We start from the raw sequence: 93,361 nt of genomic DNA, 5'->3' as shown, positions 1-93,361 counted from the left end.
TCAGTACTCATAAACAATAGATAGATTTTATAGCTTTCTACAGAGAAAAGACCAACCCATCTGTCCTAATCAGTATAATCTAACTGGATTTTTTTTAAGTTACCCCAAGTGTTAGGTCATATATCAAATAGTGAAGGTTAAAGACTTTTAAATACACAAAATGTAGTTGAATTCGGATTTTAGGATACTAACAAAGAAGAACGATACTTCCCTCCTAGCCCAGATAGAAGTGAAAATCCTTTTTTGAGGCTTTTTCTACCGATAAAAAGATTGAAACGCATAGCGGGACCACACTTACTGATGAAAATAGTATTACTGCTCCTAAAAATATAGTTATTACTTTTGAGAATATTATTATGTTACTTCTATTTTTGTGATTTGGACATCCAAGCTTGGCTTAAATCCTCCATATTAATAGGATTAGCAGGTGGCTGGTTGATTAATCGGCCTGAGTTGAAGGATCTAAATAAAATACTTTCTATCAAGAAATCTTCATTTACGTCGTAGGGTTGGTATTTTGATTTTAAATTGATATCAAAAACACTCGCTGCGGTATTGGACCAAAATGCTTTCCACCCACTTTTGAGGTCTTTAATTAAGTCGAAAGTGGTAATTCCTGTCTGACGATGGATTAGTTTTACTAGGATTCGGCCTTGACTACGGGAAAGTTTCTTTAGTTTGGCTTCAAATTCATTGGTTAGGTAATTTTCAACTATTTTGAAATATTTTTTCTTTTCTTTAGCTGTCTTTAACTTATCCATTCCTATTTTGAGTCCTACTAAACGTTCTGCTGTTAATTTTGCATAAGGATAGGTTACCCAAACACGGTTTTGTAATATTAAGAATTGCTTTTTGGCATCGAGATTTAGCTTTTCTTTGGATATTAGGATTTCCTCTAATTGTATTGTGTCTTTTTCTACATCTATAGATTCGTCAATTTCGCGAACCATATCCATTGGGTGTACGGGAATTTCTTGAGCCGAAATACTCATAGAAAACATAAAACAAGTAATGATTATATAAAAAAACTTCATTGGATACTATTTATTTGGTAAAATTATACATTATATATACAAGTCTGATACCAAATTTATAAATTAGCAAAAAAATAATTTTATGAGCACAGAATCTATATTAAAACCAACTTCATTAGCCTTTTTAGAACAATATTTAAACAATGCTTCTCCTACTGGATTTGAAGCTGAAGGGCAAAAAATCTGGATGGACTATTTGAAACCTTATGTTGATACGTTTATTACTGACACTTACGGAACAGCAGTTGGTGTTATTAATCCAGACGCTCCTTATAAGGTAGTTATTGAAGGGCATGCCGATGAAATTGCTTGGTATGTGAACTATATTACAGAGGATGGATTAATTTATGTAATTCGTAATGGAGGATCTGACCATCAAATTGCTCCTTCGAAAAGAGTCAACATTCATACTAAAAAAGGAATTGTAAAAGGTGTTTTTGGATGGCCAGCAATTCACACCCGCAATCGTAGCAAAGAGGAAACTGCTAAAACTGACAATATATTTATTGATCTAGGTTGTGAAACAAAAGAAGAAGTTGAGAAACTTGGCGTTCATGTAGGTTGCGTAATCACGTATCCTGATGAATTTATGATCTTGAACGAAAACAAGTTTGTTTGTCGTGCTATTGATAACCGTATGGGTGGTTTTATGATTGCAGAGGTAGCACGTTTGCTACATGAGAACAACATAAAGCTTCCGTTTGGCCTATACATTACCAACTCTGTTCAAGAAGAGGTAGGTTTGCGTGGTGCAGAAATGATTACACAAACTATCAAGCCTAATGTGGCAATTGTTACTGATGTTTGCCATGACTCTACAACGCCAATGATTGAAAAGAAAATTGAAGGCGAAACTAAAATTGGTAGAGGTCCTGTTGTAACTTATGCTCCTGCAGTTCAAAACAATTTGAGAGAACTAATTTTGGATACAGCTGTAGAAAAAAACATTCCATTCCAAAGATTGGCCTCATCGAGAGTTACGGGTACAGATACAGATGCATTTGCCTATAGCAATGGAGGTGTTGCTTCGGCTTTAATTTCTCTACCTTTGCGCTATATGCATACTACGGTAGAAATGGTACACCGTGAGGATGTTGAAAACGTGATCAAACTGATTTATGAAACACTTTTGAAGATTGAGAATAATGAAACTTTCTCCTATTTTAAATCATAGTTAGGCAATTTAAAATCAAATTCAATCTAAATAACCTGACTTATAAAAGTCGGGTTATTTTTATCTAAATCTTATGAAAATTTTATTACTTGAAGATGATTTTACTTTATCGAAAGAGATCAGTAGTTTTTTTGTTTCTAAACTTTTTGAATGTATTCCATTTTATGATGGTTCACTTTTGGTCAAAAGATATAAGGCATTTCAATATGATCTGATAATTCTTGATATCAATGTACCCGGTAAAAATGGATTTGAAGTTTGTAAAGCTATTAGAGAAATTGATAAAAAAACACCGATCATAATGCTAAGTGCTTTTAGTGAAATTGACGATAAGCTCACCTCATTTAATAATGGAGCAGATGATTATTTGGTTAAGCCTTTTCATTTTGATGAACTGTTTGCGAGAGTCAACTCTCTACTACGTCGAAAAGAGGTACCTCAACAAAATAAAGAATCTATCCTTATACATGATTTAGAATTATTTGAATCTGATATGAAGGTATTTCGTTCTGGCATCGAAATAAAATTAACACCAAAGGAATTCAAACTCATTTTGATGCTTGCCAATGCAAATGGAAAAGTACTATCCAAAGCTACCATTGCAGATCAATTGTGGGATTATCATATTGAAACTAACCAAAATACAATTGAAGTTTACATTAATTTTCTTCGAAAAAAAATAGACAAAGACCATCAAGTCAAATTAATACATACAAAAATTGGTTATGGATATTACTTATGTGAAGTTGAATGACATTAAAAACTAGAATCTCGTTATTGGTAAGTGCACTGTTTGCTGTTCTATACGGAATAGCATGTGTATTTATATTTACATTGGCTTCCAACTTTAGAGAAGAAGAATTTATTGATCGGCTTGAGGTAAAAGCACTTAAAACCTTAAGGTTTTTATCGGATAATAAGAATCCAGACTATGAGCTATTGCGTGAAATAGATAATAACTCTGTCTACAAATTAAACAATGAAGAGACCTTAATTTTTGATTCTAATTTTAAATTAATGTACAGTAGCGTGGAAGGCCAAAAAATAAATTGGAACGTTACCGATCTAAAGTATTTGAAGAAGCACAAATCATTTTTTAAAAAAGTGGGTCAAAATGAATTTTACGGAATTTTTATAGATACGAATGCCAAAGACTATTTTGTGCTAGTATCTGCCAATGACCGCTATGGTAACCGAAAAACAATTTACCTACAATACATTTTAATTATTTCATACCTAGCATTTACTTTTATATGCTGGATATTGACCTCTTGGATGGTACGCAAAGCAATACTTCCGTTAGGTTTATTTCACCAAAAAATAAAAAAAATTAACGAAAACAATCTTGATACCCGAATCGCATCTGCAAGTACTAAAAATGAAATTGACCTAATTGCCAATGAATTTAACTTTATGATGGATAGGATCGAGTTATCTTATCAAAGGCAAAAAGATTTTACTGCTCATGCTTCACATGAATTACGCACTCCCTTATCCAGAATTACATCACAGATTGAAAATAAAATAAGTACTGCCTCGATATCTGAAGAGTCCAAAAACTTCCTGCTGGTAATTCTTTCCGATATTAATCAATTAACGGAGTTAATACATTCTTTATTGATTTTGTCAAAAACGGAGACTAGTAAAATAGCTGAAAAGGAATTGATTAGAATGGATGAAGTTTTGTTTAGTTCCATTGAAAACACCAACAAAACTTATCCTAATTTTAAAATTACATTTGAAATTGAGGACAACGAATACCTTGACAAAGCACTAGAAATACGCGGAAATAAAAATCTATTGGAAATTGCAATAAGTAATATATTAAAAAATGCTTGTGTTTACTCTACCGATAAGCAAGCACAAGTTATAATTAGCAGTGATGAAAAAAGCCTTATCATATCAGTAGCCAACTACGGAAAAACGTTAAGTAAAAAAGAGCAACTCCATCTTTTTCAACCCTTCATGCGTGGTAAAAATGCAAACGGCACCACTGGATTTGGTTTGGGATTAATTATTGTACAACGCATTTTAAACATTCATCAGGCCCAAATTACCTACAGTATTCCTAGTGAACAAACCAACCTTTTTCAGTTAAAATTCATATTTTAAGTACTTTTTAAGGTTTAAATTAAGGTCTCTTAAAGTGGTATTAATCCATCTTTGTATCATAAAATATGATACTATGAAAAAACAATTAGGAATCTTATTCCTTCTCTTTGGTTTCCAGATTTTACAAGCACAAAATCCCATTACCGTACAACAATGTGAAGCACTTTTTTTAAAAAACAATTTGGTTTTACTTGCTGAGCACTATAATATTGATGCTGCAAAAGCTTTAACTATTCAGGCAAGAATTTGGGACAATCCTACTTTCTCTGCCGATATTAACTTATACAACCCTGAAAGGCAAAAATATTTTGATGTTGGTAAACAAGGAGCCAAAGATTTTGGAATCAATCAAATCATCTATTTGGGCGGAAAAAAGGCAAAGGAAGTAAACTTAGCAAAGAAAAATGAACAAATTGCAGAGCTAGAATTTAGTGATTTATTGCGAACATTAAAATTTCAATTACGAAAAAGCTTTTTTACCGTTTTCTACAATTCCAAAAACATCGAAACTACCGACTCACAATTGGGACATATTGAAAAATTAATTAAATCCTATTCCCAACAAGTTGAAAAAGGCAATCTCCCCTTGAAAGACTTAGTACGACTTCAATCTCTTTATTTAGATTTTAAAAACGAACGACTTGAGGCTATAAATGCAAATTATGAAGAACAAGCCAATCTGAAACTTTTGCTTAACGATGCTTCAAAAATAATACCTATCGTGAGTGATACAGATTTTGATAAATATAACAAAGAGCAATTGTTTGATGTACAATCCCTGCAAGAAAAAGCATCTTTACTTCGACCAGATTATTTAGTGAAACAAAAAGAGATTGAAGCAAACGAACTCAATATCAAATTTCAACGATCCCTTGCTATACCTGATGCCAATGTGGGACTGTCCTACTCACAAAGAGGATCTGCATTTAATAACCAAAAAAATATAAACTTATCAATTCCACTTCCGTTATGGAATAAAAACAAAGGGAATATTGCTGCAGCTAAGGTGACATGGGAACAGTCAAAAATTGATCAGCAAAGTGCTACCATTGGATTACAGACCGAAATTTTTTCGATTTTAAATAAGTGGACTGAATCTAGAAAAAGCTATAGTCAAATACAATTGACTTCTCCAGAGGCTTTTAATCAAGTATATCAAAGTATGTTGGCTAATTTTCAAAAAAGTAACATTAGTATTCTAGACTTTACCGATTTTATGGAAAGCTATAATCAATCAAGCATACTACTAAATGAGTTGAAGAAAAAAGTAGTGTTATCTGCAGAAGAACTGAATGCTACAACCAATACTGAATTATTTAAATAAAGAAACTATGAATACAAAACTTATATCTGGATTATTAATCCTTTCTATTGCAGTAACAAGTTGTAAAAAAGAGGAACCAAAACCCGAAATTGTTAGCACTTTCATCCTTAGTGAAACAATGCAGAAAACGACAACCACTGCAGATGCTACGATGCAACCTCTAAAAAATGTACTTGACTTTTTTGGGAAAATTACGGCTGACAATAATAAGTCTATTGATGTGTATCCGCTTGTAGGTGGTAGTGTAATCAAAGTAAATGTAGAGCTTGGAGATTATGTAAAAAAAGGGCAAGTACTTGCCGTTATAAGAAGTATAGATATTGCGGATTATGAGAAAGAATTAATCGATGCAAAAAACGATTTATTGCTCGCTAAAAATGGTCTGAAAGTAGCACAAGAATTGTTTGAAGGAAAATTAAACTCTGAAAGAGATGTATTAAGTGCCAAAAGTGAGGTTGATAAAGCGCAGTCTGAATTGGATCGAATCAAGGAAATTTACAAGATTTATAATATCAAAGTAGGTTCTCTATACCAGGTAGTAGCACCAATAAGTGGCTTTATAATTCAAAAAAGCATTAATCAAGATATGCTATTACGTAATGACCGATCAGAAAACATATTTGATATAGCAGAAATAAGTGAAGTATGGGCACTTGCAAATATTAATGAAGTAGATATTGACAAAGTGAAATTAGGTCAAGAGGCAACAGTAACCACCTTAAGTTATCCTGATAAAAACTTTAAAGGGAAAGTAGATAAGATCTTTAATATCATCAATCCTGATACCAAAGCAATGAATGCACGTATTAAGTTAAGTAATACCAATTTTTTACTTAAACCAGATATGAGTGCAACTATAAAGCTATCATTTACCGAGTCACAAAAAATGATTGCAGTACCAAGTAAAGCTATTGTTTTTGATAAAAGTAAAAATTTTGTTATGGTTTATAAAAGCAAATCAAATATTGAGACTAGACCTGTAGAAGTATTTAGACAAGTGGGTGACATCACCTATATATCAAGAGGGCTTACTGAAAATGAAAAAGTAATTACTAATAATCAATTGTTCATTTATGATGAATTAAACGACTAATCATGCTGAAAGAAATATTATTGTTAGTTTTTATTCTTCATATCTCCGCTTTGATATTTGCGCAAGATACCATAAAAGAGGAAAAAGAGAGCTATAGCCTTCATTATCAAACCACATCTATTTATCAATATCATTCAGCATTCAAAGCACAATATTCGGGAGCTAATAGTTTGCAAAACATAGCAGAAAAAGCTTTATCCCTCACTTCTACTCTATTTTTTGACATGCCTTTATGGAAAGGTGCTTTAATGACAATTAACCCCGAGTTAGCTGGTGGTGAAGGAGTTTCACAAGCTAAAGGATTAGGAGGTTTTGCCAATGGGGAAACCTTTAGAATTGGAAATGCTAAACCTGTGGTTTATATGGCTAGAATGTTACTCGAACAAAATTTTGACTTTGATGCTAATCATTCCTTGAAAATGGTTTTTGGAAAATTTGGATTAGCTGATTATTTTGACGGTAATAGTTTCAGTCACGACGCACGATCTCAGTTTTTAAACTGGTCACTCATGGATATGGGTGCTTGGGATTATGCTGCAAATACTAGAGGATATACGGATGCATTATACACGAATTATCAGTTTAACAATTGGCAAATTAGAGCCGCTTGGTCTGCTCAACCTACCAAAGCAAATGGACCAAATGTAGCATTTAATGTAAAAAAGTCGAATGCTATAAACATAGAGGTTGAAAGGCAAATTAATTTTAAGAACAACGACCAAGCAGTTATTAGACTTTTAGGTTTTCGAAATGTAGCGGCAGCTGGAAACTATAATCAAGCCAATGCCAACTTTGTAGGCATACCTGATATTACAAGCACACGAGCCAACGGTCGCACAAAATACGGACTGGGTTTAAACGCGGAGTATGTACACAAAGATTTATGGGGCGCTTTTTCAAGGCTAAGTTATAATGACGGAAAAAACGAAACTTGGGCCTTTACAGAAATCGATCAATCTGCAACAGCGGGTATTAATTTAAAAGGTAAAATGTGGCAGCGCGAAAATGATGGCGCTGGAATTGCATTTGCAAGCAACGGACTATCAGCAGCGCATCAAAGATACCAACAATTGGGAGGAAACGGTTTTATGATTGGTGACGGGAACCTAAACTATGGTACCGAAAAAATAGTAGAAGCATTCTATTCCTTTTCTGTTCCTAAGTCAAATATAACTCTTTCACCTGATTACCAATTTATTGTTAACCCAGGTTATAATAAAGATCGAGGACCTGTTAACTTTTTTTCAATGCGTTTTCATGCCCAATTTTAAAACTAAAAAATCATGAATAAGTTTATCAAAAATATTATTGCTTTTTCGCTAAAGAATAAAGCATTCACCTTTTTCTGGGTTGGACTATTGGCTGTTTTAGGCTTTATTTCTTTTTCGAATATGCCTATCGAAGCTTTCCCTGATGTTACGAATACCCAAATTATTATTATTACCCAATGGAATGGTAGAAGCGCAGAGGAAGTAGAACGTTTTGTAACTACACCAATAGAATTATCTATGGCATCAGTACAAAAGAAAACAAGTGTACGCAGTACTACTATGTTTGGATTATCTGTTATCAAAATTATATTTGATGATGGTGTAGATGACTCCTTTGCTCGTGTACAAGTTAACAATCAGCTTCACACTGTTGACTTGCCTGATGGAATAGATCCAGATGTACAACCACCTTACGGGCCAACGGGAGAAATTTACCGCTATACATTAGAAAGTAAAACTAGAGATTCTAGAGAACTTTTAACGTTACAAAACTGGTTAGTTGATCGCAATCTTCGCTCTGTTCCAGGCGTTGCAGATATCAATGCTTTTGGTGGACAAACTAAAATTTTTGAAATAAGTATTGACCCACGCCGTATCGAAAAATATAACCTTACTCCCTTACAAGTATATGATGCCGTAAGCAAAAGTAACCTTAATGTTGGTGGTGATGTAATTGAGAAAAATGGACAAGCTTATGTGGTACGTGGTATTGGATTACTACAATCTATTCCTGATATTGAGAACATAATTGTTACACAATTTAACGGAAACCCAATACTAGTTAAAAATTTAGCTGAAGTTGAAGAGAGTGCTATGCCAAGAGTGGGCCAAGCAGGATTGGATGATAAGAGCGATGTTGTAGAGGGAATTGTTGTTATGAGAAAGGGTGAAAATACTCCTGAAGTACTTGCAAGTGTAAAAGCTAAAGTAGATGAATTAAATACTAAAATTCTACCTAAGGACGTAAAACTTGTTCCCTTTTATGATCGTGATAGATTGATGACCTTTTGTACGCACACTGTGATGCATAACTTACTTGAAGGTATTGTACTGGTAACCTTAATGGTATTGCTATTCATGGCAGATTGGAGAACTACCGTAACGGTTTCAATAATTATTCCGTTAGCACTTTTATTTTCCTTCTTTTGTTTGAAGTTGATGGGTATGAGTGCCAATTTACTCTCATTGGGTGCGGTAGATTTTGGAATAATTATAGATGGAGCCGTCGTAATGGTTGAAGGATTATTTGTAATGCTTGACCACAAAGCACACAAGCTAGGCATGGAGAAATTCAATAAACTGGCCAAAGGAGGAATGATAAAAAAAACAGGTACAGAACTTGGTAAAGCTATTTTCTTTTCGAAAATGATAATTATTACTGCCTTACTTCCTATTTTCTCTTTTCAAAAAGTTGAAGGAAAAATGTTTTCACCACTTGCTTATACTTTAGGTTTTGCGTTACTAGGTGCATTATTGTTTACCTTGACATTGGTACCCGTATTGTCTCACCTATTATTAAACAAAAACGTACGCGAGAAAAAAAATCCGTTTGTTGAGTTTTGGAATAATATAGTTGAAAAAGGATTTAAATTCACCTTTAAAAATAAAAGATTGTCACTTGCAGTATCGTTGCTTATCCTTGTGACTACCTTGTTTTCAGCTAAATTTTTAGGAACTGAATTTTTACCTCCATTAAATGAAGGAGCACTTTGGGTTACTGCAGAATTACCTATGAGTACTAGCTTATCAGAAACAGTAAAAATGACTGAAACACTAAAAAAAGAGATTAGAAAATTTCCTGAAGTAGTAAGCGTTCTATCTCAAACTGGTCGTAGTAATGATGGTACCGACCCTAGTGGATTCTATTTTGCACAAATGCAGGTAAACTTAAAACCAAAAGAAGAATGGACACGCAAAATTTCAATGGATGATCTTATAGACCAAATAGATCACCGATTGAAGCAATACCAAGGTGTTGTGTACAATTATTCACAACCTATTATTGACAATGTAGCCGAAGCAGTAGCAGGGTTCAAAGCTGCCAATGGTGTTAAAATTTATGGTGAAGATTTAAATAAATTGGATCAGTTGTCACAGTTGGTATTAAAGCAAATAGCTACTGTTCCAGGAATTAAAGAACCTGGAATTATTAGAAATATTGGACAACCAGAAGTAAGCGTTGTACTAGATAAAAGCAAAATGGCTGCCTACGGAGTTACACTTTCAGATGCACAAGCAGTACTTGAAATGGCTATTGGCGGTAAGACAGCTACGCAAAAGTATGAAGGAGAACGTAAATTTGATGTTCGTATTCGTTATGAAAAAGAATTTAGAAAAAGTACCGAAGACATTGGTAATTTGATGGTACCAACGTTAAACAACACAAAAGTACCCTTGAAAGAAATTTCAGAAATTGTAAAAGATAATGGTCCAGCATTTATTTACCGAGATAATATGAAACGCTACATTGGTGTTAAATTTTCAATTCGAGATCGAGATTTAGGAAGTACAATCGCTGATGCACAAGCCAAAGTAGCTAAAAATGTAAAATTACCTGATGGTTATTCTATAGGATGGACAGGTGAATTTGAAAATCAGGTACGTGCTTCTGCTCGTTTAGCACAAGTAGTACCGATAAGTTTGGTGATGATTTTCTTCTTACTTTTTATCATGTTTGGAAATATTAAAGATTCTGTTTTAGTTCTTGCAAATGTTCCTTTTGCCATTATTGGAGGAATAATTGCGCTACACATCACTGGAATGAATTTCGGAATCTCTGCTGGGGTTGGATTTATTGCTTTATTCGGAATTTGTATTCAAAATGGTGTTATTTTGATATCTGAATTTCATAAAAATATCAAAGCTGGAATGGAACTCGATGCCGGAATCCTGGAAGCAGTAAAAGTGCGTACCCGACCAGTTGTTATGACTGCACTTATGGCAACAATTGGTTTGTTACCAGCAGCAATTTCTACCGGAATTGGATCTGAATCTCAAAAACCATTGGCAATCGTAATTATAGGTGGATTAGTTACTGCAACTGTATTAACGCTACTTGTATTTCCAATCATATTTTGGATATTTAACAGAGATAAACATGCACCAATTGAATAAATAAAATTTTGACGTATCAAGACATTATTAATCAAAAGACCGTAGTTAACTCAAAACTACGGTCTTTTGATTTTTACAAACTACCGTATTGATTCTAGAAGGAAAAATCATATTTTAGTCCTGATTTAATCCCCATTTTTCTATGAAGAATATTTATGTAATGATTACCGTATTTTTTGTTTTCTTACTATGGTCTATTAGTAACCCAAAAGAAGGTTTTACTTGTTTTCTCGAAATAATCCCTGCTATTATTGGTGCTCTAGTGTTGGCACTTACTTTCAAAAAATTTAGATTCACTAATTTCACTTACTTCCTGATCCTTATTCATTGCATCATCCTTTTTATTGGTGGTCATTATACTTATGCCGAAGTGCCCTTTTTTGATTTTATAAAAGAAACATTTCAACAAAGTCGAAATAATTATGATAAGGTAGGTCATTTTGCCCAAGGATTGGTACCTGCAATGATAACTCGCGAATTGTTTATTAGAAAAAAAGTCATTAGCAATCCTAGTTTTTTCAACTTTATAATTGTTTCCATTTGTCTGGCCATTAGCGCAGCGTATGAATGGATTGAATGGGGCGTGTCATTGGTGACTGGCGAAGGTGGAGATGCATTTTTGGGTACACAAGGAGATATTTGGGACACACAATCTGATATGCTTTTTGCTACTATTGGCGCAATTACAGGGCTTTTATTATTTTCTAAAATTCAAAACAAACAGCTAGATCTACTTGAAATTAATTATATAAAAAAAGCCGCAATTCTTATTTTGAATTGCGGCCTTCTTATGAATTTATAAAAATTACTTTGCTAAATAAGTATTTACATTTTTCTCAATTCTTTCATTGATACTAGATATATCTGCTTTCACAAATTTCTCTCCTATAATATTTTCATATAACTCAATATATCTTTCCGATACAGATTCGATGTACGCGGGAGTCATATCTGGAATTTGTTGTCCTTCTTTACCTTGAAAACCATTTTCGATCAACCAACGACGCACAAATTCTTTTGATAATTGTTTTTGTTCTTCTCCACTATTTTGTCTTTCTTGATATCCTTCAGCATAAAAATAACGAGAAGAATCTGGAGTATGAATTTCGTCAATCAAAACGATCACACCTTCTTTGGTTTTTCCAAATTCATATTTGGTATCTACCAAAATTAATCCACGACTCGCAGCGATTTCTGTTCCTCTTTGAAACAATGCACGTGTGTATTTTTCTAACACTACATAATCTTCTTCTGTAACGATTCCGTTTGCTAAGATTGCTTCTCTCGAAATATCTGCATCGTGTTCTCCGTTATCAGCCTTGGTAGTAGGTGTAATTATTGGTTCCGGAAACTTATCATTTTCTTTCAATCCTTCGGGCATTGCAACACCACAAATACTTCTTTTTCCTTCAGTATATTCGCGTGAAGCATGTCCAGATAAATACCCACGGATCACCATTTCTACCTTAAAAGGCGTACATAAATGTCCAACAGCAACACTTGGATCTGGAGTAGCAATTAACCAATTTGGTACAATATCAGCCGTTAACTCCATAAATTTGGTTGCAATTTGATTAAGAATTTGTCCTTTGTACGGGATCCCTTCTGGCAAAACTACATCAAATGCAGATAACCTGTCAGTGGCTATCATTACTAATAGATTGTCATTGATATTATATACTTCTCTTACTTTACCTCTATAAACAGATTTTTGATTTGGAAAATTAAAATCAGTTGTAGTTATTGTATTGCTCATTTGAAAAAATGTTGTGTTGTTGTTATCAAGCTACAAATTTAGGATTATTTTTAGAAAATACATCAAAAATTAATCAATGATGTGCGTTTGATTTCGAGATTTATTAAAACTTAATTACCTAATACTTCGGACTGATTCAAAATTTTTTCGGCTAAATAATACGCTACTCCGTTTTGAGAATTAGTAAGAATCACTTCCAAATGCGCTAGTTTATTTTTCAAACTATCTGGTGCATTACCCATCAATAACCCTTTGGCAGTTGCCATAAGCATTCCTTCGTCATTATAACCATCTCCAAAAGAAATCGCTTGATCAAAAGTATAGTTTTCTATTTCTAGAATCATTGCAATCGCAACACTTTTATCTACCGATTTATCCATAAACTCCAAACAATATGGCAAACTGAAAGCATGACTAAAGACTCCATCATGATCGACTAAAATTCGATCTCGTAGATCAATTAATTTTCCGTGACTCTCGTGCGTGAAGAACATCTTTATCGCTTTAAAATCAGTTACATCCTTAAAATCTACTAACTCGGGAGCATAGTTCAATTCTTTTTGAAAACTGTTTAATTTCTGGTTATACTTATTAGTTTGCCATACATTTTCTTTAAAAAGCACTGTAGTAATTTCAGGATCAATCTCTAATTCCAGAACAGATTTTACTGCATCGCTTTCGATATCAAAAGAAAATAAAAGTTCTTTTTCTGGTGAGTGAATACGTGCTCCGTTTGAAGTCACCAAATAGATTGGGAACCCTAAACTTGCTACTAAGGGCATAGCATCTAGATGATGTCTACCTGTTGCAACAATAATCAAATAATTTTGTTTGTATAATTCTCGAAATATGGTCTGAGTATAAGTCGATATTTCATGATTTGTATTTAATAGTGTCCCATCTAGATCGGTAATGATGACTTTTATTTTATCAATTGACATTTCTGCTTTTATTTTCAATTACAATAATTTCAAAATTATCATTTTAAAAATAGACTTGCAATAGTCTTTCTAAACTTTCCAAAAAGTAATGCCAAACTATTATAACAACAAGTATTCCCCTACCCTTTCTTAATCAAAATAGTACTAAAAAATTAATTGTTGTATTTCATATATAACAATCAACTTTTTAGTATATCTTTGTAAAAATAAAATCATAACATCATGAATGTACAACAAAAAGAATTAGTGAAATCGACAGTACCTGTATTAAAATCTAGTGGTAATGCCTTAGTAACTTACTTTTATCAACGAATGTTAACAAGTAATCCTGAACTAAAGAATATATTTAATATGGCGAACCAAGCCAGTGGAAAGCAACAAAATGCATTAACAGGTGCCGTTTTGGCTTATGCCGAAAATATAGACGACCCAAGTGTTTTGATTAATGTTTTAAAATCTATCGGAAATAAACATGTGAGTTTAAACATACTTCCTGAGCAATATGACATTGTTGGGCACCACTTGATTGAATCAATTAAAGAAGTTTTGGGAAATGCCGCTACTATAGAATTGGTTGATGCTTGGACCTGTGCATATACTGAATTGGCTCAAATTATGATATCTATTGAAGCTGAAATGTACCAAAAATCAGCGAAAAGCGAAGGAGGCTGGAAGGGTTGGAGAACTTTTATAATTGATAAAATCGTTACTGAAAGTGATGAAATTAAATCCTTTTATCTAAAACCTCAAGACAGGAAGGCAATAGTTTCTTTTTTTCCTGGACAATATATTTCTGTTAAAATATTTGTTCCTGAATTGGGGTATGAACAACCTAGACAGTATAGTTTATCAACAAGCTTTAACGAGGACTATTACCGAATTTCTGTTAAAAGTGAAAAAGGGTGCCCTACTCCAGACGGTATTGTTTCGAATGTACTACATAACAAAAAAATTGGAGACCCTATTGAAGTTACTGCTCCCGCAGGCGTTTTTTATGCCGATCCAGAATCGGTAAATCCATTGGTATTAATTAGTGGTGGCGTAGGAGTAACTCCCTTAATGAGTATGGTAGAAGCTAATAAGAATGCACTACAAAAAAACAAAACCATCTGGATTCATAGTTGTCGAAATGAAAATGTACATGCTTTTAAAGACCGAATTGAAGAATTGAACGTAAATGAGAATTGGTTGACTTCTTTCGTTTTCTACGAATCAATGCCCGAAACCTTAACGAATGCTATTGAAGGAAGAGCAGACTTGCATAATTATAAAGAAGAAATAATTATTAACGATGCAAAATATTATATTTGCGGACCAGAACTTTTTATTAAAAAGCAGTACCAAACTTTAATAGAACTTGGTGTCACAAAAGAATCTGTTTTTTATGAAGAATTTGGCCCCCAATTATTAGCATTAGATTAAAAATAAACAAACATGAAATTAAACCACTTTACCGATTTTAGTATGCGTGTATTAATGTATTTAAATCAAAAAAAGGAGCCTTCTCAAAGTTCTTTGGATGATTTAGCAAGTACATTCAAAATCTCACGCAACCATCTCATTAAAGTGGTTCAATTTTTGGGAGCCAATGAACTTGTAAACACAAAAAGAGGAGCCAAAGGGGGGATAACCATTTCTGAAAAAGCAAAATTATATCCATTGGGTGATTTAATACATTTATTGGAACAAGACGACTCGCCAATAGTAAACTGTGATACAAAACCATGTATCTTCAAATTACACAATTGTAAATTAAAATCCCTATTCAATAAGGCTTATCTACTTTTTATAGAAAGTTTGAATGAGTATACCCTCACCGACCTCGAATTTAATGATTGGAACTCTATTTTTGAAAATTAACTAAATTTATGACTCTTAATCAATACTTGTAGTTTTATTATAACCTATAATAAACTCAAAATAGCCTATGCTTTATGTTTCTGTAGTCTCCTAATTGGTACATAGTCAACAATTTAAAAAAAATTATAATAATCTTACTTTATTATTAGAGTTATAATTTTATTTCTAACAGACTGATTTTCTAATAATTCTAGAAAACAATCGATACCCTAATCGTTTTCTCAAAATATTTAAAAGATTAGCATCAAATCCAATAGTATATCTTTTGAAGTTTTTTGGTGGTTTACTAGCAATTTGAAAAAGCTGTTCTACAATATCCTTCTTTAAATCTACATTTTTTTTTGTCTTTTTTTCTAACAAACTATTGATTTTTTGCATCAAGCGATCATAGGAAGGAATACTTGATTCAGGACATTTTGATACATTTTTTTGAAAATTTGAAGGTGTATTTCCAAATTGTACCGTTGCAACTCCAATATTAAAGTCTTTCACTTCATAAGCCATACATTCAGAAAAACTTTCAACAGCATGTTTGGTCGAATGGTAAAAACTCCCCAAAGGAAGGTTTACCAATCCAGCAATGGAAGTAATGTTAATAAATAAACCTTGATTTTGTTTTCTAAAAGTAGGAATAAAAGTGCGGCAAACCTTAACGACACCTAACCAATTTACATCTACAATAGCATCAATTTTTTGATCTTCAGATAATTCAACAAAACTTCGATACCCAATTCCTGCATTATTAATAACAACATCAATGGTGGTATATTCTTGTAGAATGGCTTCTTTACATTTTTTGATACTTTCGGTGGAGGTAACATCCAATTCAAAACACGAAATGGATTCTACTTTTTCCAATGTTACTCCTTTTTCGACACAAATCATAGTGGCAATAACATTCCAACCATGATTTGCAAAATACAAGGCCGTAGCTTTTCCAATTCCGCCACAAGCTCCTGTAATCAATACTGTTTTCAATATATTGTTTTATTTTATGTTTTACTTAATGAAAACGACCTCAATTGAGGTCGTTTATTTAGCAAAGCTACTGAAAATTAATCGGTATTTTCAGTGTATTTGTATGCATCAATTACTTTTTTTACTAATTTATGTCTCACGATATCCTTATCGTCAAGATAAATAATTCCGATTCCTTCAATATCTTTTAAGACCAGCAATGCTTCTTTTAACCCCGAAATTGTTCTTCTTGGCAAATCTACTTGTCCTGGATCTCCTGTAATCATGAATTTGGCATTTTTCCCCATTCGAGTCAAAAACATCTTCATTTGTGAATGCGTTGTATTTTGTGCTTCATCCAAAATAACAAACGCATGATCTAGCGTACGACCACGCATAAATGCGAGCGGTGCAATTTGAATAATCCCTTTGGTGATATAATCTTCTAGTTTTTCACTTGGAATCATATCTCTAAGCGCATCGTAAAGAGGCTGCATATATGGATCCAATTTATCTTTCATATCCCCTGGCAAAAAACCTAAATTTTCTCCTGCTTCTACCGCTGGACGTGTTAAAATGATTTTTTTGACTTGTTTTTCCTTTAATGCTCTTACAGCCATTGCCACCCCTGTATAAGTTTTACCTGTACCAGCAGGGCCAACAGCAAATACCATATCATTTTTATTAATAGTATCGACCAATAATTGTTGGTTGGGAGTGAGTGCTTTAATCATCTTACCTCCTACACCATGCACCAAAATTTTATCGTTAATAGTGGCTTTTTTTATTTCATCACTATCCCCCATAATAACACGCTCAATTACATTGTCATCAATATTGTTATACCTTGAAAAATGTAATAATAGTCGCTGAAATCGTTTTTCGAATTCATCTAAGATTTCTTTTTCTCCAAAAGCCTTCAACGTTGTGCCTCTCGCCACAATTTTTAGTTTCGGGTAGTACTTTTTAATCATTTCAAGATGAGAGTCTTGAGCGCCCCAAAACTCTTTTGGTGCGATGTCTATGAGCTCGATAATTCTTTCGTTCAAATTTTGCAGTTTTAAATTAACATTCAGACAACTAATTTCATAATACAATTTAAGAAATAAATCTTACTTTTTTCTTAATTAAGCGGAATTTGTTTTTCGTTTTATTGCGTTTTTGAGATTACTATTATTAGCTTTGCACTTCTCAAATTTAATAAAAATTATTTTTAGATTCCAGTAATAGTTATAAACAAAATTATGTCAATAATTACCCTCACTACCGATTATGGCTTGAAAGATCACTTTGTAGGTGCTTTGAAGGGAAAATTACTATCTGAATATCCCGAAAGTACTATTATTGACATTTCACATAACATTGACCCATTCAATACGGTTGAGGCAAGTTACATGATTGGAGCTGCTTATGCTAGTTTTCCAAAAGGTACGGTGCACATTATTGGAGTTGATTTGGAATTAAACAAAGAGAACCAACATCTAGCGATGCAATGGAATGATCATTACTTTATTGCTGCTGATAATGGAATATTGAGTATGCTTTCGCAAAAAATTGTTCCTCAAAAAATTGTTTCTATTAATATTCACGATCGTTTGGAAAGTAGCGCAACAGACATGGATGTTTTTGTTAAAGTAGCCTGTCATATTGCTAAAGGTGGTTCACTAAGTATTGTAGGTAAAGAAACGAATACTATTAAGCAAGTAACCGATTTGCAAGCTACAATCTCGGCAGATAATACTACACTCAAAGGTAATGTTATCTATATAGACCATTTGGGGAATGTAGTCACCAATATTAGTAAAAAGCAATTTATTGAAGTAGCTAAAGGTCGCCCGTACGAGGTAATATTGAAAACAAAGAATATAAAAACTATCTTGCCTCGCTATTCTGATATTGCTAATTCAGACAAATATCCAATTAAAAATTATGAGGGAGAAAAATTAGCCCTTTTCAATGAAGCAGGGTTTCTTGAAATCGCTATTTTTCGTAGCAATCCATCAACTGTTGGTTCTGCTAATAGCCTTTTGGGACTCAATTATAGAGATGTGGTTAATATTCAATTTAAATAGAAATTCATGAATCCAATAATTAGGAAACTATTTTATGCATTACCAATCCCTTTTCGATACGGAATACGAAAAATAATCTATTTCCCAACTGATATTTTTCGAGACAAAACATCACTTGTACCTCCCAAAGGTATGATATTTACAGGGGCTGGTGACTACCTCAAAGTTGGCCAAATGTTTTTTGAATATTTTAAAAAATATGGAAATCTAACTCCTGAAAGTTCGATTTTGGATGTTGGATCTGGAATCGGTCGAATGTCGATTCCTTTCACAACCTACCTGTCTAGTAAAGGACGTTATGAAGGTTTTGATATTGTAAAAAAAGGAGTTAATTGGTGTAACCAAAATATTGGAAATAAATTTCCGAATTTTAATTTCCAATTGATACCTCTTAGAAACGATTTATACAACCTTTCCACCACTGACAAAGCAGCAAGCTTGAAATTCCCGTATTTAAATGACAGCTTTGATTTTGTTTTTTTGACCTCTGTATTTACACACATGATGCCTGAAGATGTAGAGAATTATATCCAGCAAATACAAAGAGTATTACGAAAAGATAAAATATGTTTCTGTACCTTTTTTATTATAGATGAGCAAAGTAAAAAATCCATGAACAATAATGGATCAAAAAAATTCCCGTATGATTATGGTAATTATTCATTGATGGATAAAAACGTAAAAGAAGCAAACGTCGCCTATCATAAAGAATACCTCATGACTCTTTTTGAGAAGCACCATTTACAAGTTACCCGTTTTATAAGAGGAAATTGGTCAGGTGTAGAACCAGGTGAATTTAACGAACATCAAGATGTATTAATTATAAAGAAAATTTAATGAAATCAATTGCATTAAGAGAACTTAAATCATTTTTTGGTTCTCCAATTGGATATTTGGTAATAGCGCTCTTTCTTATTCTCAACGGATTATTCCTATGGGTATTTGAAGGAGATTATAACATCCTAAATTCAGGATTCGCAGATATGAGTCCATTTTTCACATTATCTCCTTGGATATTACTTTTCCTAATTCCTGCGGTAACAATGCGCAGTTTCTCTGATGAAAAAAAACAAGGCACATTAGAGTTACTTTTGACCAAACCATTATCAATTTGGGAAATCGTCAATGGTAAATTTCTAGGCGCTTTTTTGCTTATTTTAATCGCAATCATACCAACATTAATCTATGTTTTTGCTATTTCGAATTTGGGCGCACCAGAAGGAAACATTGATATGGGTAGTACCATGGGATCCTATTTTGGATTACTTTTTCTTATTGCTGGCTATTCATCCATTGGGGTTTTTACCTCTTCACTATCCGATAATCAGATTGTAGCTTTTCTAATTTCTGTATTTATATCCTTCTTTTTCTTTTTTGGTTTTGACGGTATTGCAAGTGTTGTTCCTTCTTTTTCTAATGTCATTAGCGCAGTGGGTATGCAGGAACATTTTAAAAGTATGAGCAGAGGTGTATTGGATACTAGAGATATTATTTATTTTATAAGTATTACCATTGCCTTTCTTTCTTTTACCGTTTATAAACTTAAATCCGTTCAATTGTAATGGGATATTCACTAAATAAAAATAGTAAAACAGTGCTTTTTACTATTGCAATATTGTTGTTATTAAACGGAATTGGCAGCTTCTTTTTCCACCGTTTTGATTTAACCAAAGACAAACGATATACCTTATCCGATACGTCCTTGAAAATTGTCAAACAAGTCAAAGAACCTTTGTTTATAAAAATTTATATGCAAGGTGATTTACCTGCTGAATTCAAACGTTTACAGCAAGAAACAAGACAATTACTAGAAGAATTTCAAGCCTATAATAAAAATATCAATTTTGAATTTATAGATCCATTAGAAAATGAAGATTCTAGTATGGATAATATCAAGTCACTTTATTCAAAGGGACTTACACCTGTAAACATCACCGTTGACGACAAAGGAAAACAATCGCAAGCTATGGTTTTCCCATGGGCTATAGCCTATTATAAGAATAAAGAAGTGAACATTCCCTTATTGAAGAATATCATGGGAGCTTCAACGACCGATAAAGTTATTGGATCGGTACAACACCTAGAGTATTCAATTGCTGATGCTTTGAATAAAATTACAGTCGATAAACATAAGAAAATAGCAGTAATCAAAGGAAACGGAGAGTTACAAGATATTAGGATGGCAAAATTTCTTTTACAAATAAAAGAAAGTTACCATATAGGTCCATTCACCTTGGACTCTGTTGCTACAGACCCGATCAACAGCTTAGAAGCTTTGAAAAAATACGATTTGGCAATAATTGCCAAACCTACAGAAACCTTCTCTGATGCAGAAAAACAAGTCTTAGATCAATTTATCATCAATGGTGGAAAAAGTTTATGGTTGATTGACCAAGTAACTGCAGAGATGGATAGTCTTTATAATCCTGCTGGCGCTACACTAGCTTTTCCAAAAGATCTAGGACTAAACGATATGTTCTTTAAATACGGTTTTCGAATCAATCCTGACCTTGTAAAAGACGAACAAGGCAGCCCAATAAAACTAGCCACTGGCGAACAAGGAAGTGCGACACAATACCAAGATTTCAATTGGAAATTTGCTCCATTGGTTTATCCTGAGAGTCAGCACCCGATCGTGAAAAATTTGGGTGGTATTAAATTTGACTTTGCCAATCCAATCGACACTTTGAAAAATGGGATCAAAAAGACAGTCTTATTGCAGTCTTCAAAATATTCAAAAAAAATTGGAACACCAGTCGAAATTAACCTGAATATGGTAAGCGAGGAAACAAGTCCGAATCATTATATCAATTCTGGAAATCTACCGCTTAGTGTTTTACTAGAAGGTAATTTTAAATCGGTTTTTCAAAATCGTGTCTTGCCTTTTAAACAAAAAGACTTCCAAGCAGTTGGAAAACCGAGCAAAATGATAGTCATCTCAGATGGTGATTTAATTAAAAATCAGTTGGACAAAGATGGTTCTCCAGTAGAATTAGGCTTTGATCAGCGGTCAGGAAATCTATACGATAACAAGGATTTTATGCTTAATTGCATCAATTATCTGTTGGATGATACAGGACTTATTAACATTCGATCCAAAGATTTGGATTTACCATTATTGGACAAAAACAAAGTATCTGACAAATACACTCAAACGCAACTCCTAACCATAGGACTTCCCCTTGTTATACTTGGTATTTTTGGCTTTCTATTTACCTACATTCGAAAAAAGAAATACAGCAAATAGTGTTAATAAATAATTTTCAATACTAAATTAGATTACGATATATTTGTAAAATGTATTCTATTTTTACAAATTAAAATCACAATACATATTTCAAAAAATAAAACATAACAGATGAAATTTATAGTATCGAGTTCGTACTTATTAAAACAATTACAAGTTTTAGGAAGTGTTATCAATAGTAGTAATACGTTACCTATTTTAGATAACTTTCTTTTTGAATTAAACAATAATGAATTGACTGTCTCTGCTTCCGATTTGGAAACAACCATGTCAGCAACATTGGAGATTGATTCTACAAGCCAAGGAAGTGTTGCAGTACCAGCAAAATTACTTTTAGAAATCTTAAAAACATTTCCGGAACAACCATTGACTTTTACAGTTGAAGAAAACAGTACGATCGAAATTAGCTCTAACTCTGGAAAATATGCTTTGGCATATGCACCAGGAGCAGAATTCCCGAAATCGGTAAATCTCGATGAACCATCAGTAACTTTAGTGCCTGCAGATGTTTTGGCAACTGCCATTAGCAAAACTATTTTTGCTGCTGGAAATGATGATTTACGTCCCGTGATGTCAGGAGTGTTTTTCCAATTTTCTCCAGAAGGTTTAATCTTTGTTGCTACCGATGCTCATAAGTTGGTAAAATACGCTCGTACAGATGTTAAAGCATCTGAAGTAGCCGATTTTATCATGCCAAAGAAACCGTTGACAATTTTGAAAAATATTCTTTCTACTTCAGATGCTGAAGTAAAAATTGAATACAACGATTCAAATGCTACTTTCACTTTTGATAACTACAACTTAATGTGTCGTTTGATTGATGGAAAATATCCAAACTACGAAGCCGTTATCCCAAAAGAAAATCCAAACAAATTGATGATAGACCGTTCTCAATTTTTGAGTTCTGTACGTCGTGTGGCTATTTTTTCTAACAAGACTACTCACCAAATTCGTTTAAAAATTGCTGGAGCTGAATTGAATGTAAGTGCTGAAGATATTGATTACTCTAATAAAGCCGAAGAAAGATTGACTTGTGACTATCAAGGTGACGACATGCAAATTGGATTTAACTCTCGTTTCTTAACAGAGATGTTAACTAACTTACAATCAGACATGATAATGTTAGAGATGTCATTGCCAAACAGAGCAGGTATATTAACACCTGTAGATGGTCTTGAAGAAGGTGAAACAGTTACTATGTTGGTAATGCCAGTAATGTTAAACAGTTAGCTTAGACTTAAATGAATTAACTAATAAATAATAACAAAAATATCTTTACAGAAGTTTATTGAAATCAGTTTCAATAAACTTCTGTTTTTTTTTTAATATATTTTTTTCCAGTACAGCATTCTGATATTATTACACAATTTTAAAGTTGATTATAACTATATAAATAAAAACACTACAAACAGCTTCGGATTGCCGTTTCTAGATTGATATATTTAAAACGAAATCCTTGTTTTTCAATTTTACTGGACGACACTCTTCTTCCTTCCAAAACAATTACAGCCATCTCTCCCAACACCAGTCGCAATATAAAAGCCGGCACTGCGGGAAACCACATTTTGTATCCTACTATCATAGTCAAAGTTTTGGAGAATTCTTTGTTGGTTGTACTATCTTGAATTGTAGCATTATAAGCACCATTCATTTCTTCTTTTTTTAAGGCTAATAAATAGATACCACACAAATCATCAATATGAATCCAAGGCATATATTGTTTACCCGATCCTAAAGGTGATCCTAGTCCCCATTTAAAAATTGGAAGCATTTTTTTTAAAAAACCACCATTTTTACCCAAGACCAAACCCGTACGAACCTTCACTATTCGATTTGTACTAGAAGCTATAGTATCGGCTGCAGCTTCCCAATTTTGGCAAGTTATCCCAAGAAAGTCATCTTCGGCAGCTGTATTTTCTTTACAAATTTTAGCATCAGTTATCGCTCCATAAATACCGACCCCTGAAGCCGAAATAAAAGCATCCAATTTTTTATTATGTTTTTTCAAAACAGAATTAATCAAAGAGATTGGGGTTACTCGACTATCAATAATATTCTTTTTGCGTTCTGCAGTCCAACGACTACCCGCAATATTTTCTCCAGCTAAATGAATGATATAATCGGCTTTGATAACTGCTTCCTCATCTATGAATTGTTCTTTTATATCCCAAACGTAATAGGAAATGGAGGGCTTGTTTTCTTTTTTAGATCGACTCAAAACACTAACATTATAACCGTTATCAATCAACAATTGCGTTAAATGGCGTCCTACAAAACCTGTACCTCCTGTTATTAAAACTTGTTTTTTCATCTTCTCTCTATTTTATAGCTTACTAGTATGGAACGCCACTTTCACAAATTAATTACAATTCAAAAAGACCGGAAATAAATGTACTTATACTCGCTTTCATAATACTAAATTTGCTATATTTTGGTTCTATTTATTTTACAATTCCAGCTTTGTACGTTGCTATGGCACGATCACGTGCAAAAGCATGCTCTACCATTGGAGCTACATACCCCAAATCAAATTCGGGAATCCATTTGCGAACGTAAATTGCTTTTTCGTCAAATTTTTTCATTTGGATTGTTGGATTAAAAACACGAAAATAGGGTGCCGCATCACAACCAGTTCCTGCTGCCCATTGCCAATTCCCAACATTGGCCGATAAGTCATAATCCAATAATTTTTGAGCAAAATAAGCTTCGCCCCATTGCCATGAAATCATTAAATGTTTGCATAGAAAACTGGCTACAACCATTCGCACACGATTGTGCATATAGCCTGTTGCGTTGAGTTCACGCATACCAGCATCTACCATAGGATAACCAGTGTTCCCTGAACACCATTTTTCAAAATCATCTTCATTATTTCTCCATTGAATTCCATCATAGGAGCTTTTGAAATTTTGTGTGACTACTTTTGGGAAGTGAAATAAAATTTGCATAAAAAATTCTCTCCATATCAATTCGCTCAAAAATACAGCATTTGTCTTAGCAGCCCACAATACCAATTTACGAATACTCACTGTACCAAATCGCAAGTGTGGCGACAGATAAGAAGTTGCATCTATGGCAGGAAAGTCTCGAGTTTCTTGATATGTTTTAATTTGAGTTAAATTATGCGGTTTGACTTTTATAGAACTCATGATAAATCCTATTGCCTCAATTATAGGAAATTCAAACTTTAATTTACAAAAATGAGCAAAATAATCCTCCGTGTTATACTCCGTGACAGGAGTATTAGTTTTATAGTTGTCTAACCATTTATTTTTGAAGGGGGTATAAACCGTATAAGGTAATCCATCGGCCTTGGTAATCTCACTCTCTTCAAAAATAACTTGATCTTTGAAACTGTAACTCTTAATATTATTTGATTTTAATTCATCAGCTATAAACGAATCACGTGCAATGGCATAAGGTTCGTAATCTTTGTTCCAAAATACTTCTTGCACTTCATACTCTTGCATCAAAATTTCCCACACCTTTTTGGTTTTCCCCTTTTTGACTAATAAGGAGCTTCCAAGAGTTTCTAGCTTTGTGTTTATTATAAATAATGACTCATAAATAAAAGATACTCTTGCATCATCTTGAGGCAATTGCTCTAGAATCACATCGTCAAAAATAAATATTGGAAGTACAGGATAATCAGACTGTAAGGCATGAAACAAACCTACATTATCTTCTAATCTTATATCTCTACGGAACCAAAAAACGGAGACTTTTGCTTTGTTCATTACTTGTTGTTAAAAATTTTATTCACTGATATTTCACGGTAAGCGAATATTTCGTTTAGCTTACTTTTGACCACTAAAGTATTCATAATACGTCCTAAAAAGCCCAATGGTAATCCATAATGTACAACATCAGTCATTTTCACACCAGTTGCTGTGGCTTCAAAAAAGTGTTTGTGGTGCCATAAAGCATAAGGTCCAAATCGTTGTTCGTCTATAAAATAACTTTTATCCTCAACAACCGTGATTTCAGTTACCCATGGTAATTTCAATCCCAATAGAGGTGATACTTTGTATTGTATAATTTGGCCTGCATACATATTTTTGCCATCATAATCGGTGATTTGAAAACCCATGGTTTCTGGAGTTATCTTTTGCAGGTTTTTAGGGCTCGAAAAAAAAGCCCAACAGTCTTCTAATGTTGCATCAACGTATTGTACAGATTCTTTTTTATATAATTTCATAATATAATATTTTTTTAAATAGAACTATCCTTTACCGATTTGGGTTATTTTTGAGACAAGGATAAAATAAATTATTGGACGGATAAACTAGATTATCTATTTCATTCTTATATTTCAAATAAGAAAAAACAATTTAAATTCTACCGTTGTTTTAAGTTAAGGATGTTAGTCGAGCTCCTTTTTTTACTTTTTTTTATAAAATAAAAAAAAGCAAGGACCGTACAGCTTGAACACCTTTTTCGGCATTCCGATAACTATCGAGAAACCAAAGAATCTTCATTCTTCTTCTCTTTATTCTCCAATTTTTCCATAATAACCAATGTCATTAATAACATCGAAAAGGCATAACCAATATCTTCAACCGGGATAGTTCCTAATCGAAAACCAAGGTTTTCTAGATCATTATAATATACTACTGGTTGCTCAATAAAGCTTCCTGTTAAAATTCCATTAACTAATGCAAAAGGGATTAAGATGATTAAGAACGTGATGAAAAAAGTTTGAAGTATTTTCGGGCTATTGATAACCGTATAAGTTAACAAAATGATTAATAAACTGTAATTTACTGTTGTGTACCACTTACCCCAATTGAGTATTAATATGGGAGAGACTAGTACGATAATTAAAGCATAAATACGAAATACATTTTTGATACTTATTGTTATTTTGGGTAAGAAATAATGAAAGGCAAAATGAATGAACAGACTTGCGTAAGGGATACAAAAAAAGAATAACCACTCCTCTATTGGCAATCCAAAAATCTCAATCCCTGTATGGTATCTTGGATTAAAATGCCATACTCCAATTTTTGTAAAATAAATATCCCAAGAGATAAAAAAAGCTGCAGAAATCAACAAAGAAGGAAAGAATGCTTTCCAACGTTTGCTAAATTGCATTTTTTTTTCGAAACTGTAGAGAAATGGAATAATAAAGGAAGCTATATTTAAAATAAGATATAATGACATTTTTAAAAAATTTATTTAGCGTTAAAATTTTTTATCTTTTAAGCCCGTTACCTGACTATTTAATTTAAAGCGGAGCGGTAAACTTTAAACAAGAAGCTACCTTTTCCAATACATAAAGGGTACGAAAAGCATTCCGAAGCACTCTCCTTCTTCTTTACCCAAATGCTTGTGGTGTATTTTGTGACCCTTTCTTAAACCAATTAAATAAGCATTCTTAGTGTTTTTAAATAATTTAAAACGTTGATGAATTAAAATATCATGAATCATAAAATAACAAAAACCGTAAATCGTAATTCCAAGACCTATAAAAAACAAATAATTAAATCCTGCTTGTTCACCAAAATAAAATAGTACGATAGCTGGAATCGCAAAAATTACAAAGAAAATATCGTTTCGCTCAAATACATTGGCATACTTGGGTTGGTGGTGATCTGCGTGAAAATACCACATAAAACCATGCATTACATATTTATGTGTCAACCAAGTAACACATTCCATGAGTAAAAAAACAACTAGTGTGATAAAAAATGAAATCATTATTTTTAAGTTTTAATTTATCAATAGTTAAACTAATTTTAATTTATAGGATACAAAAGATTTGGCTAGCAATCCCATTTTGGAGTAATTTGACACACGTATTCTAGTGTTTCCTATTTCGTGCGAAGGTGTCTTCTCCAGCTTATGCAGTAATTTTTTGTAATATATATAGGCAGTGTAGACTCCAAATTTAGCTTCGATTGGTAACTTTTTTATTCCTTGATGTGCAATCCTAAAATCTTCCTCAATCTCTGCTATGATGGCTTTTTTACTATTTTCATCGAAAGATTTCAAGTTGACACCTGGAAAATAATTTCGATTTAAAATCAAGTTATCATCCTTCAAATCCCTTAGAAAATTTACCTTTTGAAAAGCAGACCCCAAACGCATGGCTTCCATTTTTAAAGCTTCATATTTATCATTATTTCCTTTTACAAAAACCTTTAAACACATTAAACCAACTACATCTGCAGAACCATAAATGTACTCATTATAGTCTTCTTTATTATCGTAATTTAATTTTATCAAATCCAATTTCATGCTCTTTAAAAAAGACTGAACAAGATCGTCTGAAATATTATTCTCTTTTACAGTATGTTGAAAGGCATTTAAAATAGGGTTGAGACTTATCCCAGCTTTAAAGGCTTTATAATATTCTTTTTCAAAATCATTAATCAGTTCTTCCTTATCGTAGCCATGAAATGAATCTACAATTTCGTCAGCAAAACGGACAAAACCATAAATGCTGTAAATATCATTACGGATGCTCGGTGACAACATATTAACCGCTAATGAAAAGGAGGTACTATAGTTCTTAGTCACTAACTTGCTGCACTTAAACGAAACAGTATCAAATAAATTTTTCATATTTACGACTCTAAAAATTGATTAATAATTAATTCAGAAACTAATTTCCCCGAGATCAATGCTGGAGGAACTCCTGGCCCTGGAACCGTTAACTGTCCTGTGAAATATAAGTTTTGTACTTTTTTGCTCTTTAATTTAGGACGTAAAAAAGCAGTTTGCAATAATGTATTGGCCATCCCGTATGCATTTCCTTTGTACGAATTGTATTCTGACACAAAATCATTTTTACAAAAAGACTTTTTATATACAATATTATCTTTTACTTTTTGTTGTGTAATAGTCTCAAATCGATTGATAATTTTATCAAAATATTGTTCTCTTAACTCCTCAGTATCGATAATCCCAGGTGCTAGTGGAATTAAGAAAAAGGCCGATTCCATCCCTTCTGGAGCTGCAGACTTATCTGTTATAGACGGAAAATTGGCATAAAATAAAGGATCTTGTGGCCATTTGGGCTCATCATAAATATCTTTGGCATGTGCATCAAAATCTACATCAAAAAATAAATCGTGATGCGCCACATTCTTCATTTTTTTATTAAAACCAACATAAAATAAAAGAGAAGAAGGTGCAAAAACCCTTGTTTCCCAATATTTTTCAGAATACACTCTGTGCTTTTTGTCCAATAAAGTTTCGGTATGGTGGTAATCGGCACCACTCAAAACCAAGTCCGAATTAATTCTATGCCCATTCACCACAATAGCTTTAGCAATATTATTTTCTACAATTATTTCTTCAATATTAGATTTTGTTTTAAACACTACTCCTAGTTCTGTTGCTAGACTCTGCATTGCTCTCACAACGTCAAACATACCTGTTTTGGGATGCCACGTTCCAAGTCCAAAGTCAGCATAATTCATAAAACTATAAAAAGAGGGCGTATCTGACGGTTTGGCTCCTAGAAACAAAACTGGAAATTCTAAAATATGTACCAATTTTTGGTTTTTAAATTTCTTGCGAACATCCCTCTTTATAGTGCTAAAAAACGCTCCTATTTTTTTGGTTGTTTCTATAGTTACCAACTCCAAAGGAGAAACTCCTGGTCGATACACTAAATCTTTGATAGCAATATCATAATTGCTTTTGGCCTTGGTGATAAACTCCCTAAGGTATTTACCACTACCCTTCTCTATTGATTCAAAAGTGGTTACGATTGCTTCCAAATTATCTGCTATTGCTATAAAATCCTGTTCTCCATAATATACGTTATATGCAGGAGAAAGTTTTATCAACTCATAGTAGTCGGTAGTTTTTTTTCCAAAATCAGCAAAAAAACGATCAAATACATCGGGCATCCAATACCAGCTTGGTCCCATGTCGAAGGTAAATCCTTCTGCTTTAAATTGTCTAGCTCGTCCGCCAATACTATCATTTTTCTCAAAAACGGTTACTTTATGACCCGCTTTTGCCAAATAACTTGCAGCAGATAAAGCAGAAAATCCTGAACCTATGATGGTAATATTTTTTTTCATTTGTTTACTAACTATTGAATTATCAATAAATACGATTATATTTTTTGGATTAATTGAAACGCCGAATCAAATACAGTAACCTTACTAGATATTTGATCCCTATTAATATTGAGAGTCATTCGCCCAAGCAACCAAATCTCCGAATCATCATCCAATAACTTAGCAGCCATTTCATCAACATACCCATCTAATTCATCTACAACAGGTTGTACTGTAAAGTAACAAACAAAAATTATATTACTAAAATGAATTTTCAAATCTTTTAAACTTTCAATCGGCATACTTTCCCCCAAATAAACAACCTGATATCCTTTATTGGTAATTTCATAGTTAAGGTAAAGCAACCCTAAATCATGAATTTCATTGAGCGGTAGTGATAATACAAATGTACGGTCAAACTGTGTTCTATCTTTTAACTGTGCATCATGAATATTGAGGATGATTTTTTGCCTTATCAAATGACATACAAAATGTTCATGTGCAGGACTAATAGTATCTGTTTGCCACAAATGACCTATTTCTTCCATCAATGGAATAAATACTTCTATAAAGATTTGCCTAAACGTTTTTTCTTGCGTCAACCAATCATATGTTTTTACAAACAACTGATAATCAAAATTCATCATGGCAATCTTAAAAATATTGATTGCATGATTCTTAGAATTTTTTTCTGAAACAATAGTACGAACCATTGCGGGTATTTCCTCATCAGAGTAGGTGGCGATCTTAGAGATCTTATAACCAAATTGATGCAAAAAATTGATATTCAGAAGCTTTTGCAAACTTTTTAAATCATAAATTCGAATATTGGTATCGGTACGAAGTGGTTGAAAAACATCATATCTTTTTTCCCAAATTCGAATCGTGTGCGCTTTTACTCCCGAAAGGTTTTCGAGGTCTTTAATACTGAACGTGGTATTTATTTTGTTTAACATATTTATTTAAATATTAAACAAATATACACTTTATTTAATCTATTCAAAAAAATAAAGGCAAAATGTTCATCAAATATTAAAATAATATAAACAAAAATTATATTTTTAGAATAAACTATTCCTACAGAATATAGAAGCAGGATTACTGTAAAATGCCAACATAACTAGCTATTTTACATAGTTATTGATTCAAATTCATTCAATTTATCCAATTCCAATATTGTTTTGGAATTGTCAAAACTACGAGTATACATTGGAACAAATTTGGCACCATAAACAATTTCACTAAAAACATATGATGTACGAGCAGCTACAGTACTACTAAACATATCATCGAATGTTTTGATATAGACCAATAACTCTCCTTGAATAGTAGCAAAATCTTCTTTTGTAAATTCGTACAAAGGACTTTGTTCATTGATAGGATGTACGAGCGTCCAGCTCAAAATTAGAGAATTGATTTGCACTAATTCTAAATCTAAAGTATAGAATCTATTAACCATTTGGCCGTTTTCTTCGAAACTCATTCCCAAAGTCATCTTAGCTTCGGCATCAGTAAAATTAGTATTCTTAAATGGTACCATTCTAATCATTAATCCAGAAATACCATCATATGGAGCAATCAGAGCATTATGAGAAAATTTCAAAAAGGCCGTTGGTTTGCTAAAGCGTCCAAAAAATAACCCTGTAGCTATAGCAAAACTCAATAATCCTATCAAAGCTTCACCTGCAGAAAGTGCACTTGTCAAAAACCCTTTGGGACTAATATGTCCGTACCCGACCGTAGTAAAAGTTTGTGCGCTAAAAAAATAAGCTTTACCAAATTTTTCCCAATCAGTATCAGAAGGTGCTATACCATCCAAATGTTCTACACCAATACCAAAGTAAATGATAGCAAATACAAAGTTGATACTAATATAAAAAGCAATCACAATACCTATAAACGTCCACATTGGCATATCAATTAAGGTATGATACCAACTGATACGTTGTAGCATATTCATTCCTCTTTTTTCGACATTGGCCACTCCGTTTTTATTTATAAAACGACCTCCATAACTACTGGAATTAGTACCAAAGCCCGTATTTTTATCTGTTTGTGCTTTTAAATTAATATGATCTAACAATGCCATCTTCTCTTTGTTTGGGGTAAAAATAGTCAAAATAACTAGAGTCCTGTAGAAATAGAAAAATTGAGTCTTTGGATTTACCTATAAATATACTTCTACAATCTCCTCCAAAATTGCTACTATAACTCCTCTATTACAAATTAAAATTAAAAAAAACATTCTATCAACCTACAAACTAATTGATTTTCAGTATCTTTATGTTAATTATTTTAACAGTCTGATAATCATCAATTATAACGATGAAATTTATTTTCGAAAGAAAAGAATAAAGTGATTGTTTTTAAAACCTTCTTCTTTTAATAAAAAAGATTGTTTTTCTCCCCCATAGAAAGATTTTAGGCAAAAGCCCAAGCTTTTATTTAAATCCTACCCCATATTTAGGTTTATTTTTTTAATGTAACAAGTACTACTATGGAAAAAATTAAATTAGAAATCCCGTTGCAATTTGTCACACTAAAAGGAAAACTAGTACTCCCTGCTAACGCAACAGGAATTATACTGTTTTGCAGCGTAAGTACTTCTAACACTACAAAATCTGGAACAAAAATTCTCTCTAAGTTGATTCAGAAACGTAAAATGGGAACATTGGTGATACCCCTCTTAACGAAAGAGGAAGAAGATGTTTTGGAAAACAAGTTTGATATAGACTTATTAGTAAGTCGCTTAATAAGTAGCACCGAATGGTTGATGCAAAACAAAAACCTTGTCGATTTACCAATTGGTTACTTGGGAACTAAAATGGGAGCCGCTGCAGCAATGAGAGCTGCTGCTTATTTTGGAAAAGATATAAAAGCCGTAGTATCTAGAAGTGGACGACCCGATAAAGTGCTGGATACACTTTACCAAATTACAGCTCCCACCTTATTGATAGTTGATGGCACAGACGTTCCAATCATTAATCGTAACAAAATTGCATTTGATCAATTACAATCCGAAAAAGAGATGAAAATAATTTCTATATCCTCTAATATATGTACTGACTCTCTCAAATTACAAGAATGTGCAGAAGTCGCCATCTCTTGGTTTCAAAAATATTTAACTATGAAAGAGACAGAACCCCCACTAAAAACAAGCGCTAAAACACCATAATCCAAGTAAATTAAACTACAATAATATTTAACCGCAAACCTATCGTTTGCGGTTATTATCTATTTTGTATTTATATCTTAAACTACAATGAATTAATAAAGGTTAATAATGCTTCACGGTCAGTTTTTGTTAATTTTTTATATTCTGATTTGGCATAATCAGCTTCTCCTCCATGCCATAAAATAGCTTCTTCTACATTTTTGGCCCTACCGTCATGCATTAAAAAAGTATGATTATTTACGGTACTTATCAAACCTATCCCCCATAATGGCTGCGTTCTCCACTCCTTACCTGTGGCTAAAAAATCGGGTGTATTGTCTGCTAGTGCATCCCCCATATCATGTAACAACATATCTGTATAAGGCCTAATGACTTGATTGCGTAAAGCTGTAACAACATGAGTACTTCCTGTCGTCATTTTAGGGATATGACAACTAGTGCAGCCTATTGTTTCAAATGTTTTCTTACCTGCGAGTACTGTGGCATCAGTATAATTTCGACGTGCTGGTACTGCCAATGTACTCGTATAAAAAACTACTTTATCAAAATTAGGATCTGAAATTTCTGGTTTGCCTCCATTTGGAATAGCACTCCCATTTAAGGCAGCTGGAATATTTTCTGTTGGAAACAAAGAAGTTGTGATTCCCATATCGCCAGAAAAAGCAGCAGCAGATTGTTGACGAATATTAGGTTGATTTGCTTTCCACCCAAAACGTCCTAGCTTGGTACTTTTGGTAGCAATGTCATACACATAATTGGCTTTTCCTGAAATACCGTTTTTATTATTTTGATTAATAAAATTTAAAACTGTCGCTTCTGGCACTGCTTCTAACAATCCTAAACCTATTACTTGATTGGCAACTCTAGGCGAAACTTGCACATTGGAAGCCAAAGCTCCAAAACCTAAATTACCAATAGTATAAATCGGTTTCTGCAAAGTAACAGTTGAGCCATCTGCGTAAGTTTCTACGATTGGAGTGTATGTTATAACATAGGTTCCTTTGGTTGTTTGTCCCAAAATAGCGTTATCTTGTAGCTGTCCTCCATAAATAGGATCAGGTAATGCCGCACCATGAGCATCCATACCAGGAATACTCAAACGCAACAATAAACCATGTCCCGTTTCATTGTCGGCATATTGCGGTCTTCCACGTCCATCTTTGAAGTGACAACTTGAACAGGAAATAGCATTAAAAAAAGGTCCCAAACCATCTCTTGCTGTAGTAGAAGAGGGTGCTGTAACCCAGTTTTGCCTAAAAAAAGAATTCCCGATTCCGAAATCGGATTGCTCATCATAAGATAGATTGGGAGCAAAAAAACCAAATGCTTCTCCAGAGGTATTAAACACGGTTACCTCGCCTCCAGAAAATTGTTCCCCATCCTCAGCAGTCAAGGCAACATAATCGGCATCAGTATTGCTACAGCTGAACAACTGAAAACAACAAACAACTAAAACTAGTTTACTAAAATTTCTCATATTAATTAGAACAATAAAAAGTGCTCCTGTTTAGGAAGCACTTTTAAATTTATTACTTATTTAAAACTTAACTATTTACGTAAATGCCAATTTTTGTAGCCCCATCTAAAATATTTTTAGCTAAATTTTTAATTGCCACTACTGCAACTTTTACTTTAGCGCCTTCTACAGAGGTAGCTCCACCAGAAATTGCATAGTCAAATGGAATAGCTATTGCCGCTATAGAAGATGTTGCAAGTCCAATTTGTGTTTGCGTTTCTGTATACGTTGTGCTATTTGCTTGTTGTACCAAATCCTCTAGCGATGCTCCATCAATAGAACTGTATTTACCTTGATACACATTAATTGCTCCTTGCAAATTTAAAGCAATATCTCGGTGCGTATTATCACTAAAACAAGATTGTTCATCTTCTTGGTCTTCATTCCCAAGTGCAACTTCCATACGCTCAGAGGGTAATTCTGCAGATATTAAAGTAGTAACTCCTCTATACATATTCTTGATGGCAACATCTTCATTCAAAGCAAGAAAGGTAGTACGGTAAGGTCCGCCTGGTTTCCATTGATTAGCCACATACTGTAAATGGTCTGTTAATAGATCTGCACACACTTTTAGATAAGTTGCTCTTCTTACTTGGTTCATTGCAGTTCCTCCAACAAGCACATAATCAGTGTAGGGTCTCTGTCCAGGTAATTTTGCCGAAGGAGGTGTTAAATCTTGTCCCCAAAGTAAAAACTCGATCGCATGATATCCTACTGTTACATACTTTTCATTATCATTTTTTCCATTTTCACCTTCCAAAACATCTTTATTAATTATAGGAAAAAGAACAGGCTCATTAATAATTCCAGCATTAGGAGCACCTTGTACGTAATCAATATAATTTTCATCCAAAGGCCATGAATTAATAAAACCCTCTGGTCCATCTGCATTATCTATTGGTCCATCAGCAAAACGAAAAGCTTCCGTTGTACCGTAGCTTTCTCTAGCAGCCTTCCAAGACGTTTTCGCCAATGTAAAATTAGCATCAGTAGGATTTGATGTAAATGTAGTAATCGCAGATTCCAATACTACAGCATCATCATATGCCTTTTGATAATTGGCATAAGCAATGTTTGCGTAATTTTCAATTACTTCTTTTTTTGAAACAGCAGAATTATTTGTGTTATCACTGCTACAAGAAATAAAGAAGGCAAGTGTTCCTAAGATTAAAGTACCTTTTAAAGTTGAAATGTTCATTTTAATGTATTTTTATTATTTAGAATGATTTAACATAGAGCAAAAGTATTGGTTAAAAATTTCTTAAACAAGAATTATTTAGATTTATTTTAAATAAAAATAAACACGAAAAATTATTTATAAATAATCTAAATAAAGTTTGCGTGTCTTAAATTCGATGCTATCTTTGCAGAAAATTATTCTTATTCATTCTAAATAAATTAATATGATCCGTTCGAATTTACTTTTCGCAGCAGTAGCTGTAGCAGCATTATCACTGACATCATGTAGTAATGATGACAATTCTACACCAACTTTTAATTATACTGTCCCAAGTGATTACACATTTGTGAGAAACAATGCAACAACAATAGATTATTCCGGACAAACAAGTCGATTATTGATGTTGGGAGAAATGGGAACTTATATCAGTAACGCTGCAATAAACAATACTGTAGCGGATAACACGGTCTTGTCTAATATGTACACCAATACAAATAATCCGTTTTCTACCACAGATCTTAATGCATCTGGAAAACAATTGAAAAACAAAACTGCAGCTTCACTAGATTATTTTACAAATTTTTTGGGTGGAGGATCCACTACTGAACAAACAGCTGTTCAAGCCTTATTTGAAACTCAATTAACCAATGCTTTTATCGCCAGTAAACTTCCACAAGTACAAGCTTCAGCTGGAGTTTCGGGAGTATTTGTTGATGGAACTAAAACACGTATGTTTGCTGCAAATGGTTTGGAACCACAACAAGTACTAATAAAAGGATTGATGGGTGCTTGTTTTATGGATCAAATTGTAAATAATTATTTGAGTACTTCAACACTTGATGCTGGGACTAATAAGAATGACAATACCAATAAAGTTCTTATAACTGGATCAAATTATACTACCATGGAACACAATTGGGATGAAGCTTACGGCTACATTTATGGTGCTGGCGGGTCACTATATTGGGACAGCTATATTAACCAAGTAAGTGCAGATAGTGATTTCAATACTTTGACTACTGATATCAAAAATGCATTTATCAAAGGTAGAGCTGCTATTGTTGCAAACGATTATGATACCAGAAATGCACAAATAGATATTATTAAAGCTAAATTGGCAATGGTACCTGCAGTTCGTGCTGTCTATTATTTACAAGATGGAAAAGCAAAATTAATTAGCGGAGCTTCTGCTTTTCATTCCTTTTCAGAAGGGTACGGATTTATCATGAGTCTTCGTTATACTAATAAACCAGGTACAAATGCTCCTTATTTCACAAAAGAAGAGGTAGATACTATCCTTAGCAACATAACCAAAGGAACAAATGGTTTATGGGATGTAGATTACTTAAACGCTAATCTTGATACATTTTCAACACAAATTGCAACTAGATTTGGTTTTTCAGTAGCTCAAGCAGCAACAATAAACTAATAGAATAAAAATAAACCAAGAGTGGGCAACTACTCTTGGTTTATGTATTTTTATACAAAATTTGAAAAAAGATTGAACAAATTGCTATTTAGATTATAATACCTCCAAATTATAAGGTTCCTTCTCTTCAAAACTATAAACTCACTACACATGAAAAAAATATTTTTTTTATTCAGCATTTTTGTACTCATCACAGCTTGTTCCTCCTCCGATGGTGAAACAACCACCTCAAATGATGGTTATGACAGAACAGCGCTTTTGACGCATTGGGCCAACAATATCATTGTGCCTGCTTACACCAATTATCAAGTAAAGTTGCAAACCTTAACTACTGATGCAACTACTTTTACCACTACACCTACGGAAGCAAATCTTGTAACTGTACGCGCATCTTGGCTAGAAGCTTACAAAGCTTTTCAATATGTTTCTCTTTATAATTTTGGGAAAGCAGAAGATATTTATTTTAAAGAAAGAAACAATACTTACCCTGCAGATGCAGCTGGAATCAATACCAATATTACTGCTGGTACCTATAATTTTAGTCTCCTATCTCAGTTTAGTAAGCAAGGTTTACCTGCTTTGGATTATGTGTTAAATGGTTTAGGATCTACAGATGCTACAATTGTTTCTTTTTATATTGGAAGTAATGCCACAAATTATAAAAAGTATTTAACCGACTTGGTAGTTTCATTAAAAACTATTAACGATACTGTTTTAAACGATTGGAACGGAGGTTATAAAGCTACTTATATTGCCAATAATGGGAATACTCTAACTAGCTCAGTAAGTGTAACGGTTAATGACTATATAAAAAACTTCGAAAAAGATGTACGTGGGGGAAAACTAGGTATTCCATCAGGAGTATTTTCTAGCGGGACTACTTTTCCAGAGAAAGTAGAAGCCTTTTACAAAAAAGATGTTTCAGGAATCTTATATACCACAGCAATACAAGCTTCTCAAGATTTTTTTAATGGTAAAAGTTTTAACGATAATACTACTGGACCAGGATTAAAAGCATATTTGGATTTCGTAAAATCAGTACGTAGTGGTCAAAATTTGAGCGATATCATTACTGCACAATTCGCAACAATCTATAGCAAAGTAGGTTTATTGAACTCGAATTTTGTAACTCAAATCACCACTGACAATTCAAAAATGATTACTGCATATGATGCTACACAACAAAATGTAATCTACCTAAAATTAGATATGATGCAAGCTTTGAAAATCACGGTTGACTATGTAGATAGTGATGGTGACTAGAAAATCATTTTTCAAATTACCACTTATTAATTATATACTCCATGTTTCAAAATTATTTCAAACAATATACATCAGCCGCATCGCTAGCCTTTTTTAGGCTAGCGTTTGGTTTAATGATGCTTTTGAGTTTAATTCGGTTTGCAAGTTATGGTTGGATAGAAAAATTTTATATAACCCCACAATTTCATTTTACCTATTATGGTTTTGAGTGGGTAAAACCGATTGATGTTTACACCTATATTATTTTTATCATTTGTGCCATTGCTGCTCTATTTGTTTCCATTGGCTATAAATATAAATGGGCTATTACTAGTTTCTTTTTGAGTTTTACTTATATCGAACTCATGGACAAAACGACTTACCTCAACCATTATTATTTTATTACTATCATTAGTTTGGTACTTTGCTTTTTGCCTGCCAATTGTTACTTTTCTGTAGATGCTTATAAAAATGAAAAGATCCGTTTTCAAAATATTCCACGCTGGACTACCGATATTCTAAAAGTATTATTAGCTATCGTTTATATCTATGCTGGTCTGGCTAAGCTCAATTCGGATTGGTTGTTGGAGGCGATGCCTTTGAAGATTTGGTTGCCCGATAACACTAAAATTCCTGTTTTGAGTTACTTCATGAATCAAACTTGGGTTCATTATGCCTTCAGTTATGTGGGTGCAATTTATGACCTAGGAATTGTATTTTTGATGCTGAATAAAAAGACACGCAAATTTGGATTTTTCTTAATCGTAGTCTTCCATTTATTGACTCGAATTTTGTTTCCAATTGGTGTTTTCCCATATGTGATGATTATTAGTTCTTTGATCTTTTTCGAACCTACACTTCACAAAAAAATACTATCGGTTGTTGCCAGACTATTTTCTTCAAACCTTATTTTATTCGAAAATAAAAGAGAAAAAACACAAAGCTTTTCTCCTATCCATCGATTGCAACTTCTTTTTTTAACCCTTTTCATGGCTTTTCAATTGTTGTTCCCTTTTCGTTATTTGTGTTATCCAGATGAATTGTTTTGGACAGAAGAAGGTTTTCGATTTTCTTGGCGGGTCATGCTAATGGAAAAAGCTGGTTATACCGAATTTATGGTATCAGATAAAAAAAACCACAAAGATATAAGAGTCAACAATACTGATTTCTTGACTCCTTTTCAAGAAAAGCAAATGTCTTTTCAGCCCGATTTCATAATAGAATATGCCCATTATTTAAAAGAATATTACCAACAACAAGGTTTTGAAAATCCAGAAGTGCACGTAACTAGTTATGTTGCCCTCAACGGAAGATTAAGCCAACAATTTATAGACCCAACCATCAATTTAGCAAAAGAAAATGAAAGCTTTAAACACAAAACTTGGATTCTCCCTTTTAATGACACCATCAAAGGCTTATAAGGTATTGCTACTTTTATTACTTTCGATAAATAGCTTTGCACAACATAAAATTGCTGGAACTGTCACTGATGAAAAAGGAAGTAAATTGTCTGCTGTAGAAGTTTTCAATAAGACAACGGGCGCAAAAGAATATACAAACGCAAGTGGTCAATTTGAATTTAATTACAAAAATCAGGGGAGTCATGACATTGTATTTTTTAAAAGTGGCTATAGTATTGTCGAGCAAATAAGCATCACTACCGGAAGCGAATTAACTATTGTTTTGTCTAAAATAAATAATTTATCCGAAGTTATTATACGAAAACAAAACGATAAACTACAGTCTATTCGAAAATTAAACGACATAGAAGAAACTGCAATTTATGCTGGTAAAAAGACTGAAGTAATTAATGTCGAAAAATTGACTGCCAATAAATCGACTAATAATGCTAGACAGGTTTTTGCTCAAGTGGTTGGTTTGACAATTAATGAAAGTTCTGATGGTGGTTTGCAATTGAGTATTGGTGGTCGTGGATTGAATCCAAATCGTACAGCCAATTTTAATACGCGTCAAAACGGATATGATATAAGCGCAGATGTATTGGGCTACCCAGAGAGTTATTATGCCACTCCAACAGAAGCATTAGAAGAGATTCAAGTGATTCGTGGGGCTGCGTCTCTACAATACGGAACCCAGTTTGGTGGTTTGATTAACTTTAAAATAAAAACACCCGCACTACAACCTATTGAAGTGGTCACACGTAATACAATTGGATCATATGGTTTATATACCAATTTCACTTCTTTGAGCGGTACCAAAGGTAAATTTAGCTATTATACTTTTTTTAATTATAAAAAAGGAAATGGATACCGTCCCAACTCCAACTTTGAAAGCAAAAACTATTTTGCCAATTTGAATTATAAATTTAATGATAAAACGTCGCTACATTTTGATTATACCTACTATCACTATTTGGCGCAGCAAGCAGGTGGTTTAACAGATGAACAGTTTAATGAAAACCCAAGACAGAGCAATAGAACCCGTAACTGGTTTGGTGTAAATTGGAACCTATATGCCTTACGATTGAAACATAGGTTTGATGAAAACTCAGATTTTTCGTTGCAATTATTTGGTTTGAATGCTAGTCGAAAAGCATTGGGCTTTAGAGATAATCGTATTACTACACCCGACCCAATGGCAGATCGTGATTTAATTATTGGTGATTTTGTTAACTGGGGAGCCGAAGCACGCTACCTAAAAAGATATTATATTGGTGAACAAAAAAGTGCCTTTTTGATCGGTGCAAAATACTACCAATCTAGAAATACCCAGCAGCAAGGTCCTGGAAGTTCTGGAAGTAATGCCGATTTCAATATTGCAATCGACGAATTTCCTAATTATCAAAACCAATCTAGTTTTATTTTTCCAAATTTAAATTTGGCTCTTTTTGGTGAAAACATTTTTAAAATCAATTCTAATTTTACCATCACTCCTGGTTTTAGAATCGAAAAAATTAAAACACAAGCACAAGGAACTTTTCAAAAAATCAACAAAGATTTAGCAGGTAATTTAATTTTGAATGAGACCACAACAGAGAATATTGCAAAAGATAGAAACCTCTTTTTGCTTGGTGTTGGAGTAAGTTATAAACCTAAGAATGGAGTCGAAATTTATGGTAACGTTTCGCAAAACTATCGTTCGGTAACCTTCAGCGATATTTTTACAGTAAATGCAAGTCAAGCTGTTGATCCCAACATTACCGATGAAAAAGGATATACTTCGGATATTGGAATAAGAGGAAATATTGCACACAAATTAAACTTTGACTCAAGCATTTTTGGGCTTTATTACAATGATAAAATTGGTCAATATGATGGTACAAATGCCTTAAATCAAATTGTAAAAATCACAGCCAATACTGGTACAGCATTTACTTATGGATTTGAAACATTATTGGATTGGAATATTGCTAAAACTTATTTTGCTGATAAAGAAAACTTGAGTTGGAACGTATTTACAAACTCTTCTATTACAGGATCTTCTTATTTAAAATCAAATATTCCATCTGTCAAAAAAGGAGACAAAGTAGAATTTGTACCCCTATATAATATTAAAACAGGAACTAGTTTTGGATACAAAAACTTTTTATCTAGCATACAATTTACGTATCTATCTTCACAGCTTTCTAGTGCGAGTAGTAATTCCTCAAACAATGTCTTAACAGGAATTTCTGGAAGCATTCCTTCCTATTATGTAGCCGACATTTCGACTTCCTACAAATGGAAAAATTTTAAATTGGAAGCTGGTATTAATAACTTTACAGACAATAGTTATTTTACCCGTAGAGCAACTGGATATCCTGGCCCAGGAATTATACCCTCAGATAGAAGAACTTTCTATACGACTTTACAATACGCTTTCTAAATTAAAAAATATAAGTATTGAAACCACTTGAAATTGATTAGGTAAGCCTTTATCGGTCAATTTCAGGTGGTTTTTTTACGCATAGCTTTTTTTATTCTCTAAAATAATGTAACTATTCTGTTAAATAATATAAAATAAGCGGTTAGCATTCGATCTATATTTGTTTCAAGCAATACAATAGTCATACTTTAAAAGCACTACTGAAATAGCTTCATATGAAGCTAAGAAAAGTAACATGTAAACATTAACTTAAAAAATTATTATGAAAACAGCAGGAATAATACTCGTAGTAGTGGGTGCAATTATGATGATCTACACTGGATTTAATTACGTTACTAAAGAAAAAGTGGTTGATATTGGACCAATCGAAATTAACAAAGAAAAAAATAATCCTGTGAGTTGGTCACCTATTATCGGTGGAGTAATTTTACTTGGGGGTATCTTTTTGGTTGCCAATGGATCAAAAAAATAAAAAACCTGTGGTAGAATGACGATATTCTACCACAGTTTTTTATGATATATTCAAATATTTTTTAAATTACCTGAAAGATGTGTGAATCATTTGAAAGTATTCAAAAGCTTTTAAGAGTCTGGTTCCATACCAAGAAAACATTTCACCATCAACAACAACAAATTGAGTTGTTGACAAATCAGGTTGTAGTTGATAACCATCTTCTTTTTTAAAGGGATATGGCTCTGATGACAACATGATAATTTCTGGTTTAGCATCTATTAACTGCGGTACAGTCACTTGGGGATAACGGTTTATTGTACCAAAAACATTTTCGAAATGATTGAGTTGCAATAGCTCATCAATATAAGTATCTGATCCTGCCACCATATAAGGATTTTTCCAAATAAAGTAGGCTACTTTTTTTATAGGTTGGTCTTGAATAAAAGATTTAAAGTTACGCAATCCAAAAGCTAATTTATCATTCCATTTTCGTGCCTCGACACGACGATTAAATAGTTGTCCAAAATCGGAAATCATCTGAAAATTATCCTTTATCGTTCTAATATCTGTAACCCAAACTGGACAAATTTCACTTAATTTTTCAACAATCTCTTTGGTGTTTTCTTCCTTATTGCAAATGATAATATCGGGTTCTAACAATCGGATTTTTTCGTAATGCACTTTTTTGGTCCCACCTATTTTGATCTTTGTAGATTGTAAGTGATATGGGTGTACACAAAATTTAGTAATTCCAATAAGCTGCATTTCTAAGCCCAAGTCATGTAGTAATTCTGTTTGCGATGGTACCAATGAAATAATTCGTTGCGGCATTTTCGAAAAAAAATGCACGGTTCCCAATTGGTCTGTAAAAGTAAGTTTCTTCAAAACTATAGTGGTTTATTTTTTCGAAAATTAAAATTTATCAGCCATAATCACTTCCATTTCTTGTTGCATTTTTAAAGCTTCTACTCTTGCTTTTTCGACAAAATCAGTACCTTTTGAAGCATAAATAATCCCTCTTGATGAATTAATCAATAAACCAATTTTATCATTCATTCCGTATTTGCATACTTCAGCCAAACTTCCTCCTTGTGCTCCTACACCTGGAACGAGTAAGAAACTATTGGGAACAATTTTACGAATTTCTGTAAAATATTCTGCTTTGGTCGCTCCTACCACATACATAAGGTTTTCGTTATTTTTCCATGATTTTGAAGTTTCCAACACGTGCTTGTACAATTCTTTACCATCAACCGTTAAAGTTTGAAAATCAAAAGCACCTTCGTTGGAAGTCAAAGCCAACATGATGGTATGTTTATTTTCGAAAGCTAAGAATGGTTCTACCGAATCCTTACCCATGTAAGGAGCAACCGTAACACTATCAAAATTCAAATCTTCAAAAAAAGCTTTGGCATACATAGAAGAGGTATTACCTATATCCCCTCTTTTTGCATCGGCAATTGTAAAAATATCTGGATAATTCTCGTTGATATAATTGATTGTTTTTTGTAGCGACATCCACCCATTTATACCATAAGCTTCAAAAAAAGCGATATTTGGTTTGTAGGAAACACACAAGTCATGGGTAGCATCTATAATGGCTTTATTAAACTCAAAAATGGGGTCTTCAAGGGCTAATAAGTATTCTGGTATCTTATTTAAATCGACATCTAAGCCTACGCATAGAAATGATTTTTTTAGCAGAATTTGATCGAAAAGTTGTTGTGTAGTCATCTGTAGTTTTATTGTACTGCAAATTTACAAAGTTTAATTGTTTTTAATATGTATTCTGTAAATATCTACAAAAATTATATAACGAGCTATAGACCTTATAGATATAAATTTACAATGTTAAACATCAAGATTATGAACGCAATACTACTATTTAACAAACTAGCGATGGGAGGATATAATTTAATGGTATCAACCTTTACAAATGAATTATTGATAAATGCGACACAATCAAATTATTTTGAAATGTTTCTATTATCATTCACAGTAGAGTTAAAAATCATTGTAATTGATAACAATATTTCGATACTAGAGAAATTTGATTTAAAAAAAAACAACTTACTCAAAAATCCATTGAGTCAAATTAAATTTGTTCATTAAATTTAATTTTAAAAACAGTATCATCTGCAATTCCAAAAATTGTATTGTCCTTTGTTGGTGCTATAAAATATTTTCCTGTAAAAGATCCAAAAGCGGGTAAAATCATTTGATTGGGTGTTTGAAAAAAGCAAGCCAGCTTTAGATGCTGTCTACCTATCCCAAAAAGCTTTACGCCTGGGTGAATGTGTCCACAAAAATTAAAATATTTTTTATGTTCTATTGGATGGTGTGTAAATAAAAAATCATCCCATATTAATTGTGGAAGCACTTCGATATTCAAATTAATATAATATTCTTTATCAATAACATCGTGATTCCCTTCGATAAGAATAACTTTTCGCTTTATATATTTTGTCCATTCTTTAAATATCTGCCATTCACTATTTAAGAAACTATGAAATAAATCTCCTAAAAAAACAATAATATCGGGATTGTATGTAGCAATTAAAATATCCAAATTATTATAATTTTCTATATAAACATCTCTAGGTATTGCAATACCGTGTTTTCTAAAATGAGCTACTTTTCCAAAATGCACATCTGAAATTAAAAGTGTTTTTTTTTCGTTCCAATAAATAGCTCCTAAATGGTGTAAAGTAAAATCTTGATTCTTAATATTGATTATCATATTAATTTAAGCTTTAGTATAACTAGCAGTCATTTTTGCGATTCTGGCCGCTAGACTTTCACTAGATAATTTTTCTCTCAACCTGTCCGTAATTATAGGAAAGCTAAAAGGGGTAGGTTTTTCACAATTTTTAAGTACAAAATCCTGATTGTTGATCCGTTCTAGAGCTTGCAATAATCTTCCTTCTTCCAATTGGTGTTCAAATGTTTCTATGTAAGCTTGTTGCAAAAGTAAATTATCTGGTTCATAATCCCTAAATACTTCAAACAGCAACTGGGAACCATTTTGTAAATGTTTCGTTTTAACAAATTTACCTGGCATACCCGTAAATAATAGACCTGAAATTATAGCGATATCTCTAAATTTTCTTCTTGCCATTTCGGTAGCATTTAAACTTTGTTGCAAATCCTCATGCAAGTATTCTGTTGAAAATAAATTATTATCAAAAACTGATTCTAGATTAATTTCTTGGTCCGAGAGCAATTCGAATCCATAATCATTGTATGCTAAAGAAAATGTAATGGGTGAAAGTAAAGAAATTCGATACGATAATACGCTAGCCAATGCCTCATGTACAAATCGTCCTTCAAACGGATAAAATATTGCATGAAATCCTTCTCTTGTTTTAAAAGTTTCTATTAGAAATTGATTTTCATTTGGAATGATACTTTCCTTCCGTTGCCTAGAAAAAACGGGCTCCAAAGCTTTTAATTCTGGGGTAAGAATATCCGAATTGGCAGCGTATAGTTCCGCACGCAACATATCACTCATTTGGGCAGAAAAAGACATTCTTCCTCCCATCCAACTTACTGTTTTTGCTGTTTTTTTTACAGAAGCTTTTCGAACCAATACTTGCATATTTTTTAGAGCATAAAATTCTAGTTTTTTACCCCCGAAAACAAATGTATCCCCTTTTTGCAATTTTGAAGCAAACCATTCCTCTATAAAGCCAATATAACCACCACTTACAAATTTAATATTTAAAACGGCATCACTCACTATTGTTCCAATTTGCATGCGATGTTGCATGGCTGTTCTGCGGCTATTTATTTTATACAACCCAGATTCTTCAATTTCAACTTTTTTGAATTCATCATATCTTTCGAGACTTTGACTTCCGTTGGTAATAAAATTTAGAATCCATCTCCAATTGTCTTCTGTAATGTTTTGAAAGCAAAAAGTTTGTTGAATTTCTTTAAAAATAGTATTTGGAAAAAATCCTTCTGAAACAGCCAAGGTATTCAGGTATTGAATTAAGACATCATAACTATCCAAATAAGGAATTCTATCTTCTATATTATTATTTTCAGCTGCTTTTTTTAATGCTGAAGCTTCAATAAGTTCCATGGCATGGGTGGCTAAAAAATAAATTACACTCTCTTTGCCTGGTTGATGTCCACTTCTACCAGCACGTTGTAAAAAACGAGCTACTCCTTTGGGACTACCAATTTGAATTATAGTTTCTACAGGGGCAAAATCAACCCCCAAATCAAGACTAGAGGTACATACTACTACTTTTAAATCTTCATTTTTGATAGCACTTTCCACCCAAAACCTAGTTTCCCTAGCTATACTTCCGTGATGCATGGCCATTTCACCAGCAAATTCTGGGTACTTTTCTAGTAAAGCCTGAAACCAAATTTCACATTGTGACCTAGTATTTGTAAAAATTAGAGTTGTTTTACTAGTTCTAATTATTTTAGCAACTTCACTTATTAGATGTAAACCCATATGTCCTCTCCATGGATAGGAATCCATATGTTCTGGAAGTATTGATTTTATAGTGATTTTTTTATTGATATTCGCTTTAATCAATACAGAATTTTCGAGTGCTTCAGATCGATGACCTAATAACACTTTTTGTGCAAGTTCAAGATTTCCTATTGTTGCAGAAATACCCCAAATTCTTATTTTTGGAGCAATCGTTTTTAATCTTGATAATGCCAATTCCATTTGTACTCCTCGTTTAGTCCCAATGAGTTCATGCCATTCGTCTATAATAATTGCGGTGCAGGTCCCAAATATTTTTTCATACCCTTTGGTAGCAATTAATAATTGTAGGCTTTCTGGTGTTGTTATTAATAGATCTGGCATTTTTGTCTTCTGCTTGGATCTTTCACTTGTAGAGGTGTCACCAGTCCGCACACCAACGGTCATCTTTGTTCCCAATCCATCTGCAACTCGTTCTGCAGCTTGTTTTATCTCTGCAGAAAGTGCACGTAGTGGTGTTATCCAGATTGCCTTAAGACCGGGTTGGTGCTTTGTTTTATAATTAGGATTTTCTTTTATATAGTGAAGAACGATAGGTAACCAAAGTGCATAGGTTTTCCCACTTCCTGTTGGAGCATTTAGCAAACCATTTTTCCCTTGCAAGAAGGCATTCCAAGTCTGCTTTTGAAAAGGAAATGGTTTCCAGTTTTGTTTATGAAACCAATCATCAGCAATTTCGATTAATTTTGCTCTATTCATATTCAGTTAAATTATCATGCTTTTCAGATCTTCAATCGTATTAGCCTCCGCTATCTTTTTGTCTTGTCTCCAACGAAGTATTCTAGGGAAACGAGTAGCAACTCCACTTTTATGCCTTTTAGAAAGAGCGATCCCTTCAAAACCAATTTCAAAAACTAGTTGGGGTGTCACGCTACGCACAGGTCCAAATTTTTCTAAAGTATTTTTCTTTATAAAGTCATCCACTTTTCGAAACTCCGCATCTGTTAGACCAGAATAGGCCTTAGCAAAAGTTACTAATTCTTTCTCTCCTACTTCGTTTTCCTGCCATAAAGCAAAAGTATAGTCTGTGAATAAATTACTACGTCTACCGCTTCCTCTCATGGCATAAGTTAAAACAGCATCTATTACAAGTGGTTCCAATTTCCATTTCCACCAATCTCCTTTTTTTCTACCTACTTGATACGTAGAATTAGTACGCTTGATCATTAATCCCTCACTTCTTTTTTCTCTTGCTAGCATTCGTTCTGCTGCTACTTCATCCCAAGAAGTAATAGTATCCCTTTCAGATAAATAAAAAGGTAAATTTTTATCCTTTACATCCTCAACTAATTTTTCTAAAATTTTCCTTCTATATTCGTAGGTTTGATTTCTAATATCTCTTCCTTCCCATTCAAGAATATCGTAAGCTTTTAAAATAACGGGATTGGTCTCTAATAATTTTGCAGAGATTGTCTTGCGACCAATTCGTTTCTGCAAATCATTAAAAGTTCCTATTTCACCATTTGGAAAAGCTAATATTTCAGCATCAATTACGGTACCATTTGGAACAATACCTAATAAAGATTGAAACTCCGGGTATTTGTCTGTTACCAACTCTTCTCCCCTAGACCATACAAAAATTTCGTCTTCTCTAATGATAGTTTGTGAACGGATACCATCCCATTTATGCTCTATTGACCATTCGTCACTATTTCCTAAATTACCTACTTCTCCTTCAATAGGATACGCTAAGTAAAACGGATAAGGTTTTGATAAATAATCACTACTCTTTTCATCCAAAATTAATTCTTGAAAAGTAATTTTATTAGGATCCCAATTCCCCATTAATTTATAAGCCAAAATATCCTCGTCAACATTTTCTGCTTTAGACAAAGCCCTTGTCATTAATTTTTGACTAACACCAACTCTAAAACTACCCGTGATTAATTTTGTGAAAACAAAACGCTCATAATAATTTAGAGCCAACCAATTTAGCTGCAAGTATGCTTTTTTTTCCTCTTCGGTTTTTTTCTTTAAGGCTATTATTTCTTGAAGGAATTCTGTTAAACTTTTATCTGAATATTCTTTTGTGGTAGGAATAATCAATGCTATAGTCTCGGCTAAATCTCCCACTATATGATAACTTTCTTCAAACAACCACATGGGTATATTAGCCAGTTCATTGGCCCAAAGTCTTAGTAAAGTGGTGTTTACTGGCCTCGATGGACGACGATGCGAAAGAATGGCGATAGTCCATACTTTATCCTCTGGAGAAGCTTGTAGAAAATATTGAGTTAAGGCTTCTACTTTAATAGTTGTTTTGTTGGTACTATCTAATGTTTTTATTAAATCTGCAAAATTCCTCATAAGTATACTGTATAAAAAGGGCGTTACTCTTCCGTCTTATCAATTTCAGATAATTCTCCTTCATATTGTGTCTTTTCAGTTCTAGCATCATATCCCAACTCTCTTAAATATTTTGAAAAAATATCGGTATATCCATGTGTACAAATAATTTTTTCTGCACCAGTTGCTTTGATGCTGTCCAATAATGAATACCAATCACAATGATCGCTCAATACAAAACCTTTGTCAACAGCACGCCTTCTTCTTGCCCCTCGAAAAGCCATCCAACCACTCGCCGATGCTGTTACAAATGGCGTCATTTTTCTTATCCAAGTACCACCATGTGCACTTGGTGGTGCCAAAACGATATTACCCACAAAATCCTCTTTTTTTGTATCACGAGTGATCAAAGTAGTGTGGGGAAAGTCAACCAATGGTCGTAATACATTTGTCATATTTTCTATAGCTCCATGAGTATAAATTCGTCCGATCTCAGGATTGAGATATTTTAGTAATCGCTGGGCTTTCCCTAAAGAATACCCAAATAACACTGAGGTTTTGCCTTCTGCTTGATTTTCTAACCACCAATTATTAATATTTTCCATAACCTCAGCTTGGGGTATCCATTTGAATGCGGGTAAACCAAAAGTACATTCGGTGATAAAGGTGTTACATTTCACAACTTCATAAGGGACAGATATGCCGTCATCCTCTGTTTTGTAATCTCCTGTAAATACCCAGACTTCTCCTTTATGTTCTACTCTGACTTGTGAACTTCCTATAATGTGACCTGCAGGATGCAGTGAAAATTTAACATTATTGATGATAAAACTTTCGTTCCATTCTATACCACTTACATTTATATTACCTAGACGGTGCACAATTATTGGCACGTTTGTTTTATGAGTGATATATTTTTTATGACCCCAGCGCGAATGATCTGCGTGACCATGTGTGATGATAGCTTTATCTACCGGTTTCCACGGATCTAAATATACATCTGCAATGGAACAATATATTCCATTTTCATTAAAGGCTAATAATGGCGTTATCATGATATTCTAATTTGATTATCAAAAATAACTTTTTTACAATAAGAGATTTTATAGCTTTATTAAATTATCTTATTGAATTCCAATATTTTAATTATAAAATTTTTATAAGTTATCTTCCTTACTTTTTAATACATTTTCAATGACATAGAAATTTTATAATGATTGAAAATAATTGTATAAATCCTCATCTCTATTACTGTGATATCTTTGTAAAGCAATAAAAAATTAATAATAAAAACATATAATAAAATGGATACTAAATTAGGAATGCCTCAAAAAGAAATGAAAACGATTGTTAAAAATCTTACTGTAGTTTTAGCTAGTGAAATGGTCTTATATGTAAAGACACGAAAATTCCATTGGAATGTTGCTGGAACTAGTTTTATGGAAATGCACAAACTTTTTGAAGGTCAATATAATGAACTAGAATTAATAATTGATGAAGTAGCCGAAAGAATCGGAAAACTTGGTGAAAATGCTATTGGAACCATGGCTGAATTTACAGAACTTTCAATATTAAAAGAATGTGCTGAATATAAAGACAAAGAAGAAATGGTCAAAGAATTATTAGAAGACTATAGAGCCATGATTAGCAAAATTCGTGAATTCATTAAGGAAACTGATGAAACAGACGACTTTGGAACAGCAGATTTTTTAACTGGAATCATTCAAAAACATGAAGCTCAAGCTTGGATTTTGAGACGATACAGCAACAATAAATAACAGAAATAAATTATAAATATAAATATTAGAAATTATGAACAATCAAGAAATCAAAGGAAATTGGAATGAATTAAAAGGTAAATTGAAACAAAAATATGCTGATTTAACAGACGATGATTTGTTATATGCGGAAGGAAAAGAAGATGAAATGCTTGGGAAATTAGAACAGAAACTAGGAAAATCTAAAGAAGAAGTTAAAAAAATGATTTCAGAATTATAGTTCAAATCTTTTCATGCTGAAAAACTAGAAGCCTATTGGTTTTTAATTCCTATTTTAGTGAATTAAAATCAATAGGCTATCTTAACATAAATAACCAATAGAATTATGGAAAGTAAAAATCACCTCTCGCTCAATTTATTAGGAATAGTTCTGATCGTATTCATTGCATCTGTACTTCAAGACTTCATTATTCCATTACTTTTTTCCATCATTTTGAGCGTCTTGATTTTTCCTATTGTAAAGTTTTTCGAAACAAAATTACGCTTCAATCGTATATTATCCATCACCTTGGCCATCACAATATTCACTATCATTATTTTTGCAGTTTTTGTTTTAATCGGAATTCAATTCGAAGAAATAATGAGCAAAAGCAGTAAATATTATGTTCAAATCGAGCAAAAAATAACCCCAATGCTCAAAGATTTAGAAAAAACTATAGGTGTTAGTAGTAAAGACATTGTTGGTAATAGTGAATTGAAAGCCAAAGAAATAGTGAAGCAAAATTCTAGTAAAATCATGCAATTTTTAACTAAATCTGGTGGTGTATTGAGCGATTTTATCTTATCCCCATTGTATATGTTTCTATTTTTGCTCTATAGAAATTTCTTAGTCAGTTTTATTTATAGAATCACAGCTGAGTTTTGCCCGAAAGAAGAAATGCGAAGAATTGTGAAGGAAGTTTACAAAGTACAACAAAATTACCTTCTAGGATTAGTAAGTGTTATGGCAATTGTAGGGGTACTCAATAGCATTGGATTATTAATTTTAGGGATCGAATATCCTATATTCTTCGGATTCCTTTGTGCATTACTACTACTTGTACCCTACATAGGTATAATAATTGGTTCTCTTTTACCAGCATTGATTGCCTTAGCAACAAAAGATTCTTATTGGTATGCCATTGGAGTAATTGGTATTTTTGGTTTTATTCAATTTCTAGAAGGAAATTTCATCACCCCAAAAATTACAGGAACTAAGGTATCACTCAATGCCTTTGTTTCGATTTTATCAATTGTACTCTTTTCTATGTTGTGGGGAATACCAGGAATGATTCTTGCCTTACCAATCACCGCTTCTTTAAAAGTTATTTTTGACCATACAGAACACTTGAAAGGTTTTGGTTTTTTATTAGGGGAAGCAAAAGACAAATATTTCACTAATAAAGTTGTCTATGATGACGATTTAGAAGATAATTAGCCCATAAAAAGCGCAGTAAGCAAATTATTTAATAAACAATAAAACAACCATTATAGTCTTTACTATTTTTTGATTAATTTCGTAAAAAACAAATAAAATGAAGGTTTTTATAAAATTTGATTTTAATCGTATTTGCAATAGAATACTAGAAGAGAAATTGGAAAGCTCTCAACTAAAATATAGAATTTTAGGTTTTGGGGAAGTCGAGTTTTTAAACGTCGTTTCGGAAGATCAATTAACTGATTTTGCAAATGCAATAAATCCATATGGAATTGAAATTGTGGAGAATCAGAAAACAATTTTGGTTCAAAAGATAAAAGATTTAATTATCGAAATGGTTTTTACAGAAGATGTTACCGTAAATGTAAAAAGTTCAGTATATCTAGCTGAAAAACTAAACCATAGTTACGGCTATTTGTCCAATTTATTCTCTGAAATAACTTATACTTCGATCGAGAATTTTATCATTTTACAAAAGATAGAATATACCAAACAATTGATTATTAGTGGACAATTATCATTAACTGAAATTGCTTTCAAACTTAATTACTCTAGTGTTGCACATTTGAGCTCACAGTTCAAAAATACAACAGGAATCACTCCATCTGCTTTTCAAAGAATCATTAAAAAACGTAGAGAAATCAATTCTCAAAATATAAATTAATACTTTATGCAAAACGACTCTATACTTATAACTTTGGCGGATGACGACGAAGATGACAGGTTATTTTTCACAGATGCTTTTGATGAGCTCAAAATAAATACAAAAGTAAATACGGTAAACAATGGAAAAGATCTTTTAACTTACTTAAACCATCCAGACACCATTTTACCCAACATTATTTTTCTGGATTTGAATATGCCCATTCTTAACGGAATAGGATGTTTGGAAGCCATCAAAAAAAATAACGCGTTCAAAGATATTGCCATTGCCATTTACTCAACATCATCTTCTGAGAAAGATATTGAAAACACCTTTGTTCTAGGGGCGAATATTTATATCAAAAAACCGAGTAACTTCAATGACTTGAAAAAAATACTATCAGATGTTGTGGTCATCAATTGGCAATACCATACCAATGGAATGAATAAAGACAATTTTTTACTTCGCTTGTAATTTATGAAAACTAACAGATATAAATCCTCAGTATATCACAAAATTATATTTGCTATAAGCTTGACAGTTCTACTGTTTATAGCTGTTATCTCCGTAAAACATATTAAAAATATTTCAGATTCCTCCAAAATACTTATGCATACTTATGAGGTTAATCTGGAATTGGAACACTTATTTTCCTATATTAAGGACTCTGAAAATAGCATGAGAGGTTATTTGATTTCAAAGGATAGTCTTTATTTAAAGCCTTACCAAATAGCTACAAAAAATGTCAATAATTCTTTTCTATTATTAAAGCAACTTACTACTGATAATCCTATTCAGCAAAGAAAACTAGAGTCTCTATTTGAAATTATTAATAAACGTTATGAATTTATTGACAATTACTCTGATACAAATGCAAATGTAGATAAACGCCAAAATTATTTTTTTAAGCAAAATTTTAAAGAAAGTACTGAATTACTAGCAAAAATTCGAACTAAATTAAATGAGATGATTGCGCTTGAGGAAGTATACTTGAAAAATAGAAATGAACTCTATAAAAGTCAGGTTTTCTTAACTCCTATACTAACTTTGAGTATCATATTTATTACCCTATTAGTCTTGATTTTTGCTTATTACAAAACTAATAAAGATGTTGAAAGGTTGCAAGTGACAAATATCGAATTAAATAAATCACAATTTTTGAGTTACCAAGCGGAAATACTTTCTGAATTCGGTACTTGGGAATGGAATTTAAACACTGGTAAAATAATATTCTCTGATAATTTTTATCGTATTATTGGTGTTGCTCCACAATCATTTGAAGCTAACACAGAAAATTTCAATCAATTTGTACACCCCGAAGATATAGAAATTGCAAATCAAATTGTCAAAAAAATATTAAACACACAAGAACTACCTTATTCTTATTTTAGAATTATACGTCCTGATGGAGAAGTTCGCTTGTTAAGAGCTACGGGGAAATTATTTACTGATAAACTAGAAAATCAATCGATACTTGGGGTTACAGAGGATATTACGGTCGAAGACAACAAAACCAAATTACTCCAGCAAAATTATGATGAGCTTAAAATATTCGAAGAATCTAGTAAACAATCAGAAATACTAGGTAAATATGGTTGTTGGATATTAAACTACGATAGTTTGGATTATTTTTATTCAGACAATCAATTCCGATTATTAGGTTTCGAACCACAGTCTTTTCATCCAACTGCAGAAAAATTTCTAGAATCAGTACATCCAGAAGACAAAAACATCGTTACCAATGCCCACAAAAAGGCACAGGTAGAACAATATTTTCCTACGATAAACTTTCGTGTCATCCGACAAGATGGTAAAATTAGACGCTTTAGAACTAGTGCTACTTCTTTCATCGATTCTACAGGAACGCAAAGCATGATTGGAACAACTCAGGATGTTACCGAAGATTTCAACAAAAGCTTAGAGCTTAAAGATAGAAATAGAGAATTAGAACAAAATATAAAAGAATTAAACGAATTCAACCATGTGGCGAGTCATGATTTACAGGAGCCACTGCGAAAAATTCAGACTTTTATTTCTAGAATAAATGATAAGGAAAAGAGTAATCTATCTGAATTTGGAAAAGAGTACTTATCCCGAATAGAAAGTGCATCCAATAGAATGCGTGTACTTATAAATGACTTACTCCAATATTCAAAAACAAGTAGGTCTGAAACTACACTTGTAAGAACAGACTTAAATGACGTGTTTGCCGATAGTTTATTAGAGCTTTCACAAAATATAGAAGATAAAAAAGCAATAATTTTGAATACTAAATTACCAACCATCCAGGGTGTTGATTTTCAAATGCAACAGTTATTTTCTAATTTATTAAGTAATTCATTAAAATATTCGAAAGAGGACATTGTTCCACAAATTTCATTATCTTATTCTGAAATAATCGCTAAAACTGATATTTTAATTAAAGATAAAAGTAACAAAAGATTCTATAAGTTTGAGTTTAAAGACAATGGTATTGGGTTTGAACAAGAACATGCCGAAAAAATATTTTTACTCTTCAATCGCCTCCACGGAAAAACAGAGTATCAAGGTACAGGAGTTGGCTTGGCTATTTGTAAAAAAATAGTTGAAAATCACCACGGATACATCTATGCGAAAAGTGAAATCAATATTGGAACTACTTTTATTTTTTATATTCCAGTCTGATGCAATTTTATTTCTCAAAATTATTCATTACAATAAGATTAAAATTATAAAATAGTGAAAATGGTAATTATATAAATTACTAAAAAAATCGTGTAAGGTTGCTAAGACTAATCTTCTTTAAATTTGTTTTAAAATTTCAGTCATGAAAAGTAAACTTCGTTCTCTATCAGTACCTATTAGTGTTGTGCTTATTATTATCAGTTCTATAGCAGCTTGTAACAATAAGCAAAAAGAGTATAGTAGTTATAAAACTGAAGAGGTTAGCACGAATCCAAGCAGAAGCTTAGATTTCAACAACCTCACATTCTTGAACCAAACCAATAAAAAAATAATCCGTTTAAGTTCAATCCTTTTTCATCAGAAAAAGTCAGTTCCTCATTTACAATTGATATTAAAAGTAAAGGATGATCATCAACACAATGAACGTGAATTGAAGCAATTGACCAAAAATAATATGATGGTCATTCCTAGACCTTTTTATGAGCTTAATTTAAACAAGGACTCACTCCATAGTAAGAACTCAACAAATTATTTGGTGAGATTATTAGTTAAAGAAATTAAGATTGAAATCAACATACTTGAAACAATACAAAAAACAACAACAGATCCTACTTTTAAATCTTTTGCCCAAAAGGCAACAGTAACATTAAGACAAAATAATGAAGACTTAGGAAATAGTTTTAAATCTTATATTTTATGACTTTTAGTAAACAATATGCTACAGCACTATGGGATGTTATTAAACAAACTATAAATTCTTTTTTGGAGCACAAAGTCATGAAAATGAGTGCTTCATTGGCCTATGTAACGATGTTTTCACTTGGACCGCTACTATTAGTAATACTTTATTTATCTGACTTATTTTGGGGTAGAGAAGCTATTGAAGGAAAAATTTTTAGTCAGATAAAAAGTTTTGTAGGTCCATCAAGCGCAGCACAAATTCAAACCATTATTGAAAATCTTTCCCTATCACAAAGTAGTACTATGGCGGGGATAATAGGTGTTATTACTTTGTTAATAGGTGCTACTTCAGTATTTGCCGAAATTCAAGATTCCATCAATACCATCTGGGGAATCAAACCAAAAAAACAATCCGGCTTCTTACTTTACCTTAAATCCCGTTTATTATCCTTTGGTGTAATTGGTAGTTTTGGTTTTATACTTTTAGTATCTTTGGGTGTATCCGCAATTATGGATGCCCTGAGTACTCATTTTTTTTCTATGTTTTCGGATGCATTTTATTATGTAATCTATAGTATTAATACGTTCATCACTTTTATTATTATCTCTTTATTATTTGGTTCCATCTTTACTATTTTACCAGATGCCGAAATCAAATGGAAACAAGTACGACTCGCTTCTTTTGGAACTGCCATATTATTCATGATTGGAAAATTCTTAATTTCTTTTTATATCTCAAATTCTAACATTCAAGATGTATATGGTACCGCTGGTTCTTTTGTTATTGTAATGACTTGGGTATATTATTCCTCGGTAATTTTATACTTTGGTGCTGAATTTGCAAAAAACTATGCAGTACAATTCTCAACACCAATCATACCATCCAAATTTGCGGATATTATTCACTCGGTCGAAATTGTTTCAAAAGACCAAACACTCCAAGGTGCAAAAAAAGAAAGAGACTCTATGATGTAAATAGCATTGTACACAACTGGTATTCATTTTATGTAAATAACTCCTCTCCATTGAGGAGTTTTTTTTTGTCCTTATTTTCTTAAATGGAAATTCTATAAAACATCACAAATATCATATAACAACAAACCTTGACAACTGTCGCATCTTTGTAATGTAGAAACAAACAAAAAAATCAATCTTATGAAAAACACAATTAAAACAGTAGCAGCTATAGCTTTACTTATCGGACTTGGGTCAACAAAAGCACATGCGCAAATTAACAATGGAAAAGCACAATTTGGAGTAAAAGGAGGGGTGAATTTCTCTAACATGTATTCAGACAATGTCGATGACAATAATGTTTTAACGAGTTTTAATGCCGGTATTTATGCTTTAATTCCAATTACAGAATTTGCAGCCTTTCAACCGGAGGTTTTATATAGTCGTAAAGGATCTGAGTTAACTTATGACAATGCTTTTGCTACAGGTTCAGCCAAATTTAAACTGAATTATATTGAAGTGCCTTTATTAGTAAAAGCTAATTTAACCAAAAACATAAGTGTACATGCAGGACCATACCTTGCTTACCTGATAGACGCTCAAGTAACTAACCAATCTAGTGGTGGTTCATTAAACTTTCAAGAAAATTATAACAATGATGATTTCAAAAAGTTTGATGCTGGTTTATCTGCCGGTCTTGGTCTAGATTTTGAAACTATAGGTTTTGGAGCCCGATACAATTATGGACTGACTACCGTTGGTAAAGAGAGATCTGTTGGAGGCGCAACTTATACTATTCCTGATGGAAAAAACAGTAATATAAGTGTATATATGACTTTAAAACTTTAAAACTAACTAACAATAACCTTTAAATAATAGAAACTATGTCAAATTTATTATATCTAATAGCAGTAATACTTATTATATCATGGGCGCTAGGAGTCTTTGTTTACAGTGCAGGATCATTAATTCATGTATTACTAGTAATCGCTCTAATTGCAATCATTTTAAGAATTATTAAAGGAAAAGGAATTTAACAATTAACTATAAAAAAAAACATTATGAAAACTAATAAATCAATAATCGGAGTTTTAGCAGCAGCAGCAATAGGAACAGCATTAGGATTGTTATTTGCTCCAGATAATGGCAAAAATACTCGCCAAAAGATTGCCAAAAAATCAGCTAAGAAAGCTGACGAACTTAAAGAAAAAATAGATAATTTGAAAGAATCTCTAAACAATAAATATCAAAATGTACTTCATAAAGGAGAACAAATGGTAGAAAATGGTCAAGAGGAAATCAATAATATCAAAAAAATAAATAAGGAAGTTTTGTAATAAGTTAAAGATTCAAAAGAAAACTTATTATACCTTTTTAATAACTCAAAATAATATAATATGAAGAAAATATCTATTGCAGTACTAATTGCATCAACAGCATTATTTTTTACATCTTGTAAAGATGAGAATCAAGAAAATGCAGAAAAGAAAATAGAAGCATACAATATGTATGTAGATTCTGTAAGCAATGTCGCTGAAGAAACAGCTAGTAAAGACTGGGAAGCCATTGATGCTAGATACGAGAAAGTGAAAACTGATGCCGACATGGCTCTGACTATTGCAACGAATAAAGAAAAAATTCAAGCAAATTTGGATAAAGGAACAACCAAATACAATGATTTTAAAATGAAGGTTGTAGCTAGCAAAGAAGCCGTTAAAAATGATTATTACAAATCACTTTTTGGTAGTGGCTATGTAAGCGATGACATGAAGTTTAATTGGGTTAATAAAGACAATATCCTTTCTGTATATCAAAATTTTGTAGATACCGTTCAAAAAAATAAAGATTCCTATTCACGTGAAGACTGGGACGAAATAAAATTAGCTTACGAAGCTTTGGATAGCCGTAAGAATACTGTTGAAAATGAAGGTTTAACAGGACCAGACAATAGAAAAATTGCATTATTAAAATTGAAATTTGCACCAATGTACACGGTAAACCGTATGGGAGCAAAATCGGAAGAGAATGCTGAAGCTAAAAAATAATTTTAGCTTTAGAGCAAAAAAAATGGGACCAATCGGTCCCATTTTTTATTTCTATATTTTTCTTACTTCACAAGAATAATTTCAACTCTACGATTTTCAGCTCTTCCAGTTGCCGTTTTGTTTGATGCAATAGGCTTCACAATACCATAACCTTCAGATGTTAGTCTATCAGCACTAATACCTTTTGCAATCAAATAATTTTTTACTGCTGCTGCTCGTTCTTTCGATAACTGTAAATTCTTAGCTGCTATACCTGTATTATCAGTATAACCTTCTAAAATGAAATTTGTAGCTTTGTACTCATTCATTACTTTTACAATTTCTTCCAATTTAGCATTAGAAACCGTTCTGATACTAGATTTACCTGAATCAAACAATACCGCTTTAGAAAAATTATTTAAACTTTTAATTACTTCCGCAGTAACTTCGGGACAACCTTTGTTTGCTGCTGTTCCTTTTACTTTCGGACATTTATCATCTTTATCTACAACACCATCTCCATCTGTATCTTTCCAAGGACATCCAGCATTTTCACTAGGACCAGCAACTTCTGGACATTTGTCATCTTTGTCAAGGATACCATCTTTATCCTTATCCAACCAAGGACATCCACCGTTTGCTGCAGGACCTGCAACTTCTGGACATTTATCATCAATATTTTGAACTCCATCCCCGTCAGTATCAGAAATAACTTTAGTAACAACTATTTCTTCAACTTCTGTAATCATAATTTCTTTAGCTTTCTTTTGGAAAAATGGAATTTTCAAACCTAAATGAAAATCAATTGCTCTTGAGTTATCAGAAATAATATTTGATATAGCAGATCCAGATCCAATAAAGAAAACACCAGTACGTAAACCTACACCCACTTGAGTTTGCTTGCTATAATCCATGTACGATACAGGAACGTAGAAGCTAAACCATTTTGACTCAAATCGAGGAGTAATGCTTACTCTATTAGCAATACTGTTTTGATTTAAATCATTATTATTAACAACACTTAAATCTCCATTTACATTTAAGTAAAATTTATTGTGAATATTCCAATCCACATCAGCATGTAATGCAGTAGGTAAATAAGATCTCACATTGCTATTTCCAGTTGTTGGAGTAAATTCACCTTTTACAAAAGCGTCAAAATTATCGTAACCATCAAAATTACTTTGAGAAAATACAGCATTCAAATTATAGCCACTTTGAATCCCTTTATCATATTTCATCGATCCCAAATCAGTTACAGAGAAACCAAATCGGATTTTATACTTGTTTACATCTTTTAGATTATTGATATCAGCTCTTGAAGCATCATAATCCGGTCTCCATTCGTAAACCAAACCTAAGTCAACACCAAAACCTCTTGATTTAGTATCGATATCAATTTTGTCGTTTGCTGCAAAATCTTGACTTGAACCATAGACAGCATTACCGCTAGTAATATAAGTATCAGTAACAGGATTTCCTGTCTCGATATATTGAGCTGTAACATTATTACCTTGAAAATGGTAGTTAGCCACCCCTTGCAAATATTTAGCAGTAACCCCACCCTTCAAAAAGTGTTGACCTCTTTGAAATAAGACGGCTGCATAAGAGATACCTAACTCTCCCCAAGAGTTTCCAACTGCGTTTGGACTACCCAAAGAAGCAGAAGGAAAAGTAGCGCTATTATCTTTTGTTAAATCATTAACAACGGTTCCATTAATTTCATGAACATTTACAAAAGCTCTTGCTCTGGTAAAAATAGCCAAAGAATGTTTTGGAGCAATATTAAACATAAAAGATGGCCCCATAATATCTGTATTAATTACAGCATTATTATTAGTGCTAAAAGTTTTTTTTCCTTGTTTATCAAAATCGTAATCTGATTTAATTGCATCAGACAAACTAACTCCGTAAGCATCATTATTTACAGAGGTACTGATAGAAAACAAATTGATATCTGTCTTGAAACGAGAGTCTACAATTGAAGCTGGATTAAACAATACTCCTTGTACTCCCGCATAGTTATCATGAGTATACCCGAGATAAGACTGCGCATTTGCTGAAATAAAACTTGTAAAAACAAGAATTCCTAATAAACTTTTTTTCATTTTAATTCGAATTAGATTCTATTTAATTGATTTTATAAGTCGGCAAAAGTAAGAAATTTTAAAGAAATTTTAACTACATCTTTCCTATTATTTCTAAGTTAATATTAACATAACATCAAAAAAGAATGCCATACTGTACAAACAGTATGGCATTCTCAATATAATTCAAAACTCAAAGTTAAAAAACCTCGCTTGCTTCTTTTAATTTTTCCATGTTATTCACCAATTGTAGTTCCTCAACAATTTTTTGAATATCACCATTCATGATGTTACCCAAATCATACAAAGTTAAACCTACACGGTGATCGGTCACACGCCCTTGTGCATAGTTGTAGGTACGAATCTTAGCCGAACGGTCACCAGAACTTACTTGAGATGTACGTTTTGTAGCATCTTCCGCTTGTTTCTTGGCCAATTCTTGTTCGTACAAACGAGAACGTAATACAATAAACGCCTTGTCTTTATTTTTATGTTGTGATTTTTGATCTTGACATTGTGCTACCAATCCCGTAGGAATGTGTGTCAAACGTACCGCAGACTTAGTTGTATTCACCGATTGTCCACCAGGACCAGACGAACAAAAGAAATCTACACGTACATCATTCATATCAATTTGTACATCAAACTCCTCTGCCTCAGGCAATACCATCACCGTAGCTGCAGATGTATGTACACGACCTTGCGTTTCTGTTTGCGGTACACGTTGTACACGGTGCACACCAGCCTCAAACTTCAACGTCCCGTATACATCTTCACCAGTAACTTCAAAAATCACCTCTTTGAAACCACCTGATGTTCCTTCATTCATATCCACTACAGACGTTCTCCAACCTCTATTCTCACAATATTTAGTGTACATACGGAACAAGTCTCCCGCAAAAATACTTGCTTCGTCCCCACCCGTACCTGCACGAATCTCCACCATGACATTCTTAGCATCTTCAGCATCTTTAGGGATCAACATAAATTTAATCTCTTCCTCCAACTCCGCCAATCTTGTCTTAGATTCATCCAATTGCATTTTGGCCATTTCGGTCATATCTGCATCACTATTATCGACAATTATTTCGTTTGCCTCTTCAATATTAGCCATTAAGAGCACATATTCGTCTCTCTTCTCAGCCAATGCTTTAAGGTCTTTGTATTCTTTATTAAGTTGTACATAACGTTTTTGATCCATGATCACATCCGGCTGAATAATCAAATCCGAAATCTCATCAAAACGCTGCTTTACTATTTGAAGTCTATCTAACATATCCTTAGTCCTTTATTTGGAGTGCAAAAATACAAAAAACTATTCAAGTTTCCACTTTCCTAAATTTAGTTTTTTTCAGGAGCTATTTCCGGCTATTCACTATATCTTTTATTTTGGGGTTCCGCTATTGCTACATCCCAAAATAAAAGGCTGGCCTAGGGAATTGGGATCAAAAATCAATACATTAGTTACAGCAATTAAAATAAGACATATGACGTAAAATTATAGCCAACACAACATATTAGCAAATAAAAAGCTATAGTACTTTGACTTACCTTCTATTTCAAAAGCTAGAAATCCTATTTAATTTAATCACAAAAACCACAGCATTTTCAATAAAGTAACTACATCAAAACATTTCGAGTTGGTTTACACTTAGGATTCCTTCTTAAAAGTAAACTTCCTTACAATTTATTGTTGATTTTGTTAAGAAAAAGCCAACACATTTATTCTTTTCTTGACTTAAAATAGGATTACTACCTTTGTACCACAAAAACAAAAAACAAAAGACAATAATGATTCAATTTGACAATAAATATTCTACAATACAACTAGACCCAAAATGGTTAGCCGATTATTTTGGAATAAATCCTGAAATTGCCAAATTAATAAGCTTACCTATTGTTATTTTGAGCTTAATCATTTTTTGCTTTTTTGCTTGGTATTTGACCAAGAAAATCATTGTAAACACCATCCATAAACTTTTTCTAAAAACGAAGATTACATGGGATGATATCTTAGTCGAGAAAAGAATATTTGATAAACTTGCTTTGGTAGTTCCTGCTTTGATTATCACTTTTGCAGTGCCTTCAATTCTAGGAGAGTTTCCTATTATTTCAAAATATTCGGTTACATTTTCAATGTTAGTCCTTTTACTAGTCGTTATTTGGACAATAAATGCAGTACTTGCTGTTTTTAACGAAATACTTTCCCACTCTCCTATTTTCAAGGACAAACCTATTTCGAGCTATATTCAAGTTTTAAATATCATTGTTTATTTTGTTGGTGGAATTCTTATACTGTCATTATTATTAGGTAAAAGTCCGTTCTACTTCCTAGGGGCCATGGGGGCAATGACTGCGATATTATTATTAATATTTAAAGATACAATACTAGGTTTTGTAGCCAGCATACAAATGTCTGTTTATGATATGGTACGTGTAGGCGATTGGATTGCAATGCCAAAATACGATGCTGATGGTGATGTAATGTCTATTAATTTGAGTACGGTAAAAGTCCAAAATTGGGACAAGACCATCACTACGATTCCGACTTACGCCTTTATCAATGATTCATTTAAAAACTGGCGAGGAATGAGTAATTCTGGTGGCCGTAGAATCAATAGGTCTATATATGTGAAAGTAAGTAGTTTTTGCTTTTGCGATGAACAGATGTTGGAACAGTTCAAAAAATATACGCTTATCAAAGACTATATTCTAGAGAAAGAAGCCGAAATAAAAAAATTAAATGCTGACTTGAGTGATGGAGAATCTAATCCTGTCAATGCAATTAGTCTCACAAACGTAGGTGTTTTTAGAGTCTATGCTGAGAACTACATTTTGGCCAACCCTCATATTAACAAACAAATGACTCATATGGTTCGTCAATTGGAGCCTACTTCAAAAGGATTACCTTTGGAAATTTATTGTTTTACATATGAAAAAGAATGGGTGAAATTTGAACAAGTAAAATCGGATATTTTTGATCACTTACTAACCATTACATCTCAATTTCAACTAGAAGTATTTGAAGAACCTACTGGGAAGGATTTTCAAAAATTATCTGGAAACACAACAGAAAAATCTATGCTTCCTCGCTCCTATTCTCCCTCTTAGTCATTACTCAATATATCTCATAGCACATAATAATGTAATAGTATAAGAAGCTGATTTTAAAATTCTCCTTATTTCTGGTAATGTAATGCAGAAAAACATCTTTATTTGTAAAAGAAACTATTGTATCTGCATATTACTTTCATTTGTAAGTTAAACAGATTACATTTACACATTCAAAATGAATTTTAGCGGCCTATTGTATCATACAAAATAGACTAAAAAAGAAGATTAAATTTGTAGCTATAATCTATAATAACCAATACATTAAATACTCTTTAAATCTGAAAAATGAATAAAATAGTACTCCAATTTTTCCTCTTATTTTCTTTACTATCTATAAGAGCACAAACAGCTACTTCTATAACAAAATTAGAATCACCAACACTAGATGAATCTTCTGGATTACTATTTTACAACAATAAAATAATAACGCATAATGATAGTGGAGGAGCAGCAAAACTGTATGAATTAAGCGCTAGTACAGGTGCGGTTACAAGAACCATTACGGTAAATAATGCAACGAATGGAGATTGGGAAGACTTATCTCAAGACCAGAATTATATCTATATCGGGGATATTGGAAATAATTTTGGAAATAGAAAGGACTTAAAAATATACAAAATCTCAAAAGATGACTATAACGATTCTGATGATAATGTAACTCCCGAAATCATATACTATTCCTATAATGATCAAACTGACTTTACATCAAAATTAAACAACAATAATTGGGATGCAGAAGCACTGATTTCATATGGAGACAAACTACTTATCTTTTCTAAAAATTGGGCAGATAAAAAAGTAAATGTTTATTCAATACCTAAAACAAGCGGTACTTACACTGCTGTATTTGAAAGTAACTACAATACAAACGGACTTATTACTGGTGCCGAAATATCCCCAAATGAAGATGTAATCTACCTAACAGGTTATAGCGAAATGGCAGCACCATTCTTATATACAATACATAATATACCGAATAAAAGTTGTAATGTGTTTTCAGGAACAACTTCTGCAAAAATAACTAATATTGTTCCATTAGGTAATCAAATCGAAGGAGTTGCACTTTTAGAAATTACCCCAACCAAGCATCGTTTATATCTTTCGAATGAAAAATATGTAGCAACTTTTGGATCATTTACTGTTACTTTTCCAGCAAAATTATGGTTACTAGAAATTAATACAGAAACATTAAGCCTACAATCGCAAGATTTCTCTATAGAGAACATTGTAAACCTATATCCCAATCCATTTGATAGAACACTTACTCTAAACAAAGTAGTAGATGAAGTAAGCATTTTTGATGCTTTAGGAAAATTAATCACCAAACAACAGTCTGTTAATAATCTTTCATTAGAAAATCTTGATAACGGAATTTATTTTGCCCACATCAAAACAAACAACACCATAGTTATTAGGAAAATAATAAAAAAATAAACCTTCACCCTTACTAAAGTCTTTATTGAAACGGACAAAATACTATATCCATAAATCAGTAGCCTTTATTTAATCAATACATAAGTATTGCATTTATTACTTGAATCTAAAACTCACAATATCAATGAGTTTCTAAATTTAAAAACAAAATAGATTTTATTTAATGAAATATTGGGATAAACCTGAAATTCTTAAAATGCATCATTACAAGTTCATTTTTAGTAGTACTATCGTAGTTATAAAATGATATACAACAATCAAAACAGTTTAATACCTACAATTGATTTGATAGAATACCTCATAACCTCCTACAATTTTAATAACGTTACAACTTATTTTTTTTATTATTAGTTAGATGTAAAGCTGCACCGAAATGCACCCAATAGTTAAAATATTATTAAGTTTTCACAATTGAATTTCACACAATATAATTGCGCACTATATTTGCACAAGAAAATCATCACAATGAAAGATCAACTACATATTAGCGAACAGGTTTGTTTTCCGGTTTATGTTTTTGCAAAGGAAATAATCAATCAATACCGTCCTTTGCTAGAAGCAATACAACTTACATACCCGCAATATTTAGTAATGATGGTTTTGTGGGAATTCGAAGAACAAACAGTAAATCAAATAGGAGAAAAACTACAACTCGACAGCGGTACTTTAACTCCTTTATTGAAACGAATGGAACACAAAGAGTTTGTGTTAAGAATAAGAAGTACAATTGACGAGCGAATTGTAAATATATCCTTAACTGACAAGGGAAAAGCGCTAAAAGTACAAGCCGCTAGTATTCCAGGAAAATTAATGGAAGCTATGAATTTATCAACTGAAGACTTATTGGTTTTAAAAAATATAATTATTAAAATATCAAAAAAGTAAAAAATGAAAACATTATATACAACACAATCTACTGCTACTGGCGGTAGAAACGGACAAGTAAAAAGTGAAAACGGAATTATTGATTTGGAAGTGAGACATCCAAAAGCGCTGGGTGGTGCAAATGATGATTTTGCAAACCCAGAAATGCTTTTCGCTGCAGGATACTCAGCCTGTTTTGATAGTGCTTTGAACTTGGTTATTAAAAAAGAAGATATCCAAACAGGACCAACCAGTGTTTCGGCAAAAGTAAGTATTGGTCAAACTGAGACTGGAGGTTTTGGTCTTGAAGCAGAATTACATGCCAATATCCCCGGAGTATCTATTGAAGTAGCACAATCATTAATAGAAAAAGCGCATCAAGTCTGTCCTTATTCTAATGCTACAAGAGGAAATATGCCGATTATATTGACTGTTTCAAACAACTAAAACGAATAATTTTTCAAAACATAAATAAACAAAATAATGGCTTTATTAGAAGATTTAAACTGGAGACACGCTGTAAAAGCATACGATGGAACCAAAAAAGTAAGTACCGAAAATATTGATAAAATTGTAGAAGCAGCTCGTTTAGCTCCAACTTCCTCTGGGTTACAACCTTTCAACGTAATTGTTGTAGAAAACCAAGAATTAAAAGAAAAACTTGTCAAAGGTGCCTTAAATCCAGAATGTATGAGAGATTGTTCTCATGTAATTATACTTGCTGGATGGGATCGCTATACTGCAGAACGTATTGACAAAGTCTACAATCATACTACAGATGAACGTGGACTAGAAAGAGGCCGTTTTGGTAGCTACACCGATATGTTGAAAAAAATATACCTAGCACAACCGGCTGAAGAAAACTTCGCACACATCGCAAGACAATCATATATAGCACTAGGTCTAGCACTAGGACAAGCAGCTGAATTAAGAATAGACAGTACTCCTGTTGAAGGTTTTGACAATGCTGTAGTGGATGAAGTATTGGGATTAGAAAAATTAGGATTAAAAAGTATTTCACTTATGTATGTAGGTTATGCTGATACTCCTAACGATTGGATTGCTCCAATGAAAAAAGTAAGAACACCAAAAGAGGAATTTGTAATAGAGTTTAAATAATCTCAACTTACCTCCATTAAATTCTTTTTTAGTTATTTCATGCTGACTTTTATAAAGAAAAGCCTGGATCAAAACCCAGTTTTGATCCAGGCTTTTCTCAATAATAGAAATCGATTTTATTGTAACCGTCATCAGCATTTTAGTTTTATTTAAGTTATCCTTGCGAATATTGTTGGGATATCAACCTTAACTTTATACCTATGAAAACAGAAAATATGAACACTAATTCTATAGCATTTTCGATATTGGATCTTGCGATTGTGACCAAAGGAAGTACAATTAAAGAGACGATTGACAATACCGTTCACCTTTCGCAACAAGCAGAAAAATTTGGCTATACTCGTTACTGGCTAGCAGAGCATCACAATATGCCCGCAGTTGCGAGTACGGCTACAGTAATATTGATCGATCATGTAGCGCAAGCTACAACTACATTAAATGTAGGATCGGGTGGAATTATGCTACCCAACCATTCCTCACTAATTGTAGCAGAACAATTTGGAACTTTGGGAACCATGTACCCAAACCGTATTGATTTGGGATTGGGTCGCGCACCTGGAACAGACCAAGAAACAGCACGTGCTATTCGGTCAGATTTCATGGATGCAGCCCATTCTTTTCCGGAAGAAATTGAAAAAATTCAAACTTACTTCTCCATTAACAATCAGAATGCAAAAGTAAGAGCTCCAATAGCAGAAGGAATTAACGTACCGATATATATATTAGGATCAAGTACAGACAGCGCACATTTGGCAGCTAGAAAAGGACTACCTTATGCTTTTGCAAGTCATTTTGCAACTGCGCAATTATTGCCTGCTTTGGCAATTTATAGAAAAGAGTTTATGCCCTCACCAGAGTTAGCAAAACCCTATGTGATGACAGGAATAAATGCGTTTGTAGCCGACACAGATGAAGAAGCAGAGCGCATGGCGACCTCTTTTATCAAAATGATTATAAGCTTATTGACAGGCGCTAAGCGAGAATCACTTGATGAACCTGCTGAAATGACGGATGATCTGCGTGAAACGATGGAACATCCCGCAGTGAAGCAAATGACATATTATACATTTATTGGTTCGAAAGCGAAAGTAAAAAAAGAAATTGAAGCCTTTATCGAAAAAACTGCTGTGGACGAATTGATAATAACGACCAATTGTCACAACCAAGACGCACGTGTACATTCATACGAGTTGATGGCTGAAATAATGAATGAAATAAATAGTTCTAAATAAATATAAAAATGAAAAACATACTAGTTTTTTCAGTAATCCTACTAAGTTTAGCCGCTTGCAAGGGAAGAATTAATTCTAAAGCGGAACCAAAGAGCGCGCACCAAGTCACGCAAGTTGCGGAATTTAAAGGACAACAAGTAACCGGAATTGCCATAGCAAATTCAGGTCGCATGTTTGTCAATTTTCCAAGATGGAGAGAAGGTGTCGAAAATGCGGTAGTGAAAGTTGACGGCAACAAAAACAAAAGCTACCCCAATCTAGAGTGGAATTCTTGGGAAATTGGCCAGCCAGTAGTTGCTGATAAATTTATTGCTGTGCAGTCAGTTTTAGCGCATGATGACAAACTATATGTGTTAGATACTCGAAACCCACAATTTAAAACCGTGCTTGATGCGCCAAGAGTATTTGTTTTTGATCTAAAAAGTAATACGCTAACGGCAACGTATATACTAGAAAAAAATAGTTTTCATTCTGATTCGTATATCAACGATTTACGTGTAGACGGTGATAAAATTTATTTTACAGATTCTGGTCACGCTGGTTTGGTAGTGTATAATATTGCTACTGGAACATCAAAACGAATTTTGAATGATCACTTTTCAACTTCTGCAGAGGTGCCTTTTTTGACATTTGCTGGGACACAATGGAAGCGATCTGTACATTCAGACGGAATTGAACTTGATGTAAAAAACCAAAGATTATTGTACCACGCTTTGACGGGTTATAGTTTATACTCTATTCCAACCGCAGCTTTTGACCTTGACAACAAGACAGAAATTGAAAAAACGGTTCGACTAGAGTCGAAAACAGCTGCGCCTGATGGGATGATTTTTGACGACAAAGGTTTTCTCTATTATGCAGATTTAGAAAACAATAAAATTGATTACCTAAAACCAGATGGAACCATCCACACTTTGATTCAGGGAGTTGATGTACGATGGGCAGATAGTTTTAGTATTTACAAAGATGATTTATACTATACCAATTCTAGAATAAATGAAGTAACTGGACCAATTGATGAAATGGTTTTTACCGTTAATAAAATAAAATTACCTTTAAATTAGAAACCGTCAACTGGGGACTTTACATTCGATAAAAAACAAAGCCACTATCTTTTTTAAAAACAGATAGTGGCTTTGTTTATTCGATTTGAAATCTACAATCTACTTAATAGTTCTGCTTTTTTATTTTCAAATTCTTCTACTGATAGAATATTTTTATCTTTCAAAGCTGCTAATTTTTCTATTTTTATAAAAATATCTTCTTCAAAAGCAGTTGATACCCCAGCAACTTCAGGCATCTGTACAGCTGCAACCTCTTGTGGAACAGGATTATTCTGAGGAATAATTTGTTCTTGAGGTCTATTTTCACCGCCAGATACAATAGGCAAACTGTTCAAATTTACGGTACCATATTGACTTGTAAAAGTTACAGAATAGTCTCCACCTTGTTGTTGTCCTACACCTCCAATATGATTATCAAGAGTATCAAATACAGTTACTTTTCCGTTTTCTTGAATCGCTAAACGACCAATAGTTGAAAAAACTGCATAATTGGTATTATTTTGACTCCCAGTAGAGTTAGGGACCCCCAAATCACCCCACCAATTCCCTGATTGAGAACCATTTTGGTTAGCACTCTTAGGTAATGGTACGTATTGTATCGCACCTTGATTGATTAAATTTGAAAGATCAATACAAAGACCGTTAACTGTATTTTTAAGTTGATTGTTGAACATATCCCCAACCATAGTCATTCCGCCTTGCATCCATTGTCCTCCACCACCAAGCTCAGGAATATAAAATTGCGCCATTGTTCCGTTGGTTCTAAGGAGAGCATGAGTCAATTCAGAAACCGCATTAGGACTCACGCCATAACGATTGGCAACTACAACCATATTTTGAAAACTTGCATCTGTAAAAATTGCATTCATATTCTTAATTCTTAATTTATCTGAATTGCTATTGTAACAACACTTCTACAAAGGTAGTTCAAACCGAATTCAATAGTACGTATTTTAATTTAAGTTTTTGATTTCCATGTTACTAAAACGTTTTTAACAGAAAGCAACATAAAAATACAGAATTTGACAACCTAATAACAATCCTACAAAGAATCTCTCACTTAAAATATTTTTGAATTTAGATTATATCCATAATTTGATACTCCATTTCATTGAACTGAAAAGATTGTCCTTTTTGTAAACCTCTCATCGCTGCGTATATAGGTGCTCGGGTTGAAATTCCAAAAATCATGTGTCCATCCACTTCTATTTGTTCTATAGAAACACAAATGTATAAAGTAAGTTTATCGGTGACTACAACTGCTCCAGGCTCAACACACACGCATTGTTTTTCGGGTTGCAAGGTTTCTAAAAAATCCATTTCTCGAATCGCAAAATCAAGCTCCTTCCCTACTGCATTAAAAAGTTCTACTTTTCCTCCAATGCGATCTTCTGTCTGGCTAGGCGACTGATTCGCTTCGAGCACATCTGCTTGCATTGAATCGACTCGATTTTGAAAACTCTCTATTAGTTCCGTTTGTTTTTGAATGCAAGCTTGCTGAATATTTATTTTGGAGAACGTCATACAATTTAATTTAATGGTTAGTTACAGTGTTCTTATAAATATAAAGTATTTTACTCAAATAAAGTTGATTTTCACTAACAAACATACCTTTTCAGACTGTGACTTTATAAAGATTTTAACTCAATAATCTTTTTAAAATCAAAAAGACATCACTCTATTATAAAAAATGGAAATAATAAGGAATAACAGGGCAATTTCCATCATCAAATCAAAGTTTACTTTATTGTATTTACATGGTGTTTTCATTGTTAAACAGTCCTAGTTATTTTATAAAACCAAAAAAAAGACCTAACCTTGTATAGAATTACAAGTGATAAAAGGACAAAAATAGAACTTGACCCAAAAGAATCATGTTTAGACATCAAGGAAAAACAAGAACTTTAGAACACAATAAAAAAATTGCTTCTTTACTCTCATTTGTGGCAGGAATTGTAAATGTGGTCGGTTTTTTATCGGTACAGCGCCTTACCACTAATGTAACAGGGCATTTTGCGTTTTTTATAGATGAAGTTTTCAAACTCCATTTTTCAGAAAGTTTTATTTACTTTTTTTACATCTTATTTTTCTTCTTAGGTTCTTTTTGCTCCAGTCTATTGATAGAAATTATGACGCTTAAAAATGAGCGATACATATTTATTATTCCGACCATTATCGAAAGTATAATACTTTTTTGTATTGCCATACTGGGACACTTACTCGTAAAAGAATACTCTAATTACATTGCTTTTAGTTTGCTTTTTGCCATGGGTTTACAAAATTCATTAGTAACCAGAATATCTAATGCAATTGTAAGAACTACACATCTGACTGGTCTTTTTACAGATTTAGGAATTGAGCTTTCACAATTATTTTTTTATAAACAGAAAGAACAACAAGCTAAGTTACTTTCTACTATTAAACTTAGGTTCCGGATTATTACCTTCTTCTTTCTTGGTGGCTTTTTTGGCGGTACTTTTTATTCTTATTTTCATTTTTACCTACTGCTAATTCCTGCATCAATGTTAATTATTGGTCTGTATTATGACCAATTAAGATTTCAACTTCTAAACTGGAAGCATCAGTACGACATGAAAGAAAAATAAGTCTTCAAGCGAGAGTAAAAAAAAGGTTCATTCATCTTTACTATTTTTTTTCTGATGACAAAATAGTGAGAAATTTATATTGTTAAAAACTGCAGATTATCATTTGCTCTTGTTTATTATTTTTTGATAATTATACCAACTTCCCCTAAGAATACAGTTTTTCAGCTACTTTATACACTTTCGTAAATTAGACGGCATCCCTACTTCACTTGTGTCTAAAGCAAAAAAAAACGGGAATACATCCCGTTTTTAATTTTATGCTGTATGATATACTTCTTTAGAATTTAAAGTTCAATCCTGCTGTAAATGTAGTACCGTTGATACCAAATTGACTTACTTCCCAAGGGTATTTAAAACGACCACCTAAATTGGTTACAACATCTCCTTTGGCATCAATTTCATCTGGATAAACATTGAATAAATTGTTTACCATGACGTTTACAGCAATTGTGCTTGTGAATTTATATGAGAAACCAAAATCGGTAATTACTTTTCCAGAGAATTTTTGATCTTTTGTTGGATCAGTAGCATGTTGCCATTTTACACTTCCAAAGTAAGTGTTATTCATGATAACACTCAATTTGTTGATATCATAGTTCATACCAAATAACACTTTTGTATTTGGTCTTGAATTCAAGATTCTTCCTTGTTCTTTTCTATTAAATATGTCATATCCATTTGCTTTCAAGATTGCTGGTGTAGCAATTTGCCCTTGGATTTCGGTTTTCGAAATATTACTAGACAAGTTAAATGTCATTCTACCAGCTCCCAAATCTAGATTTTTATAGCTCAACACAATATCAGCACCTCTTGAAACGGTATTTACTGCATTGATGAAGAATTTCATACTAGTAACATTATTTGCCAATAAAATTTCCTCTACAGGATTTGTAGTTGTATTGTCGGCATCAAACCCAACTTCTCCAGTAAAAAGCACACGGTCTTTAACCTTAATATGGTAGAAATCAAGAGATGTTGAGAAATGTGAACCAGATCTTAATGTAATACCTGTAGAAATATTTTGTGATTTTTCTGCATGTAGTTTAGGCACTCCTAGACCTATTACTGCAGGATCCACATTGTTGAAAGTTCCTTGGTTTGAAATTGTATTTCCTGAAACTAAGGTCTGAACATTACTCAAATAAATTTGGTGCAAAGCAGGAGCTCTAAATCCAGTACTGAAAGACCCTCTTACAGTTATATCTTTGGTTACTTTGTAACGAGAATTTACTTTGTATGAAAAATTATCACCAAAATCAGAATAGTTCTCATAACGTATTGACCCACCAATTAAAAAAGCATCAGAAACATCATAATCCAAAGTAGAATAAATCCCTACGTTTGTTCTATCTTTTTTCAATGCATTTGATGGCTGTAAACCAGGAAACGATTGTGCACCACCATTTATATATGATTCTTCTTGTCCAGCACGCGCTTCATATTGCTCTCTTCTTAATTCAGTACCAAAACCTAAAGTCACTTTATCAAAACTTCTAGAAAAATCAGCATTACCCACTAATTGGCTAAAAGTATATCCACCTGCATTAAATTCAGTCGGGCTATTAGCACCTAAGCTTGGATTCAAAGTGTTTGCAATAGTATAATCTACTTTATTAGAACCAGCAGTTACACTGAAATCAGAACTAAAACCAAGTAGTGTAGATTTGATTCCAACACTTCCTAAGTTATCAAAAACGTCAGTATTAAATGTTGGTTGAAAACCGTTATAGGTTGTTCCAGCAGCATGCAATAAATTAAAAGGATCTGATACATCTGGCCAGTAAGGAACTCTGTACAAAGCAAAACTTGTTCCTTTTCGAATATTTACATCTCCAAAAGCATAAAGAGTCGTTTTTTCAGACAATGGATATTCTGCATTAACAACCAATGCACCCATTTTAGTATCCGGTTGCCCGATATTCATTCCTAATGTTGGATTATTTTTCAAATAATCTCCCCAAGTTGGGTCATCTGCAGCTACACCAAACAAATCATCTTTACCTGGCGATCCTGGTCTATTTGTTTTATTTTGATCTAAATACGAAACGTTGAAATTCACAAAACCTTTGTCAGCAAATTTAAATCCTGAATTCAAATCGGCACCAAAATTAAAACCATCTCCTTGCGAAGTGATTCCTGAAGTCGTACTAACCTCGGTAAAATTCGTTTGCTTTTTAAGAATGATGTTAACTACACCCGCGATGGCATCAGAACCATATTGTGATGATGCACCATCACGCAATACCTCCACTCTTTCGATAGCTGAGAAAGGAATACTTTTCATATCAGTCCCAACCTCTCCTTTTCCTGGAGTATCATTAACATAAACCAAAGCACTTTGATTTTTTCTTTTTCCGTTTACCAATACTAATGTACGGCTCGGTCCTAATCCACGTAAATCTGCTGGGTCAAAATGCGCAGTTGCATCAGAAATTGCTTGTGTACTTGAATTAAATGAAGGGATTTTGTATGCTAACATTTTATCAAAGGTAACTTGTCCGCTAGACTTTAAGTCTTCAGCATAAATCTTGTCAATTGGCACAGCCGAACTTAACACTGTACGTGTTTTAGCTCTGTTACCGGTTACAACTACCTCATCAAGACTATTATTAGGAGCCAAATTCACAATTACAGTAGTAGCATCTGTTGCAACTGTAAAGGTTTTATTTTGATAGCCTACATATTTTGCGATCAAAGTAGCAGGTAATGCTTTTACTTTAATTGCAAATTTTCCGTTGGCATCTGTAGTTACTCCATTTCCAGCCACTTTGTCAATTACATTGGAAAAAGGCACTGGTTGACCATTCTCATCTTCCACAATACCTTTGATGGTTTGAGCGTTCATTGCTGTAGGCATTATTAACGTAAATAATACGCCTAAAATAAATTGTTTCAATTTCATAAATCTAAATGCTATGTTTTTTCTAAATTCCTTAACAAAACTAAAATTATTAGTTAACAAAATAATAACATGTATTACTTTTTACATATATATGTTTTCACATGCTCTTTTTGTTATTTAAATTACGATATCCACAACCAAACAACAATTAGATTACATATAGTCAATTATAAATGAAGTATAAAATTAAAAACATACCCTTTAAAATGTTATAATTATGCTTAAATAGTAACAAAAAACGCTTTAAAAAGTTAAAAAGCAGTGCTACAAGTTAAAAATTACAATAGTCTGTTCTACATTTTAATTGCTGAAAATTCTAGAATCAAACACTTTTTTAAGCTAAATAAATAAAATTTTATAGTTTATTTATACTTTTATAATTAACTATTTTTAACACAAAAAATGATTGTCAGATAAAAATAATTTTGTTTCATAAAAAGTTTAAAAATGATTGGCGCGAAAGTATACATAACGAGTACTACAGATTTTGAGTAAGAATTCTCAAGTCATCAAGCTATTATTTACCTATAGTAAAATAGTAAACGGATTATTATTTTTTGTTTGCGCCTATAGAAAATTTGGAAACAGATCAAGTGAAATCTATTGTTTGCATAAGTTATAGAGGCAATTAGGCGCTATAATCTTTTAATTATCTACTGACGCATTATCCTTGACATATAATTCAGAATATATTTTCGAATCAAATAGTTGAAAAATGAGATAGAAAAGCCTTTCAAAATCCCCTAATAATTCTGAAAATTATAACACGGATAAGTTTGCAGAAGCAAAAGAAATTAAGAACTTTACAGAGAATGAAATAAAGCGATTGAATAATAAATAATGCCTTCTGCCCCTGATGGCAATGGAAAGCCCGGACGGGATTTCCCTATTTTTTCTTGTCATAAAAGAGCGACTGAAAGAAGCTCCTTTTATGACAATAGAAAAAAAGGGGAAGCACGGAGGACTTGAAATGCACAGCAGGATTGGGCACAAATAATAAAGATGAAAAAATTACTATTGATTGGTGGACTACTTTTTCTGGTTTCGTGTAAAGAACCAGAGCGAAATTGTGCGAAATTTAGAACAGGGAAATTTAAGTTTGAAACCAAAATTGATGGCGTATTGAAAACAACCTATTTTGAACGCGATGATAAAATCGAAATTGAAACTTATGAAGGCAAAACTGATACCGCTTCGATAAGATGGGTAAATGATTGCGAATATATTCTGAAAAAATTGCATCCCAAAAATATGGCGGAAGAAAAGTCGATTAGTATGCGTATTTTATATACATCAAAAGATAGCTATACATTTGAATATGGATTGGTAGGAATGCCACAAAAACAAAAAGGTACTGCGGTGAAGCTTTCAGAAAAATAATTAAAATTCAAATGATAATTTTGATTTAGCTGTCAAAGATTATTACTTAGTTTATTGATTCTAACTAAATAAGTTTTTTATCTGCTAAAGAAGTAATATCTACTATTATGAAATTTTTTAAATAATCAACTAAATATAAAAATGGAAGTATTTTTGAATCCAGATGCCTGGATCGCCTTATTGACCTTGACTTTTCTAGAAATTATTTTGGGTATTGACAACATCATCTTTATCTCTATCGCTACAGGAAAGCTACCTGAAGAAAGCAGAAAGAAGGCCACAAAACTAGGAATGTTTTTAGCAATGTTTATGCGTATCGCCCTATTAATGGGAATCAATTTATTGATACAAATGAAAGAACCTTGGTTTACCATTGACTGGAGCTGGTTCAAGGCAGGTGTTACGGGACAAAGTTTAATTTTACTAGCTGGTGGCTTGTTCTTGATTTATAAAAGTACCAATGAAATTAGAGAAAAAGTAGACCATAAAGGAGAAGAAGAACACGATATGGGGAAAGTTGCTACCAAATCTTTTCAATCAGTGATTTTACAAATTATTATGATCGATTTAGTATTCTCTTTTGACAGTATTTTGACTGCAGTAGGAATGACCAATGGTGTTGAAGGCGCTTTGTATATTATGGTTACGGCGGTAGTTATCTCAGTTTTTATAATGATGCAGTTTGCAGTGCCCGTGGGGACTTTTGTAAATAAAAATCCATCGATACAAATTTTGGGATTGGCATTTTTGATTTTAATCGGAATGATGTTATTGACCGAAAGTGCACATTTATCGAATGCATTAATCTTCGGTAGCCACGTTACTCCTATTCCTAAAGGATATTTATACTTTGCAATTTCGTTTTCTCTATTTGTAGAAATGCTGAATATGAAAAGTAGTAGAAAGAAATAATTAACACTTTTACCCTCATTTTCAAAGCCTGTCTTGATAAAGACAGGCTTTTTTATTTCAAGTAACAATCAAAACTAGTTTACAGTTTGGTAACAATCTCTATTTAATTTATCGAACCTAATTACAACACGGTCTATGATTTAACTCAAGTCCAACACATACATGATACTTTTCTTAATAGTAACAAAAGTATAATTGTAAAGAAATTGTTTCTTTATTATATAAAACAGACCATTTGTTAAAATTTTCATAATGTAAAATTCGTTTTCCATTCATACATGAATACTTTCTTTGTGCAAACAAAAAAAAACAAAATGAAAAGAATTATTTTACCAGCACTTTTAGCATTGACAATGGTGTCGTGTAATAAAGATGAAACAGGATCGGATTTTGTAGCCAACTCAGACGTAGTTCTAAAAAATCAATCGGTTACACCAGTATTATTAACCAAAAAAACTGGTTTTGAAAATCTAGAGTTGTTCTCCTTATTGAGTTCTGATGACGTACTTGCAGACAGTCCAAAATATGTTTTTGGAGGTTCTGCGGATGGAAGTGGATTATTAAAAAATCCTGATGGAACTTTTACTTTCTTGGTGAACAACGAAGATAATTTCTCTGTTTCTAGAATTACTTTGGATAAAACATTTAAACCTACAAAAGGAGAATATTTATTGAACTCAAACGGAGGTACATGGAGATTGTGTGGTGCTACTATGGCTACGCCAGAGGAACATGGTTTTGGACCTTATTTTTTAACTTGTGGAGAATCTGGTGAAGAGTCAAGAACACATCGTTTGGATCCTTATGCGAATGTTGCTGGAGCAAACATCTCAAAAGAATTACCTGCCTTTGGAAGATTGAGTGCCGAAAATGCTTTACCTCTTAACAAAAATGCTTTTGCAGGAAAAACAGTTGTAGTTATAGGTGACGATGATTCTGGAACCTACGGAGGACAATTGTTTATGTATGTTTCAGACAAATTGGGTGACCTTGAGAACGGATCTCTTTATATGCTAAAAAGAAATAATGACAACCAAAGAGAGAAAGACATGGTTGCAGGTCAGGATTACGCCGTATCTTTTGTTAAAATAAACAACCATACCACCTTGACTGGTGCCCAAATTAACGCATCTGTAAACACATTAAAAGCAGTGAAATTTGGTCGTATAGAAGATCTTGATTACAGAAAAGGAAGCGCAACCTCAAACAGAGAATTATATTTTAATGTAACAGGGCAAAACAATACCGGTACTAATGCAGATGCCTCAAGAGCTAAATACGGAAGAGTCTATCAATTGAATCTAGACGCAGCAGACCCTTTGAAAGGAACGTTGAAAGTGATTCTTGATGGTGACGACCGCACTGGAATTGCTGGTAAATTTCAGAACCCTGACAATATTTGTGTAACGACAAATTATGTATATGTGCAAGAAGATCCAAACGGATACGGAGATGAAACGCATGATGGCTACATCTACCAATATGATATTGCAAAAAAAACCTTGAAAGTAGTAGTGGAACTAGATCAACGTCGTACTGCTACCGATGCAGCAAAATATAATGTTGGTGGAACTTCAAAAATTGGAGCCTGGGAATATGGCGCATTAATTGATGTTTCAGACAAAATTGGTGTTCAAGATGCTTTTTTACTATGTGTTCAGCCTCATACTTGGACTGGTGCAAAATATAAAGGAGTAGATGGTGGAACTGTTCGTATAAACGAGCAACAAGCCAGCCAAATTGTATTAATTAAAGGATTACCTAGATAGTCCAATTAACAAAATAAGTATATAAACCCACGATTCTTAGGTACCGTGGGTTTTGTATTTCCGTTTTTCAAAGGTTCCATTTATTATGAGAAAATATTTCTTTCTACTCCTATCTCTAGTTTTTATTTCTTGCGATACAAAACCCAAACATGCTCAAGTGAAACAATTGTTTCAAGATAACGTCAAGCAATTAATCGCTAATACCAAACTCTTACATGATGCTGTCGTAACGCAAAAAAGTGAAGCTATCATCCAAACCCAATTCAATACCGCCCATCAATCCTATAAAAATATTGAAGCGTTAAGCGAATACTACTTTCCTGAAGTATCCAAATCAATCAATGGTCCTGCCTTAGCCGAATTTGAAGAAAACGATAATAAAATCATCGATCCGCAAGGCTTTCAAGTCATCGAAGAAATGCTGTATCCTAAATACGACCTTACAACCCAAAAAGAACTGTTACAACAAATAGCAATACTGTCTGGTAATTTAATCCGTTTAGAAAAAATCGCTAGTACCAACGAACTAACTGATGCTCATCTATTTGACGCCCTTCGACTAGAGATGTTTCGAATAATTACCATGGGCATCACCGGATTTGACTCTCCCATTGCCCAACAATCAATTCCTGAAGCTACAGCATCACTTCAAAGTATTGCCAACTATTACCAAACATACACTCAAGACACAAATGATGAAACCGCACTATTGATTGAAAAAACAATTGCGTACACACAATCCCATTCCAATTACATTACTTTTGACCGTGCTACTTTTATAAAAAAATACGCAAATCCAATCTGCAAAGCTTTGTATCAAAAACAACTGGAATTAAAAATCCCACTTTTTGATGAAATTCGTGGTCTCAAAACTACTACTGTCACCCTATTTGACAAGGAAGCTTTTGATCCCGATGGTTTTTCAGGTTTCCCCGATTACGAAACAACTCCTGAGAAAATCGCTTTGGGAAAAATGCTCTTTAACGATCCAATTCTCTCAGGCGATAATACCCGTTCCTGTGCGTCTTGTCACTATGAAAACAAAGCCTTCACCGATGGACTAGAAACAGCCACCACTATGGATGGAAAATCTACATTAACTAGAAATACACCCACATTAAAAAATATTGCCTTCCAACGCAACTATTTTTCAGATTCACGAGTGAGCTATCTCGAAGATCAAGCGGTAGCCGTTATTACAAATGACGACGAAATGCACGGCGACTTAGATGATGCAGTCCTAGCAATCACGAAAAACAAAAAATACAGCAAAGCCTTTTCCAAAGCTTTTCCAAACAAAAACATTAATGCCTTTGGTATTAAAAATGCTTTAGCTTCTTACATCCGTTCCCTAAGTAATTACAATTCAAAATTTGACCGCTATATGAGAAACGAAACCCCTTTTACAGCCCAAGAAAAACAAGGATTTAACCTTTTTGCAGGCAAAGCAAAATGCGCCAGTTGCCATTTCATCCCATTGACCAATGGAACAGTACCTCCCAAATTTGACAAGTCAGAAAGTGAAGTACTCGGCGTTCCTAACACGTCAGGCAAGCTAGATTCCGATTTAGGAAAGTACAATTTGACCCAAGCCATCATTCATCGCAATTCCTTCAAAACACCCACCTTGCGCAACATTGTACAAACGGCACCTTATATGCACAACGGCGTTTTTAAAACTTTAGAAGAGGTAGTTGATTTCTATAATAAAGGTGGAGGCATAGGTCTCGGATTAGCAGTACCCAACCAAACCTTACCTTCAGATGAATTGAACCTAACAGAAACAGAGAAAAAAGCTCTAATTGCCTTCATGAAAACTCTAAACGATATTTAGCAGTTCTATTTGGGGCAAGCTACCATTGCAGCAAAAGGGCTCATTACATTAAAATCAAAAAGACAAGTAAGTATCATCTTTAATGAATAAAGTATAAAAACAAAACAAAGCTGCAGAATTATCGTCCCGCTAGATACTTTTAATGATGTTGACAGATACATAAATCAGCTTTGTTTTTATTCCTTAAAGTCTCAATAAGAACTTAAACACTACTCTTTTAATTTAGAGGTTGCATAATATGAGCAAAAACACTTGTAATTTTTTGTTTTCATTACTAAAACCAAGAAGATATGAATATAAGTATTAAATTGGGTTAGATATTGCCAGCAAAAAAATTGATATTTATATAACTATAATTAATGAATCTTAAAAAGTTCATCATTTGTGATTACTGTAAAAGGCTTTAACGCAGTGAAGCATTGAATCATTAAGCATCATAATGAAAAAGAATTATACTTAGTTCGTTCTGTATGGAGGCTACTGTAGTTTATCATGAGAATTGTGCGCTATATTTTTATGAGAAAGGTTATTAAACTTCTATAATTTTATACAATAAAGCCAAAAATTATTTAATTTCGTTAGGTCTTAATTCCAACAAGGATAGTATTTAGACCAAATATTTATCAAAATGGGTTTTGAACACTGTTTAGAATTTTGAGAACCGATGGGTAAATATTTTTATACATTACGACAATATACACGTCAATATCAAAATTCACAAAAAAAAGGCGGTGTCTAATAATCAGCTTCAACCTTTAGAGTATTCAGTGTTTAAAATTAAAAAGAAAATAAAACGACAAGAAAACAGCATTAAGTTATTTAATAAATAAAAGAGCTTGAAAAATTAATCAAAATTTTAATTGAATCAAATCGGTTAATAAAACAAAAAGTAACTAATATTTGTAAAATAATAAGAATTGTATTGCTTATAGTAGCAATGATTTCAGCAAAAAAAAAGGTTTTGAATTATTCAAAACTATAAGCAATTAGTGTCTTATGCCAGATTTGATTTTGTTAAGAGGGAATCATAAACTAGCATTGGAAAGACATAAACATCAATCAAAGGTAATAGACACATCTGGAGATCATGATTTATGCCCCCTTTTGTCGCTGTAAATTATAATAAAAAACCAGCAGTTGGTTTTTCTAATCGTAAACTTGAAAAACACAGTATTAAAAAGTTACGTTACTGTTCAAAAAAAAAAAATAGTATTAATTTACCATGTTTTATTTGAAAAAAAATTGAAGAATATAACCTGAATAATAGAGAAAAAAACATATAGCCATAATGACAAAGTAACAACAATGCTAACCCCATAATATAGACATAAAATAACCTCAATCAAGTTGATGGTTACAGCAGATAAACAAATCGTTTTTGAAAATGAAAGGTTTTCTATAGTTTGACAAAACTATAAAAAATAAGTAAAAATGAAACTAGGATTTCAAGATAGTACCTTTCCTCATTATCTTTTGGTTTGACAAAAAACCTACAAACGTTCGCCATTTTTTTTCTGAAAAATATCTATTTTCGATTTTTGACTTTCGGTTACTACTTTATTTTGAAGAAAGTAATAAGACGCACGAGCGATCAAAAATTGAGAATGTCCTAATAACTGTATCGCATTCTCAATTGCAAGGGAAGAAAGTGGTTTTTGCTTGTCCAATATTCGAAACAACAATTGCAACTCCTGAAAAGAATCTACAGTCACTAATTGATTTGTAGCCCATTCAAAATAGGCAGCCGAATCTGGTTTTACAAATTGCAATAACGAACTCAAAAAAATCACTCGATACGACTTGTCCGAGCTAACATATAATTTTTTTAACGCATCAAAATAAACATCCGAAGGGGCTTTTTCGATATAATCCATCAAAAGTCTAGACAACGATGGTACATTTCCTATCTCTTGCAAAACCACTGCAACTGAAGTTGGATCATACACTTTTCTAGTTATCAACTCATTAATTATAAAACGGCGGTATTTTTCATCCTCCTGATGTAAGGATTGCACCAAGGCATCCGTAGATAATTCTTTGGCGGTTTCTTTTCTAATTACCTCAAAAATTTCTCCATTAGCCCAATGCCAAAGCGTACAACTCGTCCAAGCCGCTCCTTTTACTATTGAGTTTTCATCAATACCCGAAGTCGCTCCTGTGGCGCCATCAAGCTCAATTAAGCCTTCACTTCCGTGAGACGCAAGGTGTCTTTGATTTTGATAATATTCTTTTAAACTCGAATCTCGATCTCCTAAAATATTATCTAGTTTTTTATAGTCGGCTGCATTAAACGAAATCCCATCTGTTTTTTCCAATACAATACCTTTGGCCATTTCATATCGATTGTAAAATCCTAATTTATCCCAAAACAAGCGTACTTGGACTATTTTACATTTATGATCCAAACAGATCACCGATTCGACATCCATATAATACTGAAAAGCCAAACCATTTGCGTCTTGCAGTTCGATTAACTTGCCTTTTTGTTTTTCGGTAAAACTCAGCCCTTCGTGAATAATCGCAATATCGTGTACGATTTCCTTATACGTTGGCGCAGGATTTTGAGCGTTTGTCACCAATCCAGTTAAAACAAAAAGGATTACTGTAAATGATTTTAGCGCACTAAATTTATTTTTATGAAACATATATTTCTTAGTTTTTATATTTACCAACTTCTTTTATCTAAAAAAAGAATAGAAACCAGTGGTTGCGGTATCTTTTACCACGCCATTATCATCATTGTAAATAAAATAGGCTTCTAACTTCTTTCTTTTCGAAACAAATTGAAAAGCTTTTTTCAATCCCATAGCCATTAATGCATTATCATAACCGTCGGCAGTTATGGCATCTGGAGCAAAAACAGTCACACTTATCAAATCATTTTGAACCGGATAACCCGTATTTGGATTCATCAAATGAGCGATTTTTTTTCCTTTGCTTTCATAGAATTTCTGATAGTTGCCCGAAGTTGTAATTGCTCCTTCGGGAATGCTCACAATTTTTTGATAGGATTTTGGCAGATGCTCCTGATGGGTTGGCGATTCGATTCCGATTTTCATCAACTCACCACTGGGTTGTCGTTTTCCTTTTATTCGAATCTCACCTCCTATTTCGACCAAATAATTGACAATTTTCTTTTGTTTCAAAAAATCAGCGACTACATCTACCGAATAGCCTTGCGCAATGCCGTTGACATCAATTCTTACTTTCGGATTCTTTTTCAAAAGAAAATTGCCTTTTATTTGCAAAAGTTTACTACCAATATTTCTCTTAACTTCTTTTAGCAATTCTGAATTTGGCTCTGTTGGAACAATTCCCTTCTTACCAAAACCCCATGCTTCCATCAATGGCAAAACCGTGATATCAAACAATCCATCGGTATCCTGATAAATTTCATGAGAACGCTGGATTACATTTTTGAAATGCAAATCCATAAGTACTCCCTCACTAGAATCATTGAATTGGCTTATCAACGATTTCTCATCATAAATAGAAAGCGAGGCATCTATTTGACCAAAAATACTATCCAATTGACTTTCGCTCACTATCCGCTGCTGCGCATAATAGGTAACCGAAAAAGTTGTGCCTTGCGTAAAACCATTAATCTGGTATTTGTTCCAGACTTCTTGCGAGCTTGGAGGAAACAAAAGAGCGATTATGAGGTTTATAAAAATCATGTTTTTAATTATTTGGACTATAGATTAACATAATAGTTTAAGATGAAATTTTTTGTAACTGTAAAGCGGTACTATCATATTTTACAATTAATTGCCTCCAGCTTTAGCTGGGGGTAAAATTGGAACTATCTATTTTAGGCTTTAGCCAAAAAACAGCTGATTTAGGCTAAAGCCTTTTTTATATCCCTCAGAATAACTCCAGCTAAAGCTGGAAGCAATTGAAAAACAATAACCAACTAAATTGATCCTAAATATATTGTCAAACACAGATTTCACAGATAACTTCGTGCTATTTATTTTTGGAACTTAAAAAAAAATAATTGCCTCAAGCTTTAGCTGGGGTAAAATTGGAATTATCTATCTCAGGCTTTAGCCAAAAACAAATGATTTAGGCTAAAGCCTTTTTTAAATCCTTGAGAATAACTCCAGTTGAAGCTGGAGACAATTGAAAAACAATGCAACTTAATTTTTTGTTTCTTCATAAACATAGATTCTACCTTATTTTCTAGAGCTTTTTCATTTTAACACAAATTAGATATATTATAGTAATTTAATCGAAATAAAAATCAATTTAAGTCCTTTTAATCTGTGGCTAAATAAACTAAGCATAGCAACGAACTTCAAACAACTTCACGCTTTTCTTCCCATAAGTTTCTTTCAGTTTTAATCGAATAGCAGTTGTTTTCACACTATCAAATTTAAACTTAATCAATCGCCTTTTATTATTATCCAAAGTTCCCAATTTAATCCAAGAACCGTTCACTCTTGCTTCCAAATCAACTGCTTTCAGCATTTCTTCGGGAACAGTATTGCTGTAAATTTTATCGTGACGTTGGTCTTTTCGCATCATAATATTGCGTTTCACATTGGTATCACACTTAATTTCAACCGTGGATAAATCAATCGGATTATCCCACTCCATTTGCAGTTCGGCATCAAGTCCCTCTGATTCCCAATGATGAATTTTATCATTAATATCACGAGACCAACCATCATTCATCAATTTTGCATCACCCGAAATTGTAGAAGAAGCAAATATTAAACTCGCTTTTTTTGCCAAATCCAAAGGATCATTAGCAGGACGCATCGGAATAAAGGCATCATCTCGCAACAATTGCTCTTGCAACTCATTTATAAATTTATTTGAAATATCACGCGGACTTACGTTTTTCTTTACGCAAATAGTAGCAGCTGTTCCCACCGCTTGTCCCATCAAAGCGCAAGTTGCCATAATACGGGAGGACGAAAGTGCAATATGCGTTTGACTCACATTACGACCTGCGAAAAGCAAATTGTCAATATTTTTGGAATATAATGAGCGAAAAGGCACTTCATAAATCTCGGTAAAATCTTCGTGAAAATAACTTGGCGGCTCCGATGGATTTTCTATTCCACCCGGATTGTGCTCGTCTAGCGACCAACCTCCAAAAGCAATGGCATCTTCAAAATGTTTGTGTCCTGTCATATCTGTTTCCGACATAATATAATCACCTATAAAACGACGAGACTCTCTACGACCAGGCAAATTCCCGACCCAATCCAACGCATAATTTGCTGCTTCGGGATGATTTCCGGAGTTTTTAATATAATCCCAAACACCGTGTAAATAACCCATTAATTTATGGCGATTAATTTCTTGGTCGGCAATAATATCGTGTTCGCTTCCTACTTCGACCCACCAAATGCCTTCAGAAAAACCTTTGATGTATCTTTTTTTATGCGCAATTTCGGCTTTGTATCGAATGGCGTATGACGGTGCAGCGTATGGCATCGGTTTCCCCATATCCTTGGATGACATCAAAATTGACGCTCCCATCTGCCAACCATCGGCAACTTTTGGAGCATATTTCTCCCCAAATTCAGACGCTGCTTCACGACCAGTACGGTATTCTGCACCAGCAGTTGCAGCCAACAAACCATCACCAGAACAATCAATAAAAATGGGTGCTTTGATGGTAATCTCCGTTTCGGTATTGGATTGCCAACAACGGGCACTTTTTATCTTATTTCCAGACATTTTTGCCTCTACCGCTTGGGTGTTGAGCATCAATTCTAAATTGGGTTCTCGTACCACAAAATCATACATTACATGATCAAAAACAGGAAACGAAGCTTGCGCATTATCAAAACGATTGAGTAATAACAATTCTTCTATAATTCCGGTTTCACGTTCGGGTAACCCACCCTTAAGATGATTTACACCGTTTAAATGCACACGAATCTCACTAGAAGCATTCCCTCCCAAAACCGAACGGTCTTGCACCAAAACCGTTTTTGCTCCGTTTCGAGCGGCAGCCACCGCCGCACAAATACCGGCAGCACCACCGCCTAGAACGGCAACATCAAATTCTTTAGTGATTTTACGTTGGGGTTTTATTTTTTTTCCACTTGCTACTTCTAGCCAATTGTCTTTTTTTCTATCGCCTAAATCATCTACTTGCAATGGGGCTTCAGTTGGAGTAGCACTAACTCCAAGCGGAATTAATGCCGCAGCCGCAATAGCACCTTGTGTTCCTTTGGTTAAAAAATCTCTTCTTTTCATAATCGTAGTGTGGTTAATTTATTTTGCTTGGTTTCCTTTCCAGCCTTTTTCAAATTGTTTCAAAAGTTGGTTTACTTCTTTAGGATTTGCAGTAGCAATGTTGATTGTTTCTGTTGGATCTTTTCTATGGTCGTACAATTCTACATACAAGGGTTTTTCTTTGGGATGTTTCGTGTCTTTCCAAACAATTAGTCGGTAGCGTTGGGTTCTCATGGTATATCCCATTAAATCATTTTCGAATAAATCTCTATTCCATTTTTCTTTTTGCTGGTCAATTATTCTTTGTTCTACTTTTTCTATTAAAGGCTCAAAAAAAGTTTCTCGCATTCCGTCACGCAAAGGATAGGCGCCCCATTCGCGTAAAGCGGGATCGGGAAACTGACTAAAAGCAGCCGCTTTCCATTTTTTATTCGGTTTTTTCAACAAGGGAACAAAACTTTGTCCCTCTACATGTTTGGGTGTATCAATTCCAGCCAATTCACATAAAGTAGGATACATGTCTACTAATTCAACCAAAGCTTCGGAGGTTTTCCCTCTGCTTCCTTTCGGCATATCTGGCGTCCAAATCATAAGCGGTACTCTAGTGGCAATTTCATAATCGGTTGCTTTTCCCCAAATACCCATTTCGCCCAAATGCCAACCATGGTCACTCCAGACAATGATAATGGTGTTATCACGAACACCAGCATCTTCTAATGCACCAATCATCTTTCCGATTTGCGCATCGACATAACTCACACAGGCTAGGTAAGCATGTTTTAATTTGATAGCTTGTTCCGGACTTATATCTCCTTCTTTCGGAATATCATAACGGGTTCTTAGTTCAAAAGAAGCATGCAAACCCATTGCAGCACCATCTTTTGGTCCGTTAACTTGCGTACTTAAATGAATGTTTTTTTCATCATACAAATCCCAGTATTTCTTTGGCGCTGTCCAATTCAAATGCGGTTTATGAAATCCCAATCCCAAAAAGAAAGGTTTGTCTTTGTTCTTAACTAATTCTTTTAGCTGCTCAATGGCTAGGTTGGTATTGAATCCATCGATGTAACCTTCATCTGGAACATCGGCAAACTCATAAGACGGGCCACTTGCCAAACCATATTTTGCCTGCTCTCCATATTTTGCAGTCATGTCTTTTAGATTTTGTTTGCTCAAAGCTTGGTTTTCTACCAATGCATAACCCGATGGTTCCTTTACTTTGGTCGGTTGAATGCTCCAAGACATTTTATCATCATAATCGCCATGATGGAATATTTTACCAAAATAAACAGTTTCGTATCCATTGTTCTTAAATTGCTGTGGAAGCGTAATCACATCGGGATTCGCTTGTCTAAATTTGATATAATTATGAAAAACACCACTCGTTTCAGGTCGATAACCTGTTAATAGACTTGCTCGAGAAGGCCCACAAATAGCTTGTTGACAATAAGCTTTATTAAACAATAAACCTTGAGATGCTAAATGATCTAAATTTGGACTAATGGCCTCATCAGATCCATAACAACCTAACTCTGGTCGCAGGTCATCTATACCTATAAATAAGATATTAGGTTTTTGCTGCGCTTTAACTGAAAGAAAGGAGCAACTTAAAAAAGAAAATACTAAAACAGCTAATTTCATTTTGATTCTATTTAAAGGTTGTTAATGCATTACAAATCTACAGCTAACCCTTCTATATTTTACAAAAAACAGCTTACAAAAACTTAACATCCACCATTTTTACTTTAAAAAAAAATTAACTTATTACTTATTTTGTACTTTCGCTAGAAAACCAACAAAACATTATATATGAAGACCTTAAGTAGGATTAAAAACCAACCTGTTTTTCTTTTTATTACTTTACTGACTGTTTTTACAAACCTTACAAGGGTAAATGCACAACAATTTAAAAGTTATACTTCAGAAGGGCTAATTACTTATCAATCGGATCCTCAAATAGTAATTGAATTATTAAAAAAGAAAAAGAAAGAAGCAATTTTACAAAAAGACACTATTCAAATTATAAAAACATTAATATCCTTGAGTGCGGCTGATCGTGCAGGTTTAGCCTACAGGGATTCATTTATCAATTCTGGAGAAGCGTTGTTTATTGCTCAGGAATTCAAAAACCCTTTATTAATTGCCAAAGCTCATGAAGAGTTTGGTACCCTTCACTTTCTGTTCAAACAAGATGAAGAAGCTGGTGAACACTTTAAAAAAGCCCATAACTATTATTCCAGAATTAATTTGAAAGATTCGGCTAGTTATGCTCAATTGTATCGATCTCATTACAATTTGGCAATGTATTACCAGCGAATAAAAAATGTATCAGAACTAAAAAAACAAGTTGTCGTTTGTGAATCACTAGCTAAGAAATTTAAAATTGATCCGATTTATAAATTGTACTTGGATGAAAAATTAGTTTCCGAATTGGAATTTAATTCGCAATTTAAAGAAGCTTTAGATTTGCTATTGAATATCTGTAACCGCATGGAAAATTTGAAAGCCAACGGAAACCTAAGCGTTACAGACAATAGCTTTTTTATGATTTTGTATTGTAGAACGGCAATTGATTATGAGCGCCAAAATAACTATTCGGCGGCAAAAAATTACTACGAAAAAGCATTACAGATTAAAGATAGCAATGGTGAGAACACCTTTTACCGTTCTTTTGTCTTTTTGCGTTATGCTGATTTGTTATCTAAAATCAACGATTATAAAAATGCTTATCTTAATTTACAAGAGTCAAAATTGATTAATGACACTTATCTAAACCCTAGAAATGAAGACACTCAAGGTTTTTTGACTATTAAAAACAGGTATAAAGATCAGTTACAAAATAAAAATAACCAACTGCGCGACCAAAGTTTAAAAATTGAAAAACAAAATCAGGCTTTGTTTCGTTTCCGATTTTTCTTTTTTGGAATTGTTTTAATTGCTATCATTTTAGGATTGATCTTTCGTAGCAAAATGAAAACTATAAAACACCAAAAAGAGGAGGAAATCACCAAAAAGCAAATAGAGCTAAAAAACAAGGAACTGACTGCTAATATGCTTAAATTAATTGAAAAGGAAGAAATCATTCAGACATTGAAATCGCACCTTGAAAACGCAAACACTGACCACAACACAAAAAAAGTAATTCAGCAGCTCGAAAAAAAATCGGTGAGTTTGTGGGATTCTTTCAATAATCAGTTCATGGAACTAAACGAACATTTCTACGATCGGCTTCAAGAAAAATCGCCAGATTTAAGCGCTGCAGACTTAAAAGTATGCGCTTTAATCAAACTAAACTTTTCGGGCAAAGAGATGGCACATTTATTAGGTATTTCTCTAGGTAGTGTACATGTTGCTCGCCACCGATTACGCAAAAAAATGAACTTGGAGCGGGATATTAATTTGACTAATTTCATTAATTCCATTTAGGTTTTTTTATCGCAAAGATGTAAAGAAGAAAGATTTTGAAATATAATACAAAAGACTTATATATAGTCCAAATTTCATATATAATTATATAACAATATTCATACACAATCAATACCTCCTTCTCGATTGTATTTTTTACATTATCGTAATAAATTTTTCAATCTCCTCTAATGATTTGTAAAATTTATTAATAAACTGTTGTTTGTATTTTGCCGCATTTTCAGCGAGATTAAGCTCTGGACTATATGTTGGCAAATTATAACAATGTTTTTAGAATCTTAGATTCAATTAATAAATACAAGAATTTTCATTGACTAAACCACTATGGACTTAAAGTCTATAGATTTGGTTGTCAGACTTAAAGTTTGCATGTTGCTAGTCTTCAATTATGAAGATATCATTGTTACTTTCATTCGGGCTTCGATGAAGTTCCAAATATTAATTTACCATTTAATCTGTAATATTACCTGCACTCCAACACCCAAAACCAATTGCCAAAAAATGACGACCCAATATCTTTTTTTAAGTTCTGGAAATTCTATTTGTAGTTTTCTTGAAGAACGACCTTTCATTAATTTAACCAGAGTGCTAACATCTTGAGAGGGTCGATATTCAATATGCATATGATCTTTTGACACAACCCCTTTTAATATTTGCACTCCTTCCCCTTCACAAATTTGTATCAAAATAGTTCTACAGCGAATTTTTATGTCTCCCTGCAAAACTGCATATCTATATTTTGTAGCCCAAACTATATGAACCGTTAATCTTGATACAGTATGTCCATTTACTCTTTAAAAATCAATATCTCAAAAGTACATTTTTAGAAGCTAAAAGCGAAATACATTAAAGTCCATAGTTTTAACTATTTTCGGGACCAATAAATTTGTAATTTCAAGAGAAATTTTTAGAAATTCAAATTAAAGAAATATAGTTTTCGAAGGCGTAAAAAAGACAAGAAAACACACTCTACTATTGAGATTACAGCATTTGTAATTTCCTCAGTAAAAGAAAATTTCAGTCCTGGACAAATAGTCGCACATTGCAAAGTAAAAAACTTGAAATGTGTTTATTCTGAAAGAATATATGTAATTTTAAAATAGGAATTTATCAATGATATTTCTAATCTAGATTAAAAAATCATGAAAAGGATCATAAAAGAATAGATTAAAATATACAACTAATTACAACCATATTTTAATTATATGCTAACATCAAATTAAATGCACTTAATGGAATGAAATTAAAAAGACAAAATATAAAAGACAAAAACACTTGCAAAAATGTTTTGCATGTGTTTTGTCTTTTTCGCTATAAATTTGTATCGTCTAGTTAAGAGAAGATAATTTAGTAATTGTTCTGTAATAATATACCGTTTGATAAAGTAATCTCAGAGTATGGAAGAGGCATCAATTCATGTATTCCCGTTATAAAACCAAGAGGGCCCATAATAGCTGTAGCTCTATTTGTTCTTATTAGGTCATGGTATCTAAAACCTTCACCAGCCAACTCTACTCTTCTTTCATGATAAATAGCATTTAATAAAGGTGTACCCATTAGCGTTGCCGGTAGATCAGGTAAGATAGCAGTATTTGTTCCTCTTGCTCTTGCTCTAACTAGGTTAACGTATTTAATTGCATCACCAGGACTAGTATTGTAAACAGCCTCT

79 protein-coding genes and 1 pseudogene are annotated in these 93,361 nt (G+C 33.0%); 47 read left to right on the top strand and 33 right to left on the bottom strand.

Annotated elements, in window-relative coordinates; genetic code table 11:
- Nucleotides 1-365: 365 nt before the first annotated feature.
- Nucleotides 366-1,034: a DUF4294 domain-containing protein gene (locus tag M2326_RS06380; protein WP_319800824.1), complete on the bottom strand. Its 669-nt coding sequence runs from the start codon at nt 1,032-1,034 to the stop codon at nt 366-368.
- Nucleotides 1,035-1,116: 82 nt separating this feature from the next.
- On the opposite strand from M2326_RS06380, the gene M2326_RS06375 reads away from it, so the two are divergent.
- From M2326_RS06375 to M2326_RS06340, 8 genes are all read left to right on the top strand, one after another.
- The gene (locus M2326_RS06375; RefSeq protein ID WP_264618720.1) at nt 1,117-2,208 is read left to right on the top strand and encodes a M42 family metallopeptidase; all 1,092 of its coding nucleotides are present in this window, start codon (nt 1,117-1,119) and stop codon (nt 2,206-2,208) included.
- A gap of 73 nt (nt 2,209-2,281) precedes the next feature.
- Nucleotides 2,282-2,962 (top strand): response regulator transcription factor, encoded by a 681-nt coding sequence (locus M2326_RS06370; RefSeq protein ID WP_264618719.1) that lies wholly within the window; start codon nt 2,282-2,284, stop codon nt 2,960-2,962.
- The gene (locus tag M2326_RS06365; protein ID WP_264618718.1) at nt 2,959-4,320 is read left to right on the top strand and encodes a sensor histidine kinase; all 1,362 of its coding nucleotides are present in this window, start codon (nt 2,959-2,961) and stop codon (nt 4,318-4,320) included. Before M2326_RS06370 ends, M2326_RS06365 begins: the two co-directional genes overlap by 4 nt.
- Nucleotides 4,321-4,393: 73 nt before the next feature.
- A complete protein-coding gene (locus M2326_RS06360) occupies nt 4,394-5,644 on the top strand; it encodes a TolC family protein (protein WP_264618717.1) in 1,251 nt (416 codons plus the stop codon).
- A 7-nt stretch (nt 5,645-5,651) separates the two neighbouring features.
- Nucleotides 5,652-6,737, top strand: a complete 1,086-nt coding sequence (locus M2326_RS06355) for an efflux RND transporter periplasmic adaptor subunit (RefSeq protein WP_264618716.1) — start codon at nt 5,652-5,654, stop codon at nt 6,735-6,737.
- Between the two features lie 2 nt (nt 6,738-6,739).
- Nucleotides 6,740-8,008, top strand: a complete 1,269-nt coding sequence (locus tag M2326_RS06350) for a carbohydrate porin (protein ID WP_264618715.1) — start codon at nt 6,740-6,742, stop codon at nt 8,006-8,008.
- A gap of 12 nt (nt 8,009-8,020) precedes the next feature.
- The gene (locus M2326_RS06345) at nt 8,021-11,122 is read left to right on the top strand and encodes an efflux RND transporter permease subunit (RefSeq protein ID WP_264618714.1); all 3,102 of its coding nucleotides are present in this window, start codon (nt 8,021-8,023) and stop codon (nt 11,120-11,122) included.
- A gap of 142 nt (nt 11,123-11,264) precedes the next feature.
- On the top strand, nt 11,265-11,924 hold the full coding sequence (locus M2326_RS06340; RefSeq protein WP_264618713.1) for a DUF2238 domain-containing protein: 660 nt from the start codon (nt 11,265-11,267) through the stop codon (nt 11,922-11,924).
- Nucleotides 11,925-11,927: 3 nt separating this feature from the next.
- On the opposite strand, the gene M2326_RS06335 is transcribed toward M2326_RS06340, so the two are convergent.
- Entirely contained in the window at nt 11,928-12,878 is a 951-nt protein-coding gene (locus tag M2326_RS06335) for a phosphoribosylaminoimidazolesuccinocarboxamide synthase (protein ID WP_264618712.1), read from the bottom strand.
- 110 nt (nt 12,879-12,988) lie between these two features.
- Nucleotides 12,989-13,837: a Cof-type HAD-IIB family hydrolase gene (locus M2326_RS06330; protein WP_319800823.1), complete on the bottom strand. Its 849-nt coding sequence runs from the start codon at nt 13,835-13,837 to the stop codon at nt 12,989-12,991.
- A 204-nt stretch (nt 13,838-14,041) separates the two neighbouring features.
- Here M2326_RS06330 and hmpA point away from each other — a divergent pair, with 204 nt between their 5' ends.
- Together hmpA and M2326_RS06320 are read left to right on the top strand one after the other, a co-directional pair.
- The gene (hmpA, locus tag M2326_RS06325; protein ID WP_264618711.1) at nt 14,042-15,241 is read left to right on the top strand and encodes an NO-inducible flavohemoprotein; all 1,200 of its coding nucleotides are present in this window, start codon (nt 14,042-14,044) and stop codon (nt 15,239-15,241) included.
- A gap of 12 nt (nt 15,242-15,253) precedes the next feature.
- Complete coding sequence (locus tag M2326_RS06320; protein ID WP_264618710.1) at nt 15,254-15,679, top strand: RrF2 family transcriptional regulator; 426 nt, start codon at nt 15,254-15,256, stop codon at nt 15,677-15,679.
- Between the two features lie 165 nt (nt 15,680-15,844).
- Here M2326_RS06320 and M2326_RS06315 read toward each other — a convergent pair whose 3' ends face one another.
- On the bottom strand, nt 15,845-16,657 hold the full coding sequence (locus tag M2326_RS06315; RefSeq protein WP_264618709.1) for an SDR family NAD(P)-dependent oxidoreductase: 813 nt from the start codon (nt 16,655-16,657) through the stop codon (nt 15,845-15,847).
- Between the two features lie 77 nt (nt 16,658-16,734).
- The gene (locus M2326_RS06310; RefSeq protein ID WP_264618708.1) at nt 16,735-17,685 is read right to left on the bottom strand and encodes a PhoH family protein; all 951 of its coding nucleotides are present in this window, start codon (nt 17,683-17,685) and stop codon (nt 16,735-16,737) included.
- A gap of 195 nt (nt 17,686-17,880) precedes the next feature.
- Between M2326_RS06310 and M2326_RS06305 the strand changes: the two genes are divergently transcribed.
- The 5 genes from M2326_RS06305 (at nt 17,881) to dnaN (ending at nt 23,185) form a co-directional block, all read left to right on the top strand.
- Complete coding sequence (locus M2326_RS06305) at nt 17,881-18,708, top strand: SAM hydrolase/SAM-dependent halogenase family protein (RefSeq protein WP_264618707.1); 828 nt, start codon at nt 17,881-17,883, stop codon at nt 18,706-18,708.
- Nucleotides 18,709-18,714: 6 nt separating this feature from the next.
- On the top strand, nt 18,715-19,545 hold the full coding sequence (locus M2326_RS06300; RefSeq protein ID WP_264618706.1) for a class I SAM-dependent methyltransferase: 831 nt from the start codon (nt 18,715-18,717) through the stop codon (nt 19,543-19,545).
- On the top strand, nt 19,545-20,270 hold the full coding sequence (gene gldF / locus M2326_RS06295) for a gliding motility-associated ABC transporter permease subunit GldF (protein ID WP_264618705.1): 726 nt from the start codon (nt 19,545-19,547) through the stop codon (nt 20,268-20,270). The genes M2326_RS06300 and gldF overlap by 1 nt, the downstream gene beginning before the upstream one ends.
- Nucleotides 20,270-21,955, top strand: coding sequence for a gliding motility-associated ABC transporter substrate-binding protein GldG (gene gldG / locus M2326_RS06290; protein WP_264618704.1), 1,686 nt, complete (start codon nt 20,270-20,272; stop codon nt 21,953-21,955). Before gldF ends, gldG begins: the two co-directional genes overlap by 1 nt.
- A gap of 111 nt (nt 21,956-22,066) precedes the next feature.
- Nucleotides 22,067-23,185: a DNA polymerase III subunit beta gene (gene dnaN, locus M2326_RS06285; RefSeq protein WP_264618703.1), complete on the top strand. Its 1,119-nt coding sequence runs from the start codon at nt 22,067-22,069 to the stop codon at nt 23,183-23,185.
- 172 nt (nt 23,186-23,357) lie between these two features.
- Here the strand turns inward: dnaN and M2326_RS06280 are convergent, their stop codons facing one another.
- From M2326_RS06280 to M2326_RS06240, 9 genes are all read right to left on the bottom strand, one after another.
- Nucleotides 23,358-24,266, bottom strand: coding sequence for a TIGR01777 family oxidoreductase (locus M2326_RS06280; protein WP_264618702.1), 909 nt, complete (start codon nt 24,264-24,266; stop codon nt 23,358-23,360).
- Between the two features lie 130 nt (nt 24,267-24,396).
- Nucleotides 24,397-25,692: a cryptochrome/photolyase family protein gene (locus M2326_RS06275; RefSeq protein WP_264618701.1), complete on the bottom strand. Its 1,296-nt coding sequence runs from the start codon at nt 25,690-25,692 to the stop codon at nt 24,397-24,399.
- Nucleotides 25,692-26,153, bottom strand: coding sequence for an SRPBCC family protein (locus M2326_RS06270; protein ID WP_264618700.1), 462 nt, complete (start codon nt 26,151-26,153; stop codon nt 25,692-25,694). Before M2326_RS06270 ends, M2326_RS06275 begins: the two co-directional genes overlap by 1 nt.
- 254 nt (nt 26,154-26,407) lie before the next feature.
- Nucleotides 26,408-27,118, bottom strand: a complete 711-nt coding sequence (locus tag M2326_RS06265; RefSeq protein ID WP_264618699.1) for a lycopene cyclase domain-containing protein — start codon at nt 27,116-27,118, stop codon at nt 26,408-26,410.
- 96 nt (nt 27,119-27,214) lie between these two features.
- A complete protein-coding gene (locus M2326_RS06260; RefSeq protein ID WP_264618698.1) occupies nt 27,215-27,655 on the bottom strand; it encodes a sterol desaturase family protein in 441 nt (146 codons plus the stop codon).
- 27 nt (nt 27,656-27,682) lie between these two features.
- Nucleotides 27,683-28,522, bottom strand: a complete 840-nt coding sequence (locus M2326_RS06255; protein ID WP_264618697.1) for a phytoene/squalene synthase family protein — start codon at nt 28,520-28,522, stop codon at nt 27,683-27,685.
- A 2-nt stretch (nt 28,523-28,524) separates the two neighbouring features.
- On the bottom strand, nt 28,525-29,994 hold the full coding sequence (locus M2326_RS06250) for a phytoene desaturase family protein (RefSeq protein ID WP_264618696.1): 1,470 nt from the start codon (nt 29,992-29,994) through the stop codon (nt 28,525-28,527).
- A 35-nt stretch (nt 29,995-30,029) separates the two neighbouring features.
- Nucleotides 30,030-30,929 (bottom strand): MerR family transcriptional regulator, encoded by a 900-nt coding sequence (locus M2326_RS06245; RefSeq protein ID WP_264618695.1) that lies wholly within the window; start codon nt 30,927-30,929, stop codon nt 30,030-30,032.
- Between the two features lie 173 nt (nt 30,930-31,102).
- On the bottom strand, nt 31,103-32,062 hold the full coding sequence (locus tag M2326_RS06240; protein ID WP_264618694.1) for an ion channel: 960 nt from the start codon (nt 32,060-32,062) through the stop codon (nt 31,103-31,105).
- A gap of 408 nt (nt 32,063-32,470) precedes the next feature.
- Between M2326_RS06240 and M2326_RS06235 the strand changes: the two genes are divergently transcribed.
- On the top strand, nt 32,471-33,148 hold the full coding sequence (locus M2326_RS06235; protein WP_264618693.1) for a dienelactone hydrolase family protein: 678 nt from the start codon (nt 32,471-32,473) through the stop codon (nt 33,146-33,148).
- Between the two features lie 82 nt (nt 33,149-33,230).
- On the opposite strand, the gene M2326_RS06230 is transcribed toward M2326_RS06235, so the two are convergent.
- Both M2326_RS06230 and M2326_RS06225 read right to left on the bottom strand, forming a co-directional pair.
- The gene (locus M2326_RS06230; RefSeq protein ID WP_264618692.1) at nt 33,231-34,625 is read right to left on the bottom strand and encodes a di-heme oxidoreductase family protein; all 1,395 of its coding nucleotides are present in this window, start codon (nt 34,623-34,625) and stop codon (nt 33,231-33,233) included.
- 67 nt (nt 34,626-34,692) lie between these two features.
- Nucleotides 34,693-35,862, bottom strand: a complete 1,170-nt coding sequence (locus M2326_RS06225) for an imelysin family protein (RefSeq protein WP_264618691.1) — start codon at nt 35,860-35,862, stop codon at nt 34,693-34,695.
- Nucleotides 35,863-36,067: 205 nt separating this feature from the next.
- Between M2326_RS06225 and M2326_RS06220 the strand changes: the two genes are divergently transcribed.
- From M2326_RS06220 to M2326_RS06200, 5 genes are all read left to right on the top strand, one after another.
- Nucleotides 36,068-37,273: a DUF4856 domain-containing protein gene (locus M2326_RS06220; RefSeq protein WP_264618690.1), complete on the top strand. Its 1,206-nt coding sequence runs from the start codon at nt 36,068-36,070 to the stop codon at nt 37,271-37,273.
- Between the two features lie 150 nt (nt 37,274-37,423).
- Nucleotides 37,424-38,536, top strand: a complete 1,113-nt coding sequence (locus tag M2326_RS06215) for an imelysin family protein (RefSeq protein WP_264618689.1) — start codon at nt 37,424-37,426, stop codon at nt 38,534-38,536.
- A 32-nt stretch (nt 38,537-38,568) separates the two neighbouring features.
- Nucleotides 38,569-39,936 carry an HTTM domain-containing protein gene (locus M2326_RS06210; RefSeq protein ID WP_413603262.1) on the top strand — a complete coding sequence of 456 codons (1,368 nt, stop codon included), beginning with the start codon at nt 38,569-38,571 and terminating at the stop codon, nt 39,934-39,936.
- Nucleotides 39,875-42,340 (top strand): TonB-dependent receptor domain-containing protein, encoded by a 2,466-nt coding sequence (locus M2326_RS06205; protein WP_264618687.1) that lies wholly within the window; start codon nt 39,875-39,877, stop codon nt 42,338-42,340. Before M2326_RS06210 ends, M2326_RS06205 begins: the two co-directional genes overlap by 62 nt.
- Nucleotides 42,341-42,602: 262 nt before the next feature.
- Complete coding sequence (locus tag M2326_RS06200; protein ID WP_264618686.1) at nt 42,603-42,812, top strand: hypothetical protein; 210 nt, start codon at nt 42,603-42,605, stop codon at nt 42,810-42,812.
- A gap of 66 nt (nt 42,813-42,878) precedes the next feature.
- Here M2326_RS06200 and M2326_RS06195 read toward each other — a convergent pair whose 3' ends face one another.
- The gene (locus tag M2326_RS06195; protein ID WP_264618685.1) at nt 42,879-43,679 is read right to left on the bottom strand and encodes an ABC transporter substrate-binding protein; all 801 of its coding nucleotides are present in this window, start codon (nt 43,677-43,679) and stop codon (nt 42,879-42,881) included.
- Nucleotides 43,680-43,706: 27 nt separating this feature from the next.
- Nucleotides 43,707-44,528, bottom strand: coding sequence for an orotidine-5'-phosphate decarboxylase (pyrF, locus tag M2326_RS06190; protein WP_264618684.1), 822 nt, complete (start codon nt 44,526-44,528; stop codon nt 43,707-43,709).
- A gap of 132 nt (nt 44,529-44,660) precedes the next feature.
- Here pyrF and M2326_RS06185 point away from each other — a divergent pair, with 132 nt between their 5' ends.
- On the top strand, nt 44,661-44,906 hold the full coding sequence (locus tag M2326_RS06185) for a hypothetical protein (RefSeq protein WP_264618683.1): 246 nt from the start codon (nt 44,661-44,663) through the stop codon (nt 44,904-44,906).
- Here the strand turns inward: M2326_RS06185 and pdeM are convergent.
- From pdeM to M2326_RS06165, 4 genes are read right to left on the bottom strand one after another with little or no spacing between them, the layout of a single operon-like run.
- A complete protein-coding gene (pdeM, locus tag M2326_RS06180) occupies nt 44,890-45,534 on the bottom strand; it encodes a ligase-associated DNA damage response endonuclease PdeM (RefSeq protein WP_264618682.1) in 645 nt (214 codons plus the stop codon). The genes M2326_RS06185 and pdeM overlap by 17 nt on opposite strands.
- A gap of 6 nt (nt 45,535-45,540) precedes the next feature.
- Nucleotides 45,541-48,003, bottom strand: a complete 2,463-nt coding sequence (locus M2326_RS06175) for a ligase-associated DNA damage response DEXH box helicase (RefSeq protein WP_264618681.1) — start codon at nt 48,001-48,003, stop codon at nt 45,541-45,543.
- 6 nt (nt 48,004-48,009) lie between these two features.
- A complete protein-coding gene (locus tag M2326_RS06170; RefSeq protein ID WP_264618680.1) occupies nt 48,010-49,611 on the bottom strand; it encodes an ATP-dependent DNA ligase in 1,602 nt (533 codons plus the stop codon).
- A gap of 23 nt (nt 49,612-49,634) precedes the next feature.
- Nucleotides 49,635-50,645 carry a ligase-associated DNA damage response exonuclease gene (locus M2326_RS06165; protein ID WP_264618679.1) on the bottom strand — a complete coding sequence of 337 codons (1,011 nt, stop codon included), beginning with the start codon at nt 50,643-50,645 and terminating at the stop codon, nt 49,635-49,637.
- 249 nt (nt 50,646-50,894) lie between these two features.
- Here M2326_RS06165 and M2326_RS06160 point away from each other — a divergent pair, with 249 nt between their 5' ends.
- From M2326_RS06160 to M2326_RS06105, 12 genes are all read left to right on the top strand, one after another.
- Nucleotides 50,895-51,368, top strand: coding sequence for a Dps family protein (locus tag M2326_RS06160; protein WP_264618678.1), 474 nt, complete (start codon nt 50,895-50,897; stop codon nt 51,366-51,368).
- Nucleotides 51,369-51,402: 34 nt separating this feature from the next.
- On the top strand, nt 51,403-51,588 hold the full coding sequence (locus M2326_RS06155) for a CsbD family protein (protein ID WP_264618677.1): 186 nt from the start codon (nt 51,403-51,405) through the stop codon (nt 51,586-51,588).
- 105 nt (nt 51,589-51,693) lie between these two features.
- Nucleotides 51,694-52,785, top strand: coding sequence for an AI-2E family transporter (locus tag M2326_RS06150; RefSeq protein WP_264618676.1), 1,092 nt, complete (start codon nt 51,694-51,696; stop codon nt 52,783-52,785).
- A gap of 97 nt (nt 52,786-52,882) precedes the next feature.
- A complete protein-coding gene (locus M2326_RS06145; RefSeq protein WP_264618675.1) occupies nt 52,883-53,449 on the top strand; it encodes a helix-turn-helix domain-containing protein in 567 nt (188 codons plus the stop codon).
- A gap of 6 nt (nt 53,450-53,455) precedes the next feature.
- A complete protein-coding gene (locus M2326_RS06140) occupies nt 53,456-53,902 on the top strand; it encodes a response regulator (RefSeq protein WP_264618674.1) in 447 nt (148 codons plus the stop codon).
- Nucleotides 53,903-54,037: 135 nt separating this feature from the next.
- The gene (locus M2326_RS06135; protein WP_264618673.1) at nt 54,038-56,092 is read left to right on the top strand and encodes a sensor histidine kinase; all 2,055 of its coding nucleotides are present in this window, start codon (nt 54,038-54,040) and stop codon (nt 56,090-56,092) included.
- A 142-nt stretch (nt 56,093-56,234) separates the two neighbouring features.
- Nucleotides 56,235-56,792, top strand: a complete 558-nt coding sequence (locus M2326_RS06130; RefSeq protein ID WP_264618672.1) for a hypothetical protein — start codon at nt 56,235-56,237, stop codon at nt 56,790-56,792.
- Nucleotides 56,789-57,748 carry a YihY/virulence factor BrkB family protein gene (locus tag M2326_RS06125; protein WP_264618671.1) on the top strand — a complete coding sequence of 320 codons (960 nt, stop codon included), beginning with the start codon at nt 56,789-56,791 and terminating at the stop codon, nt 57,746-57,748. The genes M2326_RS06130 and M2326_RS06125 overlap by 4 nt, the downstream gene beginning before the upstream one ends.
- Nucleotides 57,749-57,928: 180 nt before the next feature.
- Nucleotides 57,929-58,576: a porin family protein gene (locus M2326_RS06120; protein WP_264618670.1), complete on the top strand. Its 648-nt coding sequence runs from the start codon at nt 57,929-57,931 to the stop codon at nt 58,574-58,576.
- Between the two features lie 35 nt (nt 58,577-58,611).
- Nucleotides 58,612-58,764 (top strand): lmo0937 family membrane protein, encoded by a 153-nt coding sequence (locus M2326_RS06115; RefSeq protein WP_264618669.1) that lies wholly within the window; start codon nt 58,612-58,614, stop codon nt 58,762-58,764.
- A 24-nt stretch (nt 58,765-58,788) separates the two neighbouring features.
- Entirely contained in the window at nt 58,789-59,064 is a 276-nt protein-coding gene (locus M2326_RS06110) for a YtxH domain-containing protein (RefSeq protein ID WP_264618668.1), read from the top strand.
- Nucleotides 59,065-59,124: 60 nt separating this feature from the next.
- The gene (locus tag M2326_RS06105) at nt 59,125-59,772 is read left to right on the top strand and encodes a hypothetical protein (protein ID WP_264618667.1); all 648 of its coding nucleotides are present in this window, start codon (nt 59,125-59,127) and stop codon (nt 59,770-59,772) included.
- Between the two features lie 62 nt (nt 59,773-59,834).
- On the opposite strand, the gene M2326_RS06100 is transcribed toward M2326_RS06105, so the two are convergent.
- On the bottom strand, nt 59,835-61,859 hold the full coding sequence (locus M2326_RS06100; RefSeq protein WP_264618666.1) for a DUF5723 family protein: 2,025 nt from the start codon (nt 61,857-61,859) through the stop codon (nt 59,835-59,837).
- Nucleotides 61,860-62,037: 178 nt separating this feature from the next.
- Nucleotides 62,038-63,114: a peptide chain release factor 1 gene (gene prfA, locus M2326_RS06095; RefSeq protein WP_264618665.1), complete on the bottom strand. Its 1,077-nt coding sequence runs from the start codon at nt 63,112-63,114 to the stop codon at nt 62,038-62,040.
- A 515-nt stretch (nt 63,115-63,629) separates the two neighbouring features.
- On the opposite strand from prfA, the gene M2326_RS06090 reads away from it, so the two are divergent.
- The 7 genes from M2326_RS06090 (at nt 63,630) to M2326_RS06060 (ending at nt 70,665) form a co-directional block, all read left to right on the top strand.
- Nucleotides 63,630-64,949 carry a mechanosensitive ion channel family protein gene (locus M2326_RS06090; RefSeq protein ID WP_264618664.1) on the top strand — a complete coding sequence of 440 codons (1,320 nt, stop codon included), beginning with the start codon at nt 63,630-63,632 and terminating at the stop codon, nt 64,947-64,949.
- Nucleotides 64,950-65,237: 288 nt separating this feature from the next.
- Nucleotides 65,238-66,386, top strand: coding sequence for a T9SS type A sorting domain-containing protein (locus M2326_RS06085; RefSeq protein WP_264618663.1), 1,149 nt, complete (start codon nt 65,238-65,240; stop codon nt 66,384-66,386).
- Nucleotides 66,387-66,851: 465 nt separating this feature from the next.
- The gene (locus tag M2326_RS06080; protein ID WP_264618662.1) at nt 66,852-67,271 is read left to right on the top strand and encodes a MarR family winged helix-turn-helix transcriptional regulator; all 420 of its coding nucleotides are present in this window, start codon (nt 66,852-66,854) and stop codon (nt 67,269-67,271) included.
- Nucleotides 67,272-67,274: 3 nt separating this feature from the next.
- Complete coding sequence (locus tag M2326_RS06075) at nt 67,275-67,697, top strand: organic hydroperoxide resistance protein (protein ID WP_264618661.1); 423 nt, start codon at nt 67,275-67,277, stop codon at nt 67,695-67,697.
- Between the two features lie 36 nt (nt 67,698-67,733).
- On the top strand, nt 67,734-68,369 hold the full coding sequence (locus M2326_RS06070; RefSeq protein WP_264618660.1) for a nitroreductase family protein: 636 nt from the start codon (nt 67,734-67,736) through the stop codon (nt 68,367-68,369).
- A gap of 215 nt (nt 68,370-68,584) precedes the next feature.
- Nucleotides 68,585-69,601 (top strand): LLM class flavin-dependent oxidoreductase, encoded by a 1,017-nt coding sequence (locus M2326_RS06065; protein WP_264618721.1) that lies wholly within the window; start codon nt 68,585-68,587, stop codon nt 69,599-69,601.
- Nucleotides 69,602-69,609: 8 nt separating this feature from the next.
- Nucleotides 69,610-70,665 (top strand): major royal jelly family protein, encoded by a 1,056-nt coding sequence (locus M2326_RS06060; protein WP_264618659.1) that lies wholly within the window; start codon nt 69,610-69,612, stop codon nt 70,663-70,665.
- Nucleotides 70,666-70,757: 92 nt separating this feature from the next.
- Here the strand turns inward: M2326_RS06060 and M2326_RS06055 are convergent, their stop codons facing one another.
- Entirely contained in the window at nt 70,758-71,534 is a 777-nt protein-coding gene (locus M2326_RS06055; RefSeq protein ID WP_264618658.1) for an SHOCT domain-containing protein, read from the bottom strand.
- A gap of 208 nt (nt 71,535-71,742) precedes the next feature.
- On the bottom strand, nt 71,743-72,189 hold the full coding sequence (locus M2326_RS06050; protein ID WP_264618657.1) for a hypothetical protein: 447 nt from the start codon (nt 72,187-72,189) through the stop codon (nt 71,743-71,745).
- Between the two features lie 350 nt (nt 72,190-72,539).
- On the opposite strand from M2326_RS06050, the gene M2326_RS06045 reads away from it, so the two are divergent.
- A complete protein-coding gene (locus tag M2326_RS06045; RefSeq protein WP_264618656.1) occupies nt 72,540-73,271 on the top strand; it encodes a YoaK family protein in 732 nt (243 codons plus the stop codon).
- Nucleotides 73,272-73,548: 277 nt separating this feature from the next.
- Here the strand turns inward: M2326_RS06045 and M2326_RS06040 are convergent, their stop codons facing one another.
- Nucleotides 73,549-76,173 (bottom strand): TonB-dependent receptor, encoded by a 2,625-nt coding sequence (locus M2326_RS06040; protein ID WP_264618655.1) that lies wholly within the window; start codon nt 76,171-76,173, stop codon nt 73,549-73,551.
- A 1,002-nt stretch (nt 76,174-77,175) separates the two neighbouring features.
- On the opposite strand from M2326_RS06040, the gene M2326_RS06035 reads away from it, so the two are divergent.
- The 4 genes from M2326_RS06035 to M2326_RS06020 all read left to right on the top strand — a co-directional run bounded on the left by M2326_RS06035 (nt 77,176) and on the right by M2326_RS06020 (nt 82,068).
- On the top strand, nt 77,176-77,553 hold the full coding sequence (locus M2326_RS06035) for a DNA topoisomerase IV (protein WP_264618654.1): 378 nt from the start codon (nt 77,176-77,178) through the stop codon (nt 77,551-77,553).
- A gap of 141 nt (nt 77,554-77,694) precedes the next feature.
- Nucleotides 77,695-78,465 (top strand): TerC family protein, encoded by a 771-nt coding sequence (locus tag M2326_RS06030; RefSeq protein ID WP_264618653.1) that lies wholly within the window; start codon nt 77,695-77,697, stop codon nt 78,463-78,465.
- Nucleotides 78,466-78,779: 314 nt separating this feature from the next.
- Nucleotides 78,780-80,234, top strand: a complete 1,455-nt coding sequence (locus M2326_RS06025) for a PhoX family protein (protein WP_264618652.1) — start codon at nt 78,780-78,782, stop codon at nt 80,232-80,234.
- 85 nt (nt 80,235-80,319) lie between these two features.
- Nucleotides 80,320-82,068 carry a cytochrome-c peroxidase gene (locus M2326_RS06020; RefSeq protein WP_264618651.1) on the top strand — a complete coding sequence of 583 codons (1,749 nt, stop codon included), beginning with the start codon at nt 80,320-80,322 and terminating at the stop codon, nt 82,066-82,068.
- A 1,490-nt stretch (nt 82,069-83,558) separates the two neighbouring features.
- Here the strand turns inward: M2326_RS06020 and M2326_RS06015 are convergent.
- From M2326_RS06015 to M2326_RS06000, 4 genes are all read right to left on the bottom strand, one after another.
- Nucleotides 83,559-84,713: a hypothetical protein gene (locus M2326_RS06015; RefSeq protein WP_264618650.1), complete on the bottom strand. Its 1,155-nt coding sequence runs from the start codon at nt 84,711-84,713 to the stop codon at nt 83,559-83,561.
- 33 nt (nt 84,714-84,746) lie between these two features.
- Entirely contained in the window at nt 84,747-85,745 is a 999-nt protein-coding gene (locus tag M2326_RS06010) for an FAD:protein FMN transferase (protein WP_264618649.1), read from the bottom strand.
- A gap of 601 nt (nt 85,746-86,346) precedes the next feature.
- The gene (locus tag M2326_RS06005) at nt 86,347-88,287 is read right to left on the bottom strand and encodes an FAD-dependent oxidoreductase (protein ID WP_264618648.1); all 1,941 of its coding nucleotides are present in this window, start codon (nt 88,285-88,287) and stop codon (nt 86,347-86,349) included.
- An 18-nt stretch (nt 88,288-88,305) separates the two neighbouring features.
- On the bottom strand, nt 88,306-89,907 hold the full coding sequence (locus M2326_RS06000; RefSeq protein WP_264618647.1) for a sulfatase: 1,602 nt from the start codon (nt 89,905-89,907) through the stop codon (nt 88,306-88,308).
- 168 nt (nt 89,908-90,075) lie between these two features.
- On the opposite strand from M2326_RS06000, the gene M2326_RS05995 reads away from it, so the two are divergent.
- Nucleotides 90,076-91,692 carry a hypothetical protein gene (locus M2326_RS05995; protein WP_264618646.1) on the top strand — a complete coding sequence of 539 codons (1,617 nt, stop codon included), beginning with the start codon at nt 90,076-90,078 and terminating at the stop codon, nt 91,690-91,692.
- A gap of 375 nt (nt 91,693-92,067) precedes the next feature.
- On the opposite strand, the pseudogene tnpA reads toward M2326_RS05995, so the two are convergent.
- Together tnpA and M2326_RS05985 are read right to left on the bottom strand one after the other, a co-directional pair.
- Nucleotides 92,068-92,447, bottom strand: a pseudogene (tnpA, locus tag M2326_RS05990) (IS200/IS605 family transposase).
- Between the two features lie 592 nt (nt 92,448-93,039).
- Nucleotides 93,040-93,361 (bottom strand): RagB/SusD family nutrient uptake outer membrane protein (locus M2326_RS05985; protein ID WP_264618645.1); only part of this gene is annotated, 322 nt, incomplete at its 5' end.

This window comes from Flavobacterium psychraerolatum, from assembly GCF_025960985.1.
Classification (GTDB): domain Bacteria; phylum Bacteroidota; class Bacteroidia; order Flavobacteriales; family Flavobacteriaceae; genus Flavobacterium.
The sequence above is the reverse complement of the archived record's forward strand: the minus strand, read 5'-3'. Positions and strand labels throughout refer to the sequence as shown.

Excerpts from the sequence above, each read along its gene's own strand:
- M2326_RS06250 (WP_264618696.1), bottom strand. The coding sequence starts at position 29,994 with ATGAAAAAAAATATTACCATCATAGGTTCAGGATTTTCTGCTTTATCT.
- M2326_RS06365 (WP_264618718.1), top strand. The coding sequence starts at position 2,959 with ATGACATTAAAAACTAGAATCTCGTTATTGGTAAGTGCACTGTTTGCT.
- M2326_RS06030 (WP_264618653.1), top strand. The coding sequence starts at position 77,695 with ATGGAAGTATTTTTGAATCCAGATGCCTGGATCGCCTTATTGACCTTG.
- M2326_RS06185 (WP_264618683.1), top strand. The coding sequence starts at position 44,661 with ATGAACGCAATACTACTATTTAACAAACTAGCGATGGGAGGATATAAT.
- prfA (WP_264618665.1), bottom strand. The coding sequence starts at position 63,114 with ATGTTAGATAGACTTCAAATAGTAAAGCAGCGTTTTGATGAGATTTCG.
- M2326_RS06350 (WP_264618715.1), top strand. The coding sequence starts at position 6,740 with ATGCTGAAAGAAATATTATTGTTAGTTTTTATTCTTCATATCTCCGCT.
- hmpA (WP_264618711.1), top strand. The coding sequence starts at position 14,042 with ATGAATGTACAACAAAAAGAATTAGTGAAATCGACAGTACCTGTATTA.
- M2326_RS06380 (WP_319800824.1), bottom strand. The coding sequence starts at position 1,034 with ATGAAGTTTTTTTATATAATCATTACTTGTTTTATGTTTTCTATGAGT.
- M2326_RS06270 (WP_264618700.1), bottom strand. The coding sequence starts at position 26,153 with ATGAAATTATATAAAAAAGAATCTGTACAATACGTTGATGCAACATTA.
- M2326_RS06025 (WP_264618652.1), top strand. The coding sequence starts at position 78,780 with ATGAAAAGAATTATTTTACCAGCACTTTTAGCATTGACAATGGTGTCG.
- M2326_RS06200 (WP_264618686.1), top strand. The coding sequence starts at position 42,603 with ATGAAAACAGCAGGAATAATACTCGTAGTAGTGGGTGCAATTATGATG.
- M2326_RS06125 (WP_264618671.1), top strand. The coding sequence starts at position 56,789 with ATGACTTTTAGTAAACAATATGCTACAGCACTATGGGATGTTATTAAA.
- M2326_RS06255 (WP_264618697.1), bottom strand. The coding sequence starts at position 28,522 with ATGAAAAATTTATTTGATACTGTTTCGTTTAAGTGCAGCAAGTTAGTG.
- M2326_RS06010 (WP_264618649.1), bottom strand. The coding sequence starts at position 85,745 with ATGATTTTTATAAACCTCATAATCGCTCTTTTGTTTCCTCCAAGCTCG.
- pyrF (WP_264618684.1), bottom strand. The coding sequence starts at position 44,528 with ATGACTACACAACAACTTTTCGATCAAATTCTGCTAAAAAAATCATTT.
- M2326_RS06140 (WP_264618674.1), top strand. The coding sequence starts at position 53,456 with ATGCAAAACGACTCTATACTTATAACTTTGGCGGATGACGACGAAGAT.
- M2326_RS06360 (WP_264618717.1), top strand. The coding sequence starts at position 4,394 with ATGAAAAAACAATTAGGAATCTTATTCCTTCTCTTTGGTTTCCAGATT.
- M2326_RS06265 (WP_264618699.1), bottom strand. The coding sequence starts at position 27,118 with ATGTCATTATATCTTATTTTAAATATAGCTTCCTTTATTATTCCATTT.
- M2326_RS06045 (WP_264618656.1), top strand. The coding sequence starts at position 72,540 with ATGTTTAGACATCAAGGAAAAACAAGAACTTTAGAACACAATAAAAAA.
- M2326_RS06225 (WP_264618691.1), bottom strand. The coding sequence starts at position 35,862 with ATGAACATTTCAACTTTAAAAGGTACTTTAATCTTAGGAACACTTGCC.
- pdeM (WP_264618682.1), bottom strand. The coding sequence starts at position 45,534 with ATGATAATCAATATTAAGAATCAAGATTTTACTTTACACCATTTAGGA.
- gldG (WP_264618704.1), top strand. The coding sequence starts at position 20,270 with ATGGGATATTCACTAAATAAAAATAGTAAAACAGTGCTTTTTACTATT.
- M2326_RS06075 (WP_264618661.1), top strand. The coding sequence starts at position 67,275 with ATGAAAACATTATATACAACACAATCTACTGCTACTGGCGGTAGAAAC.
- M2326_RS06245 (WP_264618695.1), bottom strand. The coding sequence starts at position 30,929 with ATGTTAAACAAAATAAATACCACGTTCAGTATTAAAGACCTCGAAAAC.
- M2326_RS06120 (WP_264618670.1), top strand. The coding sequence starts at position 57,929 with ATGAAAAACACAATTAAAACAGTAGCAGCTATAGCTTTACTTATCGGA.
- M2326_RS06370 (WP_264618719.1), top strand. The coding sequence starts at position 2,282 with ATGAAAATTTTATTACTTGAAGATGATTTTACTTTATCGAAAGAGATC.
- M2326_RS06215 (WP_264618689.1), top strand. The coding sequence starts at position 37,424 with ATGAAAAAAATATTTTTTTTATTCAGCATTTTTGTACTCATCACAGCT.
- M2326_RS06050 (WP_264618657.1), bottom strand. The coding sequence starts at position 72,189 with ATGACGTTCTCCAAAATAAATATTCAGCAAGCTTGCATTCAAAAACAA.
- M2326_RS06220 (WP_264618690.1), top strand. The coding sequence starts at position 36,068 with ATGATCCGTTCGAATTTACTTTTCGCAGCAGTAGCTGTAGCAGCATTA.
- M2326_RS06105 (WP_264618667.1), top strand. The coding sequence starts at position 59,125 with ATGAAGAAAATATCTATTGCAGTACTAATTGCATCAACAGCATTATTT.
- M2326_RS06080 (WP_264618662.1), top strand. The coding sequence starts at position 66,852 with ATGAAAGATCAACTACATATTAGCGAACAGGTTTGTTTTCCGGTTTAT.
- M2326_RS06085 (WP_264618663.1), top strand. The coding sequence starts at position 65,238 with ATGAATAAAATAGTACTCCAATTTTTCCTCTTATTTTCTTTACTATCT.
- M2326_RS06260 (WP_264618698.1), bottom strand. The coding sequence starts at position 27,655 with ATGATTTCATTTTTTATCACACTAGTTGTTTTTTTACTCATGGAATGT.
- dnaN (WP_264618703.1), top strand. The coding sequence starts at position 22,067 with ATGAAATTTATAGTATCGAGTTCGTACTTATTAAAACAATTACAAGTT.
- M2326_RS06170 (WP_264618680.1), bottom strand. The coding sequence starts at position 49,611 with ATGAGGAATTTTGCAGATTTAATAAAAACATTAGATAGTACCAACAAA.
- M2326_RS06055 (WP_264618658.1), bottom strand. The coding sequence starts at position 71,534 with ATGAATGCAATTTTTACAGATGCAAGTTTTCAAAATATGGTTGTAGTT.
- M2326_RS06230 (WP_264618692.1), bottom strand. The coding sequence starts at position 34,625 with ATGAGAAATTTTAGTAAACTAGTTTTAGTTGTTTGTTGTTTTCAGTTG.
- M2326_RS06320 (WP_264618710.1), top strand. The coding sequence starts at position 15,254 with ATGAAATTAAACCACTTTACCGATTTTAGTATGCGTGTATTAATGTAT.
- M2326_RS06090 (WP_264618664.1), top strand. The coding sequence starts at position 63,630 with ATGATTCAATTTGACAATAAATATTCTACAATACAACTAGACCCAAAA.
- M2326_RS06340 (WP_264618713.1), top strand. The coding sequence starts at position 11,265 with ATGAAGAATATTTATGTAATGATTACCGTATTTTTTGTTTTCTTACTA.
- M2326_RS06130 (WP_264618672.1), top strand. The coding sequence starts at position 56,235 with ATGAAAAGTAAACTTCGTTCTCTATCAGTACCTATTAGTGTTGTGCTT.
- M2326_RS06175 (WP_264618681.1), bottom strand. The coding sequence starts at position 48,003 with ATGAATAGAGCAAAATTAATCGAAATTGCTGATGATTGGTTTCATAAA.
- gldF (WP_264618705.1), top strand. The coding sequence starts at position 19,545 with ATGAAATCAATTGCATTAAGAGAACTTAAATCATTTTTTGGTTCTCCA.
- M2326_RS06005 (WP_264618648.1), bottom strand. The coding sequence starts at position 88,287 with ATGAAAAGAAGAGATTTTTTAACCAAAGGAACACAAGGTGCTATTGCG.
- M2326_RS06110 (WP_264618668.1), top strand. The coding sequence starts at position 58,789 with ATGAAAACTAATAAATCAATAATCGGAGTTTTAGCAGCAGCAGCAATA.
- M2326_RS06165 (WP_264618679.1), bottom strand. The coding sequence starts at position 50,645 with ATGATAACGCCATTATTAGCCTTTAATGAAAATGGAATATATTGTTCC.
- M2326_RS06035 (WP_264618654.1), top strand. The coding sequence starts at position 77,176 with ATGAAAAAATTACTATTGATTGGTGGACTACTTTTTCTGGTTTCGTGT.
- M2326_RS06000 (WP_264618647.1), bottom strand. The coding sequence starts at position 89,907 with ATGAAATTAGCTGTTTTAGTATTTTCTTTTTTAAGTTGCTCCTTTCTT.
- M2326_RS06345 (WP_264618714.1), top strand. The coding sequence starts at position 8,021 with ATGAATAAGTTTATCAAAAATATTATTGCTTTTTCGCTAAAGAATAAA.
- M2326_RS06100 (WP_264618666.1), bottom strand. The coding sequence starts at position 61,859 with ATGAAAAAAAGTTTATTAGGAATTCTTGTTTTTACAAGTTTTATTTCA.
- M2326_RS06275 (WP_264618701.1), bottom strand. The coding sequence starts at position 25,692 with ATGAACAAAGCAAAAGTCTCCGTTTTTTGGTTCCGTAGAGATATAAGA.
- M2326_RS06355 (WP_264618716.1), top strand. The coding sequence starts at position 5,652 with ATGAATACAAAACTTATATCTGGATTATTAATCCTTTCTATTGCAGTA.
- M2326_RS06040 (WP_264618655.1), bottom strand. The coding sequence starts at position 76,173 with ATGAAATTGAAACAATTTATTTTAGGCGTATTATTTACGTTAATAATG.
- M2326_RS06135 (WP_264618673.1), top strand. The coding sequence starts at position 54,038 with ATGCATACTTATGAGGTTAATCTGGAATTGGAACACTTATTTTCCTAT.
- M2326_RS06015 (WP_264618650.1), bottom strand. The coding sequence starts at position 84,713 with ATGTTTCATAAAAATAAATTTAGTGCGCTAAAATCATTTACAGTAATC.
- M2326_RS06065 (WP_264618721.1), top strand. The coding sequence starts at position 68,585 with ATGAACACTAATTCTATAGCATTTTCGATATTGGATCTTGCGATTGTG.
- M2326_RS06375 (WP_264618720.1), top strand. The coding sequence starts at position 1,117 with ATGAGCACAGAATCTATATTAAAACCAACTTCATTAGCCTTTTTAGAA.
- M2326_RS06155 (WP_264618677.1), top strand. The coding sequence starts at position 51,403 with ATGAACAATCAAGAAATCAAAGGAAATTGGAATGAATTAAAAGGTAAA.
- M2326_RS06020 (WP_264618651.1), top strand. The coding sequence starts at position 80,320 with ATGAGAAAATATTTCTTTCTACTCCTATCTCTAGTTTTTATTTCTTGC.
- M2326_RS06205 (WP_264618687.1), top strand. The coding sequence starts at position 39,875 with ATGAAAGCTTTAAACACAAAACTTGGATTCTCCCTTTTAATGACACCA.
- M2326_RS06235 (WP_264618693.1), top strand. The coding sequence starts at position 32,471 with ATGGAAAAAATTAAATTAGAAATCCCGTTGCAATTTGTCACACTAAAA.
- M2326_RS06060 (WP_264618659.1), top strand. The coding sequence starts at position 69,610 with ATGAAAAACATACTAGTTTTTTCAGTAATCCTACTAAGTTTAGCCGCT.
- M2326_RS06070 (WP_264618660.1), top strand. The coding sequence starts at position 67,734 with ATGGCTTTATTAGAAGATTTAAACTGGAGACACGCTGTAAAAGCATAC.
- M2326_RS06300 (WP_264618706.1), top strand. The coding sequence starts at position 18,715 with ATGAATCCAATAATTAGGAAACTATTTTATGCATTACCAATCCCTTTT.
- M2326_RS06145 (WP_264618675.1), top strand. The coding sequence starts at position 52,883 with ATGAAGGTTTTTATAAAATTTGATTTTAATCGTATTTGCAATAGAATA.
- M2326_RS06335 (WP_264618712.1), bottom strand. The coding sequence starts at position 12,878 with ATGAGCAATACAATAACTACAACTGATTTTAATTTTCCAAATCAAAAA.
- M2326_RS05995 (WP_264618646.1), top strand. The coding sequence starts at position 90,076 with ATGAAGACCTTAAGTAGGATTAAAAACCAACCTGTTTTTCTTTTTATT.
- M2326_RS06305 (WP_264618707.1), top strand. The coding sequence starts at position 17,881 with ATGTCAATAATTACCCTCACTACCGATTATGGCTTGAAAGATCACTTT.
- M2326_RS06160 (WP_264618678.1), top strand. The coding sequence starts at position 50,895 with ATGGATACTAAATTAGGAATGCCTCAAAAAGAAATGAAAACGATTGTT.
- M2326_RS06280 (WP_264618702.1), bottom strand. The coding sequence starts at position 24,266 with ATGAAAAAACAAGTTTTAATAACAGGAGGTACAGGTTTTGTAGGACGC.
- M2326_RS06150 (WP_264618676.1), top strand. The coding sequence starts at position 51,694 with ATGGAAAGTAAAAATCACCTCTCGCTCAATTTATTAGGAATAGTTCTG.
- M2326_RS06240 (WP_264618694.1), bottom strand. The coding sequence starts at position 32,062 with ATGGCATTGTTAGATCATATTAATTTAAAAGCACAAACAGATAAAAAT.
- M2326_RS06115 (WP_264618669.1), top strand. The coding sequence starts at position 58,612 with ATGTCAAATTTATTATATCTAATAGCAGTAATACTTATTATATCATGG.